Source organism: Klebsiella sp. RC2 (assembly GCF_014192815.1).
GTDB lineage: Bacteria > Pseudomonadota > Gammaproteobacteria > Enterobacterales > Enterobacteriaceae > Klebsiella > Klebsiella variicola.
The window spans coordinates 57672-173014 of the sequence record NZ_JACHYL010000006.1 but is presented as its reverse complement, the minus strand read 5'-3'; the positions used below and the strand labels follow the sequence as shown (position 1 = coordinate 173014).

General features: G+C 57.7%; 104 protein-coding genes and 1 riboswitch (2 of these 105 cut by a window edge). Of the genes, 47 read left to right on the top strand and 57 right to left on the bottom strand.

Annotated features, from left to right (window positions below):
- From thiQ to sgrR, 4 genes are all read right to left on the bottom strand, one after another.
- Window positions 1-200: the beginning of a thiamine ABC transporter ATP-binding protein ThiQ gene (gene thiQ, locus FHW76_RS19005; RefSeq protein ID WP_008807457.1), read on the bottom strand. 502 nt of this gene lie to the left of the window's left edge; the window shows 200 of its 702 coding nt (coding positions 1-200); the start codon lies at window positions 198-200; the stop codon falls past the left edge of the window.
- Complete coding sequence (thiP, locus tag FHW76_RS19000; RefSeq protein ID WP_012968945.1) at window positions 184-1794, bottom strand: thiamine/thiamine pyrophosphate ABC transporter permease ThiP; 1611 nt, start codon at window positions 1792-1794, stop codon at window positions 184-186. Before thiP ends, thiQ begins: the two co-directional genes overlap by 17 nt.
- Window positions 1770-2753: a thiamine ABC transporter substrate binding subunit gene (thiB, locus tag FHW76_RS18995; protein ID WP_038422105.1), complete on the bottom strand. Its 984-nt coding sequence runs from the start codon at window positions 2751-2753 to the stop codon at window positions 1770-1772. Before thiB ends, thiP begins: the two co-directional genes overlap by 25 nt.
- Before the next feature lie 32 nt (window positions 2754-2785).
- A riboswitch (TPP riboswitch) is annotated at window positions 2786-3005 on the bottom strand.
- A gap of 37 nt (window positions 3006-3042) precedes the next feature.
- Entirely contained in the window at window positions 3043-4698 is a 1656-nt protein-coding gene (gene sgrR / locus FHW76_RS18990; protein WP_008807454.1) for an HTH-type transcriptional regulator SgrR, read from the bottom strand.
- Window positions 4699-4785: 87 nt separating this feature from the next.
- Here sgrR and sgrT point away from each other — a divergent pair, with 87 nt between their 5' ends.
- Together sgrT and FHW76_RS18980 are read left to right on the top strand one after the other, a co-directional pair.
- Window positions 4786-4938, top strand: coding sequence for a glucose uptake inhibitor SgrT (gene sgrT, locus FHW76_RS18985; protein WP_012542866.1), 153 nt, complete (start codon window positions 4786-4788; stop codon window positions 4936-4938).
- Window positions 4939-5209: 271 nt separating this feature from the next.
- Complete coding sequence (locus FHW76_RS18980) at window positions 5210-6394, top strand: sugar efflux transporter (RefSeq protein WP_008807453.1); 1185 nt, start codon at window positions 5210-5212, stop codon at window positions 6392-6394.
- A 44-nt stretch (window positions 6395-6438) separates the two neighbouring features.
- Here FHW76_RS18980 and FHW76_RS18975 read toward each other — a convergent pair whose 3' ends face one another.
- A complete protein-coding gene (locus tag FHW76_RS18975) occupies window positions 6439-7749 on the bottom strand; it encodes an MFS transporter (RefSeq protein ID WP_023339586.1) in 1311 nt (436 codons plus the stop codon).
- Between the two features lie 231 nt (window positions 7750-7980).
- On the opposite strand from FHW76_RS18975, the gene FHW76_RS18970 reads away from it, so the two are divergent.
- Window positions 7981-8877 (top strand): LysR family transcriptional regulator, encoded by an 897-nt coding sequence (locus FHW76_RS18970; RefSeq protein ID WP_012542863.1) that lies wholly within the window; start codon window positions 7981-7983, stop codon window positions 8875-8877.
- Between the two features lie 37 nt (window positions 8878-8914).
- Here FHW76_RS18970 and aroD read toward each other — a convergent pair whose 3' ends face one another.
- From aroD to leuL, 9 genes are all read right to left on the bottom strand, one after another.
- Window positions 8915-9670: a type I 3-dehydroquinate dehydratase gene (gene aroD / locus FHW76_RS18965; protein ID WP_012968942.1), complete on the bottom strand. Its 756-nt coding sequence runs from the start codon at window positions 9668-9670 to the stop codon at window positions 8915-8917.
- 30 nt (window positions 9671-9700) lie between these two features.
- The gene (locus FHW76_RS18960; protein WP_012542861.1) at window positions 9701-10915 is read right to left on the bottom strand and encodes an MFS transporter; all 1215 of its coding nucleotides are present in this window, start codon (window positions 10913-10915) and stop codon (window positions 9701-9703) included.
- A gap of 10 nt (window positions 10916-10925) precedes the next feature.
- Window positions 10926-11789, bottom strand: coding sequence for a shikimate dehydrogenase (locus FHW76_RS18955; protein ID WP_008807448.1), 864 nt, complete (start codon window positions 11787-11789; stop codon window positions 10926-10928).
- 11 nt (window positions 11790-11800) lie between these two features.
- On the bottom strand, window positions 11801-13834 hold the full coding sequence (locus FHW76_RS18950; protein ID WP_064166842.1) for an FAD-dependent oxidoreductase: 2034 nt from the start codon (window positions 13832-13834) through the stop codon (window positions 11801-11803).
- 397 nt (window positions 13835-14231) lie between these two features.
- A complete protein-coding gene (leuD, locus tag FHW76_RS18945) occupies window positions 14232-14837 on the bottom strand; it encodes a 3-isopropylmalate dehydratase small subunit (protein ID WP_008807446.1) in 606 nt (201 codons plus the stop codon).
- Window positions 14838-14847: 10 nt separating this feature from the next.
- Window positions 14848-16248: a 3-isopropylmalate dehydratase large subunit gene (gene leuC, locus FHW76_RS18940; RefSeq protein WP_008807445.1), complete on the bottom strand. Its 1401-nt coding sequence runs from the start codon at window positions 16246-16248 to the stop codon at window positions 14848-14850.
- 2 nt (window positions 16249-16250) lie between these two features.
- A complete protein-coding gene (gene leuB, locus FHW76_RS18935) occupies window positions 16251-17342 on the bottom strand; it encodes a 3-isopropylmalate dehydrogenase (protein ID WP_008807444.1) in 1092 nt (363 codons plus the stop codon).
- Complete coding sequence (gene leuA / locus FHW76_RS18930) at window positions 17342-18913, bottom strand: 2-isopropylmalate synthase (protein ID WP_008807443.1); 1572 nt, start codon at window positions 18911-18913, stop codon at window positions 17342-17344. Before leuA ends, leuB begins: the two co-directional genes overlap by 1 nt.
- A gap of 95 nt (window positions 18914-19008) precedes the next feature.
- Complete coding sequence (gene leuL / locus FHW76_RS18925) at window positions 19009-19095, bottom strand: leu operon leader peptide (RefSeq protein ID WP_004222662.1); 87 nt, start codon at window positions 19093-19095, stop codon at window positions 19009-19011.
- A 612-nt stretch (window positions 19096-19707) separates the two neighbouring features.
- Between leuL and leuO the strand changes: the two genes are divergently transcribed.
- The 23 genes from leuO (at window position 19708) to mutT (ending at window position 47025) form a co-directional block, all read left to right on the top strand.
- A complete protein-coding gene (gene leuO, locus FHW76_RS18920) occupies window positions 19708-20676 on the top strand; it encodes a transcriptional regulator LeuO (protein WP_072121929.1) in 969 nt (322 codons plus the stop codon).
- A gap of 394 nt (window positions 20677-21070) precedes the next feature.
- Complete coding sequence (ilvI, locus tag FHW76_RS18915) at window positions 21071-22795, top strand: acetolactate synthase 3 large subunit (protein ID WP_023297065.1); 1725 nt, start codon at window positions 21071-21073, stop codon at window positions 22793-22795.
- Window positions 22796-22797: 2 nt separating this feature from the next.
- A complete protein-coding gene (gene ilvN / locus FHW76_RS18910) occupies window positions 22798-23289 on the top strand; it encodes an acetolactate synthase small subunit (RefSeq protein WP_002888536.1) in 492 nt (163 codons plus the stop codon).
- A gap of 180 nt (window positions 23290-23469) precedes the next feature.
- The gene (cra, locus tag FHW76_RS18905) at window positions 23470-24474 is read left to right on the top strand and encodes a catabolite repressor/activator (RefSeq protein ID WP_004145952.1); all 1005 of its coding nucleotides are present in this window, start codon (window positions 23470-23472) and stop codon (window positions 24472-24474) included.
- A gap of 640 nt (window positions 24475-25114) precedes the next feature.
- On the top strand, window positions 25115-25573 hold the full coding sequence (gene mraZ / locus FHW76_RS18900) for a division/cell wall cluster transcriptional repressor MraZ (protein ID WP_012542858.1): 459 nt from the start codon (window positions 25115-25117) through the stop codon (window positions 25571-25573).
- Between the two features lie 2 nt (window positions 25574-25575).
- A complete protein-coding gene (gene rsmH / locus FHW76_RS18895; RefSeq protein ID WP_008807438.1) occupies window positions 25576-26517 on the top strand; it encodes a 16S rRNA (cytosine(1402)-N(4))-methyltransferase RsmH in 942 nt (313 codons plus the stop codon).
- On the top strand, window positions 26514-26879 hold the full coding sequence (ftsL, locus tag FHW76_RS18890; RefSeq protein WP_002888550.1) for a cell division protein FtsL: 366 nt from the start codon (window positions 26514-26516) through the stop codon (window positions 26877-26879). Before rsmH ends, ftsL begins: the two co-directional genes overlap by 4 nt.
- 15 nt (window positions 26880-26894) lie before the next feature.
- Window positions 26895-28661 (top strand): peptidoglycan glycosyltransferase FtsI, encoded by a 1767-nt coding sequence (locus FHW76_RS18885; RefSeq protein ID WP_008807437.1) that lies wholly within the window; start codon window positions 26895-26897, stop codon window positions 28659-28661.
- Window positions 28648-30135 carry a UDP-N-acetylmuramoyl-L-alanyl-D-glutamate--2,6-diaminopimelate ligase gene (gene murE, locus FHW76_RS18880; RefSeq protein ID WP_008807436.1) on the top strand — a complete coding sequence of 496 codons (1488 nt, stop codon included), beginning with the start codon at window positions 28648-28650 and terminating at the stop codon, window positions 30133-30135. The genes FHW76_RS18885 and murE overlap by 14 nt, the downstream gene beginning before the upstream one ends.
- Complete coding sequence (gene murF, locus FHW76_RS18875) at window positions 30132-31490, top strand: UDP-N-acetylmuramoyl-tripeptide--D-alanyl-D-alanine ligase (RefSeq protein WP_022066127.1); 1359 nt, start codon at window positions 30132-30134, stop codon at window positions 31488-31490. Before murE ends, murF begins: the two co-directional genes overlap by 4 nt.
- On the top strand, window positions 31484-32566 hold the full coding sequence (gene mraY, locus FHW76_RS18870) for a phospho-N-acetylmuramoyl-pentapeptide-transferase (RefSeq protein ID WP_008807434.1): 1083 nt from the start codon (window positions 31484-31486) through the stop codon (window positions 32564-32566). The genes murF and mraY overlap by 7 nt, the downstream gene beginning before the upstream one ends.
- A 2-nt stretch (window positions 32567-32568) precedes the next feature.
- Window positions 32569-33885, top strand: coding sequence for a UDP-N-acetylmuramoyl-L-alanine--D-glutamate ligase (gene murD, locus FHW76_RS18865; protein ID WP_008807433.1), 1317 nt, complete (start codon window positions 32569-32571; stop codon window positions 33883-33885).
- Entirely contained in the window at window positions 33885-35159 is a 1275-nt protein-coding gene (gene ftsW / locus FHW76_RS18860) for a cell division protein FtsW (RefSeq protein WP_004204337.1), read from the top strand. Before murD ends, ftsW begins: the two co-directional genes overlap by 1 nt.
- On the top strand, window positions 35156-36226 hold the full coding sequence (gene murG, locus FHW76_RS18855; protein ID WP_008807432.1) for an undecaprenyldiphospho-muramoylpentapeptide beta-N-acetylglucosaminyltransferase: 1071 nt from the start codon (window positions 35156-35158) through the stop codon (window positions 36224-36226). The genes ftsW and murG overlap by 4 nt, the downstream gene beginning before the upstream one ends.
- A 48-nt stretch (window positions 36227-36274) precedes the next feature.
- Window positions 36275-37750, top strand: coding sequence for a UDP-N-acetylmuramate--L-alanine ligase (murC, locus tag FHW76_RS18850; protein ID WP_008807431.1), 1476 nt, complete (start codon window positions 36275-36277; stop codon window positions 37748-37750).
- On the top strand, window positions 37743-38663 hold the full coding sequence (locus tag FHW76_RS18845) for a D-alanine--D-alanine ligase (RefSeq protein ID WP_048267453.1): 921 nt from the start codon (window positions 37743-37745) through the stop codon (window positions 38661-38663). The genes murC and FHW76_RS18845 overlap by 8 nt, the downstream gene beginning before the upstream one ends.
- 1 nt (window position 38664) lies before the next feature.
- Complete coding sequence (gene ftsQ / locus FHW76_RS18840) at window positions 38665-39495, top strand: cell division protein FtsQ (protein ID WP_008807429.1); 831 nt, start codon at window positions 38665-38667, stop codon at window positions 39493-39495.
- A complete protein-coding gene (gene ftsA / locus FHW76_RS18835) occupies window positions 39492-40754 on the top strand; it encodes a cell division protein FtsA (protein WP_004204343.1) in 1263 nt (420 codons plus the stop codon). The genes ftsQ and ftsA overlap by 4 nt, the downstream gene beginning before the upstream one ends.
- Window positions 40755-40816: 62 nt before the next feature.
- Complete coding sequence (gene ftsZ, locus FHW76_RS18830; protein ID WP_002888628.1) at window positions 40817-41968, top strand: cell division protein FtsZ; 1152 nt, start codon at window positions 40817-40819, stop codon at window positions 41966-41968.
- Window positions 41969-42068: 100 nt separating this feature from the next.
- Entirely contained in the window at window positions 42069-42986 is a 918-nt protein-coding gene (gene lpxC / locus FHW76_RS18825; RefSeq protein ID WP_002888632.1) for a UDP-3-O-acyl-N-acetylglucosamine deacetylase, read from the top strand.
- A gap of 323 nt (window positions 42987-43309) precedes the next feature.
- On the top strand, window positions 43310-43807 hold the full coding sequence (gene secM / locus FHW76_RS18820) for a secA translation cis-regulator SecM (RefSeq protein WP_049245540.1): 498 nt from the start codon (window positions 43310-43312) through the stop codon (window positions 43805-43807).
- Between the two features lie 62 nt (window positions 43808-43869).
- On the top strand, window positions 43870-46575 hold the full coding sequence (secA, locus tag FHW76_RS18815) for a preprotein translocase subunit SecA (protein WP_008807427.1): 2706 nt from the start codon (window positions 43870-43872) through the stop codon (window positions 46573-46575).
- A 57-nt stretch (window positions 46576-46632) separates the two neighbouring features.
- Complete coding sequence (gene mutT, locus FHW76_RS18810; protein ID WP_012968936.1) at window positions 46633-47025, top strand: 8-oxo-dGTP diphosphatase MutT; 393 nt, start codon at window positions 46633-46635, stop codon at window positions 47023-47025.
- Window positions 47026-47077: 52 nt separating this feature from the next.
- Here mutT and yacG read toward each other — a convergent pair whose 3' ends face one another.
- From yacG to coaE, 3 genes are read right to left on the bottom strand one after another with little or no spacing between them, the layout of a single operon-like run.
- Entirely contained in the window at window positions 47078-47272 is a 195-nt protein-coding gene (gene yacG / locus FHW76_RS18805; RefSeq protein ID WP_008807425.1) for a DNA gyrase inhibitor YacG, read from the bottom strand.
- A gap of 9 nt (window positions 47273-47281) precedes the next feature.
- Window positions 47282-48025 (bottom strand): cell division protein ZapD, encoded by a 744-nt coding sequence (gene zapD, locus FHW76_RS18800; protein WP_008807424.1) that lies wholly within the window; start codon window positions 48023-48025, stop codon window positions 47282-47284.
- On the bottom strand, window positions 48025-48645 hold the full coding sequence (coaE, locus tag FHW76_RS18795) for a dephospho-CoA kinase (protein WP_122533332.1): 621 nt from the start codon (window positions 48643-48645) through the stop codon (window positions 48025-48027). Before coaE ends, zapD begins: the two co-directional genes overlap by 1 nt.
- Before the next feature lie 343 nt (window positions 48646-48988).
- Between coaE and FHW76_RS18790 the strand changes: the two genes are divergently transcribed.
- Window positions 48989-50032 (top strand): GMP reductase, encoded by a 1044-nt coding sequence (locus FHW76_RS18790; protein WP_022066125.1) that lies wholly within the window; start codon window positions 48989-48991, stop codon window positions 50030-50032.
- 36 nt (window positions 50033-50068) lie between these two features.
- Here FHW76_RS18790 and hofC read toward each other — a convergent pair whose 3' ends face one another.
- The 4 genes from hofC to nadC all read right to left on the bottom strand — a co-directional run bounded on the left by hofC (window position 50069) and on the right by nadC (window position 54166).
- Window positions 50069-51274, bottom strand: coding sequence for a protein transport protein HofC (gene hofC / locus FHW76_RS18785; protein ID WP_016160297.1), 1206 nt, complete (start codon window positions 51272-51274; stop codon window positions 50069-50071).
- Window positions 51264-52649, bottom strand: coding sequence for a type II secretion system protein GspE (gene gspE, locus FHW76_RS18780; protein ID WP_032756219.1), 1386 nt, complete (start codon window positions 52647-52649; stop codon window positions 51264-51266). Before gspE (FHW76_RS18780) ends, hofC begins: the two co-directional genes overlap by 11 nt.
- A gap of 10 nt (window positions 52650-52659) precedes the next feature.
- Window positions 52660-53091, bottom strand: coding sequence for a prepilin peptidase-dependent pilin (gene ppdD, locus FHW76_RS18775; RefSeq protein WP_063106345.1), 432 nt, complete (start codon window positions 53089-53091; stop codon window positions 52660-52662).
- A 181-nt stretch (window positions 53092-53272) separates the two neighbouring features.
- Window positions 53273-54166 (bottom strand): carboxylating nicotinate-nucleotide diphosphorylase, encoded by an 894-nt coding sequence (gene nadC / locus FHW76_RS18770; RefSeq protein ID WP_002888684.1) that lies wholly within the window; start codon window positions 54164-54166, stop codon window positions 53273-53275.
- A 133-nt stretch (window positions 54167-54299) separates the two neighbouring features.
- On the opposite strand from nadC, the gene ampD reads away from it, so the two are divergent.
- Together ampD and ampE are read left to right on the top strand one after the other, a co-directional pair.
- Entirely contained in the window at window positions 54300-54863 is a 564-nt protein-coding gene (gene ampD, locus FHW76_RS18765; protein WP_008807417.1) for a 1,6-anhydro-N-acetylmuramyl-L-alanine amidase AmpD, read from the top strand.
- Window positions 54860-55714: a beta-lactamase regulator AmpE gene (gene ampE / locus FHW76_RS18760; protein ID WP_012542846.1), complete on the top strand. Its 855-nt coding sequence runs from the start codon at window positions 54860-54862 to the stop codon at window positions 55712-55714. Before ampD ends, ampE begins: the two co-directional genes overlap by 4 nt.
- Window positions 55715-55833: 119 nt before the next feature.
- On the opposite strand, the gene FHW76_RS18755 is transcribed toward ampE, so the two are convergent.
- From FHW76_RS18755 to aroP, 3 genes are all read right to left on the bottom strand, one after another.
- The gene (locus tag FHW76_RS18755) at window positions 55834-56784 is read right to left on the bottom strand and encodes a family 43 glycosylhydrolase (protein WP_022066122.1); all 951 of its coding nucleotides are present in this window, start codon (window positions 56782-56784) and stop codon (window positions 55834-55836) included.
- Entirely contained in the window at window positions 56784-58190 is a 1407-nt protein-coding gene (locus FHW76_RS18750) for a glycoside-pentoside-hexuronide (GPH):cation symporter (protein WP_008807414.1), read from the bottom strand. Before FHW76_RS18750 ends, FHW76_RS18755 begins: the two co-directional genes overlap by 1 nt.
- A gap of 184 nt (window positions 58191-58374) precedes the next feature.
- Window positions 58375-59745, bottom strand: coding sequence for an aromatic amino acid transporter AroP (aroP, locus tag FHW76_RS18745; protein WP_008807413.1), 1371 nt, complete (start codon window positions 59743-59745; stop codon window positions 58375-58377).
- 644 nt (window positions 59746-60389) lie between these two features.
- On the opposite strand from aroP, the gene pdhR reads away from it, so the two are divergent.
- From pdhR to FHW76_RS18720, 5 genes are all read left to right on the top strand, one after another.
- Window positions 60390-61169: a pyruvate dehydrogenase complex transcriptional repressor PdhR gene (gene pdhR / locus FHW76_RS18740; protein ID WP_002888699.1), complete on the top strand. Its 780-nt coding sequence runs from the start codon at window positions 60390-60392 to the stop codon at window positions 61167-61169.
- Window positions 61170-61306: 137 nt separating this feature from the next.
- The gene (aceE, locus tag FHW76_RS18735; protein WP_008807412.1) at window positions 61307-63970 is read left to right on the top strand and encodes a pyruvate dehydrogenase (acetyl-transferring), homodimeric type; all 2664 of its coding nucleotides are present in this window, start codon (window positions 61307-61309) and stop codon (window positions 63968-63970) included.
- 14 nt (window positions 63971-63984) lie between these two features.
- Window positions 63985-65883 carry a pyruvate dehydrogenase complex dihydrolipoyllysine-residue acetyltransferase gene (gene aceF, locus FHW76_RS18730; protein WP_032731619.1) on the top strand — a complete coding sequence of 633 codons (1899 nt, stop codon included), beginning with the start codon at window positions 63985-63987 and terminating at the stop codon, window positions 65881-65883.
- A 206-nt stretch (window positions 65884-66089) separates the two neighbouring features.
- Window positions 66090-67514: a dihydrolipoyl dehydrogenase gene (gene lpdA, locus FHW76_RS18725; RefSeq protein ID WP_002888731.1), complete on the top strand. Its 1425-nt coding sequence runs from the start codon at window positions 66090-66092 to the stop codon at window positions 67512-67514.
- Between the two features lie 164 nt (window positions 67515-67678).
- On the top strand, window positions 67679-67963 hold the full coding sequence (locus FHW76_RS18720; protein WP_008807410.1) for a hypothetical protein: 285 nt from the start codon (window positions 67679-67681) through the stop codon (window positions 67961-67963).
- Window positions 67964-68007: 44 nt separating this feature from the next.
- On the opposite strand, the gene FHW76_RS18715 is transcribed toward FHW76_RS18720, so the two are convergent.
- Window positions 68008-68814, bottom strand: a complete 807-nt coding sequence (locus tag FHW76_RS18715; RefSeq protein WP_012968929.1) for a DUF2950 family protein — start codon at window positions 68812-68814, stop codon at window positions 68008-68010.
- Window positions 68815-68825: 11 nt separating this feature from the next.
- Window positions 68826-70451 carry a DUF3300 domain-containing protein gene (locus FHW76_RS18710; RefSeq protein WP_064166341.1) on the bottom strand — a complete coding sequence of 542 codons (1626 nt, stop codon included), beginning with the start codon at window positions 70449-70451 and terminating at the stop codon, window positions 68826-68828.
- A gap of 431 nt (window positions 70452-70882) precedes the next feature.
- On the opposite strand from FHW76_RS18710, the gene acnB reads away from it, so the two are divergent.
- Window positions 70883-73480: a bifunctional aconitate hydratase 2/2-methylisocitrate dehydratase gene (acnB, locus tag FHW76_RS18705; RefSeq protein ID WP_008807407.1), complete on the top strand. Its 2598-nt coding sequence runs from the start codon at window positions 70883-70885 to the stop codon at window positions 73478-73480.
- Between the two features lie 187 nt (window positions 73481-73667).
- Window positions 73668-74030 (top strand): protein YacL, encoded by a 363-nt coding sequence (gene yacL, locus FHW76_RS18700; RefSeq protein WP_004204373.1) that lies wholly within the window; start codon window positions 73668-73670, stop codon window positions 74028-74030.
- Between the two features lie 157 nt (window positions 74031-74187).
- Here yacL and speD read toward each other — a convergent pair whose 3' ends face one another.
- From speD to FHW76_RS18675, 5 genes are all read right to left on the bottom strand, one after another.
- Window positions 74188-74982 carry an adenosylmethionine decarboxylase gene (speD, locus tag FHW76_RS18695; RefSeq protein ID WP_008807406.1) on the bottom strand — a complete coding sequence of 265 codons (795 nt, stop codon included), beginning with the start codon at window positions 74980-74982 and terminating at the stop codon, window positions 74188-74190.
- A gap of 24 nt (window positions 74983-75006) precedes the next feature.
- The gene (gene speE / locus FHW76_RS18690; protein WP_008807405.1) at window positions 75007-75867 is read right to left on the bottom strand and encodes a polyamine aminopropyltransferase; all 861 of its coding nucleotides are present in this window, start codon (window positions 75865-75867) and stop codon (window positions 75007-75009) included.
- Between the two features lie 146 nt (window positions 75868-76013).
- Complete coding sequence (locus FHW76_RS18685; RefSeq protein WP_183476918.1) at window positions 76014-77276, bottom strand: FKBP-type peptidyl-prolyl cis-trans isomerase; 1263 nt, start codon at window positions 77274-77276, stop codon at window positions 76014-76016.
- Between the two features lie 680 nt (window positions 77277-77956).
- Complete coding sequence (locus FHW76_RS18680) at window positions 77957-78367, bottom strand: hypothetical protein (RefSeq protein WP_008807403.1); 411 nt, start codon at window positions 78365-78367, stop codon at window positions 77957-77959.
- 253 nt (window positions 78368-78620) lie between these two features.
- Window positions 78621-78968, bottom strand: coding sequence for a YacC family pilotin-like protein (locus FHW76_RS18675; protein WP_002888808.1), 348 nt, complete (start codon window positions 78966-78968; stop codon window positions 78621-78623).
- 146 nt (window positions 78969-79114) lie between these two features.
- Between FHW76_RS18675 and cueO the strand changes: the two genes are divergently transcribed.
- Window positions 79115-80725 carry a multicopper oxidase CueO gene (cueO, locus tag FHW76_RS18670; RefSeq protein ID WP_008807402.1) on the top strand — a complete coding sequence of 537 codons (1611 nt, stop codon included), beginning with the start codon at window positions 79115-79117 and terminating at the stop codon, window positions 80723-80725.
- A gap of 82 nt (window positions 80726-80807) precedes the next feature.
- On the opposite strand, the gene FHW76_RS18665 is transcribed toward cueO, so the two are convergent.
- Window positions 80808-83198, bottom strand: a complete 2391-nt coding sequence (locus FHW76_RS18665; protein WP_008807401.1) for a glucose/quinate/shikimate family membrane-bound PQQ-dependent dehydrogenase — start codon at window positions 83196-83198, stop codon at window positions 80808-80810.
- Between the two features lie 79 nt (window positions 83199-83277).
- Between FHW76_RS18665 and FHW76_RS18660 the strand changes: the two genes are divergently transcribed.
- Both FHW76_RS18660 and hpt read left to right on the top strand, forming a co-directional pair.
- On the top strand, window positions 83278-83397 hold the full coding sequence (locus FHW76_RS18660) for a hypothetical protein (RefSeq protein ID WP_012542835.1): 120 nt from the start codon (window positions 83278-83280) through the stop codon (window positions 83395-83397).
- 4 nt (window positions 83398-83401) lie between these two features.
- Window positions 83402-83938: a hypoxanthine phosphoribosyltransferase gene (gene hpt, locus FHW76_RS18655; protein WP_004204384.1), complete on the top strand. Its 537-nt coding sequence runs from the start codon at window positions 83402-83404 to the stop codon at window positions 83936-83938.
- A 57-nt stretch (window positions 83939-83995) separates the two neighbouring features.
- On the opposite strand, the gene can is transcribed toward hpt, so the two are convergent.
- Complete coding sequence (gene can, locus FHW76_RS18650) at window positions 83996-84658, bottom strand: carbonate dehydratase (RefSeq protein ID WP_004204385.1); 663 nt, start codon at window positions 84656-84658, stop codon at window positions 83996-83998.
- A 184-nt stretch (window positions 84659-84842) separates the two neighbouring features.
- Between can and FHW76_RS18645 the strand changes: the two genes are divergently transcribed.
- From FHW76_RS18645 to FHW76_RS18630, 4 genes are all read left to right on the top strand, one after another.
- Window positions 84843-85769, top strand: coding sequence for an ABC transporter ATP-binding protein (locus FHW76_RS18645; protein WP_008807399.1), 927 nt, complete (start codon window positions 84843-84845; stop codon window positions 85767-85769).
- On the top strand, window positions 85766-86536 hold the full coding sequence (locus FHW76_RS18640) for an ABC transporter permease (RefSeq protein WP_044614773.1): 771 nt from the start codon (window positions 85766-85768) through the stop codon (window positions 86534-86536). Before FHW76_RS18645 ends, FHW76_RS18640 begins: the two co-directional genes overlap by 4 nt.
- A 122-nt stretch (window positions 86537-86658) precedes the next feature.
- Entirely contained in the window at window positions 86659-87099 is a 441-nt protein-coding gene (locus FHW76_RS18635; RefSeq protein ID WP_008807397.1) for a PTS sugar transporter subunit IIA, read from the top strand.
- Window positions 87100-87157: 58 nt separating this feature from the next.
- The gene (locus tag FHW76_RS18630) at window positions 87158-88411 is read left to right on the top strand and encodes a polysaccharide deacetylase family protein (RefSeq protein ID WP_008807396.1); all 1254 of its coding nucleotides are present in this window, start codon (window positions 87158-87160) and stop codon (window positions 88409-88411) included.
- A gap of 36 nt (window positions 88412-88447) precedes the next feature.
- On the opposite strand, the gene panD is transcribed toward FHW76_RS18630, so the two are convergent.
- The 9 genes from panD to thpR form a co-directional block, all read right to left on the bottom strand.
- Complete coding sequence (gene panD / locus FHW76_RS18625; protein WP_008807395.1) at window positions 88448-88828, bottom strand: aspartate 1-decarboxylase; 381 nt, start codon at window positions 88826-88828, stop codon at window positions 88448-88450.
- Window positions 88829-88921: 93 nt separating this feature from the next.
- Window positions 88922-89776, bottom strand: coding sequence for a pantoate--beta-alanine ligase (gene panC, locus FHW76_RS18620; protein WP_008807394.1), 855 nt, complete (start codon window positions 89774-89776; stop codon window positions 88922-88924).
- An 11-nt stretch (window positions 89777-89787) separates the two neighbouring features.
- A complete protein-coding gene (panB, locus tag FHW76_RS18615; protein WP_012968925.1) occupies window positions 89788-90579 on the bottom strand; it encodes a 3-methyl-2-oxobutanoate hydroxymethyltransferase in 792 nt (263 codons plus the stop codon).
- Between the two features lie 119 nt (window positions 90580-90698).
- On the bottom strand, window positions 90699-91178 hold the full coding sequence (folK, locus tag FHW76_RS18610; RefSeq protein ID WP_012542831.1) for a 2-amino-4-hydroxy-6-hydroxymethyldihydropteridine diphosphokinase: 480 nt from the start codon (window positions 91176-91178) through the stop codon (window positions 90699-90701).
- Window positions 91175-92569, bottom strand: coding sequence for a polynucleotide adenylyltransferase PcnB (gene pcnB, locus FHW76_RS18605; protein WP_071582539.1), 1395 nt, complete (start codon window positions 92567-92569; stop codon window positions 91175-91177). The genes folK and pcnB overlap by 4 nt, the downstream gene beginning before the upstream one ends.
- A 62-nt stretch (window positions 92570-92631) precedes the next feature.
- Complete coding sequence (gluQRS, locus tag FHW76_RS18600; RefSeq protein ID WP_023322074.1) at window positions 92632-93513, bottom strand: tRNA glutamyl-Q(34) synthetase GluQRS; 882 nt, start codon at window positions 93511-93513, stop codon at window positions 92632-92634.
- A gap of 59 nt (window positions 93514-93572) precedes the next feature.
- Entirely contained in the window at window positions 93573-94028 is a 456-nt protein-coding gene (dksA, locus tag FHW76_RS18595) for an RNA polymerase-binding protein DksA (protein ID WP_007749299.1), read from the bottom strand.
- Between the two features lie 162 nt (window positions 94029-94190).
- A complete protein-coding gene (gene sfsA, locus FHW76_RS18590) occupies window positions 94191-94907 on the bottom strand; it encodes a DNA/RNA nuclease SfsA (protein WP_008807388.1) in 717 nt (238 codons plus the stop codon).
- Window positions 94907-95443, bottom strand: coding sequence for an RNA 2',3'-cyclic phosphodiesterase (gene thpR / locus FHW76_RS18585; RefSeq protein ID WP_008807387.1), 537 nt, complete (start codon window positions 95441-95443; stop codon window positions 94907-94909). Before thpR ends, sfsA begins: the two co-directional genes overlap by 1 nt.
- A gap of 72 nt (window positions 95444-95515) precedes the next feature.
- On the opposite strand from thpR, the gene hrpB reads away from it, so the two are divergent.
- The gene (gene hrpB, locus FHW76_RS18580) at window positions 95516-97945 is read left to right on the top strand and encodes an ATP-dependent helicase HrpB (RefSeq protein WP_032732528.1); all 2430 of its coding nucleotides are present in this window, start codon (window positions 95516-95518) and stop codon (window positions 97943-97945) included.
- Between the two features lie 46 nt (window positions 97946-97991).
- Here the strand turns inward: hrpB and FHW76_RS18575 are convergent, their stop codons facing one another.
- The 14 genes from FHW76_RS18575 to FHW76_RS18510 are packed head-to-tail and all read right to left on the bottom strand — an operon-like array spanning window position 97992 to window position 109735.
- Window positions 97992-98792 (bottom strand): A24 family peptidase, encoded by an 801-nt coding sequence (locus tag FHW76_RS18575; RefSeq protein WP_183476896.1) that lies wholly within the window; start codon window positions 98790-98792, stop codon window positions 97992-97994.
- Window positions 98789-99535 carry a type II secretion system protein N gene (locus FHW76_RS18570; protein WP_183476895.1) on the bottom strand — a complete coding sequence of 249 codons (747 nt, stop codon included), beginning with the start codon at window positions 99533-99535 and terminating at the stop codon, window positions 98789-98791. Before FHW76_RS18570 ends, FHW76_RS18575 begins: the two co-directional genes overlap by 4 nt.
- A complete protein-coding gene (locus FHW76_RS18565) occupies window positions 99525-100010 on the bottom strand; it encodes a type II secretion system protein M (protein ID WP_012968921.1) in 486 nt (161 codons plus the stop codon). Before FHW76_RS18565 ends, FHW76_RS18570 begins: the two co-directional genes overlap by 11 nt.
- Window positions 100003-101199, bottom strand: coding sequence for a type II secretion system protein GspL (gspL, locus tag FHW76_RS18560; protein ID WP_047667450.1), 1197 nt, complete (start codon window positions 101197-101199; stop codon window positions 100003-100005). The genes FHW76_RS18565 and gspL overlap by 8 nt, the downstream gene beginning before the upstream one ends.
- Complete coding sequence (gene gspK, locus FHW76_RS18555) at window positions 101192-102172, bottom strand: type II secretion system minor pseudopilin GspK (RefSeq protein ID WP_183476894.1); 981 nt, start codon at window positions 102170-102172, stop codon at window positions 101192-101194. Before gspK ends, gspL begins: the two co-directional genes overlap by 8 nt.
- The gene (gene gspJ / locus FHW76_RS18550; RefSeq protein ID WP_008807379.1) at window positions 102169-102765 is read right to left on the bottom strand and encodes a type II secretion system minor pseudopilin GspJ; all 597 of its coding nucleotides are present in this window, start codon (window positions 102763-102765) and stop codon (window positions 102169-102171) included. Before gspJ ends, gspK begins: the two co-directional genes overlap by 4 nt.
- Window positions 102762-103127 (bottom strand): type II secretion system minor pseudopilin GspI, encoded by a 366-nt coding sequence (gene gspI, locus FHW76_RS18545; RefSeq protein ID WP_004894160.1) that lies wholly within the window; start codon window positions 103125-103127, stop codon window positions 102762-102764. Before gspI ends, gspJ begins: the two co-directional genes overlap by 4 nt.
- The gene (gspH, locus tag FHW76_RS18540) at window positions 103124-103639 is read right to left on the bottom strand and encodes a type II secretion system minor pseudopilin GspH (RefSeq protein ID WP_049157074.1); all 516 of its coding nucleotides are present in this window, start codon (window positions 103637-103639) and stop codon (window positions 103124-103126) included. The genes gspI and gspH overlap by 4 nt, the downstream gene beginning before the upstream one ends.
- Complete coding sequence (gene gspG, locus FHW76_RS18535) at window positions 103639-104061, bottom strand: type II secretion system major pseudopilin GspG (protein ID WP_002889054.1); 423 nt, start codon at window positions 104059-104061, stop codon at window positions 103639-103641. The genes gspH and gspG overlap by 1 nt, the downstream gene beginning before the upstream one ends.
- Window positions 104062-104081: 20 nt before the next feature.
- A complete protein-coding gene (gspF, locus tag FHW76_RS18530) occupies window positions 104082-105296 on the bottom strand; it encodes a type II secretion system inner membrane protein GspF (protein WP_060876381.1) in 1215 nt (404 codons plus the stop codon).
- A gap of 1 nt (window position 105297) precedes the next feature.
- A complete protein-coding gene (gspE, locus tag FHW76_RS18525; protein WP_048267463.1) occupies window positions 105298-106791 on the bottom strand; it encodes a type II secretion system ATPase GspE in 1494 nt (497 codons plus the stop codon).
- Window positions 106788-108761 carry a GspD family T2SS secretin variant PulD gene (gene pulD, locus FHW76_RS18520; RefSeq protein WP_162493344.1) on the bottom strand — a complete coding sequence of 658 codons (1974 nt, stop codon included), beginning with the start codon at window positions 108759-108761 and terminating at the stop codon, window positions 106788-106790. The genes gspE (FHW76_RS18525) and pulD overlap by 4 nt, the downstream gene beginning before the upstream one ends.
- Before the next feature lie 9 nt (window positions 108762-108770).
- On the bottom strand, window positions 108771-109613 hold the full coding sequence (gspC, locus tag FHW76_RS18515; RefSeq protein WP_008807374.1) for a type II secretion system protein GspC: 843 nt from the start codon (window positions 109611-109613) through the stop codon (window positions 108771-108773).
- On the bottom strand, window positions 109598-109735 hold the full coding sequence (locus tag FHW76_RS18510) for a hypothetical protein (protein ID WP_004219434.1): 138 nt from the start codon (window positions 109733-109735) through the stop codon (window positions 109598-109600). Before FHW76_RS18510 ends, gspC begins: the two co-directional genes overlap by 16 nt.
- 184 nt (window positions 109736-109919) lie before the next feature.
- Between FHW76_RS18510 and pulA the strand changes: the two genes are divergently transcribed.
- Both pulA and gspB read left to right on the top strand, forming a co-directional pair.
- A complete protein-coding gene (gene pulA, locus FHW76_RS18505; protein ID WP_016160315.1) occupies window positions 109920-113228 on the top strand; it encodes a pullulanase-type alpha-1,6-glucosidase in 3309 nt (1102 codons plus the stop codon).
- 256 nt (window positions 113229-113484) lie between these two features.
- On the top strand, window positions 113485-114042 hold the full coding sequence (gene gspB, locus FHW76_RS18500) for a type II secretion system assembly factor GspB (protein WP_147716360.1): 558 nt from the start codon (window positions 113485-113487) through the stop codon (window positions 114040-114042).
- 39 nt (window positions 114043-114081) lie between these two features.
- On the opposite strand, the gene gspS is transcribed toward gspB, so the two are convergent.
- Window positions 114082-114456: a type II secretion system pilot lipoprotein GspS gene (gspS, locus tag FHW76_RS18495; protein WP_147716361.1), complete on the bottom strand. Its 375-nt coding sequence runs from the start codon at window positions 114454-114456 to the stop codon at window positions 114082-114084.
- A gap of 587 nt (window positions 114457-115043) precedes the next feature.
- On the opposite strand from gspS, the gene mrcB reads away from it, so the two are divergent.
- Window positions 115044-115343, top strand: partial view of a bifunctional glycosyl transferase/transpeptidase gene (mrcB, locus tag FHW76_RS18490; RefSeq protein ID WP_016160318.1) — the beginning only. It continues 2259 nt past the right edge of the window; the window shows 300 of its 2559 coding nt (coding positions 1-300); the start codon lies at window positions 115044-115046; the stop codon falls past the right edge of the window.

Genomic DNA, 115343 nt, shown 5'->3' with positions numbered 1-115343 from the left:
GGCGTCGCGTTATGCACCTCGCCATTGATCCGCAGGCTGCCGCTGGCGGGCGGTAGAAAACCGGCGATCAGATTCAGCAGGGTGCTCTTTCCGGCGCCGCTGGGGCCGAGCACCGCGATGCGCTCGCCGCGCGCGACGTCGAGGGTAAAGCGCATCGGCAGATGCTGGTACAGCCAGGTCACATCATTGAGTTTTAGCATCACGCCCCGGAAGTTTTTCAATCAGCGTAAATAATAAGAAACAGAGCAGCAGCAGGAGCAGGGCGGTGACGGCGCCGTCCTGGCTGCGGTAGGCGCCTATCTGCTGGTAGAGATAGAAAGGCAGGGTGCGGAACGCCTCGTTGCCGAACAGGGCCACCACGCCGAAGTCACCAATCGACAGCACGCAGGCAAAGGCGAGCGCCTGGGCCAGCGGGCGCCGGAGGGCGCGAAGCTCAACCACCCGCAGCCGCGTGAAGCCTTCAATCCCCAACGACTGGCACAGCATACTGTAGCGAGCGGTCACGTCGCGCATCGGGTTTTCCAGCACTTTGAGCGCGTAGGGGATCGCCATCAGGGCATTGGTGAAGATGACGATGCCGTCGGCGGACTCCGGCAGTCCGACGCTGTTACTGAGCAGCAGAAAAAAGCCAGTGGCCAGCACAATCCCCGGCATGGCAAGGATTAACATGCCGCTCAGCTCCATCGCCTGCCCGGCCAGCGGCCGCTGGCGGGCGCGCAGCTCCCGGCTGCTCCACAGCAGCATCATCGTCAGGGTTACGCTCAACAGCCCGGCGGCGATGGCGATGCGCAGAGAGGTACTCAATGCCTGCCAGAGCGCCGGCTGCGCCAGCACGTTCAGCATGTTGCGGTTGATCCCGTCGACGATGACCGCCAGCAGCGGCGGGAGCAGCAGCAGCAGGGCGGCGCCGATCAAGAGTCCGTCGCTCAGGCGGCTATGCAGACGATCGTCAGGGTCGCGCCAGCCGCGGACATGGCTGACGCCGATAGCCACCGCTTTACTGAGGCGCTGGCTGAGCAGCACCAGCGCGAGGCAGCAAAGCATCTGGATCAGCGCCAGCATTGCCGCGCGCGCCGGATCGTAGTCAAAGCTCAGCGCCTGGTAGATAGCCAGCTCAATCGTGGTGGCCTTCGGGCCGCCGCCCAGCGACAGCACGGTGGCGAAGCTGGCGAAGCAGAGCATAAAAATCAGCGCAGCGACGGCGGGAATGTGGCGGCGCATCCACGGCCATTCGACGAGGCGGAAGAAGGCATAGCCGCGCATGCCAAGCTGGGCGGCAATTTGCCGCTGTTCACCAGGGATACTCTCCAGCGCCTGCAGCAGCAGGCGGGTGGCCATCGGCATATTGAAAAAGACGTGCGCCAGCAGGATGCCCTGCAGACCGTAGGGCGAGAAATCCCACTGCCAGCCGAGCGCGTGAAACAGCGAGGCCAGCCAGCCCTGGCGGCCATAGACGCTGAGGATGCCGAACACCGCCACCAGCACCGGCAGGATCAGGGTCATCGCGCACAGGCGCAGCAGCAGTGTGCGGCCCGGGAAGCGACGCCGGTAAAGGGCGCGGGCGAGAAAGATGGCCGGCACCACCGAGAACAGCGCTGACAGCGACGCCTGCCAGAAGGAGAAGCGCACCACGTGCCACAGGTAGCTATCGCTGAAGACCGATTGCCAGCCCGCGCCGGGGGCGCTAAACCACAGCGCCAGAAACGCCGCCAGCGCGACGGCGCAGAGCAGGGTGGCGGCAAAAAGGCCCGGCAATAGCCCGCGAAGGTTTAGCGGCTGACGGCGCGTTGCCATGCGCTAATCCAGGTCTGACGCTCGCTGGCGACCTGCTGCGGGGTAAACGCCAGGGTGGTCTGCGGCTTCACCAGGGTATCAAACCCGGCCGGCAGCGCGACCTGAGTCACCGGATACATCCAGTTCCCGGTGGGGATGGCGTTCTGGAAGCCAGGCGAGACCATAAATTTGAGGAACTTCTCCGCCAGTTCCGGCTGCTTGCTGGCGGCGGTACGCGCGGCAACTTCGACCTGCAGATAATGGCCTTCAGCGAAGCTCGCCGCCGCATAGTTGTCTTTCTTCTCTTCAATAATGTGGTAAGCCGGCGAGGTGGTGTAGCTTAAGACCAGGTCGCTTTCCCCTTTCAGGAACAGACCGTAGGCTTCACTCCAGCCCTTGGTGACGGTGATCGTTTTCGCCGCCAGCTTCTGCCAGGCCTCGGGCGCTTTATCGCCATAGACCTTTTGCATCCACAGCAGCAGGCCCAGCCCCGGGGTGCTGGTGCGGGGATCTTCGTAGATGACGCGCCATTTCTGCGGGCTCTCAACCAGCTCTTTCAGGCTTTTCGGCGGGTTAGCCAGTTTATTTTTGTCATAGACGAAGGCGAAATAGCCGTAATCGTAGGGGACAAAGGTGTCATTATCCCATCCGCCTGGCACGCTGACCGCGCTGGCAGGTACGTGGCTTTTGGCGAACAGTTTACTCTGCGCCGCGGCTTCCAGCAGGTTGTTATCCAGGCCAAGCACGATGTCGGCCTTGCTGTTCTTGCCTTCCATGCGCAGGCGATTCAGTAGCGAAACGCCATCTTCCAGGGCGACGAACTTCAGTTCGCAGCCGCAGTCCGCTTCAAAGGCTTTTTTGACCGCCGGGCCGGGGCCCCAGTCGGCAGAGAAGGAGTCATAGGTATAGACGGTGAGGACAGGCTTAGCCAGAGCGGGCATGGCGACCAGCGCCAGCAGCGGGAGTAATTTTTTCAACACTTTGCACCTCAGAAAAAAGGGGTGGCAAAGGATTTTGAGTGAGCCTCAAATCCCTTCGCCGGCGTTATCCGGATCAGGTTCGACGGGTATTTTCTCAGCCCATACGCTTCATCCTTCAAGCCGCATCTGCGTTAGCTTCGCGCGTTCACCCCTGTCACATAGTTATCTATGCTCCAGGGGATTCACCCGCTTGCTGCCGTGATGCAACTTGAATGATATTGCGTATGTTTATTAGCACCCCGTTGAGAACGGCCTTAGTGTAATGATTTTGTCAGATGACGGAAAGCGCTTACGGCTCCGGCGGCGCAAACCACGCGGATTTAAAGTCGAACCAGCCGAGGGTGTTCATCCGTACGCCGCGCATACTGCGCTGCCCCTGAATCATCAGCCAGTGGTGGATCAGCGGCACGATATGTTGCCCGGCCAGCAGCCGCTGGCTCCAGGTGGCCGGATTAAACTCTCCCGCGCGCCAGCGGCAGGCGTCTGCCTGCCAGTCAATGGGGATGCAGCGCTGAATGAGCGGGACTTCGTACAGATAGGCGAAGAGTGAGAATTCGATCGGTAAGGTGAAGTTAACGCTGTTAAGCCAGATATCGCTGACCACCTCGCCGCGATGCCAGGCATCATACTCCAGCTCCTGGATCTCCAGTTTTACCTGATGCGCTGCCAGCAGGTCGCGCATAATCCCGCCGATCACCCGATGTTCGACGTGATCGCGGTAATAGGTGAGGGTGACGGTCTCCAGCCCCGCCGGCTTCTCGCAGGCGTGGTTGCTGGCGTGATGCCAGCGCGGCAGCAGGCCGTAGGCGGGAAACCAGTTGCCCTGGTAGTGTTCGCCCGCATGGTAGAGCAGGTTGGCGGGCTGAAACAGATAGCTTAACCAGCGACGCACCGCGTCGTTGGCCCCCAGCGGGCTTCGCGAGTCGAACAGCAGGTAATAGCAGCCCTCTTCCAGGCGACTCTCCACCGCTTTTTCGCTTTCGGTATTGCCCTGCAGCGTCAGGCCGCCATTGGGCTCTTCACTAATTTCCGGCAGCACCCAGACGTTCACCTCATCGATCAGCGCCCGGTAGCCAAAATAGTCTTCAAAGGCATGGATCTTGAGCTGGTTCTGATTGTTACGCACCACAGCATAAGGGCCGGTGCCGACCGGCATGGAGGAAAAGTGGTTCATGGTCTGCCACTCCTGCGGCAGCACCATCGCCGGCACCTGGCCCAGCAGCCAGGGCAGCCAGCGGTCGGGCTGGCGCAGATGAATATCCAGGGTCCAGGCGGTGGGCGATTCGATGCGTTCGATATGTGAATAGAGCGGCAGGGCATTGCTGCGCTGCAGAGAGGCGATCACATCCGCCATCTCCAGCTCACGGCCGTGGTGAAAATGGATGCCCGGGCGGAGGAAAAAGCGCCAGTGGGTGGGGGTCAGCTGCTGCCAATGGTGGGCAATATCGGCTTCCAGTTCCCCATTTTCCTCATTTACCCGCGTCAGGGCGCTGAAAATTTGCCGGGCAATATGCGTTTCCGAACGCCGCAGCGCACTGCCGGGCAGTAAATTCTTCATCGGACGATAGTAGAGCACGCGCAGGATATGGCGTCCCTGGCGAAAGCTGCGGCCAAGATGAGAGATCAGCATCTGGCGGACGGCGGCCTTATCGCCGACCAGCTGCACCAGCTGATCGATGCGATCCTGCTCGAGGAGATCTTCGGCACGCTGCTGCTGCAGGGCGAGGCCGGTATAGAGAAAGGTTAGCCGCGAACGCTTGCCGCGGCCTGCCTCCGCCTCCCAGGCCAGCCAGCCGCGGGACTCCATCATATTGAGCAGGGTGCGCATATGGCGACGCGAGCAGCTCAGCATTTCCGCCAGCTCGTTGAGGGTGGTCTCCTGCGACTTGCCGTCGCAGCACTGCCATAAGCGGATGAACTGTTGTTGCAGACGGCTGGAAGACATAAAAGGGGAACTCCTGCGCAAAACTCAGCAATTTATTACTCCCCATATTAAGCCAATAATGAATCCCGATGAAGCGAGGAGGTGAATATGATGAGGTCTACCGCAAAATCGTTCTACCAGCGCTATTTTTCTGCGACGCAGGATGCGTCCTGGCTGGCCCGCCTGATGGCAGGACGACAACAGGAAATCCTGGGAGAACTGATGCAGTGGGGAGTGACGTCAAAGGCCTCTGATCATTGACTTGCAGACATCATGTGTGACTGAGTATTGGTGTTATACTCGTCGTTTTTCACGCTGCAGGGGCGTTGGCCGCGACCGCTCGTTTCGCTGTCGATGCGCTCAGGGTCTGACGTTCTGGCCACGCTCACCCTTTCAGGGCCAGCACAAGCGCTGTGCAAAACGGTTAACCGTTTTGTCCTGCAACATGAAACCCATAGAGTATAGAATCACCCGCCAGCAGAAATCCTCTGCTGGCTTTTTTCGTTTACTTCGCGTGTGTTAAGGACATTCCATGCTGTGGTTGATGACGATGGGACGACGGCTAAACGGCGTGTATGCCGCCTTTATGCTGGTTGCTTTTATGATGGGCGTGGCGGGCGCGTTGCAGGCGCCGACGTTGAGTTTGTTTCTCAGCCGCGAAGTAGGGGCGCAGCCGTTCTGGGTGGGCCTGTTCTACACGGTAAATGCCATTGCCGGGATCCTGGTGAGTCTGGCGTTGGCTAAGCGCTCTGATAGCCGCGGCGATCGGCGGCGGTTAATTATGCTCTGCTGCCTGATGGCGGTGGGCAATGCGCTGCTGTTTGCCTTCAACCGTCACTACCTGACGTTAATTACCTGCGGGGTGATGCTGGCGTCCATCGCCAATGCCGCCATGCCGCAGCTCTTCGCCCTGGCCCGGGAGTATGCCGACAGCTCGGCGCGGGAAGTGGTGATGTTCAGCTCGATCATGCGCGCCCAGCTGTCGCTGGCGTGGGTGATTGGCCCGCCGCTGGCCTTTATGCTGGCCCTCAATTATGGCTTTACCACCATGTTTTCCATTGCGGCGGGCATCTTTGTGATTAGTCTGGCGCTGATTGCCATTAAACTGCCCTCGGTCCCGCGGGTGGAACAGCCTTCGGAAGAGGCGGCAGCTCTGGTGCAGGCCGGCGGCTGGCAGGATAAGAACGTGCGCATGCTGTTTATCGCCTCCACGCTGATGTGGACCTGCAACACGATGTATATCATTGATATGCCGCTGTGGATCAGTAACGATCTCGGTCTTCCCGACAGCCTTGCCGGGATCCTGATGGGCACCGCCGCCGGACTGGAAATACCGGCGATGATCCTCGCCGGTTACTACGTGAAGCGCTTTGGTAAACGTAAAATGATGGTGGCGGCGGTCGCGGCCGGTGTGCTGTTTTATGCCGGGTTGATTCTGTTTCATGGCCGTACGGCGCTGCTGGCCCTGCAGCTATTTAACGCGGTCTTTATCGGTATTATCGCCGGGATCGGTATGCTGTGGTTCCAGGACTTAATGCCGGGTCGGGCGGGGGCGGCGACCACCCTGTTCACCAACAGTATTTCCACCGGCGTGATCCTCGCCGGCGTGATGCAGGGGGCGCTGTCGCAAAGTTATGGCCACGCCAGCGTCTACTGGACAATCGCCGCGATTTCGCTGGTGACACTGTTTTTGACCAGCAGGGTGAAGGATATCTGACAATCTGCCTTGCCCCGGCGAGCCGCGTCGCCGGGGCAAGCTGACTACTCCAGGACGATACGCTTGATATCGCCGATGATAAAAATGTAGGCAATCACGCCGATCAGCGCCGTCAGGCCGACATAGATCAGCGCGTAAAAGAAATTACCCGTTGCGGAGATAATCACGCCAATTATCAGTGGCGCAATAATAGATGCCATATTGGCGCAAAAGTTAAATATGCCGCCGGTGAGGCCTGCCATATTTTCCGGGGCAATATCAGAAATTAAGGTCCAGCCCAGACCGACCATCCCCTGGCCAAAAAATGCCACCGACATAATAATGATAACGGTGCTGTTAGCGCTTACCCAGTTCGCCGCAATAATACAGCTGGACAGTAGTAAACCGGAAATTATTGGTAACTTTCGACTGATGTTGACGGAGCCGGTTCGCTTCAGCAACCGGTCCGAGATCCAGCCGCCGAAGAGGATGCCGATCGCGGCGGCGAGGAAGGGCCAGGTGGCGAAAAATCCGACGTGAAGCCAGGGAAGATGGCGCTCGTTGGCAAGATAACTGGGAAACCACGTCAGGAAAAACACCAGCGTGGTGTTCCCGGCGAACTGGCCCAGACTGGCGCCTACGATCTGACGACAGCCCAGCAGACGCCTGGCGTCACGCCAGTTAAATGGAACGTTCTGGATTTTATTGTTAATGTTGTTTGCGCCGATGTAATCCAGCTCTGCTTTATTAGCCGTGCGTGATTCATGCGGTTCGTGATAAAAACGCCACCACACCAACGTAAATAAAATACCTAATCCGCCGGTGAGAAAAAACAGCGTTCTCCAGCCATGGTGTTCGAGGATTAAAAATAACAGCGGCGAGAAAGCGGCCAGCCCTATATATTCGCCAACTGTATATGTTGCCGTCGCCCGCGCGCGCTCATGCTGGGGAAACCAGGTGCTGACGATGCGACTGTTGGCCGGAAAGCAGGGCGCTTCGCTGACGCCAAGCCCCAGGCGCAGGAGGAGCAGGGTTTTCAGCCCGAGGGTAAAACTTTGCAGCAGAGTAAACAGCGACCAGAAGAAAATAGACAGGGTATAGGTGAGCTTGTTACCAAAACGGTCTAAAAATACCCCGCCAGGGATCTGCGCCAGCGCATAGGTCCAGGCAAAGGCGGAGAAAATGATGCCCATCATCGCTGGATCGATATGAATTTCCTGGGTTAATTGTGGGGCGACAATACCCAGGATGGTGCGATCGAGATAATTGATCATCGTTCCGACGGACAACAGCAGTAAAATAACTATCCGAACGCGGCTTCTTTTTTTCGTCCCCGATGAGGAAGTGAGGACTTCCTGAGAGTTTGACATACTCATAGCGAGTTCCTTTAAAGTTTAAAATATTTTTGCATATATTCGCACATGCAAAAACATCTCCAGGAACTATAGATAGTATCTATGAATGGCAACGCTTTGTTGCACATTCATACGCTTCACAAAAGAATATTTGATGTAACGCCGATATTTACCCGCTCTCGCACATTATTGGTGGCTTGCATGGTATATTAGCGTCAGTGCATTTATTCTTATATTATACGGGCAAAAATAATGAACCTAAAGCAACTTTATTATTTTAAACGTCTGTCTGAAACCGAACATTACACCGAAGCCGCCTCCAGTCTGTGCATCACCCAGCCCTCGCTAAGCCATGCGATATCGGAGCTGGAGAAGGAGTTAGGGGTCGCGCTGTTCGCCAGACAGGGACGGAACGTTAAAATTACGCAAAACGGCAAGCGTTTTTTGCCGTATGTCGAAGATGCGCTGGCCTCGCTGGAGAATGGCCGGATGACATTACAAAAAAATGGCGCCGAGAATAAAGAGAATATTCGCATCGCCTTTATTTACACGATGGGCGAATATGTTGTTCCGCAGTTAATTAATCAATATTCTCTTTCACCTGAATGTCACAACGTTACTTTTTCTTTTACTCAGGGGACATCGCTGACCCTATTGCAGGAGCTGAAAGCTGGCAAAGTCGATCTGGCGATTTGCTCTTATATTGCGGATGAGCCGGATATCGATTTTATTCCTGTTATTCAGCAGGAGCTGGTGGTGGTCACGGCGAAGGATCATCCGTTGGCCCGCCTGTATGAACATGAGGTCGATCTGGTAGAGACGATTCATTATCCCTATATCTATTTTTCAGAGAATAGCGGTTTACGTCCATTTATCGATAATGTGTTTATGCAGCAAAAGCTGGTGCCGGAGATCGCCTGCTACGTGGATGAGGATACCGCGATGGCCGGGCTGGTCAGTATTGACTATGGGATCGCGATTATGCCGCGGATCTCCGCGCTCTCCTATTACAACGTTCACATCCTGAAGATTAAAAACACCATCCCCCCACGCTATATCTATCTGGCGACAATGAAAGATCGGTTACTTTCCCCGGCGCTACAGTCATTTAAAAATGTGGTTATCCACGACAGCCAGAATCTCTGTTAGCGGATGGCCCGGAGATCGCCTCCGGGCCATTCGGGCATCAGGAGAGAATATCCATCACTTCACGTAGTTTGGCGATGGCGATCTGTCCTGGCGCAGAAGCCTGTCCTACGGTACCGAAGGTCATCGCCGAGCCGAATAAGCGCCCGGTAACCCGGCTAACGCCACCGGATTTGCCCATCGACATGGTAATCAGCGGGCGAGTGGCATATTTTTCTTTCATGGTCAGCGTAGCGGCAAGCAAGGTCAGAACGTCCTGCGGCGACTGCGGCATCACCGCGATCTTCGGCAGGTCGGCGCCCAGATCCTGCATGCGGCGCAGGCGATAGATAATATCTTCCTGAGCGGGAGTCTTGTGGAAATCATGGTTACTCATGATCACCTTGACGCCCGCGGCATGCGCATCGTCAACCAGCGCGCGGATCTGCGCTTCATCATTGAATAGCTCGATATCGATAACATCAACCAGTCCGCTGCGCGCGGCTTCGCGATTGAGCGCGAAGTACGCTTCGTCGCTGATCTCGGTTTCGCCACCTTCTTTCTTGCTGCGGAAGGTGAACAGCAGCGGGAGCGCTTTCAGCGCGCCACGGATTTCCGCCAGCGCGGCCATCACCTGGGTCATGTCTCTGACCTGGGTAAAGTGGTCAACGCGCCATTCGATAATATCGGCGCCGGCATCGACCAGACCATGGGCGTTACCCAGTATCTCATCGAGGGTTTTGCCGATCAGCGGTACACAAATGAGGGTTTCCCCTTCCTGAAAGGTGATGTTCTTTACGGTTACTGCATTTGTCATGTAGGTATCCATTATTGTTCGCGTTGAACCTCAGGCGGTGACTGCGGTGCGGGACACTTTTTGCGCCGCCCGAGCCTGCAGTTGACGATAGCCGATGTACAGGGCGATCACAAAGCCGATCACGGCGATTGCAAAATCAAACCACATAATGCTGGCAATACTGATCTGCGAAAGCTTTGCGGTGATCAGGGGGATCGTGAAGCTGGCGATACTGCCGGCGGTGTAGAAGATCCCGGTTGCTTTGCCTTTTCCGTTCGGGAAACTCATTGCCATGATTGTTGCTCCCAACTGCAGTACCCCGCCGGCGGCGGCAAAGCCGATGATAAAGGCGAAGCCGGTGACCATCATCGGCGTCGGGAACAGGCACACCAGCAGCAGCGAAATCATCGACAGGCCAGTATAGATGATCATGGCGATGGCTGAGCTGAACACCTCTTTGACGAAGGCGGCGGTCACGAAGACGCAGACCAGCGAACCGACGGTATAGATGCTAAGCAGTTTAATCGCCGAGGCGTAGGGCAGGCCGACCACGAATTGACCGTACTGCGCCAGCCACTGACTGACCAGATAGAAGGTTGCCATGCCAATGTAGCCGTACAGGGTGAAGATCACCATATCCAGCTTATTAGCCTGCGGCCGGGCAGTTGCTTCCGCCTGCGCCGTAGGGGCCTCCTCTTTTTTCGCCGACTGGCTATCCGGGAATGGCATTTTGAGCAGGTAGATGCCGCTCAGGACAAACAGTCCCGCCGCAATGACGAACGACCAGCCGAACCACAGATTCGCCCAGATCAGGAAGCTGATAATGAATGGCAGCAGGAACTGTCCGGCGGAAACGAAGGCTTTGATCAGCACGTTGGCCCGGCTGGCGGAGTGCGGGAAAGACTCCATTAGCGCCGGATAGGTTCCGGAGTCGAGGAAGCTATTCGCCAGGCCCGCCATAATGCCGAAGACGTAGGCCAGATAGATATTTTTAGTCAGCAGGATGCCGACGAAGAAGATCAGATAGCTGAGGATCCCCAGATAAATAAAAGGCTTACGGCCAAAGCGATCCGACAAAAAGCCGGTCACAATGGTCGCCAGCTTGCCGATACCTAACGAGGAGATAACGATGGATACGCCAGCAGCGTCTGTTCCCCACTGTTCCTGAAGATGGGCCATGTTGAGGGTGATTAAGAGCACCCCCATGCCGTGAATCAGGTAGTTGAGATACAGCCCTGCCGCAGTAGGGATGTATTTATTTTTCATCATTCGCCTCTTAGAACAGAATGCTCTTGATGTAATCAACCGGCATCTGTTTACCCGTCCAGATTTCGAACGCGCGCGCGCCTTGCCACAGCATCATCCCCAGACCGTTCAGGGTGCGGCAACCTTTTTTCTCCGCCACTTCCAGCAGGTGGGTTTTACGCGGGTTGTAGACGACGTCAGAGACGATCAGATCCGGGCGCAGGAAGCTGTCGTTCGGCAGCAACATTTGGCCTTCGAACGGCTTCATGCCAACGCCGGTGGCATTGGTCAGGATCACGCTGCTGTCGATTTCGGCGCGCAGCTTGTCATGATCGTCGAGATCGAACAGATGGATCTCGCAGTTGGTGTTGTTGCGGATCTTAGCTACCGTTTCTTCGGCGTTGGCGAAGAATTTATCGCGGCGGTTAAAGATGGAGATTGCCTTCACGCCATCCAGCGCCGCCTGGACGCAGAGGGCGGTCGCCGCGCCGCCGGCGCCGAGCACGGTCATCTTCTTGCCGATGATATCGATACCCGCTTCGCTAAGGGCGCGCATATAGCCGGTGCCGTCGGTGATATGCCCGGTCAGTACGCCATCGTCGTTGACCACGGTGTTGACCGCCCCGACCAGCTGCGCCGCCGGCGACAGCTTATCGAGATACTGGCAAATTTCGGTTTTGTTCGGCATAGAGACATTAAAGCCGCGCAGCTTCATTGCCCGAAAGCCCTGCACAACGTCCTTCAGCTCCTGATTACCGACTTCAAAAGCCAGATAAACATAGTCCAGCCCGAGATGGGCGAAAGCCTCGTTATGCATGGTGGGTGACATGCTGTGGCGAATCGGGGTGGCGATCAGGCCAATCAGCTCAGTGTGTCCAGTAATACGTTCTGCCATGACAAAAATCCTCAATAAGTTAGAAAGGGAATTCGTTGTGCTTCGCGACTGCCCAGCGCACCCATGTCTTCCAGGGTATCCAGCACGTTGCGGCCTTCGCGGATGCCGTCGATAATGCGCCGCGCCATCAGGCTGTCGCCGATATTCATGATTTTGACGTTATTGGCATTGGCCCAGCGCTCGATCTCGTCGAGACCCGTCCGGTTGGCGCGCATCCCCAGGCAGACAAAGCCGTAGTCAAAGGGGATATCGAAGGTTTGCTGTGTATTTTTCACCCGGAAATGGTCGGCAGCGACTGCCATCAGTTGGGTATTCATGTGCTGTTCGACCTGGTGCTCGTCGAGCATGGTCAACATGGCATTTTTGGTAATGATGTCGAGGTCGCGACCGGCGGCGTCCTGCATTTCGATTAATACCGCCTGCGCGCCGCGCGCCGTAAAGTATTCGATAACGTCGAGGCCAACGGCGCCTGCGCCGACGACGGCGATACGTTTACCCTCGATATCGGTAAATTTCGCCAGGTTGTCGATCATGCCGGTAATGGAAAAGACTTTGCCGTCCGCGGTATCAATGTTTTCCCGCAAGCCCTCAATGGGCGGCAGCAGCGGCGTTGAGCCGGTGGCGTTGACAATCAGATGCGGATGTAGGGCGGAAACTGAGGCCACGTCGGCACATTTGCCGACCTGCAGCATCAGGTTGTCCAGCGAGGCGATGCGATTTTTCATAAACTGCGGGAAATCGGCGATACGCTTTTTCTCCGGCAGACGGGAGATATCGCTGGCGAGGCCGCCGACGTGGTTTTTCGCCTCCAGCAGCCAGGTATGGCAACCGACTTCCGCCGCCGTGCAGGCGGCTTCCATCCCGGCGGTGCCAGCGCCGATGACCACCACGTTCGTTTCGCGACTGACGCGGCGCATTTTGTAGGCATCGCCGTGGATGATGTCCGGGTTAATCGAACAGCGCAGCGGGCGCGAGCGGGCGATACGATGGTCAGCGCAACCGATATTGCAGGAGATGCATTTGCGCATCAGGCGCTCTTTACCGCCTTGCACCTTCTGCACCCACTCCGGCTCGGCAATCAGGCCGCGGCCAATGGCAATAAGGTCGGCATCGCCGCTGGCGAGAATATCCTCGGCCACCTGTGGTGAGCGAATATTGCCGGCGATGACCGTGGGCTTATGGAATTTATCGCGCACCGCGCGGGAGAGGTAGCGCTTCCAGCCATCCTCCAGCGACATCTGATCGATTTGCAGATTCAGGTTGTCATTCTGCGCCGCAGAGACGTTGATGATATCGACCTTATCCTGGCAGAGTTCAAGGATGCGCAGGGAATCTTCGAGGGTATTGCCCCCCTTGAGGAAGTCGTCGGCGCTGATGCGCAGGCTGACCGGAAAACGCGGCCCCACGCAGGCGCGCACTTTATCGATAATCAGACTTAATATCCGGGTGCGGTTTTCGACGCTGCCGCCAAATTCATCGGTGCGCTTATTAAATAATGGCGATAAAAACTGGCTAATTAAATAGGAATGACCGGCATGAATTTCGACGCTGTCAAAACCCGCACGACGAACGCGCTCCGCGGCATCACCAAACTTTTCAACGGCATGATAAATTTCCTCATGCGTCATTGGGCGTGGAATATTTCCGTGCTTTTTCGAGGGCGTCGTGGAGGAAGAGAGTGGCGTCTGACCGTCAAGGCGGTAGGCGTACGCCGAAGCGCCAGCATGATTTAACTGAATGGATACGCAGGCGCCATGTTTATGCAGGGTCTCGGTTAATTTAAACAGCCGCGGAATATATTGATCGTTATCGATGCGTAACTGCGTGGTGCCGTTGGAAGCAAAGGGAAAATCAATACAGATGTTTTCGATGGTGATAAGTCCGGTGCCGCCTTTGGCCCGCAGTTCATAGTATTCCAGCTGTTCCTGCGACACCTCGCCGTTGAGCGTGGCCATATTGGTGCCCATAGGGGGCATGATAATGCGGTTTTTTAGCGTCATGCCGTTGATGGTCAACGGACTGAAAAGGTGCGGATAGTGGCTCATCTCTTCTCTCCACAGGAGGCCGGGAGGCCGATATGCGGGGGCCCGGGCGTGTCCTTAGTTAATATTTCTCTGTGGGCAAAGATAGCGAGGGGAAAAATCGAAAAATAATGTTTTTTTTTGTTCTGAGCTATAGGGGTTCTCTATGAGATTAACGCTTCTTTCACATTCTTATATTTTTATATTAAACACTCGTGCCTTATTTTTACTTGCAGTGAAGGGATAATACATAAACAACGAAGAGGAAGAGAAGGAAAGCGGAATGATTCTTCTTTATGGTGTGGGGCAGGGTGGGGTCAAGGCCTGACAATCAGCGAATCAATATTGGTTTTTGTGCGTGAGATCGCAATTTCCGCCGCGATAAAATTAAAAAGCCCGGTCAAATGACCGGGCCCGAAGGTTAATTCATAAACGCCGGCAGCTTGCGTTCATAGTCGGAAATCGCCTCTCCGTGCTGCAGCGTCAGGCCGATGCTATCCAGGCCGTTGAGCATACAGTGGCGGCGGAAGTCGTCGATCTTAAAGCTGTAGGTTTTATCCCCAGCTTTAACCACCTGCGCTTCCAGATCCACTTCAAACGTCATGCCCGGGTTGGCCTGCACCAGCTTGAACAGCTCGTCGACCTGCTCGTCGCTCAGGGTCACCGGCAGCAGCTGGTTATTGAAGCTGTTGCCGTAAAAGATATCGGCAAAGCTTGGCGCAATCACGACCTTAAAGCCGTAATCGGTCAACGCCCACGGCGCGTGCTCGCGCGAGGAGCCGCAGCCGAAGTTTTCACGTGCCAGCAGGATTGACGCCCCTTTGTATTGCGGGAAATTCAGCACAAAATCCGGGTTCGGCTGCTGGCCTTTATCGTCGAGAAAGCGCCAGTCGTTAAACAGGTGGGCGCCGAAGCCGGTGCGAGTCACTTTCTGCAAAAACTGCTTGGGAATAATCGCGTCGGTATCGACGTTTGCAGCATCCAGCGGAACCACCAGGCCGGTATGTTGGGTAAATTTCTCTGCCATGATGGTCTCCTTACTTCAGATTACGGATATCGGCGAAATGACCGGTAACAGCTGCCGCTGCGGCCATTGCCGGGCTCACCAGGTGCGTGCGTCCGCCGCGGCCCTGACGGCCTTCAAAATTACGGTTGCTGGTGGAGGCACAGCGCTCGCCCGGATTCAGGCGGTCATTGTTCATTGCCAGACACATCGAGCAACCCGGTAAGCGCCACTCAAAGCCGGCTTCGATGAAGATCTTATCCAGGCCTTCCGCTTCCGCCTGCGCTTTCACCGGACCGGAACCCGGCACCACCAGCGCCTGGACACCCGGCGCCACTTTACGCCCTTTAGCGATTTCCGCCGCGGCGCGTAAATCTTCGATTCGCGAGTTGGTGCAGGAGCCGATAAACACTTTATCGATAGCCACATCCGTCAGCGGGATCCCGGATTTCAGGCCCATGTAGGCCAGCGCTTTTTCGGCGCTGGCGCGTTCCACTGGATCGCTGAATGACGCCGGATCGGGGATATTATCCGTCACTGAGATCACCTGGCCCGGGTTGGTGCCCCAGGTCACCTGCGGGGCAATCTCCGCCGCCTGCAGCGTCACCACGGTATCAAACGTCGCGCCATCGTCGGTTTTCAGGGTTTTCCAGTACGCGACGGCATCGTCAAAATCTTTGCCTTTCGGCGCATGCAGACGGCCGCGTACGTAATTGAAGGTGGTTTCGTCCGGCGCGACCAGGCCCGCTTTGGCGCCCATCTCGATCGCCATGTTGCACAGGGTCATACGCCCTTCCATGCTCAGATCGCGGATCGCTTCGCCGCAGAACTCAACCACATGGCCGGTGCCGCCGGCGCTACCGGTTTTACCAATGATGGCCAGCACGATATCTTTGGCGGTAATGCCCGGCGCCGCTTTGCCTTGCACGTCGATTTTCATGGTCTTCGCGCGGCCCTGTTTCAGGGTCTGGGTCGCCAGCACATGCTCCACTTCGGAGGTGCCGATACCGAACGCCAGGGCCCCGAACGCGCCGTGGGTGGCGGTATGGGAGTCACCGCAAACAATGGTCATCCCCGGCAGGGTGACGCCCTGCTCCGGGCCCATGACGTGGACGATACCCTGGTATGGGTGATTTAAGTCATACAGCTCAACGCCAAACTCTTTACAGTTCTTAATCAGCTCCTGCATCTGGATACGGGCCATCTCGCCGGACGCGTTGATATCTTTGGTCTGCGTCGAGACGTTGTGATCCATGGTCGCGAAGGTTTTACCCGGCTGGCGCACCTGGCGGCCATGCGCGCGCAGGCCGTCAAACGCCTGCGGGGAGGTCACTTCGTGCACCAGATGGCGGTCGATGTACAGCAGCGGGGTTTCGTTCTGCGCCTCATACACTACGTGCGCATCAAATAATTTTTCGTATAACGTCTTCGCCATGATTACACCCCTTCTGCGACATAGCGGGCAATGATATCGCCCATTTCATCAGTACTGACCGCCGCCGTTCCGCGCGCCAGGTCGCCAGTACGAACCCCTTCCTCTAAGGCACGGTTGATGGCGCTTTCAATGGCGGTCGCCGCTTCGTCAGCGTCGAGGCTGTAGCGCAGCAGCAGGGCCAGAGAGAGGATCTGCGCGATCGGGTTAGCGATATTTTTGCCCGCGATGTCCGGCGCCGAGCCGCCCGCTGGTTCATACAGGCCAAAACCTTGTTCGTTAAGGCTCGCGGACGGCAGCATACCCATCGAGCCGGTGATCATCGCGCACTCGTCGGAGAGGATGTCGCCAAACAGGTTGGAGCACAGCAGCACGTCGAACTGGGACGGATCTTTAATCAGTTGCATGGTGGCGTTATCGATATACATATGCGCCAGCTCAACGTCCGGATACTCCTTGCCGATCTCGGTGACGATTTCGCGCCACAGAATGGACGACTGCAGGACGTTGGCCTTATCGATGGAGGTCACTTTGTGACGACGCTTACGAGCGGATTCAAAAGCGATGCGCGCGATACGTTCGATTTCAAAGCGGTGATACACCTCGGTATCAAAGGCTTTCTCATGCTGACCGCTGCCTTCGCGGCCTTTTGGCTGGCCGAAGTAGATGCCGCCGGTCAGTTCGCGAACGCAGAGAATGTCGAAGCCGTTGGCAGCGATGTCGGCGCGCAGCGGGCAGAACTCCTCCAGCCCCTGGTACAGTTTGGCCGGACGCAGATTGCTGAACAGTTTGAAGTGTTTACGCAGCGGCAGCAGCGCACCGCGCTCTGGCTGCTCGGCGGGCGGCAGGTGTTCCCATTTCGGACCACCGACGGAGCCGAACAGGATCGCATCCGCCTGTTCGCATCCGGCGACGGTCGCCTGCGGCAGGGGAGTCCCCTGACGGTCAATAGCCGCCCCACCGACGTCATACTGGCTGGTGGTAATGTGCATGGCAAAACGTTGGCGCACGGCTTCCAGTACTTTCATCGCCTGGTTCATCACTTCCGGGCCAATGCCATCACCCGGCAAAACGGCAATATGGTAATTCTTCGACATTACACGGTTTCCTTATTGTTCTCTTTATTCTGAGCTTTGCGTTGCAATTCTTTTTCGACTTCGGCGGCGCGCCAGATGTTGTTCAGCACGTGAACCATGGCTTTTGCTGACGACTCAACGATATCTGTGGCCAGGCCAACCCCGTGGAAACGGCGGCCGTTGTAGTCAACGACGATATCCACCTGGCCCAGGGCGTCTTTGCCGTGGCCTTTCGCACTTAAGCCATACTTCACTAAATCAATGTTGTAGTTTGTCACGCGGTTAATAGCCTGGTAGATGGCGTCGACCGGACCGTTGCCATTAGCGGCTTCGGTTTTGATTTCATCCCCGCAGACCAGCTTGATTGAAGCGGTGGCGATATCGCTGGAGCCAGACTGGACGCTGAAGTAGTCCAGGCGGAAATGCTCCGGCTCTTCCTGCTGCTTGTTGATAAACGCCAGCGCTTCCAGATCGTAATCGAAGACCTGGCCTTTTTTGTCCGCCAGCTTCAGGAACGCGTCGTACAGATGATCCAGGTTGTAATCGCTCTCCTGGTAACCCATCTCTTCCATCCGGTGTTTCACCGCCGCGCGACCGGAGCGGGAAGTCAGGTTCAGCTGTACCTGGTTCAGGCCGATGGATTCCGGAGTCATGATTTCGTAGTTTTCGCGGTTCTTCAGTACGCCGTCCTGGTGGATGCCGGAGGAGTGGGCGAAGGCGCCGGTGCCGACGATGGCTTTGTTGGCCGGGATAGGCATATTGCAGATCTGGCTGACGGTCTGGCTGGTGCGCCAGATTTCATGATGATTAATGTTGGTGTGCACGTTCATGATGTCTTTGCGCACTTTGATCGCCATGATCACTTCTTCCAGCGCACAGTTGCCAGCGCGTTCGCCGATACCGTTCATCGCGCCTTCTACCTGGCGCGCACCGGCGTGGACCGCGGCGAGGGCGTTACCGACGGCGATGCCCAGGTCATCATGGGTGTGGACGGAAATAATCGCTTTGTCGATATTCGGCACGCGATCATACAGGCCGCTGATAATGTTGGCGTATTCGAACGGCATGGTGTAGCCGACGGTGTCCGGGATATTAATGGTGGTGGCGCCAGCGTTGATCGCCGCTTCGACGACGCGAGCCAGATCGGCAATCGGCGTGCGGCCGGCGTCTTCACAAGAGAATTCGACATCGTCAGTGTAGTTGCGCGCCCGCTTCACCATATAGATCGCGCGCTCAATCACTTCATCCAGCGTGCTGCGCAGTTTGGTGGCGATATGCATCGGCGAGGTTGCAATAAAGGTATGGATGCGGAAAGCTTCAGCCACCTTTAAGGATTCTGCTGCCACATCGATATCTTTCTCAACGCAGCGCGCCAGAGCGCAAACACGACTGTTTTTGATGGTGCGCGCGATACTTTGCACCGATTCAAAATCGCCCGGGGAAGAGACCGGGAAACCGACTTCCATTACGTCGACCCCCATACGCTCAAGGGCCAGAGCGATCTGCAGCTTCTCTTTGACACTCAGGCTTGCCTGTAACGCTTGTTCGCCATCACGTAAGGTCGTATCGAAAATAATGACTTGCTGGCTCATGGTTTGGATCCTTAGTCTGTGTCCTGGCGCCTTGTTGACGAGCATAAAAAAACCCGCGCCAAGGCGCGGGTTTTATAGTCTTGCTGGAAGATGACTTAACGCTGAACGTCGCCCAACAGCCTACCGCGCAAATGGCATGCGTTTAGTAGTAGTAGGCTGGTGATACGAGCGGTGCGAATCATTGCGTCAAACTCCAGATGAAATCGTTATGCTTTTAGAGTTACTGGATAGCCGTTTTAAAGTCAACCCCTGGCACGGAAAAAGCGTTATTGGCTCTCGATGTGAATTAGCAAATTGTGCTGATGCAAGCCCTGTTTTGCCGAAGATCCTATTTTGGACAAAGGGAGGCGCGTCCTCAATTGTTTCATTTGAAAAAGTGCTTTGCATTCAACGCATCGGCCACGATGAACCGTGAACGAGGCGGCAAAAAAAGCTATCTGAATGAAAATATTATATTTATTTTCCTTATGAATGTATTTGCTCATTAGCGGATTATTTTTCAATGATAAGCAGTTGTTAATTTTATGAGGTTAAAAATAAAATACTTTATTATTGCTTAAGTTACAGTTAACTAGTGGTGTTGTTTTTATTTTTACGGATTATGGGTACACTCATCATCATTAAGTAACCGGTATGGTTTGAGCGGTTCATTTTCCTGGTAGTCCCGCTTTTTCACTGCCACTCATAGCCTTGATATATTCCTAAAAATCTCCTTTGCTATTTTGCAAATGTCATTTGCATGATAAATGATATTTTCGACGCTAATTATAGCGGTTTAGTAAAGGGAATTCATCGTGACGGCGGAATTAGATATGTTAATTGACACTCCAGAATATAAATCAGCCCCCGGACAGGAAGTCGTTAAACCTCAACTACGGATGGTTGATCTCAATCTGCTCACCGTTTTTGATGCGGTTATGCAAGAGCAGAATATCACCCGTGCCGCCCATACGCTCGGCATGTCTCAACCCGCGGTGAGTAACGCGGTTTCACGTCTGAAAGTGATGTTTAATGATGAGCTGTTTGTGCGCTATGGCCGCGGTATTCAGCCGACGGCGCGGGCCTATCAGCTTTTTGGTTCTGTGCGCCAGGCGCTGCAGCTGGTCCAAAACGAATTGCCGGGCTCCGGTTTTGAACCGCTAAGCAGTGAGCGCGTTTTCCATCTGTGCGTCTGCAGCCCGCTGGATAACATCCTGACGTCGGTTATTTTTAATAAAGTTGCGGAGATCGCACCCAATATTCATTTGGTCTTTAAATCCGCGCTGAATCAAAATACGGAACATCAGTTACGTTATCAGGAAACGGAATTTGTGATCGGTTATGAAGAGTTCCGTCGCCCTGAGTTTGCCTGCGTCCCGTTATTCAAAGACGAAATGGTTTTGGTGGCCAGTCGCAACCATCCCCGTATTTCCGGGCCGGTGATGGAGGCGGATATTTATCGTGAGGAGCATGCTACGGTGGCTCTCGATCGGTATGCCTCATTCAGTTTACCGTGGTATGACACGGCCGATAAACAGGCGCGTATCGCCTATCAGGGTAATGCGATGGTCAGCGTATTAAACGTGGTATCGCAAACTCAGATGGTGGCGATTGCCCCGCGCTGGCTGGCCAATGAGTTTGCCGATAAATTAGCCCTGCAAATATTACCTTTGCCGTTGAAGGTTAACAGCCGGACCTGCTATCTCTCGTGGCATGAAGCGGCTGGCCGCGATAAAGGCCATCAGTGGATGGAAGAGCTGCTGGTGGATATTTGCAAGCGCTGAGCCGATGGCAACGAGGATAAAAGGAGCTTCGGCTCCTTTTTTTATATGATGTAAATTCGATAATGCAGAATTTTGTTCTGTTTGACCTGTTCGAGGCATTCGTTGGGTTCGTGAAAAATGGATCAATTCCTGCTATCACGCCTTTTCTCCGAGTATTTACCATTCCCTTTTCTTATCTCTGAAGCAATCCACCATATTTTCACTTCTCCGCTTTCTTTTCTTCTTATTACGGGGATAACACATCCCCTGCGGCGAATTGCCTGCCTGCTGGCGAGCAGTTATGGTAGTGGCATGCAGTCCATTCACCTCAGTGCGGAGGGTCTCTCCTCCGCATCGTGCGAGCGCGCGGAAATTGAGTTCCGCTGTCGTAAAACAATAAGCCTGGAGGCAAACCATGGAGATGTTGTCAGGAGCCGAGATGGTCGTCCAATCGCTTGTCGATCAGGGCGTCAAGCAAGTATTCGGCTATCCCGGAGGCGCAGTCCTCGATATCTATGATGCGTTACATACCCTTGGCGGTATCGATCATGTGCTGGTTCGCCACGAGCAGGCGGCAGTGCATATGGCGGATGGCCTGGCGCGGGCGACCGGCGAGGTTGGCGTCGTGCTGGTCACCTCTGGACCAGGGGCGACGAACGCCATCACCGGTATCGCGACGGCCTATATGGATTCCATTCCGCTGGTGATCCTCTCCGGGCAGGTGGCGACATCGCTGATCGGCTACGATGCCTTCCAGGAGTGCGACATGGTGGGGATTTCCCGTCCGGTGGTGAAGCACAGTTTCCTGGTGAAGCAGACCGAAGATATTCCCGGTGTCCTGAAGAAAGCCTTCTGGCTGGCGGCCAGCGGTCGCCCCGGACCGGTGGTGGTCGATCTACCGAAAGATATTCTCAATCCGGCGAAAAAGCTGCCGTACGCCTGGCCGGAGGCGGTGAGTATGCGTTCGTATAACCCGACCACCAGCGGTCATAAGGGACAGATTAAACGCGCCCTGCAGACCCTGGTGGCGGCGAGTAAGCCGGTCGTTTACGTCGGCGGCGGGGCGATCAATGCGCATTGCGAACCCCAGCTGCGTGAACTGGTGGAAAAGCTGAAGCTGCCGGTTGCTTCCTCCCTGATGGGGCTTGGCGCTTTCCCGGCGACGCACCCGCAGGCGCTGGGGATGCTGGGTATGCACGGCACCTATGAAGCCAACATGACCATGCACCATTCGGACGTCATTTTCGCCGTCGGCGTCCGCTTTGACGATCGGACCACCAACAATCTGGCCAAGTACTGTCCGAACGCGACGGTGCTGCATATTGATATCGATCCGACCTCGATCTCGAAAACCGTGCCGGCGGATGTGCCGATCGTCGGCGATGCCCGGCTGGTACTGGAGCAGATGCTGGAGCTACTGGACCAGGAAGAGACGCAGCAGCCGCTGGACGACATTCGCGACTGGTGGCAACAGATCGAGCAGTGGCGTGCCCGCCATTGTCTGCGCTACGACGACCGGAGCGATAAAATCAAACCGCAGGCGGTGATTGAAACTATCTGGCGGTTGACCCAGGGCGATGCCTACGTCACTTCCGATGTGGGCCAGCACCAGATGTTCGCCGCCCTGTATTACCCCTTCGACAAACCACGGCGCTGGATTAACTCCGGTGGTCTCGGCACCATGGGCTTTGGCCTACCGGCTGCGCTGGGGGTCAAAATGGCTCTGCCGGACGAAATGGTGGTCTGCGTGACCGGTGACGGCAGTATCCAGATGAACATTCAGGAACTCTCTACTGCGCTGCAGTATGAGTTACCGGTTCTGGTGCTTAACCTCAACAACCGCTATCTCGGGATGGTGAAGCAGTGGCAGGATATGCTCTATTCCGGGCGCCACTCCCAGTCCTATATGGAATCGCTGCCGGACTTTGTGCGTCTGGCGGAAGCCTATGGTCACGTCGGGATCCGCATCAGCGAGCCGCAGGAGCTGGAGTCAAAGCTTGCTGAAGCGCTGGAGCAGGTGCGTCAGCGCCGGCTGGTGTTTGTCGATGTCACCGTCGACGGCAGTGAGCATGTGTACCCCATGCAGATCCGCGGCGGCGGCATGGATGAGATGTGGTTGAGCAAAACGGAGAGGACCTGATTATGCGCCGGATATTATCGGTATTACTGGAAAACGAATCGGGCGCATTGTCCCGCGTTATCGGCCTCTTTTCCCAGCGCGGCTATAATATAGAAAGCCTGACTGTGGCGCCGACGGACGACCCTACGCTCTCCAGAATGACCATCCAGACCGTGGGCGATGAAAAAGCGATCGAGCAGATTGAAAAGCAGCTGCACAAGCTGGTGGATGTGCTGCGAGTCAGCGAATTGGGGCAGGGGGCCCATGTCGAACGCGAAATCATGCTGGTGAAGGTTCAGGCCAGCGGCTATGGCCGTGAAGAAGTGAAACGCAACACCGAAATCTTTCGCGGACAGATTATCGATGTGACGCCTTCTATCTATACCGTTCAGCTCGCCGGAACCAGTGATAAGCTTGATGCTTTCCTGGCTTCGCTGCGCGATGTCGCTCGGATCGTAGAAGTGGCTCGCTCCGGTGTGGTCGGCCTGTCTCGCGGTGATAAAATCATGCGCTGAGGATCGGGAACTGATGCAAAAATAGCCCGGCAGCGACTGTCGGGCTTTTTTTTTGCGAAATCAGTAGGAACTGTAAGCGAAAGCGGTTGCTGCGCTAACTATTCTGCGCTTAGATGTTATAAAAAGGGTTCCATACCTGAATAATGGTTATGTTTGGCACTTCTTACCCAAGGGGCAATTGTGAAACTGGATGAAATCGCCCGGCTGGCCGGTGTTTCAAGAACCACCGCGAGCTATGTGATTAATGGCAAAGCGAAGCAGTACCGCGTAAGCGATAAAACGGTCGAAAAGGTGATGGCTGTGGTGCGGGAGCATAACTATCATCCGAATGCGGTCGCCGCTGGCCTGCGTGCAGGACGCACACGATCTATCGGTCTGGTGATCCCGGATCTCGAAAATACCAGCTATACCCGCATTGCAAATTATCTCGAACGTCAGGCGCGTCAGCGTGGCTATCAGCTGCTGATTGCCTGTTCTGAGGATCAACCCGATAACGAGATGCGCTGCATTGAGCATCTGCTGCAGCGCCAGGTGGACGCTATCATTGTCTCTACCTCGCTGCCGCCGGAGCACCCTTTCTATCAACGCTGGGCTAACGATCCGTTTCCGATTGTCGCGCTTGACCGCGCCCTTGACCGCGAGCATTTCACCAGTGTGGTCGGCGCTGATCAGGATGACGCTGAAATGCTCGCTGCCGAGCTGCGGACCTTCCCTGGCGAAACGGTACTTTATCTCGGCGCGCTGCCGGAACTGTCGGTGAGCTTCCTGCGCGAGCAGGGCTTCCGCAAAGCCTGGCAGGACGATCCGCGCGAGGTGCATTATCTCTATGCCAACAGCTATGAGCGCGAAGCCGCGGCTCAGCTGTTTGAGAAATGGCTTGAAACCCATCCGATGCCTCAGGCGCTGTTTACTACCTCTTTCCCGTTGCTGCAGGGCGTGATGGATGTGACGCTGCGCCGTGAGGGCAAACTGCCCTCCGAGCTGGCGATCGCCACCTTCGGCGATAATGAGCTGCTCGATTTTCTGCAGTGCCCGGTGCTGGCAGTGGCTCAGCGCCATCGCGATGTCGCTGAGCGGGTGCTGGAGATCGTCCTCGCCAGCCTCGATGAACCGCGCAAGCCAAAGCCGGGCCTGAGCCGTATTCGCCGTAATCTCTATCGTCGCGGTAGCCTGAATCGCCGCTAAGCGCGCAATATCGCCAGAGCCCAGGAATATTCCTGGCGGGCCTGCCGGAAAGCAGGCCTTTGGCGATTAATCAGGCAATTGACGTCCAAAATGCAAAACTGAATATATTTCAGACAAATCCCTAAACTTCTTTACGTGTTATTTTGTTTAATTCGCTGGCAATCGTTTTGTTACTCAAAACGGGACACAAAAAATGATTGCGCAGGCTTTAATTGTATTATTTTGTTACATTCACCAGGTTAATTGCTGAATTAACACTCATTTTGTACGCCCCAGCCTTTCTCTTCTGCCCTATCCCGCGTCTGGTCCGCCCCTCAGCCAGCAACAGGTACTGTTAACGACCGGCATAATGGCCTAAAATGCCGCTCGCGTCGCAAACTGACACTTTATATTTTCCCGCCGAAGATATTTTGTTGTTTATAACTGTTACGAGTTTGTTGGTTATTTTCTTACACGTATTCATAACGTTAATTTGCCTCGCCTGTTGATGATTTTTTCATCAGGGCTAATGTCGGCTGTAAATAATGGGTTTTTGAGCTCTGTTGGCATCCGTGCTGGCTTGACAAGCTTTTCCTCCGCTCCGTAAACTCCTTCTGGTGGGAATTTGTGGGATAAAGTGGCGAAAAGGGGTGAGGCTGGCATGTTCCGTGGAGCAACGTTGGTCAATCTCGACAGCAAAGGCCGCCTGGCCGTGCCAACGCGCTATCGCGATGGGCTGATCGAGGACGCTGCCGGTCAATTGGTATGCACCATTGACATTCATCACCCGTGCCTGCTGCTTTATCCATTGCCTGAATGGGAAATCATCGAGCAGAAATTGTCGCGTTTATCGAGCATGAATCCCGTTGAGCGGCGCGTACAGCGTTTGCTTCTGGGTCATGCCAGCGAATGTCAGATGGATAATGCCGGACGATTGCTCATCGCGCCGGTGTTACGGCAGCATGCCGGGCTGACAAAAGAAGTGATGCTGGTCGGGCAGTTTAATAAGTTTGAACTGTGGGATGAAACGACCTGGTATCAACGGGTCAAGGAAGATATCGACGCTGAGCAGTCCGCGACCGGTGAACTGTCGGAGCGCCTGCAGGATTTGTCCTTATAAAAATGATGGAAAATTATAAACATACTACGGTACTTCTGGATGAAGCCGTCAACGGCCTCAATATTCGTCCAGACGGTATCTATATTGATGGTACTTTTGGCCGCGGTGGTCACTCGCGCCTGATCCTCTCCCGGCTGGGAGCGGAAGGACGCTTGCTGGCAATCGATCGCGATCCACAGGCGATTGCCGTCGCGAAAACCATCGATGATCCCCGCTTTTCCATCGTACATGGTCCTTTTTCACAGCTCGCTGACTACGTCGACGAGCGTAATCTTACCGGTAAGATCGACGGCATTCTGCTCGATCTCGGCGTCTCTTCCCCGCAGCTTGACGATGCGGAACGCGGCTTTTCCTTTATGCGCGACGGGCCGCTGGACATGCGCATGGATCCGACGCGCGGTCAGTCCGCGGCCGAGTGGCTGCAGACGGCAGAAGAAGCCGATATCGCCTGGGTGATTAAAACCTTCGGCGAAGAGCGTTTCGGTAAACGTATCGCCCGCGCGATCGTCGAACGTAACCGTATTGAACCGATGACCCGCACCAAAGAGCTGGCGGAGGTCATTGCTGCGGCGATGCCGGTAAAAGATAAGCATAAACATCCCGCGACCCGTACCTTCCAGGCGGTGCGCATATGGGTAAACAGTGAACTGGAGGAGATAGAGCAGGCGCTAAAAAGCTCGCTCAGCGTGCTGGCCCCGGGTGGGCGGCTATCGATCATTAGTTTTCATTCGCTGGAAGATCGCATTGTGAAGCGCTTTATGCGTGAACAAAGCCGCGGTCCGCAGGTTCCGGCGGGAATACCGATGACCGAAGCGCAGCTCAAAAAACTGGGCGGCCGTGAGTTACGAGCACTAGGCAAGTTGATGCCGGGCGAAGAAGAGGTGGCAGAGAATCCACGTGCCCGTAGTTCAGTGCTGCGTATTGCAGAGAGGACGAACGCATGATCGGCAGAGTGACAGAGGCCTTAAGCAAGGTTAAAGGGTCGATTGGAAGCAACGAGCGCCATGCTTTGCCTGGCGTGATCGGGGACGACCTTCTGCGGTTTGGGAAACTGCCACTCTGCCTGTTCATTTGCATCATTATTACGGCGATTACCGTGGTCACCACCGCGCACCATACGCGCCTGCTGACCGCGCAGCGTGAACAACTGGTTCTGGAACGCGACGCCCTGGATATCGAGTGGCGCAACCTGATCCTCGAAGAGAACGCGCTCGGCGATCACAGTCGGGTTGAGCGGATCGCGACCGAGAAGTTGCAGATGCAACACGTCGATCCATCACAAGAAAATATCGTTGTACAGAAATAAGGATTATTGCGACGGATGAAAGCAGCGCCAAAAACGCCAAAAGCAAAGCGTCAGGAAGAACAGGCCAACTTTATCAGTTGGCGTTTTGCGTTGCTGTGCGGCTGTATTCTGCTGGCGCTGACTTTCCTGCTGGGTCGTGTCGCCTGGCTCCAGGTGGTCAGCCCCGACATGCTGGTGCGTCAGGGCGATATGCGCTCGCTGCGCGTCCAGGAAGTGTCTACCGCGCGCGGGATGATTACCGACCGCTCCGGGCGGCCGCTGGCGGTCAGCGTACCGGTGAAGGCTATCTGGGCCGATCCGAAGGAGCTGCATGATGCTGGCGGGGTCACCCTGGATACGCGCTGGAAGGCGCTGGCGGACGCCCTCAATATGCCGCTGGATCAGCTGGCAACGCGCATCAATACCAATCCGCGGATGCGTTTTATCTATCTGGCGCGTCAGGTAAACCCTGACATGGCCGACTACATCAAAAAGCTAAAGCTGCCGGGCATTCATCTGCGTGAAGAGTCCCGTCGTTATTACCCTTCCGGAGAAGTGACTGCTCACCTCATTGGCTTTACCAACGTCGACAGCCAGGGGATTGAAGGGGTCGAAAAAAGCTTTGATAAATGGCTTACCGGCCAGCCGGGCGAGCGTATCGTGCGTAAAGACCGCTATGGCCGGGTCATTGAAGATATCTCTTCTACCGACAGCCAGGCGGCGCACAACCTGGCGCTGAGCATCGACGAACGTCTGCAGGCGCTGGTCTATCGCGAGCTGAACAACGCCGTGGCCTTTAACAAAGCCGAGTCGGGCAGCGCCGTGTTAGTGGACGTTAACACCGGGGAAGTGCTGGCGATGGCCAACAGCCCCTCCTATAACCCGAACAACTTCGCCGGTACGGCGAAAGACACCATGCGTAACCGCGCTATCACCGACGTATTCGAACCGGGTTCGACGGTGAAACCGATGGTGGTGATGACGGCGCTGCAGCGCGGCATCGTCAACGAAAATACCGTGCTGAATACCATTCCCTATCGAATTAACGGCCACGAAATCAAAGACGTGGCGCGTTATAGCGAATTGACCCTGACCGGGGTGCTACAGAAGTCGAGTAACGTCGGTGTTTCTAAGCTGGCGTTAGCGATGCCGTCCTCAGCGTTAGTAGATACTTACTCACGTTTTGGGCTTGGAAAGGCGACCAATTTGGGGTTGGTCGGAGAACGCAGTGGCTTATATCCTCAAAAACAACGGTGGTCTGACATAGAGAGGGCCACCTTTTCTTTCGGCTACGGGCTAATGGTAACCCCGTTACAGTTAGCGCGAGTCTACGCAACGATTGGCAGCTATGGCATCTATCGCCCGCTGTCAATTACCAAGGTTGATCCACCGGTTCCGGGCGAGCGCGTCTTCCCGGAATCACTCGTTCGTACCGTCGTTCATATGATGGAAAGCGTGGCGCTGCCCGGCGGCGGCGGCGTGAAAGCGGCGATCAAAGGCTATCGCATCGCGATTAAAACCGGTACGGCGAAAAAAGTGGGGCCGGATGGCCGCTATATCAACAAATATATTGCTTACACCGCAGGCGTTGCGCCCGCCAGCCATCCGCGCTTCGCGCTGGTGGTGGTGATCAACGACCCGCAGGCAGGTAAATACTACGGTGGCGCCGTTTCCGCGCCGGTCTTCGGTGCCATCATGGGCGGCGTATTGCGCACCATGAACATTGAGCCGGATGCGCTGGCAACGGGCGAAAAAAGTGAATTTGTAATTAATCAAGGCGAGGGAACAGGTGGCAGATCGTAATTTGCGCGACCTACTCGCTCCGTGGGTGCCAAACGCACCGGAGCGCATTCTGCGAGAGATGACGCTGGACAGCCGGGTGGCTGCTTCCGGCGATCTCTTTATCGCGGTACAGGGTCATCAGGCGGACGGGCGTCGTTATATCCCGCAGGCGATAGCGCAAGGTGTGGCTGCCATTATTGCTGAAGCGCAGGGCGAGGCTGAAGACGGTGAGATCCGTGAAATGCACGGCGTGCCGGTTATTTACCTGAGCCAGCTTAACGAACGCTTATCGGCGCTGGCCGGGCGTTTTTATCATCAGCCGTCGCAGCAGCTGCGTCTGGTGGGCGTCACCGGTACTAACGGTAAAACGACCACCACTCAACTGCTGGCGCAGTGGGCGAAGCTGCTCGGCGAAACCAGCGCAGTGATGGGGACCGTTGGCAACGGCCTGCTGGATAAAGTCGTGCCGACCGAAAATACCACCGGTTCTGCGGTAGACGTTCAGCATGTGCTCTCCAGTCTGGTCGGGCAGGGGGCAACCTTCGGCGCGATGGAAGTCTCTTCCCACGGTCTGGTGCAACACCGCGTGGCGGCGCTGCAGTTTGCCGCCTCGGTGTTTACCAATCTGAGCCGCGACCACCTCGACTACCATGGCGACATGGAGCACTACGAAGCGGCGAAATGGCTGCTGTACTCGACCCACCATTGCGGCCAGGCCATCGTCAACGCTGACGATGAAGTGGGGCGTCGCTGGCTGGCGAAGCTGCCGGATGCGGTGGCGGTGTCGATGGAAGATCATATCAATCCGAACTGCCACGGCCGCTGGCTGAAGGCCACCGCGGTCAACTATCACGACAGCGGCGCGACCATTCAGTTTGACTCCAGCTGGGGCAACGGTGAAATCGAAAGCCGCCTGATGGGCGCCTTTAACGTCAGCAACCTGCTGCTGGCGCTGGCGACGCTGCTGGCGCTGGGCTATCCGCTGGCCGATCTGCTGAAAACCGCAGCGCGTTTACAGCCGGTATGCGGCCGTATGGAAGTGTTCAGCGCGCCCGGTAAACCGGCCGTGGTGGTGGATTACGCCCATACGCCTGACGCGCTGGAAAAAGCGCTGCAGGCCGCGCGCCTGCACTGCAGCGGCAAGCTGTGGTGCGTTTTCGGCTGCGGCGGCGACCGTGACAAAGGCAAGCGTCCGCTGATGGGCGCTATCGCTGAAGAATTTGCCGACATCGTGGTGGTCACTGATGACAACCCGCGCACCGAAGAGCCGCGGGCGATTATCAACGATATTCTGGCCGGCATGCTCGATGCGGGTCATGCGAAGGTGATGGAAGGCCGCGCGGAAGCGGTCACCAACGCCGTGATGCAGGCGAAAGAGAACGACGTGGTGCTGGTGGCGGGTAAAGGCCATGAAGATTACCAGATCGTCGGCAATCGCCGTCTGGATTATTCCGACCGCGTCACCGTCGCGCGTCTGCTGGGAGCGGTAGCATGATTCGCTTTACGTTAAGCCAGCTCGCCGCGATCGCCCATGGCGAACGGCAGGGTAGCGACATCGCTATCGACGAGGTGACCTCCGATACCCGTAAAGTGACGGCGGGCTGCCTGTTTGTGGCGCTGAAAGGCGAGCGTTTCGACGCTCATGATTTTGCCGAACAGGCGAAAGCAGCTGGCGCCGGCGCGCTGCTGGTGAGCCGTCCGCTGGCCTGCGATCTCCCGCAGGTGATCGTGAAAGATACCCGCCAGGCTTTCGGCGAGTTAGCCGCCTGGGTGCGTCAGCAGGTACCGACCCGCGTCGTCGCCCTGACCGGCTCGTCCGGTAAAACCTCGGTCAAAGAGATGACCGCGGCGATCCTTAGCCAGTGCGGCAACACACTGTATACCGCTGGCAACCTGAACAACGATATCGGCGTACCGATGACGCTGCTGCGCCTGACTAAAGAGCATCAGTACGCGGTGATCGAACTCGGCGCCAACCACCAGGGCGAAATCGCCTGGACCGTCAGCCTGACGCGTCCGGAAGCCGCGCTGGTCAACAACCTTGCTGCGGCGCACCTCGAAGGTTTCGGCTCGCTGGCGGGCGTGGCGAAGGCGAAGGGCGAAATCTATACCGGTCTGCCGGAAAACGGCATCGCCATTCTCAATGCTGATAACAACGACTGGCTGAACTGGCAGGCGGTGATTGGCGATCGCAAAGTGTGGCGCTTCTCACCGAATGCGGCCAACAGCGACTTCACGGCGACCAACGTGCAGATCACCAGCCACGGTACCGAATTTACGCTGCAGACCCCAACCGGCAACGTTGACGTCCTGCTGCCGCTGCCGGGACGCCATAACATCGCTAACGCGCTGGCGGCGACCTCGCTGGCGATGGCGGTAGGCGCCGATCTGGCGGCGGTAAAAGCCGGTCTGGCGCAGCTGAAGGCCGTTCCGGGGCGTCTGTTCCCGATCCGGCTGACGGAGAGCCAGCTGCTGCTGGATGACTCCTACAACGCCAACGTTGGTTCGATGACCGCGGCGGTGCAGGTACTGTCAGAGATGCCCGGCTTCCGGGCGATGGTGGTCGGCGATATGGCGGAGCTTGGCGCGGAAAGCGCGGCCTGCCATCGCGAAGTCGGCGAGGCAGCGAAAGCGGCGGGGCTGGATTGCGTCCTCAGCGTCGGCACCTTGAGCGCGGATATCAGCCGCGCCAGCGGCGTGGGCGAACATTTTAATGATAAAGCCGCAGTAGTGGCTCGCCTGCGCGAGCTGCTGGCGGAGCACAAGATAATGACCATTTTAGTGAAGGGTTCACGTAGTGCCGCCATGGAAGAGGTAGTACGCGCATTACAGGAGACTTGGACATGTTAGTATGGCTGGCCGAACATTTGGTCAAATATTATTCCGGCTTTAACGTCTTTTCTTATCTGACGTTTCGCGCCATCGTCAGCCTGCTGACCGCGCTGTTCATCTCGTTGTGGATGGGCCCGCGCATGATCGCCCGTCTGCAAAAACTCTCCTTCGGCCAGGTTGTACGTAACGACGGTCCGGAGTCCCATTTCAGCAAACGCGGCACGCCGACCATGGGGGGGATCATGATCCTCACTGCGATCACCGTCTCCGTTCTGCTGTGGGCTTACCCCTCCAACCCGTACGTCTGGTGCGTACTGACGGTATTAATCGGCTACGGGATCATCGGCTTTGTTGATGATTACCGTAAAGTCGTGCGCAAAGATACCAAAGGCCTGATCGCCCGCTGGAAGTATTTCTGGATGTCGGTGATCGCGCTGGGCGTGGCGTTCGCGCTCTATCTGGCCGGGAAAGACACCCCGGCGACCGAGCTGGTGGTGCCATTCTTTAAAGACGTGATGCCGCAGCTGGGCCTGCTCTATATCCTGCTGGCTTACTTCGTTATCGTCGGTACCGGCAACGCCGTCAACCTGACCGATGGCCTCGACGGCCTGGCGATTATGCCGACCGTCTTCGTCGCTGCCGGCTTTGCGCTGGTGGCATGGGCTACCGGCAACATGAACTTCGCCAACTACCTGCACATTCCTTATCTGCGCCATGCTGGCGAGCTGGTGATCGTCTGTACGGCGATTGTCGGCGCGGGTCTGGGCTTCCTGTGGTTTAACACCTATCCGGCGCAGGTCTTTATGGGCGACGTCGGTTCGCTGGCGCTTGGCGGCGCGCTGGGCATTATCGCCGTGCTGCTGCGTCAGGAATTCCTGCTGGTGATTATGGGCGGCGTTTTCGTCGTGGAGACTCTGTCGGTGATCCTGCAGGTTGGCTCCTTTAAGCTGCGCGGTCAGCGCATCTTCCGTATGGCGCCGATTCACCATCACTATGAACTGAAGGGCTGGCCGGAGCCGCGCGTTATCGTGCGCTTCTGGATTATCTCGCTGATGCTGGTGCTGATTGGCCTGGCGACGCTGAAGGTACGTTAATCATGGCAGATTATCAGGGTAAAAAAGTCGTCATTATTGGGCTGGGTATGACCGGCCTGTCATGCGTGGACTTTTTCATGGCGCGCGGCGTGACGCCGCGTGTAATGGACACCCGCGTCGCGCCTCCGGGGCTGGATAAATTACCCGAATCGGTCGAATGCCATGTCGGTGGACTCAATGATACCTGGCTGCTGGCGGCGGATCTGATTGTCGCCAGTCCCGGCATCGCGCTGGCCCATCCTTCACTGAGCGCGGCAGCCGATGCAGGCGTAGAGATCGTTGGTGATATCGAACTGTTCTGCCGCGAGGCGCAGGCGCCGATTATCGCCATTACCGGCTCTAACGGCAAAAGCACTGTCACTACTCTGGTGGGCGAGATGGCGAAAGCGGCCGGGGTTAACGTCGGCGTGGGCGGTAATATCGGCCTGCCGGCGCTGATGCTGCTGGACACCGATCGTGAGCTGTATGTGCTGGAGCTCTCCAGCTTCCAGCTGGAAACGACCTCCAGCCTGCAGGCGGTGGCGGCAACCATCCTCAACGTGACTGAGGACCATATGGACCGCTACCCGCTGGGGCTGCAGCAGTATCGCGCGGCGAAGCTGCGGATTTACGAGAATGCAAAAACCTGCGTGGTGAACGCGGACGATGCGCTCACGATGCCGGTACGCGGGGCGGACGATCGCTGCATCAGCTTTGGTGTCGATGTCGGTGACTACCACCTTAACCGTCAGCAGGGCGAAACCTGGCTGCGCGTTAAAGGTGAGAAAGTCCTCAATGTGAAAGAGATGCCTCTCACCGGTCAGCATAACTACAGCAACGCCCTGGCGGCACTGGCGCTGGCCGATGCCGCGGGCCTGCCGCGGGCCAGTAGCCTCAAGGCATTAACCACCTTCACTGGTCTGGCCCATCGCTTTCAGCTGGTGCTGGATCACAACGGCGTACGCTGGATTAACGACTCGAAGGCAACCAACGTCGGCAGCACCGAGGCGGCGCTGAACGGCCTGCAGCTGGATGGCACGCTGTATCTTCTGCTGGGCGGCGACGGCAAGTCCGCTGATTTCACCCCGCTGAAGCGCTACCTCGGCGGCGATCGTATCCGTCTGTACTGCTTTGGTCGCGACGGCGCCGAGCTCGCCGAGCTGCGTCCTGACGTGGCGGTACAAACTGAAACCATGGAACAGGCGATGCGTCAGATAGCGCCCCTGGTGAAAGCGGGCGACATGGTTCTCCTGTCGCCGGCGTGCGCCAGCCTGGATCAGTTTAAGAATTTTGAACAACGGGGCGATATGTTTGCCCGTCTGGCGAAGGAGTTAGGTTGATGCGTTTCTCTCTCCCACGCCTGAGAATGCCGCAGCTGAGCTTGCCTCGGTTGAGACTGCCGCGACTGCCGGGGATGTTTATCTTCGCCTGGCTGTTCGCCGCGCTAAAAGGCTGGGTGATGGGCTCGCGCCCGAAAGATAACGACAGTCTGGTGATGTATGACCGGATGCTGCTATGGCTGACCTTCGGCCTGGCGGCGATCGGCTTTATCATGGTGACCTCGGCGTCGATGCCGGTGGGGCAGCGCCTGGCGAACGATCCTTTCCTCTTTGCCAAGCGTGACGGCCTGTACATTGTGCTGGCCTTTGTCCTCGCGCTGGTGACGCTGCGCCTGCCGATGGATTTCTGGCAGCGCCACAGTACCGCGATGCTGATTGCCTCAATTGTGATGCTGCTGATCGTACTGGTGGTGGGCAGCTCGGTAAACGGCGCATCGCGCTGGATCGCCCTTGGCCCGCTGCGTATTCAGCCGGCGGAGTTCACCAAGCTGTCGCTGTTCTGCTATATCGCCAACTATCTGGTGCGTAAAGCGGATGAAGTGCGTAACAACCTGCGCGGGTTCTTAAAACCGATGGGCGTGATTTTCGTGCTGGCGATCCTGCTGCTGGCGCAGCCTGACCTCGGTACCGTGGTAGTGCTGTTCGTCACCACGCTGGCGATGCTCTTCCTTGCTGGCGCGAAACTGTGGCAGTTCATCGCCATTATCGGCATGGGTATCTCGGCGGTGGTCCTGCTGATCCTCGCTGAACCGTACCGTATTCGCCGCGTGACCTCCTTCTGGAACCCATGGGAAGACCCGTTCGGCAGTGGTTACCAGCTGACCCAGTCGCTGATGGCCTTTGGCCGCGGCGAGATGTGGGGGCAGGGCCTCGGCAACTCAGTGCAAAAACTGGAGTATTTGCCGGAAGCGCACACTGACTTTATCTTCGCCATTATCGGCGAAGAACTCGGTTATATCGGTGTGGTACTGGCGCTTTTAATGGTATTCTTCGTCGCTTTCCGCGCCATGTCGATTGGCCGTAAAGCGCTGGAGATCGATCATCGCTTCTCCGGCTTCCTCGCCTGTGCGATTGGTATCTGGTTTAGCTTCCAGGCGTTAGTTAACGTCGGGGCGGCGGCGGGGATGCTGCCGACGAAAGGTCTGACGCTGCCGCTGATCAGTTATGGTGGTTCCAGTCTGCTGATTATGTCGACGGCCATCATGTTGTTGTTGCGAATAGATTATGAAACGCGTCTGGAAAAAGCCCAGGCGTTTACACGGGGTGTTCGATGAGCGGTCAGGAAAAGCGGTTGATGGTGATGGCGGGCGGTACCGGCGGGCATGTGTTCCCGGGGCTGGCGGTCGCGCACCATTTAATGGACCAGGGCTGGCAGGTTCGCTGGCTGGGTACCGCCGATCGTATGGAAGCGGATTTAGTGCCGAAAAACGGCATCGAGATTGATTTTATCCGTATCTCCGGCCTGCGTGGCAAAGGGATAAAAGCGCAACTGTTGGCGCCGGTGCGTATCTTCAACGCCTGGCGTCAGGCGCGAGCGATCATGAAGCGTTTCCAGCCGGATGTGGTGCTGGGCATGGGCGGCTATGTCTCCGGGCCTGGCGGTCTGGCGGCGTGGTCGTTGGGGATCCCGGTGGTCCTCCACGAACAAAACGGTATTGCCGGTCTGACCAACAAATGGCTGGCGAAGATTGCGAAGAAAGTGATGCAGGCGTTTCCCGGCGCGTTCCCGCATGCGGACGTGGTCGGAAACCCGGTGCGTACCGATGTACTGGCGCTGCCGCTGCCGGGTCAGCGTCTGGTGGGGCGTCATGGACCGATTCGCGTGCTGGTGGTCGGTGGCTCTCAGGGCGCGCGCGTCCTGAACCAGACTATGCCGCAGGTGGCGGCGAAGCTCGGTGATGCGGTGACCATCTGGCATCAGAGCGGCAAAGGTGGCCAGCAAACCGTGCAACAGGCCTATGCCGCTGCGGGGCAGCCGCAGCATAAAGTGACGGAATTTATTGATGACATGGCCGCTGCCTATGCCTGGGCTGATGTCGTGGTTTGCCGTTCCGGCGCGCTGACGGTCAGCGAAATCGCGGCTGCAGGTTTACCGGCGCTGTTTGTACCCTTCCAGCACAAAGATCGTCAGCAGTACTGGAATGCGCTGCCGCTGGAGAAAGCCGGCGCGGCGAAAATTCTTGAACAGCCTGAGTTCACGGTAGAGGCGGTTGCCTCTACCCTGGCGAGCTGGGATCGGGAAACGTTGCTGGATATGGCGGAACGAGCGCGTGGCGCTTCGATTCCGGACGCTACCGAGCGAGTAGCAGAAGAGGTCAGCGCCGTAGCTTTGGCGCGCTAATTGCGGTGATTTTCACCGCCCGAATGACAGAAGTTGATGGCGTAAAGAATGAATACACAAGATTTGGCAAAACTGCGTTCCATAGTGCCCGAGATGCGTCGCGTCCGGCACATTCACTTTGTCGGCATCGGCGGTGCCGGTATGGGCGGTATTGCCGAAGTGTTGGCTAATGAAGGTTACCAGATCAGCGGCTCCGACCTGGCGCCGAATCCGGTGACCCAACAGCTGTCGCAGCTTGGCGCCACTATTTATTTCAACCATCGCCCGGAAAACGTGCGCGATGCCAGCGTTGTGGTCGTTTCCAGCGCGATTTCCGCGGATAACCCGGAAATCGTTGCCGCACACGAAGCGCGCATTCCGGTGATCCGCCGTGCGGAAATGCTGGCGGAGCTGATGCGCTTCCGCCACGGGATTGCGATTGCCGGAACTCACGGCAAAACCACTACCACCGCGATGGTGTCCAGTATTTACGCCGAAGCCGGGCTCGACCCGACCTTCGTCAACGGCGGGCTGGTGAAAGCGGCGGGCGTGCATGCCCGTCTCGGCCATAGCCGTTATTTGATTGCGGAAGCGGATGAGAGCGATGCGTCGTTCCTGCATCTGCAGCCGATGGTCGCGATTGTGACCAACATCGAAGCCGACCATATGGATACCTACCATGGCGACTTCGAAAATCTGAAGCAGACCTTTATTAACTTCCTGCACAACCTGCCGTTCTACGGACGCGCGGTGATGTGCGTGGACGATCCGGTTATTCGTGAACTGCTGCCGCGCGTCGGCCGGCAGATCACCACCTACGGTTTTAGCGACGACGCCGACGTTCGCGTCGAGGACTACCGTCAGCTTGGGGCTCAAGGCCATTTTCGCCTGGTGCGTCAGGATAAAGAGATCCTGCAGGTCACGCTCAATGCCCCGGGTCGCCATAACGCGCTGAACGCGGCGGCGGCGGTTGCCGTGGCGACGGAAGAGGGAATTGACGACCAGGCGATCCTGCGCGCGCTGGAAAGTTTCCAGGGAACCGGACGCCGCTTTGATTTTCTTGGCGAGTTTCCGCTGGCGGAAGTCAACGGCAAGCCGGGCAGCGCGATGCTCATCGATGACTACGGCCACCACCCGACGGAAGTGGACGCCACCATCAAAGCCGCGCGCGCTGGCTGGCCGGATAAAAATCTGGTGATGCTGTTCCAGCCGCACCGTTATACCCGTACCCGCGATCTGTATGACGATTTCGCCAACGTGCTGACCCAGGTCGATGCGCTGCTGATGCTGGATGTCTATCCGGCGGGCGAAGCGCCGATCCCGGGCGCCGATAGCCGCTCACTGTGCCGTACGATCCGCGGTCGCGGTAAAGTTGACCCAATCCTGGTCTCTGACCCGGCCCAGGCCGCGGAGATGCTGGCGTCGGTGCTGACCGGTAACGATTTAGTGCTGGTGCAGGGCGCGGGCAATATCGGAAAAATTGCCCGTCACCTGGCTGAAATCAAACTGGCTCCGCAAAAAACGGAGGAAGAGCGCCATGGCTGATAAAATCGCGGTGCTTTTCGGTGGAACCTCCGCTGAACGTGAAGTGTCGCTGAATTCAGGCGCCGCGGTGCTGGCCGGGCTGCGTGAAGGCGGGGTGGATGCCCATCCGGTCGACCCGCGCGACGTCGATGTTACCCAGTTAAAAAATCTGGGCTTTAAGAAAGCGTTTATTGCCCTCCATGGCCGCGGTGGGGAAGATGGCACGCTGCAGGGGCTGCTGGATCTGATCCAGGTGCCTTATACCGGCAGCGGTGTGATGGCCTCCGCGCTGTCGATGGATAAACTGCGCAGCAAATGGCTGTGGCAGGGGGCGGGATTGCCGGTCGCGCCGTGGGTCGCGCTGACCCGCGCCCAGTTTACTGCAGGACTTTCTGCTGCCGTTGAACAACAGATTGCGGCGCTGGGCCTGCCGGTCATCATCAAGCCGAGCCGTGAAGGCTCCAGCGTTGGGATGTCGAAAGTCAGCGAAAGCTGTGATTTACCGAGTGCATTGGCGCTGGCTTTTCAGCATGATGATGAAGTTTTGGTCGAAAAATGGCTTAGTGGGCCGGAATTTACCGTCGCCATCGTCGGTGAAGAAATTTTACCGTCAATACGTATCCAGGCCGCGGGAACCTTCTATGATTATGAGGCGAAGTATCTGTCTGATGAGACGCAATATTTCTGCCCTGGATTTGAAGATCCCGCGCGTGAGTCAGACATCCAGAGCCTGGTGCTTAAAGCCTGGAATGTTCTGGGTTGTAAAGGCTGGGGCCGTATTGACGTGATGCTGGACAGCGATGGCCAGTTTTATCTGCTGGAAGCAAATACTTCCCCGGGCATGACCAGCCATAGCCTTGTACCGATGGCGGCGCGTCAGGCAGGAATGAGCTTCTCCCAGCTTGTTGTACGAATTCTGGACCTGGCGGGGTGATATGTCGCAGGCTGCGCTGAATACGCGGAACCATGAAGAGGACGTTTCTTCTTCGCGTCGGAGTAATGGAACGCGGCTGGCAGGGATCGTTTTCCTGCTGGCGGTGCTGTTTACCGTGCTGGTCAGCGGGTGGATGGTTCTTGGCTGGATGGAAGATGCGCAGCGCTTGCCGCTGTCGAAGATGGTGGTGACCGGCGAGCGTCACTATACGCGCAATGATGACATCCGCCAGGCGATTCTGGCGTTGGGTTCACCGGGTACTTTCATGACTCAGGATGTGAACATTATTCAGAGTCAAATTGAACGCTTGCCGTGGATTAAGCAGGCGAGCGTCCGTAAGCAGTGGCCCGATGAATTGAAGATTCATCTGGTTGAATATGTGCCGATTGCGCGCTGGAATGATCAACATATGGTGGATGCAGAAGGAAATGCCTTCAGCGTACCGGCGGATCGCACCAGCAAACAGAATTTACCGATGTTATACGGCCCGGAAGGCAGTGAGAACGAAGTGCTGCAAGGGTATCGTGACATGGGGCAGGTGCTGGCAAAGGATAAATTCACGTTGAAAGTGGCGGCGATGACCGCCCGTCGCTCCTGGCAGTTGACGCTTAATAATGACATTAAGCTCAACCTTGGCCGTGGCGATACCATGAAACGGCTTCAGCGCTTTATGGAACTCTACCCGGTTCTCCAGCAGCAGGCGCAGACCGACGGCAAACGGATTAGCTACGTTGATTTGCGTTATGACTCGGGTGCGGCAGTGGGCTGGGTACCTGCTCCCGTAGAGGAAACTAATCAACAACAGAATCAGGCACAGGCAGAACAACAATGATCAAGGCGACGGACAGAAAACTGGTAGTTGGACTGGAGATTGGCACCGCTAAGGTGGCCGCTTTAGTAGGGGAAGTTCTGCCCGACGGCATGATTAATATCATCGGCGTGGGCAGTTGCCCATCACGTGGTATGGATAAAGGCGGTGTGAACGACCTCGAGTCGGTGGTGAAATGCGTACAGCGCGCCATCGATCAGGCCGAACTGATGGCGGATTGCCAGATTTCATCAGTTTATTTGGCACTTTCGGGTAAACATATAAGCTGTCAGAATGAAATCGGGATGGTACCGATTTCGGAAGAAGAAGTGACGCTGGATGACGTTGAGAACGTGGTCCACACCGCGAAGTCGGTTCGCGTCCGCGATGAACATCGCGTCCTGCACGTGATTCCGCAGGAATATGCCATCGACTACCAGGAAGGGATTAAAAACCCGGTAGGGCTGTCCGGCGTGCGTATGCAGGCGAAGGTGCATCTGATTACCTGCCATAACGATATGGCGAAAAACATTGTTAAAGCGGTGGAACGTTGCGGTCTGAAAGTTGACCAACTTATTTTCGCCGGGTTAGCGGCCAGTTATTCGGTATTAACAGAAGATGAACGTGAGCTGGGCGTCTGCGTCGTGGACATCGGCGGTGGTACAATGGATATCGCCGTCTACACCGGCGGCGCATTGCGTCACACCAAAGTGATCCCGTACGCCGGGAACGTGGTGACCAGCGATATCGCCTATGCCTTTGGTACGCCGCCGAGCGATGCCGAAGCGATTAAGGTTCGTCACGGTTGCGCATTAGGTTCCATCGTCGGTAAAGACGAAAACGTCGAAGTCCCGAGCGTAGGCGGACGTCCGCCGCGCAGCCTGCAGCGTCAGACGCTGGCAGAGGTGATTGAACCGCGTTATACCGAGCTGCTTAATCTGGTCAACGAAGAGATCCTGCAGCTGCAGGAACAGCTTCGCCAGCAGGGTGTCAAACATCATCTGGCGGCAGGGATTGTGTTAACCGGCGGCGCGGCGCAAATTGAAGGCCTGGCGGCCTGCGCGCAGCGGGTATTCCATACCCAGGTGCGTATTGGCGCGCCGCTGAACATTACTGGTTTAACGGATTACGCCCAGGAGCCGTATTATTCGACGGCGGTTGGGCTGCTGCACTACGGCAAAGAGTCACATTTGAGTGGTGAAGCGGAAGTCGAAAAACGCGTGACGGCGTCAGTGGGCTCGTGGATTAAACGACTCAACAGCTGGCTGCGAAAAGAGTTTTAATTTTTTAAGAGAACGCAGACAATTAGCGTTCTCAGGCGACAGGCACAAGACGGAGAGAAACTATGTTTGAACCTATGGAACTGACCAACGACGCGGTGATTAAAGTCATCGGCGTCGGTGGCGGCGGCGGTAACGCCGTTGAACACATGGTGCGCGAGCGCATTGAGGGTGTTGAATTCTTCGCGGTGAACACCGATGCGCAGGCGCTGCGTAAAACGGCTGTTGGCCAGACTATCCAGATCGGTAGCGGTATTACCAAAGGTCTGGGTGCGGGCGCGAACCCGGAAGTCGGCCGCAATGCGGCGGACGAAGACCGCGAAGCGCTGCGTGCGGCCCTTGATGGCGCAGACATGGTGTTCATCGCGGCAGGTATGGGCGGCGGTACCGGTACCGGTGCGGCGCCAGTGGTTGCGGAAGTGGCGAAGGATCTGGGTATCCTCACCGTTGCGGTGGTCACGAAGCCGTTTAATTTCGAAGGCAAGAAGCGCATGGCGTTTGCTGAGCAGGGGATCACCGAGCTGTCCAAGCACGTTGACTCACTGATCACCATCCCGAACGACAAGCTGCTGAAAGTACTCGGCCGTGGTATTTCTCTGCTCGACGCGTTCGGCGCGGCAAACGATGTACTGAAAGGCGCGGTGCAGGGTATCGCCGAACTGATTACGCGTCCGGGCCTGATGAACGTCGACTTCGCGGACGTCCGTACCGTGATGTCAGAAATGGGCTACGCGATGATGGGCTCCGGCGTGGCGAGTGGTGAAGACCGTGCGGAAGAAGCGGCTGAAATGGCTATCTCTTCTCCGCTGCTGGAAGATATCGACCTGTCCGGCGCGCGCGGCGTACTGGTTAACATCACTGCGGGCTTCGACCTGCGTCTGGATGAGTTCGAAACCGTGGGTAACACCATCCGTGCCTTTGCGTCGGATAACGCGACCGTGGTTATCGGGACCTCTCTGGATCCGGATATGAACGACGAGCTGCGCGTGACCGTGGTGGCGACCGGTATCGGCATGGACAAGCGTCCGGAAATTACCCTGGTGACCAACAAACAGGTTCAGCAGCCGGTGATGGATCGCTACCAGCAGCACGGTATGTCGCCGCTGACGCAAGAGCAGAAGCCGGCAGCAAAAGTGGTGAACGACAATACGCCGCAAACCGCGAAAGAGCCGGATTATCTGGATATCCCAGCCTTCCTGCGTAAGCAAGCCGATTAAGAATCGACTGGAAGTTGGGCATCTGCGCTCTTTGTGCTAAACTGGCCTCCCGATAGTGGTGTACACTTCGGTTGGATAGGTAAATTGGCGAGATTATACGATGATCAAACAAAGGACTCTTAAACGTATCGTTCAGGCGACTGGTGTCGGTTTGCATACCGGCAAGAAAGTCACACTGACGTTACGCCCTGCGCCGGCAAATACCGGGGTCATCTATCGTCGCACCGACTTGAATCCACCGGTAGATTTTCCGGCTGATGCCAAATCTGTGCGTGATACCATGCTCTGTACTTGCCTGGTTAATGAGCATGACGTGCGGATTTCTACGGTTGAACACCTGAACGCCGCATTGGCTGGCCTGGGTATCGACAACATTATTGTTGAAGTCGATGCGCCGGAAATCCCGATTATGGACGGCAGTGCGGCTCCGTTCGTTTATCTGTTGCTGGACGCCGGCATCGATGAACTGAACTGCGCCAAGAAATTTGTTCGTATCAAAGAGACGGTTCGCGTCGAAGATGGCGACAAATGGGCTGAATTCAAACCGTACAATGGTTTTTCGCTGGATTTCACCATCGATTTTAACCATCCGGCGATTGATGCCAGCACCCAGCGCTATACGCTGAACTTCTCGGCCGATGCGTTCATGCGTCAGATTAGCCGTGCGCGTACCTTCGGTTTTATGCGCGATATCGAATATCTGCAGTCCCGCGGCCTGTGCCTGGGCGGCAGCTTCGATTGTGCCATCGTTGTTGACGATTATCGCGTACTGAACGAAGACGGTCTGCGCTTTGAAGACGAATTTGTTCGCCACAAAATGCTGGATGCGATCGGTGACCTGTTTATGTGTGGTCACAACATTATCGGCGCATTCACGGCGTACAAATCGGGTCACGCGTTGAATAACAAACTGCTGCAGGCGGTCCTGGCAAAACAGGAAGCCTGGGAGTATGTGACCTTCGAAGACGACGCAAAACTGCCTATGGCGTTCCGCGCACCGTCGATGGTTCTGGCGTAAGCCTGACCATTCAGTAAATTCGACTGGTAACCTGGTACTCTCTCCGACCAGGGAACCAGTCGTTTTTCTTTTATAACCCCTTCCAGTTATTTTTCGCAGTGATTGTCGGGCAATAATTAGCGCGCGTTCGCTGTTTTATTAAGCGTTTTCCCCGGGCAATCGCCTTCATTCATGCTGCCTCAGCGCGGTAATAATGTTAGTATTTGAGCGCAAAATTATTTCTCCGGGTTGCTTTACCCCGTGGATGTCAGGGTGTCCTGCAAAAAACGCTAATTAAGAGGCGGCCTGAACGACGACGGGTATACCAACGAAAGGTAATGAAAGTGAGTGGATTGCTGACGCGCTGGCGACAGTTTGGCAGACGGTATTTTTGGCCGCATCTCCTGTTGGGGATGGTCGCGGCCAGCTTCGGCCTGCCCGCGCTTAGCAACAGCCACGAAACTGCGACGCCGGCGAAGGCAACGTCCAGCAACCATAATCCGAGCAAAGTTAACTTCTCTCAGCTGGCGCTGCTGGAGAGTAATCGTCGGCCGAACTTTACCGTCGACTACTGGCATCAGCACGCCATTCGCACCGTTATTCGTCATCTCTCCTTCGCGATGGCGCCACAGGCATTGCCGGTGGCGGAAGAAACTTCCCCGCTGCAGGCCCAACATCTGGCGCTGCTTGATACGCTCAGCGCGCTGCTGACCCAGGACAGCACGCCGCCGGTGGTGATCCGCCAGGTGGCTTACATCTCTTCCTCATATTCTGCCTTCCGCGTGAGCGCCTGGATTAGCCAGGTGGCGGGGATCCGCGCAGGACCTCAACGTCTCAGCTGAAAATAACCACGGACCATCCTATTTTTTGTGACTCCGCACCGCGGGGCGTTTGAGATTTTATTATGCTTATTAAAATGTTAACTAAGGTTTTCGGCAGCCGTAACGACCGTACGCTGCGTCGTATGCGCAAAGTTGTCAATATCATCAACGGTATGGAACCGGCGATGGAAAAACTCTCTGATGACGAGCTGAAAGCGAAAACTGCTGAATTCCGCGCGCGCCTGGAAAAAGGCGAAGTGCTGGAAAACCTGATCCCGGAAGCCTTTGCCGTCGTTCGCGAAGCCAGTAAGCGTGTGTTTGGCATGCGCCACTTCGACGTCCAGCTGCTGGGCGGTATGGTGCTTAACGATCGCTGCATCGCCGAGATGCGTACTGGTGAAGGTAAAACGCTGACCGCGACCCTGCCGGCGTACCTCAACGCGCTGACCGGTAAAGGCGTCCACGTGGTGACCGTCAACGACTATCTGGCGCAGCGTGACGCCGAAAACAACCGTCCGCTGTTCGAATTCCTTGGTATGAGCGTGGGCATCAATATGTCCGGTCTGCCGGCGCCGGCGAAGCGTGAAGCCTACGCTGCCGATATTACCTACGGCACCAACAACGAATACGGCTTCGACTATCTGCGCGACAACATGGCCTTCAGCCCGGAAGAGCGCGTTCAACGTAAACTGCACTATGCGCTGGTGGATGAGGTGGACTCCATCCTGATCGACGAAGCGCGTACCCCGCTGATCATTTCCGGTCCGGCGGAAGACAGCTCTGAAATGTACCGTAAGGTAAACAAAATCATCCCGCACCTGATCCGTCAGGAAAAAGAGGATTCGGATACCTTTACCGGTGAAGGCCACTTCTCTGTTGATGAGAAAGCCCGCCAGGTTAACCTGACCGAACGCGGTCTGGTGCTCATCGAAGAGCTGCTGGTGCAGGAAGGCATTATGGAAGAAGGTGAGTCGCTGTACTCCCCGACCAACATCATGCTGATGCACCATGTGACCGCCGCGCTGCGCGCCCATGCGTTGTTCACCCGCGACGTTGACTACATCGTTAAAGATGGCGAAGTTATCATCGTCGATGAGCACACTGGCCGTACGATGCAAGGCCGCCGTTGGTCCGATGGTCTGCACCAGGCGGTAGAAGCCAAAGAAGGCGTGGAGATCCAGAACGAGAACCAGACGCTGGCCTCTATCACCTTCCAGAACTACTTCCGCCTGTACGAGAAACTGGCGGGGATGACCGGTACAGCGGATACCGAAGCCTTCGAATTCAGCTCTATCTATAAGCTGGATACCGTTGTCGTGCCGACCAACCGTCCGATGATCCGTAAGGACATGGCGGATCTGGTCTATATGACCGAAGCGGAAAAAATTCAGGCGATTATCGAAGATATTAAAACCCGCACCGCTGCCGGCCAGCCGGTGCTGGTGGGGACTATCTCGATCGAAAAATCCGAAGTAGTTTCGCGCGAGCTGACCAAAGCCGGCATCAAGCACAACGTACTGAACGCCAAGTTCCACGCCAGCGAAGCGGATATCGTCGCCCAGGCGGGTTATCCGGCAGCGGTGACCATTGCCACCAACATGGCGGGTCGTGGTACCGATATTATGCTCGGCGGTAGCTGGCAGGCGGAAGTCGCCGCGCTGGAAAATCCGACGCCGGAACAGATTGAAAAAATCAAAGCGGACTGGCAGGTGCGCCATGATGCGGTTCTGGCCGCAGGCGGTCTACACATTATCGGTACTGAGCGTCATGAATCACGCCGTATCGATAACCAGCTGCGTGGCCGTGCGGGTCGTCAGGGTGATGCCGGTTCTTCCCGCTTCTACCTGTCGATGGAAGATGCCCTGATGCGTATCTTCGCCTCCGATCGTGTGTCCGGCATGATGCGCAAACTGGGGATGAAACCGGGTGAAGCCATCGAGCACCCATGGGTGACTAAGGCTATCGCCAACGCCCAGCGTAAAGTGGAAAGCCGTAACTTTGATATTCGTAAGCAGCTGCTGGAATATGATGATGTGGCTAACGACCAGCGCCGCGCGATCTACACTCAGCGTAACGAACTGCTGGACGTGTCTGATGTCAGCGAAACCATCAACAGCATCCGCGAAGACGTCTTTAAAGCGACTATCGATGCGCATATTCCGCCGCAGTCTCTGGAAGAGATGTGGGATATTGAAGGCCTGCAGGAGCGTCTGAAAAACGACTTCGACCTCGAGCTGCCGATCAAAGAGTGGCTGGATAAAGAGCCAGAGCTGCATGAAGAGACCCTGCGTGAACGTATTCTGCAGAGCGCGGTAGAAACTTACCAGCGTAAAGAAGAAGTGGTCGGTGCCGAGATGATGCGTCACTTTGAGAAAGGTGTGATGCTGCAGACCCTGGACTCCCTGTGGAAAGAGCACCTGGCAGCGATGGACTATCTGCGTCAGGGTATCCATCTGCGTGGCTATGCGCAGAAAGATCCGAAGCAGGAGTACAAGCGCGAATCGTTCTCTATGTTTGCTGCGATGCTGGAGTCACTGAAGTATGAAGTGATTAGCACCCTGAGCAAAGTCCAGGTGCGTATGCCGGAAGAAGTCGAAGCGATGGAGCAACAGCGTCGTGAAGAAGCCGAGCGCCTGGCGCAGATGCAGCAGCTCAGCCATCAGAGCGACGATGAGGCCGCTGCCGAGGATCTGGCGGCACAAACCGGCGAGCGTAAAGTGGGGCGTAACGATCCCTGTCCGTGCGGTTCCGGTAAAAAATATAAACAGTGCCACGGCCGTCTGAGCTAAGGCCTGATAAAAAAACAAAGGCGCAGAGTTCTGCGCCTTTTTTATGGAGCTGATTCAATGAAAAAACTGCAAATCGCCGTCGGGATAATTCGCAATCCGCAAGGCGAAATCTTTATTACCCAGCGCGCCGCTGATGCCCATATGGCGAATAAGCTGGAGTTCCCGGGCGGGAAGATTGAATCTGATGAGACGCCGGAGCAGGCGCTAATTCGCGAGCTGCAGGAAGAGGTTGGAATTACGGTAAGGTCTGCAACGCTATTCGATAAGCTGGAGTATCAGTTCCCTGACCGCCATATAACGCTGTGGTTTTTCCTTGTGGAAAGTTGGCAAGGCGAGCCATGGGGCAAAGAAGGGCAACCGGGACGGTGGATGGCGGGTCAGACACTGGATCCAGAGGCGTTCCCCCCGGCGAATGAACCGGTTATCAACAAACTTATCGGCCTGGGCTGAGCGTCAGGCTACAACGCTAACCCGATAATTATCGGGTTAGCGTGCCGGTAAATCAGGGCTGCTGCTCGCTCCAGTCATCGCTGTCGGAGAGATCGCCCGCACTGGGGATGCGTTTCTCTTCTGCGGCCCATTCTCCCAGATCGATCAGCTGACAGCGCTTGCTGCAGAATGGACGAAAGGGACTCTGCTCGCCCCACACCACGTTTTTGCCGCAGGTCGGGCAGTTGACGATGGTCTCTTCAGACATGTTATCTCCTTAGCAGCAGGCCAGTTCAAAATCAAAGCGCTCCGGCACGATCCCATACTCACTGTCCAGCGGCAGGAAACGGATAGCGAAACGGCTCTTATGGCCGGAGATCTGCGGATACAGCTGGTGAGCCAGATCGAGACGCAGACGTAGCAGATCGGCATCTTCGCCATTATCCTGGTAAAAGCCGTTGAGGCTGGTCTGTTTGCGAAACAGCGCAGAGTTACGGATCAGGTCGAGGATCAGGTTCAGGGACTGGATCAGCGGATCGAGGCTGGCGAGCCAGCTGGCCACCTGCTCGTCCCGATGCGCCTGTGGCATATGGAGCCAGATATGCAGGGTCGGTAAATCGAAGCTGCAGCAGCCGCCTGGAATACTCAGGCGCTGACGCACCAGCGCAATCAGGCGATCTTCACGCAGAAACTGGCCAATACGCGGCGCGGCCATCAGGGTGCTGGAGGATTGCTTCAGCTGCTGGCGCAGTTCGTTAATGCGCTCCTGATCGACGCCCGGTACTTCAGCCCAGGACTGGAGCTTGCGCTGCTGGCGCTCCAGTTCTTTAACCAGGTCGGTACGCACCTCGCCACGCTCCAGCACATCCAACAGATCGCCGGCGTTACGGAAAAAATGGAGCGCATCGGCATGAGTGGCAATCATCGGATGGAAAGCCATTTGCTGGATCAGAAATTCGATGCGCAGCCAGGTACGCATTTTCTCATTAAGAGGATGTTCAAACAGAACGGGGGTATGCATTACGAGTTTTCCTGTGAGGCGGCCTGCGATGCCAGCATTAAATACTTTTCGTGCAGGCGGGCAACATCCGATGCCACTGCATCCGGCGTGCCAGTGTTTTCAATAACATCGTCCGCGACGGCCAGGCGCTGCTCGCGCGTGGCCTGAGCGGCAAGAATATGTTCAGCATGTTCGCGGCTGACCTTGTCACGCAGCATGGTGCGTTCGATCTGCGTTTCTTTTGGCACATCGACGACCAGTACGCGATCGGCCTGACCGGACAGGCGGTTTTCGACCAGCAAAGGTACGACCCAGAGGAGATAAGGGGAGGTAGCAGCCTGCATCTGGCGGCGCGTTTCCTGCTGGATCAGCGGATGCAACAGCGCGTTAAGCCAGGCTTTATCCTCCACGTGAGCAAAAATTTTTCCCCGCAGCAGGCGGCGGTTCAGCGTGCCGTCGGGGGCAATCATCTGCGACCCAAAGTGGCCGGCGATGGCCTGGAGCGCTGGGGTGCCAGGTTCGACCACCTGGCGGGCGATAACATCGGCATCAACAACGTTAACCCCGAGCTGCGCGAAGGCGTCTGCGACCGTGCTTTTACCGCTGCCGATCCCACCTGTTAACGCGACTGTGTACCCCATATCTTCTGACCCTGAAACGGATTGCTCGTATTTTTTGCATTCAGACAGCGATGACTGGCCGCACGTCGGAGAGGTGATAGTGATCATGTCGTGATAGTCACGTGCCAACCGGGATCGCCGCCCGCTATTCTGTTTCTTTTAATCAAGCAAATCAAATGGTTAAAAATAATACGCTGGCGAGGAAAGGCATAAGCGCTTTTTTCTCCATTCACCAGGTAAATTTATACGATTGTAGCGTAAAAAAAGTGAAAATCGCAGTCTTGCGCAGGCCTGATTCGTGCGTATGATAACGTCACTGGAGTTGTGCTCTCACAATAATGCAATTAACCCCAGGAATTCGCACATGCGTATTGAAGAAGATCTGAAGCTTGGTTTCAAAGACGTTCTTATCCGCCCGAAACGCTCTACTCTCAAAAGCCGTTCTGATGTTGAGCTGGAACGTGAATTCACTTTCAAACATTCAGGCCAGACCTGGTCCGGTGTGCCAATTATTGCGGCCAACATGGATACCGTCGGCACCTTCAGTATGGCGCAAGCGCTGGCCACTTTTGGTATTCTGACCGCGGTACACAAGCACTACACCGTTGAGGAATGGCAGGCGTTTGTACAGGGCGCATCCGCAGATGTCCTCAAGCATGTGATGGTTTCCACCGGCACTTCCGATGCGGATTTCGAAAAGACGCAACAGATCCTCTCTCAGAATCCGCAACTGAAATTTGTGTGCATCGACGTGGCTAACGGCTACTCTGAGCACTTCGTGCAGTTTGTGGCGAAAGCCCGTGAAGCCTGGCCGCAGAAAACCATTATCGCCGGAAACGTGGTCACTGGTGAAATGTGCGAAGAGCTGATCCTCTCCGGCGCCGATATTGTGAAAGTCGGGATTGGCCCGGGTTCCGTCTGCACTACCCGCGTCAAAACTGGCGTCGGCTATCCGCAGCTCTCCGCCGTGATCGAGTGCGCTGATGCGGCGCACGGCCTGGGCGGCCAGATCATCAGCGACGGGGGATGCACCATGCCGGGTGATGTGGCGAAAGCTTTCGGCGGCGGCGCCGATTTCGTGATGCTCGGCGGCATGCTGGCGGGCCATGAAGAGAGCGGCGGAACCATCGTTGAAGAGAACGGGGAAAAATTCATGCTGTTCTATGGCATGAGCTCCGAGTCGGCGATGACGCGCCATGTTGGCGGTGTCGCGAAATACCGCGCGGCGGAAGGTAAAACCGTTAAGCTACCGCTGCGTGGCCCGGTGGATAATACTGCTCGCGATATCCTTGGCGGCCTGCGTTCAGCCTGCACCTATGTTGGCGCGTCGCGTCTGAAAGAGCTGACCAAACGGACGACCTTTATCCGCGTTCAGGAACAAGAGAACCGGATATTCAATAGCCTGTAAGCGGCTTCGCTGGCGCCTGTGCTGCGCCAGCGTTTCTCACCCTCCCGCCCCGCCAATGGCATCGCCCAGATGAAAAACGGGCAAATACATCGCCACCACCAGAATGCCGACCAGTGAACCGGTTATCACCAGCATGATGGGTTCGAGATGCGCAGCCAGACTGTCGGCTCGCTGATGCGTTTGCTCTCGATGATGGTGCGCCAGATTTTCCAGCATTTGATCCAGCGCCCCCGCGCTTTCACCCGTACGGATGAGCTGCAGGCACAGCGGAGTAAAACCGCCGCACCGGCTTAACGCCTGCCAAATCGGTTCCCCCTGGGCTATCAGCGTACGGGCTTGCGCCAGGCGCTGGCGCCAGAGTGGGCACGACAGAGTTGCTTCAACACTTTGCAAACCCTGCAGAAAGCTAATACCGGCGCTTTGGGTTAACGCCAGGATGGTAAAGATCAGGCTCAGCTGTTGGCCGCCGATCAGGGGGCCGATGAGAGGGAGCGCGTTCAGCAATCGCTGGCGACGCAGCAACCAGTCGCTACGCCGCCGGACCAGCTGGTTGAGCAGCAGCGGGCTCAGGAAAAGGGCCAGCAGTAGAGGCCAGCCGCGACTTAGCATGTCGCCTGCCGCAACGACCATCCGCGTCAACAGCGGCAGCGGCGTACTGAACGTCTGGTAGATGGCGGTGAACTCGGGCAGGACAAAATAGAGCATCCCCAGCACCACCAGCAGCGCCAGGGCGAGCACAATCAGCGGGTAACGCAGCGCTTTTTTGACCTTGCCGGCGAGCCGCTGCTGCTCCTGCTGTTGGTTGGCCAGCTGCAGGCAGCAGATATCAAGCTTGCCTGTCAGTTCGCCGGTGCTAATCATCGCCAGATAAAGCGGCGGAAAGGCTTGCGGCCACTGCGCCAGCGCGGTAGAGAAAGCTACGCCCTGAGCCAGCTCGCGGCCCAGGGACTCAAGCAGCGCTTGCCATTGCGGGTGTGGTTGCTGCTGCGCCAGCAGAGATAAACCGTCCGCCAGCGGCAGGCCGGCCTGCAGCAGGGTGGCGAGCTGACGGATCGTTTCGCTACTGTAGCGTGGGTGCCAGAGATTCAGCTTCACTGCACAGCGGCGCACGGCCAGCGGCATGACGCGCTGCTGCTGAAGGTCGTGCAGCACCTCCAGACGACTGGCTTGCCATAGCATCCCCTGGCAAGGGGCGCCGTGCGCATCGATACCGCGCCAGCGCCAGAGACGCTTAGTCGCCATGGGGGATCCCCAGCACCCGCACCACCTCTTCAAGGCTGGTCAGCCCCTGTTCGATAGCCTGACAACCGCTTTCAAAAAGCGTCATCATCCCCGCGGCTCGCGCCAGAGATTCAATTTCAATGGCATTCAGCCCCTGGACTATTCCCTGGCGTAACCCGGGGGTGACAGGCATGACCTCAAACAGCGCCAGCCTGCCGTGATAACCGTGATAACAGTGATCGCAGCCAGCCGCCTGCCAGCGCGGCAGCGGGCGTGGCCACAGGCTGTGCGGCAGGTCGGCGGCGCTACCGACATTGCGCCGACAGTGGGGGCACAGCTTGCGGACCAGGCGCTGGGCGATAACCAGCGAGAGCGCTGAAGATATCATCCAGCGGGCGATGCCCATCTGCTGCAGGCGGGTGAGGGTTTCGCTGGTGGAGTTGGTGTGCAGGGTGGAAAGCACCAGATGGCCGGTCTGGGCGGCTTTCAGGGCTATTTCAGCGGTCTCGGCGTCACGAATCTCGCCTACCATGACAATATCCGGATCCTGGCGTAACAGGGCGCGGAGTACGCTGTGAAAGGTGAGCCCGGAACGCGGATTAATTTGCGTCTGATTCATCCCGGCGATGGGGATCTCCAGCGGATCCTCGACGCTACAGATGTTCACTTGCTCCCGGTTTCTGGCCTGCAGGGCGCTGTAGAGGGTCACCGTTTTACCGCTTCCGGTCGGGCCGGTGACCAGCAGTAGACCCTGCGGCTGATTAAGCGCCTGGCGAAAAGCCGCCAGCTGGGAAGAGGAGAGTCCGAGGGCCTCCAGATCCAGGGCCTGGTCAACCTGATGCAGAAGACGCAGGACAATTTTTTCGCCATAGCGGCAGGGTAGAGTGGCGATGCGAAAGGAGAGCGGTCGTCCGCCGAGGTTCAGCGCGAACTGACCATCCTGTGGTAAACGATGCTCGGCGATATCGAGACTGGCCATGACCTTGAGTCGCGCGATAACCGGTGCCGCCAGCTCGGGGGCCAGCAACGGCAGGGCATGGAGGACGCCATCGACCCGCAGGCGGATGCGTAAATGCGTTTCCGTGGGTTCGATATGAATATCGGACGCCCGCTGACGCAGAGCCTGTTCGAGGATCTGGTTGACCCGTTCGGCGATATTCTCTGGCCCCGCGTTTTGCGCCAGTTGCGCCTGCTTTTCCTGGGCCTGCAGACGCTTGTCCATCTGTTCCTGGCTCCAGCATTCAATATCGATTCGCTTTTGCGTCGCGAAGCGCAGCGCCTCCATCAGCTCCGCCGGTGGGGTATCGACCACCGCAATGGCTATTGTCTGCTCGTCGCTATGCAGCAACATGGCGTGATAGCGGCGACAGAGAGGGATCAGCTGTTCTGTTTTCATGTGTTTGCCCTTACTTCATCCGGAAGACGTCTTCGCAGGCCTGCTGAAGGGCGCTGTTGCCGGTGATAGTGCAGACGCGCTGCCAGCCAGTGACGCCCTCGGCGTTATCCCAGGTCGGCGTCAGGGTGACGCCCAGTCCGTTCAGGCTTTCCTGGCCGGTGAGGGTGACGACCCCTTTGGCCACGCTCATGGCGGAGAGGTAGCGAGTGGTTGTCGGCGAGGGAATGCCGTTGCTGCCGCCGTCACATACCGTCAGGCCGCCATGATCGAGCGCGCAAAGTTCGATGGCCGTCCGGTAAGGGACAAAGGTCTGCAGCAGGTCGGTGAGGGCGGCTTTACGCAGGTAGTTCTGGTAGGCCGGGATGCCAATGGCACTGAGAATAGCGATGATCCCAATGACCACCATCAGTTCAATCAGGGTGAAACCACGTTGTTTATCCATAAGTCGCTCCTTGTTGTGACAGGAGCACTGTGACGGGATTTGGGATACCAGGCGAGGAGGCGAAAACAATCCGGGAAACCAGATTCCAGGGTTTTTACTTTGCTTACATGGTGGGCATGAACGGCTGCGAGTCGGCTCGCAAAATCAGGCCCTCACGCCCGGCAGCGTGAAGGCCAATTACTTAGCGAAAACGCATCGACAGGTCGAGCGCCTGCACATGTTTGGTCAGGGCGCCGACGGAGATATAGTCGACGCCGGTGTCGGCAAATTCGCGGATGGTGTCGAAGGTGACGTTACCGGAGACCTCCAGCGCCGCCTGGCCTGCGGTGATTTTCACCGCCTCGCGCATCAGGTCGGTGGTGAAGTTATCGAGCATAATGATGTCCGCCCCGGCTTTTAACGCCTGCTCCAGCTCATCCAGGGTTTCCACTTCCACTTCCACCGGCACATCAGGATGTAGCCAGAACGCCTTTTCCACCGCCTGACGGATCGAACCGGAGGCGATGATATGGTTTTCTTTAATCAGGAAAGCGTCGAACAGGCCCAGGCGGTGGTTGGCGCCGCCGCCGCAGAGTACCGCGTACTTCAGCGCGGTACGCAGCCCTGGCAGCGTTTTACGGGTATCCAGAAGTTGGGTTTTGGTGCCGGCCAGCAGGTCGACGTAGCGACGGACGACGCTGGCGACGCCGGAGAGAGTTTGCACAAAGTTCAGCGCCGTGCGTTCGCCGGTGAGCAGAATACGCGACGGGCCTTCCAGCTCGAACAGCGGCTGGTCGGCTTTGACCGCATCGCCGTCGGCCACGTGCCAGGTGATATTCACGTCGTCACCGGCGAGCTGAATAAAGACCTCTTCCACCCAGCGTTTGCCACAGAAGACGCCATCTTCGCGGGTAATGACCACCGCATGGGAGCGTGCATCCTGCGGCAATAATTGCGCGCTAATATCGTTGTTGGCGTCGACTTCGCCGCCCAAATCTTCCCGCAGGGAGTGTGCGACAGCATCGGTAATATCGAGGTTAATACGTTCCAGCAGCACGTCACGGCGGCGGTCGGGGTTGTAACGACGAGGCGACATGATAAAGCTCCAGATAGATAAGATTCAGAAGTGGGAAACATGCTAACCTGAACGACGTTTCAGTACCATACACACTTCATCCTTTGGGCCGGCGTGTGGCCCGGAAGCATGAGTTCGCGAAAGGAGATCCCGCATGCAGTTGAACGAGGGATGGCTGGTCGGCGCGCGTCGGGTTCCCTCGCCGCACCATGACTGCCGTCCGGATGAAGAAGCCCCTTCCTTACTGGTGGTGCATAACATTAGCCTGCCACCGGGTGAATTTGGTGGTCCGTGGATTGATGCGCTGTTCACTGGCACCCTGGATCCGCATGCGCATCCTTTCTTTGCCGAGATTGCTCATCTGCGCGTTTCGGCACATTGTCTGATTCGCCGTGATGGCGAAATCGTGCAGTATGTGCCTTTCGATAAGCGTGCGTGGCATGCGGGGGTCTCCTGCTATCAGGGGCGAGAACGCTGCAATGACTTTTCCATTGGCATTGAGCTGGAAGGCACGGATACCCTGGCGTATACCGATGCGCAGTACCAGCAGCTGGCGGCGGTGACGGAACTACTGATCACGATTTACCCGGCTATCGCCGAAAACATCGCGGGCCACAGCGATATCGCGCCCGTGCGGAAAACCGATCCAGGACCGGCCTTTGACTGGATAAAATTCCGGGCGCTACTCAGTGCGCCGTCAGATAAGGAGACATCATGACGCTGTTTACGACGCTGCTGGTGCTTATCGCCGAACGGCTGTTTAAGCTGGGCGAACACTGGCAGCTTGATCATCGGCTGGAGGTGGTGTTCCGCCGGATAAAACATTTTTCGCTGCTGGGCACGCTGCTGATGACGGTGGTGGCTGTCGCGGTGGTGTATCTCATTCAGCGCCTGCTGCAGGGGCAGCTATTTAACGTACCTCTGCTGGTGTTCTGGATCTTGCTGGGCCTGTTGTGCATCGGGGCAGGCAAGGTTCGGCTGCATTATCATGCCTATCTGAAAGCGGCGTCGCGCAATGACAGTCGCGCCTGCGATGCCATGGCCAGCGAGCTGACGCTGATCCACGGCGTACCGCCGGGCTGCGATGAGCGTGAATATCTGAGTGAGCTGCAAAATGCGCTGCTGTGGATTAACTATCGATATTACCTGGCGCCGCTTTTCTGGTTTGTGGTGGGGGGCGCGTGGGGGCCGCTGACGCTTATCGCTTACAGCGTACTGCGCGCCTGGCAGACGTGGCTGGCGCGCTACCAGACGCCGCATCACCGTTTGCAGTCTGGGATCGATGGTCTTTTGCATATCGTGGACTGGCTGCCGGTGCGTCTGGTGGGGGTTGTCTATGCTCTGGTGGGGCATGGAGAGAAAGCGCTCCCGGCGTGGTTTGCCTCGTTAGGCGACCGCCATTCATCGCAGTATCAGGTATTGACCCGCCTGGCGCAGTATTCCCTGGCTCGTGAACCGCACGTGGATAAAGTGGCGACCCCGAAGGCCGCGGTGTCGATGGCCAAGAAAACCTCGCTGGTGGTGGTGGTGATCATGGCGCTGCTGACGATTTACGGCACCCTGGTTTAACGGCCTGAGCCCGCGTTCAGCCTGCCACGATGCATGCACCTGCGGGACTCTTGTTGCCGGGTGGCGGCTTCGCCTGACCCGGCCTGCAGAACCGCGTCAGCGGGCTTCATTCCGAACCGCTACAGCGTATCCGCCGGTGGGATGCCGAAGTCGGGCATCCCGTCCTCCCTCCAGCTGACGAGTTTTAACCGCGTATGGCGATTGGGGTCATACAGTGGATCGCCTTCTATCTCGGTGTAATTCCGCGCGTGATACACCAGCACATCTTCCCCTTCCGGCGTTTGGGTAAAACTATTATGGCCCGGGCCATACTGGCGGTTTTCATAGCTGGTACGAAAGACCGGCTGCGGGGCTTTATGCCAGTTCGTCGGCTGCAGCGGATCGGCCTGCAGATCGATCCAGAGTAACCCCATGCAGTAGTTTTCATCGGTGGCGCTGGCGGAATAGCTGATGAACAGCTTATCGCCATGCACCAGCACCGCAGGACCTTCGTTGACCTTAAATCCCCGGCACTCCCAGTCGAACTCCGGCTTGCTCAGCATGACCGGCTCGCCTTTTAGCGTCCACGGGTTGGCCATTTCAGCAAGATATAAGTTTGAGTTGCCTTCGATATGCGGGGATTTTTGCGCCCACAGATACCAGCGTTTGCCCTGATGGATAAAAGTAGTGGCATCGAGGGCGAAGGTATCGAAAGGCGTGACCACCTGGCCTTTTTCCTGCCAGCGACCGGTCAGCGGATCGTTGTCGGCGCACTCGAGAACGAACATGCGATGCTGGAACATCCCCAGCGCATCCAGATCGTGAGTATGGGTGGCGGCAAAATAGATATACCACTTACCGTCTATTTCATGCAGCTCCGGCGCCCAAATCAGCTGGCTCATCGGCCCGCTTTGCGGCGCGCGCCAGACCACTACCGGCTCAGCATCGCGCAATCCTTCAAGGGTGGCCGCGCGCCGGATCTCCAGCCGGTCATATTCCGGTACCGAGGCAATAAAGTAGTAGTGATTAAGGTGGCGCAGAATAAAGGGGTCTGCGCGCTGTTCAATAAAGGGGTTTGGCCAGTTGTTCATCAGGCTTTCCTTACGTGTTCACTGGTTTTCAGTTCCTGGTATTCGTTCAGCTCGCTGTAGTTGCTGCGGCGCTTCTCTAAATCGCTTTGAATCTGGCGCATCAGGGTGCGGTCAACCTTCAGCAGGCGCACCACGCCGGCGGTGATCAGATAGCCGACGCCGGGGATGACCGAGAATAGGAGCACGATGCCGTTGAGGGCGGAGGCGCTTTGCGCTTTCGCGCCGGCGTCGTAGCCGTACCATGACAGCAGGAAACCGACCATTGCTCCGGCGACCGCCAGGCCGACCTTGAGGAAGAACAGATTGCCGGAGAAGCTAATGCCGGTGATGCGCTTACCGGTTTTCCACTCGCCGTAGTCGTCAACGTCGGACATCAGCGACCAGTGCAGCGGAGAGGGGATCTGATGCAGGATGTTGAGCAGGAAGTAGAGCACCATAATCAGCGTGGTGGCGTGCGGATTAAAGAAATAGAAGGCGCAGGAGAAAATCGCCAGCACGATGTTGGTCCAGAAGAAAACCTGCAGTTTGCACCAGCGGTCGGTGAGGACTTTCGCCAGCATGCTGCCAATCATCATCCCGACCACGCCGAGGCTGATAAACAGGGTGGCAAAATGGGTGCTTTGTCCCATCACCCAGGTGACGTAATACATGGTGGCGGCCATGCGAATAAAGCCCGGGCAGACGTTGCACAGCGTGAGCAGCAGGATGCGCACCCACTGGTCATTTTTCCACACGTCTTTGAGGTCTTTTTTCAGTTCATCATTCGTCTGCACCGCCGGGTGTATGCGTTCACGCACGGTAGCGAAGCAGAACAGGAACATACACATGCCGATAAAGGCCAGCACGGTCATCGCCATCTGGTAGCCCTTCGCTTTATCGGCGCCGCCGAACCAGTCGGCCATTGGCAGCAGCGTCAATGACAGCAGCAGCGTGGCGATACCCACCATCACAAAACGATAGGACTGGCAGGCAACGCGTTCTTTCGGATCAGCGGTCATCACCGTTCCCAGCGAGCAGTAGGGGATGTTAATCGCGGTATAGGTCACCGACAGCAGAAAGTAGGTCACGAACGCATAGATAACTTTGCTGTTATAGGTCCACTCAGGAGTAGTGAACATCAGCACGCTGAACAGGGCGTAGGGGAAGGCAATCCACAGTAGCCATGGACGAAAGCGGCCATATTTACTGCGGGTACGGTCGGCAAGGGCGCCCATAATCGGATCGGTCACCGCATCGATGACGCGCACCGACAACAGCAGTACGCCGACCAGCGCCGGCGCCAGGCCGAAGATATCGGTATAAAAATAGTTAACAAACAGCATGATGGCGCCAAATATGATATTGCATCCGGCATCACCCATCCCGTAACCAATCTTTTCCTTTATTGATAGTCTATTGTCTGCCATGTGCGGTCTCTCCGTTGCAGTATGGAGAGAATTATTGGCTGCTATCGAGGGAAATACGTTGCAGGAACTCGTTAACGATATGGATATATCAGCTATGGAGGGGAAAGTGTGAAGCAGATAACAATGCTCTGCGCCCGTTATTCAGGGAGGGGCGCAGAGCAAAGAGAAATATTTATGAGATGTATTATTGTGCTTTTATGGTGGCGGCGGCTTTCTGTTTAAACAGATAGCCCACGCCCAGCACCGCAATCCATACCGGGATCAGCCAAACGGAAATCGCCATCCCCGGGGTCATCAGCATAATCACCAGCACTGCCGCCATAAACAGCAGGCACACCCAGTTACCCAGCGGGTAGAAGAGGGCAGGGAAGCGAGTGGTGACCCCCTGCTGCTGTTTGGCGCGACGGAATTTCATATGCGCCAGGCTGATCATCGCCCAGTTGATAACCAGGGCCGAGACCACCAGCGCCATCAACAGGCCGAAGGCGGATTCCGGCGCCAGGTAGTTTATCAGTACGCACAGCGCGGTCACCAGGGCCGAGACGAGGATGGTATTCACCGGCACGCCGCGTTTGTCGACGCTGAGCAGCGCTTTCGGCGCGTTACCCTGCTGGGCAAGGCCGAACAGCATACGGCTGTTGCAGTAGACGCAGCTGTTATAAACCGACAGAGCCGCCGTCAGCACCACGACGTTAAGGGCATTTGCCACCAGCGTATCGCCAAGCTCATGGAAAATCAGGACGAATGGGCTGGTGTCCGCGGTCACGCGGGTCCACGGCAGCAGGGAGAGCAGCACCGCCAGCGAGCCAACATAGAAGATCAGGATACGGTAGATAACCTGGTTGGTGGCTTTCGGAATGCTTTGCTCCGGATTATCCGCTTCCGCCGCGGTGATCCCCACCAGCTCCAGACCGCCGAAGGAGAACATGATGATCGCCATCATCATTACCAGTCCGGTAAAGCCGTGCGGCAGGAAGCCACCCTGATCCCACAGGTTACGTACCGTCGCCTGCGGGCCGCCGTTGCCGCTGAACAGCAGCCAGCCGCCGAACAGAATCATCGCCACCACGGCGACCACTTTGATAATCGCGAACCAGAACTCCATTTCCCCGAACACTTTCACGTTGGTCAGGTTAATGGCGTTGATAGCGATGAAGAAGACCGCCGCAGAGGCCCAGGTCGGGATTTCCGGCCACCAGAACTGGATATATTTGCCGACGGCGGTGAGTTCCGCCATGGCCACCAGGACATACAGCACCCAGTAGTTCCAGCCGGAAGCGAAGCCGGCAAAGCCGCCCCAGTATTTATATGCGAAGTGGCTAAACGAACCTGCTACCGGCTCTTCCACCACCATCTCACCCAACTGACGCATGATCAGAAAGGCGATAAAGCCGGCGATAGCGTAACCAAGAATGATACCCGGGCCGGCGGACTGAATGACGGACGCGCTTCCCAGAAACAGGCCGGTGCCGATAGCCCCGCCCAGCGCGATAAGCTGAATGTGGCGGTTTTTCAGGCCGCGCTTCAGCCGATCGCCGTGCTGTTGACCTTCCATATGAAACCTCGTGTGTGGTTATTTTTTGTGTACGTCATCCGTCAGGTTGCTGCTTCTCTGCTGTCCCTGCCAGAAAGCATAGCCAGCGAAAATTTGGGCGAAGTGGCCCACTTTTTACCTGAGTGATGGCGCGCACATATTGTTGTGTTTGTGTATTTAGCGACTTCCGTTTCTGTATTGTTTTGTTTACGGAAGGCGGTGTGGTAATTCAAAAAAAGGCCTTTCGTCTGAGGGAGAATAGTGTTAAGCGCGACCGAATGCACCTGCTTTATGAAGGGATGATGACGATGTGTCTAAAAAGACATCAATAGACACATTCAGTATTATTCCATCGCATTACCCATGAGTGGTTATTTATTCTGTTAATTTGATTTTTTATTCATCTATGGCGCAGTTGAATCGGTTCAGATAGCGTAATTTTTCGTTTCCATAAAGTTAACGCTACCCCTTTGTGAGTAAACGTAACATTTGTGCAAGGTTACATTTCTGAAATGTTATTTCTGTAAGGTTGTTAAAATGTCCGCGGTTTACTGATTTCAATCAAAACCTGTATGGACAGAAGGTGAATACTTTGTTACTTTAGCGCTACGAACTTTAAATTGGTAAGACCAATTGACTCCGGGCTAATGGCAGAGACAGGGAATATGGCCTACAGCAAAATCCGCCAACCAAAATTATCCGATGTGATAGAGCAGCAGCTGGAGTTTCTGATCCTTGAGGGGACCTTGCGCCCCGGTGAAAAACTTCCGCCCGAACGCGAACTGGCTAAGCAGTTCGACGTTTCCCGCCCCTCGCTGCGTGAGGCGATTCAACGCCTCGAAGCCAAGGGCTTGTTGCTTCGTCGTCAGGGAGGTGGAACGTTTGTTCAGAGCCGCCTGTGGCAGAGCTTCAGCGATCCGCTGGTCGAGCTGCTGTCCGATCACCCTGAATCCCAATTCGATCTGCTTGAGACCCGTCACGCGCTGGAAGGCATCGCGGCTTATTACGCGGCGCTGCGCAGCAATGATGAAGATCGCGATCGTATCCGCGAGCTGCATCAGGCCATTGAACGGGCGCAGCAGTCGGGCGATCTGGACGCTGAGTCCGGCGCCGTCGTCCAGTATCAAATCGCCGTCACCGAGGCGGCACACAATGTGGTTTTGCTCCATCTGCTAAGGTGTATGGAGCCGATGCTGGCACAAAACGTTCGTCAGAACTTTGAATTGCTGTATGCCCGCCGGGAAATGCTCCCGTTGGTCAGCAACCATCGTACTCGCATTTTCGAGGCGATAATGGCCGGGGAGCCGGAGCAGGCGCGTGAGGCGTCGCACCGTCACCTGGCGTTCATTGAGGAAATTTTGCTGGACCGTAGCCGTGAGCAGAGTCGTAGAGAGCGCTCACTGCGTCGTTTACAGCAACGAAAGGACGAGAACTCCGGTTCTTAAGCGCCATTTTTAGAGCGCGGCAACTAAACGCAGAACCTGTCTTATTGAATTTTTGGTTGTTCAAAGGTGAAGAACGAAGAGTTCAATGGGACAGGTTCCAGATTAATCAACGATTAGATAGATAAGGAATACCCCCCATGTCAGAACGTTTACCAAATGACGTGGATCCGATCGAAACTCGCGACTGGCTACAGGCGATCGAATCGGTCATCCGTGAAGAAGGTGTTGAGCGTGCTCAGTATCTTATTGACCAACTCCTTTCTGAAGCCCGCAAAGGCGGGGTGAAAGTGGCTGCTGGCGCATCGACCGGCGGTTACGTCAACACTATTGCCGTTGAAGATGAACCGGAATACCCGGGTAATCTGGATCTGGAACGTCGTATCCGTTCTGCGATCCGCTGGAACGCGATCATGACCGTTCTGCGCGCATCGAAAAAAGATCTCGAACTGGGCGGCCACATGGCTTCCTTCCAGTCTTCCGCAACCTTCTACGAAGTGTGCTTCAACCACTTCTTCCGCGCACGCAACGAGCAGGATGGCGGCGATCTGGTGTACTTCCAGGGCCACATCTCTCCGGGCGTGTATGCGCGTGCTTTCCTGGAAGGTCGTCTGACTGAAGAGCAGATGAACAATTTCCGTCAGGAAGTTCACGGTAAAGGTCTGTCCTCTTATCCGCACCCGAAACTGATGCCGGAATTCTGGCAGTTCCCGACCGTTTCTATGGGTCTGGGCCCAATCGGGGCAATTTATCAGGCTAAATTCCTGAAATATCTGGAACACCGTGGTCTGAAAGACACCTCCAAACAAACCGTTTATGCTTTCCTGGGCGACGGTGAGATGGACGAGCCGGAATCTAAAGGTGCGATCACCATCGCCACCCGCGAGAAGCTGGACAACCTGGTCTTCGTTATCAACTGTAACCTGCAGCGTCTTGATGGCCCGGTAACGGGTAACGGCAAAATCATCAACGAACTGGAAGGCATCTTCGCGGGCGCAGGCTGGAACGTTATCAAGGTTATCTGGGGCGGTCGTTGGGATGAGCTGCTGCGTAAAGACACCAGCGGTAAGCTGATCCAGCTGATGGAAGAAACCGTTGACGGCGATTACCAGACCTTCAAATCCAAAGACGGTGCATATGTGCGCGAGCACTTCTTCGGTAAATATCCGGAGACCGCGGCGCTGGTTGCCGACTGGACTGACGAGCAGATTTGGGCCCTGAACCGCGGCGGCCACGATCCGAAGAAAGTTTACGCTGCACTGAAAAAAGCGCAGGAAACCAAAGGCAAAGCGACCGTAATCCTCGCCCATACCATTAAAGGTTACGGCATGGGTGACACCGCTGAAGGTAAGAACATCGCCCACCAGGTTAAGAAAATGAACATGGACGGCGTACGTTACGTCCGCGATCGTTTCAACGTGCCGGTTGCCGATGCCGATCTCGAAAAACTGCCGTACGTCACCTTCCCGGAAGGTTCCGAAGAGCACACCTATCTGCACGCTCAGCGCCAGAAACTGCACGGCTATCTGCCGAGCCGTCAGCCGAACTTCTCTGAGAAGCTGGAGCTGCCGACGCTGGAAGATTTCGCTCCGCTGCTGGAAGAGCAGAATAAAGAGATCTCTACCACTATCGCATTTGTTCGTGCCCTGAACGTGATGCTGAAGAACAAATCCATCAAAGACCGCCTCGTGCCGATTATCGCCGACGAAGCGCGTACTTTCGGTATGGAAGGTCTGTTCCGTCAGATCGGTATTTACAGCCCGAACGGCCAGCAGTACACCCCGCAGGACCGTGAGCAGGTTGCTTACTACAAAGAAGACGAGAAAGGCCAGATCCTGCAGGAAGGGATCAACGAGCTGGGCGCAGGCGCATCCTGGCTGGCTGCGGCGACTTCTTACAGCACCAACAACCTGCCGATGATCCCGTTCTACATCTACTACTCGATGTTCGGGTTCCAGCGTATCGGCGACCTGTGCTGGCAGGCAGGCGACCAGCAGGCTCGCGGCTTCCTGATCGGTGGTACTTCCGGTCGTACAACGCTGAACGGCGAAGGTCTGCAGCACGAAGATGGCCACAGCCATATTCAGTCGCTGACTATCCCGAACTGTATCTCTTACGATCCGTCCTATGCATACGAAGTGGCGGTCATCATGCATGATGGCCTGGAGCGTATGTACGGTGAGAAACAAGAGAACGTTTACTACTACATCACTACGCTGAACGAAAACTACCACATGCCGGCCATGCCGGAAGGCGCCGAGGAAGGTATCCGTAAAGGTATCTACAAACTCGAAACCATTGAAGGTAGCAAAGGTAAAGTTCAGCTGCTGGGCTCCGGTTCTATCCTGCGTCACGTTCGTGAAGCAGCGCAGATCCTGGCGAAAGACTACGGCGTGGGCTCTGACGTGTATAGCGTCACCTCCTTCACCGAACTGGCGCGTGATGGCCAGGATTGCGAACGCTGGAACATGCTGCACCCGCTGGAAACCCCGCGCGTGCCGTATATCGCTCAGGTAATGAACGACGCTCCGGCCGTGGCATCCACTGACTATATGAAACTGTTCGCTGAGCAGGTTCGTACTTATGTACCGGCTGATGATTACCGCGTACTGGGTACCGATGGCTTCGGTCGTTCCGACAGCCGTGAAAACCTGCGTCACCACTTCGAAGTCGATGCTTCCTATGTGGTCGTTGCAGCGCTGGGCGAACTGGCTAAACGTGGTGAAATCGATAAGAAAGTGGTGGCTGACGCTATCGCGAAATTCGACATCGATGCAGAAAAAGTTAACCCGCGTCTGGCGTAAGAGGTAAAAGAATAATGGCTATCGAAATCAAAGTACCGGACATCGGGGCTGATGAAGTTGAAATCACCGAGATCCTGGTCAAAGTGGGCGACAAAGTAGAAGCTGAACAGTCGCTGATCACCGTAGAAGGCGATAAAGCCTCTATGGAAGTCCCGTCTCCGCAGGCTGGCGTCGTGAAAGAGATTAAAGTCTCCGTCGGCGACAAAACCGAGACTGGCAAACTGATTATGATTTTCGATTCCGCCGAGGGTGCAGCAGCCGCTGCACCTGCGCAGGAAGAGAAGAAAGAAGCCGCGCCGGCTGCGGCTGCGCCAGCAGCTGCAGCGGCAGCGAAAGAAGTTCACGTCCCGGATATCGGCGGCGATGAAGTTGAAGTCACCGAGATCATGGTTAAAGTGGGCGACACCATCGCCGCTGAGCAATCCCTGATCACCGTAGAAGGCGATAAAGCCTCTATGGAAGTGCCGGCGCCGTTCGCGGGTACCGTGAAAGAGATCAAAATCAACACCGGTGACAAAGTGTCCACCGGCTCCCTGATCATGATCTTCGAAGTGGCGGGCGCTGCGCCTGCCGCCGCACCTGCTCAGGCTGCTGCTCCGGCGGCGGCTGCTCCAGCTGCGGCTGGCGGTGCGAAAGACGTTAACGTACCGGACATCGGCGGCGACGAAGTTGAAGTCACCGAAGTGATGGTCAAAGTCGGCGATAAAGTGGCTGCCGAGCAGTCCCTGATCACCGTCGAAGGCGACAAAGCGTCTATGGAAGTGCCGGCGCCATTCGCAGGTACCGTCAAAGAGATCAAAATCAGCACCGGCGATAAAGTCAAAACCGGTTCCCTGATCATGGTCTTCGAAGTGGAAGGCGCTGCGCCTGCCGCCGCGCCGGCTCAGGCTGCTGCTCCGGCACCGGCTGCTGCACCGGCTCAGGCCGCTAAGCCTGCCGCTGCACCGGCTGCGAAAGCAGAAGGCAAAACTGAATTCGCTGAAAACGATGCTTACGTTCACGCGACGCCGCTGATTCGCCGCCTGGCGCGCGAGTTCGGCGTTAACCTGGCAAAAGTGAAAGGCACCGGCCGTAAAGGTCGTATCCTGCGCGAAGACGTTCAGGCTTATGTGAAAGACGCGGTTAAACGCGCTGAATCCGCACCGGCGGCTGCCGCTGGCGGCGGTATCCCGGGCATGCTGCCATGGCCGAAGGTTGACTTCAGCAAGTTTGGTGAAATCGAAGAAGTGGAACTGGGTCGTATCCAGAAAATCTCTGGGGCTAACCTGAGCCGTAACTGGGTGATGATCCCGCACGTTACCCACTTCGACAAAACCGATATCACCGATCTGGAAGCGTTCCGTAAGCAGCAGAACGCCGAAGCTGAGAAGCGTAAACTGGACGTGAAATTCACCCCAGTGGTCTTCATCATGAAAGCCGTTGCCGCTGCGCTTGAGCAGATGCCGCGCTTCAACAGCTCGCTGTCCGAAGATGGTCAGCGCCTGACGCTGAAGAAATACATCAACATCGGTGTGGCGGTTGATACCCCGAACGGTCTGGTGGTTCCGGTCTTCAAAGACGTGAATAAGAAGAGCATCACCGAGCTGTCTCGTGAACTGACCACCATCTCGAAGAAAGCGCGCGATGGCAAGCTGACGGCTGGCGAAATGCAGGGCGGTTGCTTCACCATCTCCAGCATCGGCGGCCTGGGCACTACCCACTTCGCGCCGATTGTTAACGCGCCGGAAGTGGCCATCCTGGGCGTGTCTAAGTCCGCGATGGAGCCGGTATGGAATGGTAAAGAGTTCGTTCCGCGTCTGATGATGCCGATCTCTCTGTCCTTCGACCACCGCGTCATCGACGGTGCTGATGGTGCCCGCTTCATTACCATCATTAACAACACCTTGAGCGACATTCGCCGTCTGGTGATGTAATCGAAAAAGCCGGCCTGACGGCCGGCTTTTTTCTGATAACCTCAGGCTGTTGGGGATTATCAGCAACAAAGGACAAAATCGTTTGCCGTTTGTTGTTTAAAAATTGTTAACAATTTTGTAAAATACACGCGGATAGAACGTCCCGGTGGACTTGGGCGTAAGAATAATAGCGTCAGACCCGCCGGATATAAATTACAGAGGTCATGATGAGTACTGAAATCAAAACTCAGGTCGTGGTACTTGGGGCAGGCCCCGCAGGTTACTCTGCAGCCTTCCGTTGCGCTGATTTAGGTCTGGAAACCGTCATCGTAGAACGTTACAGCACCCTCGGTGGCGTTTGCCTGAACGTGGGTTGTATCCCGTCTAAAGCGCTGCTGCACGTGGCAAAAGTTATCGAAGAAGCGAAAGCGCTGGCCGAACACGGCATCGTTTTCGGCGAACCGAAAACCGACATTGACAAGATCCGCACCTGGAAAGAAAAAGTTATCACTCAGCTGACCGGCGGCCTGGCTGGCATGGCTAAAGGCCGTAAAGTGAAAGTGGTTAACGGTCTGGGTAAATTTACCGGCGCCAACACCCTGGAAGTGGAAGGCGAAAACGGTAAAACCGTGATCAACTTCGACAACGCCATCATCGCGGCGGGCTCCCGTCCGATTCAGCTGCCGTTTATCCCGCATGAAGATCCGCGCGTATGGGACTCCACCGACGCCCTGGAACTGAAATCCGTACCGAAACGTATGCTGGTCATGGGTGGCGGTATCATCGGTCTGGAAATGGGTACCGTATACCATGCGCTGGGTTCAGAGATTGACGTGGTTGAAATGTTCGACCAGGTTATCCCGGCTGCCGATAAAGACGTGGTGAAAGTCTTCACTAAACGCATCAGCAAGAAATTCAACCTGATGCTGGAAACCAAAGTGACTGCCGTTGAAGCGAAAGAAGACGGTATTTACGTTTCCATGGAAGGCAAAAAAGCGCCGGCTGAAGCGCAGCGTTACGACGCCGTGCTGGTCGCTATCGGTCGCGTACCGAACGGCAAAAACCTCGACGCAGGTAAAGCGGGCGTGGAAGTGGACGATCGTGGCTTCATCCGCGTTGACAAACAAATGCGCACCAACGTGCCGCACATCTTTGCTATCGGCGATATCGTCGGTCAGCCGATGCTGGCGCACAAAGGCGTACACGAAGGTCACGTTGCCGCAGAAGTTATCTCCGGCCTGAAACACTACTTCGATCCGAAAGTGATCCCGTCCATCGCCTACACTGAGCCAGAAGTGGCATGGGTTGGTCTGACTGAGAAAGAAGCGAAAGAGAAAGGCATCAGCTACGAAACCGCCACCTTCCCGTGGGCTGCTTCCGGCCGTGCTATCGCTTCCGACTGCGCAGACGGTATGACCAAACTGATCTTCGACAAAGAGACCCACCGTGTTATCGGCGGCGCGATTGTCGGCACCAACGGCGGCGAGCTGCTGGGTGAGATCGGCCTGGCTATCGAAATGGGCTGCGACGCTGAAGACATCGCGCTGACCATCCATGCTCACCCGACTCTGCACGAGTCTGTTGGCCTGGCGGCAGAAGTCTTCGAAGGCAGCATCACCGATCTGCCAAACGCCAAAGCGAAGAAAAAGTAACTTTTTCTTTCAGCTAAAATGCATAAGCGGCTCTAAGAGCCGCTTTTTTTATGCCTGATGTTTAGAACTATGTCTCCGTTCATAAACCGCTACACCTCATACATACTTTGAAAATAATCACGCCATAAACTTATAGGCAGTTAACGATATAGTTGAGGTGTGAGATGAAACGCTTTTTAACCGCAGCGCTGGTCGCTGCAACGTGCCTATCCGGTGTGGCCTGCGCGGCTGACGCCACCATCCCCTGGGCGGACAACAGCGGTGGCACGGAAACGACCCATATCGCGGCGATGGGGCAGGATCTGAATGCCCAGCATCAGCAGGTGACGAAGACGAATGAAGGGGTATGGGCGGCGAACTCCGGAAGCATCAGCGCTGATGAAGCGGCATTATCCAGCACAAAGCCGACTTTTGCTGGCGATCCGTCTCTGATGCCCCATCAGGGCTAAGCGAGTAGAAACGCCAGGTTGCTTGAGGGCAACCTGGCGTTTTTTTATGGTTTGACAACCTGCCAGCCGGCGTCAGCATCGGGGGCAAAGCGCGTGATGGCCTGCGCTTTTGCGGCGCTCTCTTCGCCGAGATTAGCCTGATAAACGGTATCGTGCAGATCGATCATAAAGCTCATCACTCCGGTTTCACCCCATTCCACAGGCCAGGCAAGCAAGGCCGCATCCTGGTCATCGCGGCCTGCGATAATGCGGAAACGATAGCCATGATAACCGGCGCCGGGCTCCGTCGGGCTGAATGCCGGCCCCAGCGGGCTGGGCGTCTCACCCGGCGACGTCGGCCAGTACAACCCATCTTTTTTGCCTTCACTGCTGATGATTTTCTGCGCCCAGCGGTGATTAAGCTGGTAGTAATCCTGCTGGGCGTCAACGTAAGCGTGCATGGCGGCTATCGCTGACAGTTCATTGCGACCGATGGCGCGGGTGAGGATCTCCTCTTCGCCTGCGGCCATATCAAAGCGCCAGCCCTGAGACGTTTTTACGATAGGCACCGGCAACCGCCATGCCTCGCTGCCGACGTCGAGCCAGGCGTTATCACCCTGCTGCACGATGACATGTTTTACCTGCCAGTCGCGCTGAAAACGGTCGACGGCGCTGGGGTCGATCCCATCGGTAGGTAAAAATTGCTGCCAGTTATCGCCGAGCACCTTGCTCAGCGCCGCTTCATTTTGCTGGCTGAGCGCCTCAGCCAGCGCGCTCGCGGCCTGCTCCGGGGTAGAAAACTGCTGCTGGGCGAAGGCGGCTAACGGTGACAGCATCAATGTGAACAGGGCAATAGGTAATAGGTTTCTCATTCTGCTCATCCTCAGCGGCGGCGCAGTTCATGGTGTTCGGAAAGACGTTCTCTGGCGCCGCCACGCTCCTCGCGGTTTACAGCGGAAAACTGCCGACTTTGCAGTCCCCGTTCCTGCTGCGCTTGCCAGGAGGGGGCGCGGCTTTCGTTGCCGCTAAGAGCGCTGGCGCGTAAATGACTAACCTGCTGCTGACGCTGCGCGGGCGTGGCGGACTGGATCTGCTGCCGATGCTGTTGCTGCTGAGGTGTCAGGTTCTGCTCGCGGCTCTTAACGGTTTCCCGACGCTGCTGTTGCTGCGGCGTGGGATTTTTCAACTGCGTTTTCGCCGCCTCGCGACGCTGCTGCTGGGTCGAGGTTGGTGTGCTGTCGTAACCGCGATAGTTGCTGCGCTGGGTGGCTTGTTTCAATTGCGCCGAAGCTGCCTGACGCTGGGCATCGCGTGAGGCGTTGTTTGCCGCCAGGTTGCCCGCTGTCGCCGCCGGTACGTTATGCTGCAGCTGGGTCATCGCTGCCTGGCGCTGCGCTTCGCGATCGACTGGCGCATGTTGGGTAGCGCTCAGCCCGCCGGAAACGTTGGTCTGATGGAAGCGTTGAGCAACCGTATTATCGGGATACGGTGTGTGACCGCGATAGGCAGGATTATGCTGCCAGTTAACGTGGTTGCCCGGCAGGTTTTCTCCCGTTATATGATTGAAATTATTTACATTAATATTGATGTTATCGCCATTATGCGAGTAATCGCCGTGGTGATAGTCGTCATCGTGATGGTGGTGGTCATCATCATCATCCCAGTCGATGCTGCTAAACAGCGCCCAGGTAGTGGCTACGCCCAGGCTGTAACCGAAGCCTTTGACGAAGCTATCGGTAAACTGCTCCCCGGGAGGCGGCGGCAGGTAGACCGGCGGATAGGCGCTGTTCGGCCAGGTGCCATAGACGGTGGAGGGGTTATAGCTGGGAACATAGACCACCTGCGGATTGGTCGGTTCTATTTTAATGACCTGCGTGGGTGCAGGCGCCGCCGAGTGGGTGGTGGACGTTGCTGCCGTGCTGCTGGCGGAAACCGGTGCGGCAGGGGTGACAATCACTTTCTGCTGTGGCGTGGATTTCAGGGTCCCGGTCTGCTGGGCAATAGCGCGCAGGCGCTGCACCGAGTCCATCACATCATGCGGCTGGGCCAAAAACGCATTGCCGAGGTTCTCCACCCACGGCGGATTTTCGCCCATCATCGCCAGCAGGGCAGGGAAAGCGACAAGGGATTTGACGCTGGGATCCCACGGCTGACTGGCAACCGCCTGAACCGCCGCATCCCCTTTCATCGCGGGGTTATCCTGGGACCACTGTACCGCCTGCATGACGTTGTCGGGATAAGTGGAGGCCATCAACACCTGCGACAGCAGACTGTCCGGGTAGAGCGCGATGGGCGCGACCCACTGATCAATTTGCGCCTGGGTGTAGGTGGTGGTCACCGGCTGCGCTGCGGCAGGAGGTGAGGTTGGCGTTGGTGCCGGTGCAGGCTGCGCCGCCGCCTCCGTGACCTTCTCTGGAGTACGGCTTTGCACATAGAGTGTTCCCGCCGCCGCGAGTAAGCCAGCGCTACAGAGCAGGGCGATGATATGGGGTTTGAACGGCAGTGACATAGAAGCTCCTGACCCAAAAAGTAACCCATCTCGCTAAAGTATCGGCGAAAACGGCGCGTTTGCTGAGTATAAGTAAGCGGTATGGCTTTTTATTGATTATTGTTGGGATCGGCCCGGGGAGTTGTACGCGGAAAGGAATTTTTGTCGCGGGATTTGAACAGAAAGCCTGCAATATCCTGCCCTTAACGATTCAGCTAAATTTTAATGTTGCTTTTTTGTAAACAGATTAACACCTTTCAAAAATCCTGCTATGCTGCCGACGCGGTATCGGGCATTTACCCTACAAACTGCTGTCTCACAGGAGCGTGAAGAAAATCGCCCAGCCACTAAATCCTTCAAGATGCGTCAAGGCGGCAAACTGCCAATACCGAAGCAGATTGATTGAAGACGTGTAGGCCGCATTATGACAATGAGAAGCGAGGAGAACCGTCGTGCTAGAAGAATACCGTAAGCACGTAGCTGAGCGTGCCGCCATGGGGATTGTTGCCAAACCCTTAGATGCAACCCAAATGGCCGCGCTGGTAGAACTGCTGAAAAACCCGCCTGCGGGCGAAGAAGAATTCCTGTTAGACCTGCTGATTAACCGTGTACCGCCGGGCGTCGACGAAGCCGCCTATGTTAAAGCTGGATTCCTTGCCGCGATCGCCAAAGGCGAAGCGACCTCCCCTCTGGTAACCCCTGAAAAAGCCGTTGAACTGCTGGGCACCATGCAGGGTGGTTACAACATTCATCCGCTGATCGATGCGCTGGACGACGCGAAACTGGCGCCGATTGCCGCGAAAGCGCTGTCTCATACTCTGCTGATGTTCGATAACTTCTACGACGTAGAAGAGAAAGCGAAAGCAGGTAACGAGCACGCTAAACGGGTCATGCAATCCTGGGCTGATGCTGAGTGGTTCCTGAACCGCCCGCAGCTGGCAGAGAAAATCACCGTTACCGTCTTCAAGGTCACCGGCGAAACCAATACCGATGACCTGTCTCCAGCGCCGGATGCCTGGTCGCGCCCGGATATCCCACTGCATGCGCTGGCGATGCTGAAAAACGCCCGCGAAGGTATTGATCCGGACCAGCCGGGCGTCGTCGGCCCGATTAAACAAATCGAAGCCCTGCAGCAGAAAGGCTATCCGCTGGCCTACGTCGGCGACGTGGTCGGTACGGGTTCCTCGCGTAAATCCGCGACCAACTCGGTGCTGTGGTTTATGGGCGACGATATCCCGAACGTGCCGAACAAGCGCGGCGGCGGTCTGTGCCTGGGCGGCAAAATCGCGCCAATCTTCTTCAACACCATGGAAGATGCGGGTGCGCTGCCTATCGAAGTTGATGTGTCAAACCTGAACATGGGCGACGTGATTGACGTTTACCCGTTCAAAGGCGAAGTGCGTAATCACGAAACCAACGAACTGCTGGCCAGCTTCGAGCTGAAAACCGATGTGCTGATCGACGAAGTGCGCGCCGGTGGCCGTATTCCGCTGATCATCGGCCGCGGCTTGACCACCAAAGCGCGCGAAGCGCTGGGGCTGCCGCACAGCGACGTCTTCCGTCAGGCGAAAGACGTGGCGGAAAGCACCCGCGGCTTCTCTCTGGCGCAGAAAATGGTTGGCCGCGCCTGCGGCGTTGCCGGTATCCGTCCGGGCGCCTACTGCGAGCCGAAAATGACCTCTGTCGGTTCTCAGGACACCACCGGTCCAATGACCCGTGATGAACTGAAAGACCTGGCGTGCCTGGGCTTCTCCGCTGACCTGGTGATGCAGTCCTTCTGCCACACCGCAGCCTATCCGAAGCCGGTTGACGTGACCACGCACCATACCCTGCCGGACTTCATCATGAACCGCGGCGGTGTTTCTCTACGTCCGGGCGATGGCGTTATCCACTCCTGGCTGAACCGCATGCTGCTGCCGGATACCGTGGGTACCGGCGGCGACTCCCATACCCGTTTCCCAATCGGTATCTCCTTCCCGGCGGGCTCTGGTCTGGTGGCCTTCGCCGCTGCGACCGGCGTGATGCCGTTGGATATGCCGGAATCGGTGCTGGTGCGCTTCAAAGGGAAAATGCAGCCGGGTATCACCCTGCGCGACCTGGTTCATGCCATCCCACTGTATGCCATCAAGCAGGGCCTGCTGACCGTTGAGAAGAAAGGTAAGAAAAACATCTTCTCTGGTCGCATCCTCGAGATCGAAGGTCTGCCGGATCTGAAAGTCGAGCAGGCATTTGAACTGACCGATGCGTCCGCTGAGCGTTCTGCTGCCGGCTGTACCATCAAGCTGAACAAAGAGCCGATCGTTGAGTACCTGAACTCCAACATCGTCCTGCTGAAGTGGATGATCGCCGAAGGCTACGGCGACCGCCGTACGCTGGAACGCCGTATCCAGGGCATGGAAAAATGGCTGGCGGATCCGCAGCTGCTGGAAGCCGACGCTGACGCGGAATACGCGGCAGTGATCGACATCGATCTGGCGGATATCAAAGAGCCAATCCTGTGCGCGCCGAACGATCCGGACGATGCCCGTCTGCTGTCTGACGTGCAGGGCGAGAAGATCGACGAAGTGTTCATCGGTTCCTGCATGACCAACATCGGCCACTTCCGTGCCGCCGGTAAGCTGCTGGACAGCCACAAAGGCCAGCTGCCGACTCGCCTGTGGGTGGCGCCGCCAACCCGTATGGACGCCGCGCAGCTGACCGAAGAAGGCTACTACAGCGTGTTTGGTAAGAGCGGGGCGCGTATCGAAATCCCTGGCTGTTCCCTGTGTATGGGTAACCAGGCTCGCGTGGCCGACGGTGCGACGGTGGTCTCCACCTCCACCCGTAACTTCCCGAACCGTTTAGGTACCGGCGCTAACGTCTATCTGGCCTCTGCCGAGCTGGCAGCGGTGGCTTCTCTGCTCGGCAAATTGCCGACGCCGGAAGAGTACCAGACCTTCGTGGCGCAGGTGGATAAGACAGCGGAAGATACCTACCGTTATCTGAACTTTAACCAGCTGGATCAGTACACTGAAAAAGCTGACGGCGTGATCTTCCAGACCGCGGTGTAAAACCATTCGGTCAGCCCGGCTGACCGTTTGGCGATAAACTCCCCAATGCCCGGTGAACATTGCATCACCGGGCATTTTTATTTCCAAACCTCCTGCCCGTTACGCTTTTTTTCTTTCTGTCTGCTGCGATAATTACTGCATGGGTACAGTGCAGCGGTGACGCATTGCCCTTGCAGAGGAAAAGACTATGGACTACGAATTTCTGCGCGATATTACCGGAGTGGTAAAGGTGCGAATGTCGATGGATCACGAGGCGATCGGCCACTGGTTCAACGAAGAGGTGAAAGACAATCTTGCCCTGCTTGATGAAGTAGAGCAGGCTGCACGCACCGTGAAGGGCAGTGAACGTTCCTGGCAGCGGGCTGGCCATGAATATACGCTGTGGCTGGATGGCGAAGAGGTGATGATCCGCGCCAATCAGCTGGAGTTTTCCGGCGACGAAATCGAGGAGGGGATGAGCTACTACGACGAAGAAAGTCTCTCTCTCTGCGGCGTGGAGGATTTCCTGCAGGTCGTTGCCGCTTATCGTGAATTTATGCAGCAGCGTTAATGACGCCTTTTATGTCGGGTGGCGCAAGAGCGTAGCCCTGCTAAGCGTAGCGTGAGCAGGGGAAATCCCCGGGTAGCGGCTGGTGCCTTACCCGGGCGACCAGGCGGCGCAGAATCCCAGGCCCGGCAAGCGCAAGCGCCGCCGGGCATTTCCAATATTACACGGCAGGAATATTGCGGCCGTAGTAAATCTCGCGCATCTCTTTCCACAGCAGATCGGTAATGACCTTGCGCTCTTCGGCGGTCAATTCTTCCGGCCGGGTATGGAACATGTAGTGCTTAAGGTCGAACTCCTTGAGCAACATTTTGGTATGGAAGATATTTTCCTGATAAACGTTCACATCGACCATGTCATACAACGACTTAATGTCATCGGACATAAAGTTCTGAATCGAATTGATTTCATGATCGATAAAATGCTTCATCCCATTGATATCGCGGGTAAAGCCGCGCACGCGGTAGTCAATGGTCACAATGTCCGATTCCAGCTGGTGGATCAGATAGTTCAGCGCTTTAAGCGGAGAAATGACCCCGCAGGTAGAGACTTCAATATCGGCGCGGAAGGTGCACAGTCCACCTTCCGGATGGCTCTCCGGGTAGGTATGCACGCAGATATGGCTCTTATCGAGATGGGCGACCACGGTTTCCGGTAACGGACCTGGATGTTCGGTCTGGTCGATAAGCTTGGGATCGACAGGCTCTTCGCTGACCAGAATGGTCACGCTGGCGCCCTGGGGTTCATAATCCTGGCGGGCGATATTCAGGATATTGGCGCCAATAATAGAACAGGTTTCTGTCAGGATCTCCGTCAGGCGATTGGCATTATAGAGTTCGTCGATATAAGCGATGTAGCCGTCACGCTCCTCTGCCGTTTTGGCGTAACAGATATCGTAGATACAAAAACTCAGGCTTTTGGTCAGGTTGTTAAAGCCATGCAGCTTCAATTTTTTCAATTTAGTTCACCCCCTTACTTCGCGTCACGGTGCGGACAGAGCATCATGCAGATATTGTGGTAAGGCGAAGGCCGCCGTATGGATTGCCGGATTGTAGTAACGGCAGGTCAGGTTGGCTTTGTGAAAGCGCGCCTGAATGATTTCGCTGGAGAGATGGCGCAACGCCTCGTTGTCGCTCGCCCAGGCAAAAGTCATGATCCCGCCGTAATAGGTTGGGATGGCCGCCTGATAGAAGCTGACGTCGCGAAAATAGTGGCTCAGTTTGCGATGGCTACCGACCGCTTCGTCCTGCTGCAGGAAACAAACGCCGTTTTGGGCAACGAACACGCCCCCCGGGTTCAGGCAGCGTTTGCAGCCTTCATAAAAAGCCGAGGTGAACAGGCTTTCGCCCGGACCGATAGGGTCGGTACAGTCCGAAATGATCACGTCAAACGTTTGCGTCGTCTGGTTAACAAAATTGACGCCATCATCAATCACCAGCGTGAAGCGCGGATCGTCGTAGGCCCCGGCGCTATGGTTGGGCAGGTACTGACGGCAGAATGAGACCACCCCGGCATCGATTTCCACCATGGTGATGGTTTCGATGCTACGGTGACGAGAGACTTCGCGCAGCATCGCGCCGTCGCCGCCGCCGATGATCAGGACATGCTTCGCGTTGCCGTGGGCCAGCAGCGGCACGTGGGTCATCATTTCGTGATAGATAAACTCATCGCGTTCGGTGGTTTGCACGACGCCATCCAGCGCCATCACCCGGCCAAAGGCGCGGTTGTCGAAGATGATCAAATCCTGATGATCGGTTTTTTCGTGGTACAGCACGTTATCAACGCTAAAGTACTGACCAAAATGGTCATGCAGCGTTTCATGCCACAGTGGATTATCGGCCACGGTGAGGCTCCTCCTTCGTTAACATCTGTTACACCCGTAAAACGAGTGCAACATCATAGACAACTATAGATGAGGATGCACGGCGGTTATTGCAGCAATGCGGCAGGAATAACCGCCACCGCCCGGGGAGAGCGGTGGGGGGAGGGTTATTTCGCCGGTGCGGGTTGGCTATCTACTATCCGCACGGAATAAACCATGGTGGCGCCTGGCGGGATTTTCGGCGGTAATCCTTTACTGCCATAGGCTTTTTCGGGCGGGACGACCAGCGTCAAGGAGCCATGGTTCTGCAGGCGTTGCAGCGGGCCGCGAAACACCGGGGGATAGGCATCCAGCTTCTGGGTGAGCGCCTGATCTTTCGCTTCCATATCGTTGATCACTGTCCCGTCCGTCAGCATCTCTTTGATTACTACGGTGACCAGATCGTTACCGCTTATTTTTCCTTTGCCCGGATAATCGACGCGACTGTAGACGCCATCTTTGAAGACCACATCTTTTTTGCGCGCAAACGCCTGCTGATATTTCTTACCGGCACTGATGTTTTTCTGCTCGATTTTATTCAGGTTCTGGAAAACCTGCTGCGAGACGTCAAACAGCGCCTTGTTACGCTCCTGTTCTCCGAGACGAAGCTGGCCGCTAAAAGCATCTTCGATACCCCGCAGCACCAGCCCGGCGTCGACGGTAATTCCCTGAGTGCGACGGGTGGTGAGAACGTTAAGGGCTTCTGCTCCCATCGAGGCGCCGATCGCATAAGCCTGCTGTTCTCCCGATGCGCTGAGTTTGGCGGCGGCGGTCTCGCCGCTGCGCGTTTTAGACTGTACAGAAAGCTGTGTTCTCAGCAGTTGGATTTCATCTTCTTTCATCCGTAGCTGGGCGTTGTCTTTATCCGCCTGCAGGCGGTAGGCTGCAACAACCGCCGCCATTTCCGGCGGCTCATTTTTTGGCGCTGCAGCGGTGTCAGGGCGGGTTGTTGGCGCTTTTTCCGCGGCGGCCAACCGGGCGGTTAACGACTGCTTGTCGGCGTTTAGCGCCTTGACCTGGTCGAGAGCGGCCTGCTGTGTTTTCTCCGCGGCGTCGAGCCGGATAGTCAGCGACTGCTTATCGGTGGTCAGCGCTTTGACCTGGTCGAGGGCGGACAGCTTCTCTTTTTCCGCCGCGGCCAGTCGGCTGGCCAGCGGCTGTTTATCAGCGTTCAGTGTTTTGGCCTGGTCGAGGGCGGCCTGCTGTGCCTTCTCCGCAGCGGCGAGCCGGATAGTCAGCGACTGCTTATCGGTGGTCAGCGCTTTAACCTGCTCGAGGGCAGCCAGCTTCTCTTTTTCCACCACGGCCAGTCGGGTGGCCAGCGGCTGTTTGTCGGCGTTAAGGGCTTTGGCCTGGTCGAGGGCGGCCTGTTTCTCTTTTTCCGCAGCCATCAGCCGGGCGGTGAGTGTCTGCTTGTCTGTGTCGAGGGCGGTGAGCTGGCCGAGTGCGGTCTGCTGTGCTTTTTCCGCGGCGGCCAGACGGGAGGTCAGCGTTTGTTTATCTGTATTCAGCGTGGTGAGGCTGGTGCTGAGCCGTTTATTTTCCGCTTCGACGCTCTGAAGCTGCGACGTTAATTGTTGGATCTGCTTAAGTGCGGCAGCCTGGCTCTGTTGCAGAGTATTATTCCGGGCAACGACTTCCTTTTTAATTAACGTCTCATTTTCCGCCGTGGCGGCGGTTAAGGCGAGCTGTAATTGCTTTATTTTATTATTTAACGCCGCTTGCTCATTCGCAATGGATGTATCCGTGGCTGGTGTGGCGGTAAGCTGTTTTTTTAATTGTTGGATAATTTTATCTTTTTGCGCAATCGTTGCCTGTTGGCTGGCGATTCTTTTTTGCAACTGTGCGTTATTGGCCGTCGTTTTTTTATTGTCCGCGTTCTGGCGAGCGCCTGACGCTTGCTTTGCTGTGGCCGCAGAGCTTTTCTCTTCTTGCGCCTGAGCTTGCTGAGTTTGCTGCTGGGCGTAATCGAGAAAAGCCGGCGTAGCACCGGCGTAGAATGAGGTTGAAAGCGCCAGCGCCGCGACGAGCATCAGCAGTGGTGCTTTAGGGGTCAGCGTGGCGGGTTTGTTCATGGCAGTTTGTTTTCACCACGCTGTACCAGGGTATCGATCAGCGTTTTCTGGATATCGGAACACAGTTTGATGGATTTAAACTGATACATGGAGTCAATGCCCAGTCGGGTGGGATCGGCCACTTTATCGCGCACATTGTTGTATTGCGATGCCGAACGCACCAGGGCATTGAACTCATTGCTGAGTTTAGTTGCCTGCTGTGGGTTCACCTCTTTAAGTGAATCCAGCGCCTTTCGGCAGGACTCAATACGCTCCTGTTCGCTGGCCGCTCGCTCCTGCTCAGCCTGCTGCTGTGATGTGAGCGGCGTGGTGATCGGTTTTACCTGCTGGCGAGAAGAGGTATTGCTACAGCCCACTAATAAAAGTGCGGCGAGCGGGATAATACGGAGAGTCGGCGAGATATTCACAATTTCAGTCCATGAAGTAGGGATATTTTCACCGGATTCTAGAAGGGTGCTTTTTATTTTGCAATATATGACTAATGATATTTTATTAGTTTTTTAGTCATTCATCATTATTAGGGGTTTAATTTATTTGGCGAATTGATAGGTTTGCAATTAAATAATTTTTGTTTATATACAATAATAAATATAGATATAAATATTTAAATGTGACAAATGAAACGGCAAAGGCGCGGAGCGTGACCGTCCGCGCCGGTCATTATTTGACGTAAGCCAACAGGCTGAGCGAATCGCGGGCCAGCGCTTTGCATTTTTTCGCCGTCGGGATGTTAATACCGCTGAGATCGCGGTAGCTATCCTCGCCAAGCGCTTTCATGTTGTAGCTGTCGTAGTTGCTCAGGTCCCACTGGTTCTGTTGGGCAAAGAACACCAGCGCGCGTCGGATCTGTGTATTGGGCAGGTTCTGGTAGCCACAGTCGTTTTTCAGAAACACAAAAACCGCGGTTAAATCAGCCATATCTTCTGCTTCTGATTCGCTGAGCGCGTAGCTGTTGGCGGAGAGAGCAAGCAGGCTGCCGAGTACCATTGTTCTGAAAAGCGTCTTCATTTTTTCTACCATTAGATCACCGACGCTTCAAATTAGCATACTTCTTTACACAGCGCCGATCTTTATTCTTACTCTTCTGCTTGACCTTCCCGTTACGGTAGGGTTTAAGCTCAAATATTCGCCCGCAGAATAAAAAGGATGTGAATATGCAACGTCGAGACTTCCTCAAACTGACCGCCGCGGTTAGCGTGGCCAGCGCATTACCGCTATGGAGCCGTGCGGTTTTTGCGGCCAGTCGCCCGGCTCTGCCGATACCGACGCTGTTGACGGCCGATGCGCGCAACCGTATCGCCCTGACGATCCAGGCGGGCAAAACACAGTTTGGCGCTCTGCACGCCACCACCTGGGGCTATAACGGTTCACTGCTGGGTCCTGCGCTACAGTTGACGCAGGGGAAGACCATTACGGTTGACATTACCAACCAGCTGGCGGAAGAGACCACGCTGCACTGGCATGGCCTGGAGGTCCCGGGCGAGGTCGACGGCGGACCGCAGGGGGTTATCGCCCCGGGCGCCACCCGTACGGTGAGCTTCACGCCGACGCAGCGGGCGGCCACCTGCTGGTTTCATCCGCATCAACATGGGACCACCGGCCGGCAGGTGGCGATGGGGCTGGCCGGCCTGGTGCTGATCGAGGATGAAGAGAGCGGACGCCTGCTGCTGCCTAAGCAATGGGGAATCGATGATGTGCCGGTGATTGTCCAGGACAAGAAGTTCACCGCCGCCGGCGAGATCGACTACCAGCTGGATGTGATGAGCGCCGCTGTCGGCTGGTTTGGCGATACGCTGCTGACCAACGGCGCTCTCTATCCCGAACATGCCGCCCCACGGGGCTGGCTACGTCTGCGCTTGCTAAACGGCTGTAATGCCCGTTCCCTCAATTTTGCCACCAGCGATAAGCGTCCGCTGTACGTGGTGGCCAGTGACGGCGGTCTGTTGGCCGAGCCGGTGAAGGTCGATGAATTGCCGGTGTTGATGGGGGAACGCTTTGAGGTGCTGGTGGACACCAGCGACGGTAAACCTTTCGATCTGGTGACCCTGCCGGTGAGCCAGATGGGCATGGCCATTGCGCCTTTTGATAAACCGCAGCCGGTGCTGCGCGTTCAGCCGCTGGTCATTCCCGCCTCCGGCAAACTGCTGGATACGCTGGCCACGCTGCCGGCGTTACCGTCCCTGACGGGGCTGACGCAGCGTCAGCTCCAGCTGTCGATGGATCCGATGCTCGACAGGATGGGCATGCAGGCGCTGATGGAGAAGTATGGCGACCAGGCGATGGCGGGAATGGACCACGGCATGATGGGGCATGGCGGCATGGGCGACATGAGCAATATGCACCATGGCGACATGAGCAATATGAGCAATATGAACCACGAGGCTGGTCGGGATCATGGCATGTCGTCAGGCAAGGGGTTTGATTTCCATAACGCCAACCGCATCAACGGCAAAGCCTTCGACATGAATGTGCCGATGTTTGCCGCGGCCAGAGGCCAGTATGAGCGCTGGGTGATATCGGGTAAGGGCGACATGATGCTGCATCCGTTCCATATCCACGGCACCCAGTTCCGTATCCTCAGCGAGAACGGCAAGCCGCCAGCCGCGCACCGCAGCGGCTGGAAAGATACCGTCCGCGTGGAAGGTGACGTCAGTGAAGTGTTGGTGAAGTTTGATCATCCGGCGCCGAAGGAGTTTGCCTATATGGCCCACTGCCACCTGCTGGAGCATGAAGACACCGGGATGATGTTGGGATTCACGGTTTAGGGATCGGCGGCCTGCTGCCATCTTCCATGGGGAGAAGGGATAAACACAAAAAAAACGGCAACTTTCGTTGCCGTTTTGCGTTTTATTTGGCGTCATCCGGGAGCGCATAGGCGACGATGTAATCGCCCATTTTGGTACCGAACGAGCCGTGACCGCCGGCAGAGATGACAACATACTGTTTGCCATTCACTTCGTAGGTCATTGGGGTGGCCTGACCGCCGGCTGGCAGACGGGCTTCCCACAGCTTCTCGCCGTTGCTCATATTGTACGCGCGCAGGTAGTTATCTGCGGTCGCGCCGATGAACAGGACGTTACCGGCCGTGGAGATCGGACCGCCAAGCATCGGCATCCCCATGGTGAACGGCAGCTTAACCGGCATCGGGAACGGCAGGCTGTCCTGCGGAGTACCGATACGTTTTTTCCATACCACTTCGTTGGTTTTCAGATCCAGCGCGGAGATATAGCCCCAGGCCGGTTGTTTGCACGGCAGACCGAACGGCGACAGGAACGGATTCAGGGTGACGCCGTACGGGACACCGTACTGTGGCTGCACGCCGGACTCGGTGCCAGAGCCTTTCGCATCTTTCGGCGGCTCCATCGGGTTGCCCGGGCCGCGTGGGATCAGTTTAGAGACGAACGGCAGCGCCATCGGGTTGGCAATAGCCACCTGACGGTTCGGATCGACGGAGATACCGCCCCATTCAAACATCCCCAGGTTACCCGGGAAGACGAGAGTGCCCTGCTCAGATGGCGGGGTGAAGATACCTTCATAGCGCATCTGGTGGAAGATCACGCGACACACCAGCTGGTCGAACATAGTGGCGCCCCACATGTCCGCCCCGGTCAGATCTTTCTTCGGACGGAAGCTCAGATCGGAGAACGGCTGGGTTTTGGCGACGTAATCCCCTTTGGCAGCGCCCTGCGGAACCGGTTTTTCCGGGGCCGGGACCACCAGCTCGCCATTACGGCGATCCAGTACGAAGATGTTGCCGGTTTTCGCCGGGGCATAGACGACCGGTACGGTTTTACCATTAACCTCAATGTCAGCCAGCGTCGGCTGGGAGGGCATATCCATATCCCACAGATCGTGGTGGACGGTCTGGTAGCTCCAGGCCAGCTTACCGGTGGTGGCGTTCAGCGCCACAATCGAGCTGGCGTAACGCTCTTGCTCCGGCGTGCGGTTGCCGCCCCAGATATCCGGGGTGGTCACGCCCATCGGCAGATAGACCAGATCCAGCTTAGCGTCGTAGGCGGCAGGCGCCCAGGAGTTCGGTGAGTTGAGCGTGAAGTGATGTTCATCGCTCGGGATGGCGTTCGGATCTTTCGCACCCGGATCGAAGGCCCACAAGAGTTTACCGGTATTCACATCAAAGCCGCGGATGACGCCAGACGGCTCGCGGGTTGAGAAGTTATCGGTGACCGCGCCGGCAATCACGATGGTTTTATCGGTGATAATCGGCGGAGAAGTGGGTTCATACATACCCGGCGTGGTGACCGGCATGTTGGTCTGCAGGTTGAGAATACCTTTATTGGCAAAGGTTTCGCACAGCTTACCGTTGTCGGCGTTCACCGCGAACAGGCGGCCATCGTTCACCGGCAGGATAATACGGCGCGGACAGTCGGCGACGACGTCGGCAGGAGCGTTATCCGCTTTGGCTTCGTGATAAGATACGCCGCGGCAGGTGACGTGCTGGAACGACGGATCGGCGTTCAGCTGCGGGTCAAAATGCCACTTCTCTTTACCGGTGGCCGCGTCCAGCGCGAACAGACGCTGGTGGGCGGTACACAGGAAGAGCGTGTCGCCGACTTTAATCGGCGTCACTTCGTTGGTGATTTCACCCGGGTCGTTCGGTTGCTTCAGGTCGCCGGTGCGGAATACCCAGGCTTCCTTCAGGTTCTTCACGTTGTCGGCGTTAATCTGCTTCAGCGGAGAGAAGCGCTGGCCTTCCTGGTTGCGGCCATAGGCCGGCCAGTCGCCGTCGGCAACGTTGGAGATCGGCGCGGCCGGGGTGGCGTCGGCGCTCAGGGTGCCGTTGACTTCCTGCGGGTCGTTAAAACCAGCCCAGGTCAGCATGCCGCCGCTGATCAGCAGGGCGACGACCAGCGCGCCAACGGCGCCAGCGGAAGGCACCGGCAGACGACGCCAGACAAAGGGCAGGATCAGCCAGATGCCAAAGAAGACGAGGATATCGCTACGCGGCGTCAGCGCCCAGAAGTCGAAGCCGACTTCCCAGACGCCCCAGATCATGGTCGCCAGCAGCAGCGCAGCGTACAGCCACAGCGCAGCGCGTTTGCCGCGCAGCAGCATCACGGTCACGCCCAGCATCACCAGACCGGCGATAGGGTAGTACCAGGAGCCGCCAAGCACGACCAGCCATGCTCCGCCGATTAAAAGATAGAGGCCGCAGAACGCTGCAAATAGCGCAGTCAGCGTCACCAGGAGCCTTGATTGTTGAGACTTTGTTTCAGCCATAGAAAGTTACTCATGTGTTTGTTAATTTTTTAACTGCAATTAATTATAGGTTTTAACAAGTGTGATCGGAATCACAAATATGGCTTTATTAATCCCTGCACCGAAGATTTCTTTTTGCTGGTATACTGGATGGCTTGCCGGTCATCGTCGGGGCGAAAGCAGCGGCTTTGATGATTTATATTTAGAATCAAATGGTTAGTCTTATGAAACATACTGTAGAAGTGATGATCCCGGAATCCGAGATCAAAGCGCGCATCGCGGAACTGGGTCGTCAAATCAACGAACATTATCAGGACAGCGGCAGCGAAATGGTGCTGGTGGGGCTGCTTCGCGGCTCATTTATGTTCATGGCCGACCTGTGCCGTGAAGTGCAGGTGCCGCATGAAGTCGATTTTATGACCGCCTCCAGCTACGGCAGCGGCATGTCCACCACCCGTGATGTGAAAATCCTCAAAGATCTGGATGAAGACATCCGTGGTAAAGATGTACTGATCGTGGAAGACATCATCGATTCCGGCAATACCCTGTCTAAAGTGCGTGAGATCCTCAGCCTGCGCGAGCCGAAATCGCTGGCCATTTGTACGCTGCTGGATAAACCAAGCCGTCGTGAAGTGAATGTCCCGGTTGAGTTCGTCGGTTTCGCCATTCCGGACGAGTTCGTGGTGGGCTACGGTATCGACTACGCCCAGCGCTACCGTCATCTGCCGTATATTGGCAAAGTTACCCTGCTGGACGAGTAAGAGATATCCCCCCAGGACAGCGCGCGCTGCGCTCTCCAGGGGGGCTAAGCCTGAAGGCTATTTGTGGTTGATGTGCTTGATCTTGAGGTTGGAGATGCCGTGGCGATAGCGCTGTTCGAGGGTTTCCCGGCTCACGGCGGTGACATCCAGATCGCGCAGCAGCCCGTCGTGAATGCCATATGCCCAGCCGTGGATGGTGACCTTCTGTCCGCGCTTCCACGCCGATTGCATAATCGTCGAATGTCCCAGGTTGTACACCTGCTCCATCACGTTGAGTTCGCAAAGGGTATCCAGACGGCGCTCCTCAGGCATTTCACCCAGCAGTGAGCTGTGCTTGAACCAGATATCGCGGATATGCAGGAGCCAGTTGTCGATAAGCCCCAGCTCCGGGTTTTCCACCGCCGCCTGCACGCCGCCGCAGCCGTAGTGGCCACAAATAATAATGTGCTCGACTTCGAGGACATCGACGGCATACTGCACCACCGACAGGCAGTTCAGGTCGGTGTGGATCACCAGGTTAGCGACGTTACGATGGACAAACAGTTCGCCAGGTTCCAGGCCGGTAAGTCGCTCAGCGGGAACGCGGCTGTCAGAGCAGCCAATCCAAAGGAAGCGCGGTTTCTGCGTCTGCGACAGTTTCTCAAAAAAGCCGGGGTCCTCTTCCACCAGCATTTTTGACCATAGTGCATTATTGCTGATGAGTGTATCTATATCATTCATGGACGTTATCGGCCTGTAACCAAGTAAGTGCGTTGCGCTAATATAGGGTAAGCTCACCTTTTTTAAAACCATCTTAACCCGTGATACGTCAGGCTACCGATGCGTTGGCGGCGCCAGCGCCAGTAGAACGCAAACGTGAGTCAGGCGGGTTAATGACGTGTCACGACACGAGAAGAGATATTTAATGACCATTGCTCTGGAATTAAAACAGCTCAAAAAAACCTACCCCGGCGGGGTTCAGGCGCTGCGGGGAATCGACCTGCAGGTCGAGGCGGGGGATTTCTATGCCCTGCTGGGGCCGAACGGGGCCGGAAAATCCACGACTATCGGCATCATCAGTTCGCTGGTGAATAAAACCTCCGGTCAGGTCAATGTCTTTGGCTACGATCTGGAAAAAGACGTCGTCAATGCCAAGCGTCAGCTTGGCCTGGTGCCGCAGGAATTTAACTTCAACCCGTTCGAGACCGTGCAGCAGATTGTCGTTAACCAGGCGGGCTACTACGGCGTGGAACGCAAAGAAGCTGTCGCCCGCAGCGAAAAATACCTAAAACAGCTCGATCTGTGGGAAAAACGCAACGAACGCGCGCGGATGCTCTCCGGCGGGATGAAGCGTCGCCTGATGATCGCCCGCGCGCTAATGCATGAGCCGAAGCTGCTGATCCTCGACGAACCGACCGCTGGCGTCGATATTGAACTGCGTCGCTCAATGTGGGGCTTTCTTAAGGATCTGAACGATCGCGGAACCACCATTATCCTGACCACCCACTATCTCGAAGAGGCCGAAATGCTATGCCGCAACATCGGCATCATCCAGCACGGCGCGCTGGTGGAAAACACCTCGATGAAAGCGCTGCTGTCGAAGCTGAAGTCAGAGACCTTTATTCTCGACCTCGCGCCAAAAAGCCCGGTACCGAAGCTCGAAGGCTACCAGTACCAACTGGTCGATACCTCGACGCTGGAAGTCGAGGTTCTGCGCGAGCAGGGGATTAACAGCGTCTTTGCCCAACTGAGCGCCCAGGGGGTGCAGGTACTGAGTATGCGTAACAAAGCTAACCGTCTGGAAGAGCTGTTTGTCACGCTGGTGCATGAGCGAAAAGGAGAGTCAGCATGATGCAGCTTTATTGGGTCGCGCTGAAAAGCATCTGGACCAAAGAGATCCACCGTTTTATGCGCATCTGGATCCAGACGCTGGTGCCGCCGGTGATCACCATGACCCTGTACTTCGTGATTTTCGGCAACCTGATCGGGTCGCGCATCGGCGAGATGCACGGCTTTACCTATATGCAGTTTATCGTGCCGGGCCTGATCATGATGGCGGTGATCACCAACGCTTATGCCAATGTCGCCTCGTCGTTCTTCAGCGCCAAGTTTCAGCGCAATATTGAAGAGCTGCTGGTGGCGCCGGTGCCGACGCATGTGATCATCGCTGGCTACGTTGGCGGCGGCGTGGCGCGCGGACTGTGCGTGGGGATCCTGGTGACGGCGGTATCGCTGTTCTTTGTGCCGTTCCAGGTTCACTCCTGGCTGTTTGTCGCCCTGACGCTGCTCCTCACCGCGGTGCTGTTCTCGCTGGCGGGCCTGTTGAACGCGGTGTTTGCCAAGACCTTTGACGACATTAGCCTGATCCCGACCTTTGTGCTGACGCCGCTGACCTACCTCGGCGGGGTGTTCTACTCGCTGACCCTGCTGCCGCCGTTCTGGCAGGGGCTGTCGCATCTGAATCCCATCGTCTACATGATCAGCGGTTTCCGCTTCGGCTTCCTGGGTATCAACGATGTGCCGCTGGTGACCACCTTTGCGGTGCTGGTGGTCTTCATCGTCGCCTTCTATCTGCTTTGCTGGTCGTTAATCCAGCGCGGCCGCGGCCTGCGCAGCTGATGTTCATCACGGTTAGCGCTTCCTGATGCCAATACGCGAAGCGCTAACCGCTTATCTTTGACCGCCATCACCGATACGCCATCCTCCCCTTGCTACATTGTTGGCTGGCTAAGGAGGGAAGCATGCTTGGTTGGGTCATTACCTGCCACGATGAGCTGGCGCAGGAGATGCTGGATCGTCTTGAACGAAAATTTGGTCCGCTGGCCCAGTGCCGGGCGGTCAATTACTGGCGCAATCTCAGCAGTAATATGTTGAGCCGGATGATGTGCGATGCGCTGCATGCCACCGACTCCGGGGACGGGGTCATTTTCCTGACCGACAGAACCGGCGCGGCGCCTTATCGGGCCGCGGCGCTGATGAGCCACAAACATACCCACTGCGAAGTGATCTCCGGCGTCAGCTATTCATTACTTGAGCGAATGTATCTGCTGCGGAACACGTTAAGCAGCGAGGCGTTTCGCCAGGCCATCGTCAGCGCAGGCGGGCCGATGGTGAGCAGCCTGTGGCATCAGCAGCAGAAGAATCCCCCGTTCCGCTTGCGCCATGATACCTTCGGAAATTAAGCAGCGTGACAGATGCTGCTTTTGTTACAATAACTGCCGTTGATGGTTTACCGGTTCGATGCGCATGCTTGCCCGATTTTTTACGCTGCTTCTTTTACTGACCTCGCTCAGCGCTTCCGCCAGTCTGCTTAGCCAGCAGGGCAAGCCTGTACACTATATGCAGACCACCGAAGATGCGGTCATCTGGGCGCAGGTGGGGAATCATGTGGTCAGCGTCGGCAATGTGCGTGCCGGGCAGATCCTCGCGGTCGTCCCGACGGCGGCTGACTATTATGAATTTCGCTTCGGCTTCGGCACCGGGTTTATTGATAAAGGCCACCTCGAGCCGGTACAGGGTAAGCAGCGAGTGGAGGACCGACTGGGGGATCTCAATAAACCGTTGAGTAACCAGAATTTGCTCACCTGGAAAGATACGCCGCTCTACAACACACCCGCCGTGAGCAGCGTGCCGTTTGGTACGCTGGCCACTAACCTGCGCTATCCGATCCTCAGCAAGCTAAAAGACCGGCTCAATCAGACCTGGTTTCAGATCCGCATTGGCGACCGGCTGGCGTGGGTCAGCAGTCTGGATGCACAGGAAGATAATGGTATTCCCGTACTGACCTATCATCACATTCTGCGCGACGAAGAGAACACCCGTTTCCGCCATACCTCGACCACCACCTCGGTACGCGCCTTCAACAACCAGATGACCTGGCTGCGCGATCAGGGCTATACCACGCTGACCCTGTATCAGCTGGAAGGCTATGTGCGTAATAAAATCAACCTTCCGGCGCGGGCAGTGGTCATCACCTTCGATGACGGCCTGAAATCGGTAAACCGTTACGCCTATCCGGTACTAAAGCAGTACGGTTTTCATGCCACCGCGTTTATTATCTCCTCGCGTATTAAGCGCCATCCGCAGAAATGGGATCCGAAATCGCTGCAGTTCATGAGTATTTCTGAGCTCCGGCAGATCCAGGATGTTTTTGATATTCAGTCGCATACCCACTTCCTGCATCGGGTTGACGCCGGCCGCCGGCCGATTTTATTCAGCCGCAATTACCATAATATTCTGTTTGATTTCGCCCGCTCGCGCCGGGCGCTCAGCCAGTTTAATCCGCATGTTCTCTACCTTTCCTATCCCTTCGGCGGCTATAACGCCACGGCGGTGCAGGCGGCGAATGACGCCGGGTTTCATATGGCGGTGACGACGGTGCGTGGGAAGGTGAAGCCGGGGGACAATCCGTTTCTGCTAAAGCGGTTATATATCTTACGCACGGATTCGCTGGAGACGATGTCGCGGCTGATCAGTAACCAGCCGCAGGGGTAAACTTCGGCGCTGCGCCTGAGCGCGGCGCCGTGGTCATCAGGCGACCTGCACCGGAATCGCTTTTGCCTGGCGCTTCATTTCGTTGTCGCCTTCGAAGTAGGCGATGTTGGGCTGCCAGGTGCGCGCCTCTTCGTCCGACATGGTGACGAAGCTGGCGATGATCAGGATATCGCCGACGCTGGCGCAGTGCGCGGCGGCGCCGTTGACGGAGATGATTCTGGAACCCCGTTCGGCGGCAATCGCATAGGTGGAGAAACGATTGCCGTTGGTGACGTTCCAGAGGTGAATGGTTTCATTCTCCAGAATACCGGCCGCATCCAGGAAATCCTGGTCAATGGCGCATGAACCTTCATAGTGCAGGTCAGCCTGCGTGACTTTTACGCGGTGGAGCTTGCCCTGCAGCATATTACGCATCATAACTTCTACCCTTCAACCTTAATGTAGCAGAGCGGACAGGTCGTCCGCCCTGAGAAAAGCCCGGGCAAGTATTGCCCGATTTTTACCCGCTGTCTACTGACCGAGCGTGACGATCTGGTTGTCGATCAGGCGGGCCTGACCCAGCCAGGCGGCCATCAGGATCACCGCGCGCTGGCTGGCATCCGTCAGCTCAAGCAGGGTGTCGGCATCGCGGATCTGAATGTCGTCGGCGCGGAAGCCTTTTTCATTTAGCTCCTGTTCAGCGATAGCGATGATCTCATCGAGCTGGCGATCGCCGGCGGCCAGTTTTTCCGCCACCGCGCTCAGCACTTTGTAGAGGCCGGGAGCGATTTTGCGCTGGTCGGCGGTCAGGTAGCCGTTACGCGAGCTCAGCGCCAGGCCATCTTTCGCGCGGACGATCGGCACGCCGATAATCTCGATATCGTAGCCCATGTCGGCGACCATCTTGCGGATCAGCGCCAGCTGCTGAAAGTCTTTCTCGCCGAAGCAGGCGACGTCCGGCTGAACCAGATTGAACAGCTTACTGACGATGGTCGACACGCCGCGGAAGTGGCCCGGGCGGCTGGCGCCTTCCAGCATAGTGGACAGGCCGGGGACGTCGACGTAGGTCTGGCCTTCGGTGCCCTGGGGATAAACTTCCGCCGGCGTCGGCGCGAAGACAAAGTCGACATGGCGCTTGTTCAGCTTTTCGCAATCATCCTGCAGGGTACGCGGATAGCGCGCCAGGTCGTCGGCGCGGTCAAACTGCATCGGATTGACGAAAATACTGACCACCACCACGTCCGCGCTGGCTTTAGCCTCATCAACCAGCTTCATATGACCATCATGCAGGTTGCCCATCGTCGGAACCAGCGCGATACGCTTACCTTCCTGACGCAGACGGCGGATATGCTGACGCAGCAGCAGCACGGATTCAATAATCAGCACAACAAGACTCCTTAATGGAAACTGTGTTCTTCGCCCGGATAGACCCCGGATTCAACTTCGGCAATATACTGCCGTACCGCGGCGCGGATGTCGCCCGCTTCGGCAAGGAAATTCTTGGCGAATTTAGGGATGTGGCCGCCGGTGATCCCGAATGCGTCATGCATCACCAGGATTTGCCCGTCGGTGACATTGCCCGCGCCGATGCCGATCACTGGAATGGTCAGGGCGTCGGTAATGCGTTTCGCCAGTTCTACCGGGACGCACTCCAGCACCAGCAGCTGCGCGCCAGCCGCTTCCAGCGCTAACGCGTCGTCAAACAGGGTCTGCGCCGCATCGCCGCGCCCCTGCACTTTATACCCGCCGAATACGTTTACCGACTGCGGCGTGAGGCCGAGGTGGCCGCAAACCGGCACCGCGCGTTCCGCCAGCATCTTCACGGTATCGGCCAGCCAGGCGCCGCCTTCGAGTTTGACCATATTGGCGCCAGCGCGCATCACGATGGCCGCATTTGCAAAGGTCTGCTCGGGGGTGGCGTAGGCCATGAACGGCAGGTCGGCAAGCAGCAGGCTGTTCGGCGCACCGCGGCGGACGGCGCGGGTGTGATAGGCGATATCTTCCACGGTGACCGGCAGGGTGGAGTCGTGACCCTGTACCGTCATTCCCAGGGAATCGCCCACCAGCAGCACATTAATGCCTTCATCGGCGAACAGCTTCGCGAAGCTATGGTCGTAGGCGGTAATGGTGGCAAAGCGCTTCTTTTCCTGTTTGCATTTCTGCAGCAGGGCAATGGTGGTCGGTTTCATAACATTTCCTGATGATGAAAGTCATATTAACCGGCATTCTAACAGCAGCATTCAGAGGGGCAATGATTTTGGGCAACCGATTACGACGATCGCCGCAAATGCTAAAAAAGGAGAGGGGATTACCAGCTCGCGGGTTTTTCCGCGCCCAGATCATCCAGCACAGCGCGCAGCGCAGGGCCGTCAGGAAAATGGAGATCCGGAGCGATCTCGAACAGCGGCCAGAGCATAAAGCCGCGGTTTTTCATATCGTAGTGCGGAACGGTCAGGCGCGGGCTATTGATGACCTCATCGCCAAACAGCATGATGTCGAGGTCGAGCGTGCGCGGTCCCCAACGTTCAGCTTTGCGCACCCGACCCTGCTGCAGCTCGATGCGCTGAGTGTGATCGAGCAGCGCATCGGGCGCCAGGGTGGTTTCCAGCGCGACGGCGGCGTTGAGATAGTCCGGCTGATCCTGCGGGCCCAGCGGCGGCGTGCGGTAGAACGAAGAGACGTTCACCACGCGGCTGTGCGGAATATCGCCCAGCGCGCGGATGGCTGCCTGCACCTGCTCCAGCGGAGAAGCAAGGTTACTGCCAAGCGCGATATAGACCAGGGTCATGCGTTACCCTGACGCGGCGCGCGTTTGCGCGGACGACGGTGGCGACGGCGTGGCGCCGGATCGTCCCCGAGGTCGTTGAGCATGTCTTTTTGTTCCGGCGGCGCGGCAACCTGGAATTCGCCCCACCATTTGGTCAGACGCTGCAGTTCGCTGTTGTTTTCCGCCCCGGCACGCAGCTCCAGCAGATCGTAGGCGGCACGGAATTTCGGATGCTCCATCAGTTTCCAGGCGCGTTTGCCCTGGCGACGGGACATGCGCAGCTGCAGCTGCCAGATATCACGAATAAGGGTGGTAATGCGCTTAGGGATCGCCAGCGTACGGCAGGCTTCGTCCAGGACATCGTTCATCGCCAGAGCGAAGGCATCGTAGTATGCCAGGCCGCTCTCCTGGGCGATTTTTTGCGCCGTCTCCAGCAGCGGATACCAGAACATCACCGCGAAGAGGAAGGCCGGATTGACGCGCATGTCGTTATGAATGCGGTTATCGGTGTTCTTCAGCACCTGGCTGATGATCCGTTCCATCGGGCTGTCGCCGCGCTCGGTAAAGTAGCGGGTGATGGTCGGGAACAGCGGCTGGAACAGGTTGTATTCGCGCAGCAGCATGTAGGTCTGGTAGCCATACCCGGCCTGCAGCAGCTTAAGCACCTCTTCAAACAGGCGTGCCGGCGGCACGTCGTGGAGCAGGGTGGCCAGGCGCGGCAGCGGTTCAGCCGTTTCCGGGCTGATACGCATATCCAGCTTGGCGGCAAAGCGCACCGCGCGCAGCATGCGTACCGGATCTTCGCGATAGCGGGTTTCCGGATTGCCGATCAGGCGGATCACGCCGTCCTGCAGATCCTTCATGCCGCCGACGTAGTCGCGAACGGTAAAGTCAGCCACGCTGTAATAAAGGCTATTGATGGTGAAGTCGCGACGCTGGGCATCCTCTTCGATCGAGCCGAAGATGTTATCCCGCAGCAGCATGCCATTCTGGCCCTGCTGGGAGGTCACGCGATCGGTGGTGTGCCCTTCGTGGTGGCCGCGGAAGGTGGCCACTTCAATGATTTCCGGCCCGAACATGACGTGCGCCAGGCGGAAACGTCGCCCGACCAGACGGCAGTTGCGGAACAGCTTGCGCACCTGATCCGGTGTGGCGTTGGTGGTGACGTCAAAATCTTTCGGCTTTTTGCCAAGCAGCAGGTCGCGGACACCGCCGCCGACCAGCCAGGATTCGTAGCCTGCCTTGTTGAGGCGGTACATGACCTTGAGGGCGTTTTCACTGATATCTTTGCGGGAAATAGCATGCTGCTCACGCGGGATCACCGTCATAGGCATGGGTTCGACGGCGGCTTCTGCCTCGCGCTCCTCACGGCTTAGCACCTTACGGCAAAAATTAGCGACTCGGGTAAAAATGGTGCACCTCGTAGTGTCAGACGGACTTCAGATCAACTGTACAGTATAAAAATAGCGGCTAATCATAGCTCAGCGGGAGCCATTTGAGAATGCTCGATTTTTGCGGGCTGCCAGTTGGCGACGGCCTGACTGAGTAAATCGTCCATGCTCAGGGCTTGCCAGTCCTGGGCGATGTCCTGATTAAGAAACCGGAGCGCCCGGACAATTTCGGGGCGCGGATCGCCTTCCGGCAGCGCCGGTGCGTGGTTTTGTTTAGAGAGTTTATTCCCGTCAGCATTGAGGGCCAGCGGCAGATGGAGGTAGTCCGGCGCCTGCCAGCCAAAATGCTGATACAGTGAAATCTGCCGGACCGTCGGCTCAATCAGGTCAGCGCCGCGGACGATCTCGGTGATCCCCTGAAAGTGGTCATCAACCACCACCGCCAGATTGTAGGCAAACAGGCCGTCGCGACGGTGGATAATAAAATCCTCGCGCGCCAGCGGCTCGTTGGCGACCAGCGTGCCGCGCAGGCGATCGGTGAACTGCAGCACCGGACGGGTCTGGCGCAGGCGCAGCGCGGCGTTTTCCGCCCCCAGCCCGAGGTCGCGGCAGTGACCATCGTAGATCCCGCCTACGGCATGGATCCGCGCGCGGGTGCAGGTGCAGTAATAGCTCAGCCCTTGTTCACCCAGCCAGGCCAGCGCCTCGCGGTAAGCTTCATGTCGTTGCGACTGCCAGAGCACCTCGCCGTCCCAGTGCAGACCGTAGTGGTCAAGCTGGCGCAGAATGGTGTCGGCGGCCCCGGGGACTTCGCGCGGCGGGTCGATATCTTCAATACGAACGCGCCAGATACCCTGGTTCGCGCGGGCTTGCAGGTAGCTGCCGAGCGCGGCAATCAAAGAGCCGAAGTGGAGTTCACCGGAGGGGGAGGGAGCAAAGCGCCCAATATAGCGTGAGTCAGTCATGTTACGGACAACAGAACCAGGCGGGAGAGACTCCCGCCAGAGAGTGAGGCAGCAGGGGATTAGCCCGCCATCTGTTTTTCGCGAATTTCCGCCAGGGTTTTGCAGTCAATGCACAGATCCGCAGTCGGACGCGCTTCCAGACGGCGAATGCCGATCTCCACGCCGCAGGATTCGCAGTAGCCGAAGTCTTCATCTTCAACTTTTTTCAGCGTTTTCTCGATCTTTTTGATCAGTTTACGTTCGCGGTCGCGGTTACGCAGTTCCAGGCTGAACTCTTCTTCCTGGGCGGCACGGTCTACCGGATCCGGGAAGTTAGCAGCTTCATCCTGCATGTGCGTTACGGTGCGATCCACTTCATCCCTGAGTTGATTACGCCATGCTTCAAGAATACGCTTGAAGTGCGCCAGCTGGGCTTCGTTCATATACTCTTCGCCCGGCTTCTCTTGGTACGGCTCCACCCCAGCGATGGCGAGAATACTCAGGGACGATGTTTTACGGTTTTGCCCTTCTTGCATGTTGCTTCTCCTTAACACGCACTATCGATCCCCATGTGGGGGAAAATCAGGCCGCTATAAATAGCAGATGCTTTTCCGGATAGCAATTATCTAAACGTTACACTTGACAACCCTGTGAAGAAAAGCGTATTCGCGCTTGCGACCCGAACACTATTTAGCCACTTATTTCCCGGGGTTTAACACCACGGCAATCGGCTTATTCAGAGTCATCTTCGTCGTAGAAAGTTCCGCCTTCCAGGCGAGAATTTCCACCCCCTTGTCGCGGGCTTCTGTTAACAGCTGTGCGTATCTGGCATCAATATGATGCGCGGGAGAGAAACGGTCAATTGCCGAATGCAAAACGGCAAATAAAATCACCGCACGGTCGCCATTTGCCGCGACGGCCATCAGCTCCCGCAGGTGCTTCTGACCGCGCGTGGTTACCGCATCGGGAAAATAACCGTATTCTTTCTCCGCCAACGTAACCGATTTCACTTCAATATAGCAGTTTTGTCGGTCATCTGCCTGTAACATAATATCGATACGGCTATTCTCTTCGCCATATTTCACTTCGCTTTTCAGCTGGTTATAGCCGGAAAGCTCAGGGATTATTCCGGCGGAAATCGCCTCTTTTGCCAGCGAATTCGCGCGCAGCGTATTGACGCAAATAACCGCGCCCTGTTGCGTTTCAGTTAATTCCCAGGTGTGGGCATATTTGCGCTTCGCATTGTCAGAAGTGGAATACCAGACGGTGTCGCCCGGGGCGGCGCAACCGGTCATTGCGCCGGTATTGGGGCAGTGAAGCGTCAGCTCACGGCCATCGGGGGTAACCACGTCAGCAAGAAATCGTTTGTAACGTTTAAGCAAAATAGCGGGCTGTAACGGCGGATCAAACTGCATCAACTTTCCTTATGAAACGGATAACGTTCCAGCGCCGTGTAGCGCGTGCGCCCCCGGCCGAAGCTGGACTCATAAAGCACGAACTCGTTCACCGGAAACGACCAGTGAAAGCCGGGAGCCGGGATCGGCACCGCCTGGCGGGCATCGCGCCACAGGGTAATATGCGGATGAAACGGCTGCGGGCTCTGATAGCAGCCGCTGCGCGCCGCCTGAGCGCGCAGCATACTGGCGAGCTGCAGCAGGCCGCGCGGCGGCTGACGGGTCCCGAGCCAGACCACCCGTGAGCGCAGCCACTGTCCGGCATCGTCCAGCGTCAGGGTAAAGCCCGGCTGGCGCAGCCGGCCAGCGAGGGCGGCCAGCGCCCGCTGTTTTTCCGCGCTCACCTCGCCGAGAAACGCCAGCGTCAGATGGAGGTTATCCGCCGCGACGGGCCTGCCGGCATCCTCGGGGAAGTGGCTTGCCCGCCACTGGACGATCTGTTTCTGGACGGCAGACGGCAGTTCAAGCGCAAAAAACAGCCTTTTCGGCTCAGACATGATAGAGACTCGGTAATGAATTAGGGGGATGCTACAATGCGAGCCCCTGAATGTTAACCCCCGGAGCCTTTTGTGTCCTCATTGCCGGTTGCCGCCGTCCTCCCAGAACTGTTATCCGCCCTGCAGCACGCGCCGCAGGTTTTGCTCAACGCGCCGACCGGCGCCGGGAAATCGACCTGGCTGCCGCTGCAGATCCTCGCCGAGGGCAACATCGCGGGACGCATTATCCTGCTGGAGCCGAGGCGCCTGGCGGCGCGTAATGTCGCGCAGCGGCTGGCTGAACTGCTTGGCGAAAAGCCGGGGGAGACCGTGGGTTACCGCATGCGCGCCGAAACCTGCGTCGGGCCGCAGACCCGCCTGGAGGTGGTCACGGAGGGGATCCTGACGCGCATGATCCAGCGCGATCCGGAGCTGGCGGGCGTGGGGCTGGTGATCCTCGATGAGTTTCACGAGCGTAGCCTGCAGGCGGATCTGGCGCTGGCCTTGCTGCTCGACGTCCAGCAGGGATTGCGTGACGATCTCAAGCTGCTGATCATGTCGGCGACCCTCGATAACGATCGCCTGCAGCGTCTGCTGCCTGAGGCGCCAGTGGTGGTCTCGGAGGGGCGCGCTTATCCGGTGGAGCGCCGTTTCAACCCGCTTCCCACGCACCAGCGCTTTGATGAGGCGGTGGCGGTGGCGGCAGCGGAGCTGTTGCGACATGAACAGGGATCGATGCTGCTGTTTCTGCCTGGCGTCGGTGAGATCCAGCGCGTTCAGGAACAGCTGACGGAGCGCGTGGCGGAGGATGTCATCCTCTGCCCGCTGTACGGCGCGCTGCCCCTAAGCGAGCAGCGCAAAGCGATCCTCCCGGCGCCGGCCGGGAAGCGCAAAGTGGTGCTGGCCACCAATATCGCCGAGACCAGTCTGACCATCGAGGGGATCCGCCTGGTGGTCGACAGTGCCCAGGAGCGGGTCGCCCGCTTTGACCCGCGCACCGGCCTGACCCGGCTGGTGACGCAGCGCGTCAGCCAGGCATCGATGACGCAGCGTGCCGGACGCGCCGGCCGTCTCTCTCCGGGGATCTGCCTGCATTTGCTCGGCAAAGAACAGGCGGAACGGGCGGCGGCGCAGAGCGAACCGGAGATCCTGCACAGCGATCTGTCGGCGCTACTGCTGGAGCTGCTGCAGTGGGGCTGCCACGATCCGGCCGCGCTGGCCTGGCTGGATCAGCCGCCCGCGGTGAACCTGGCCGCCGCGCGCCGCCTGCTGGAGGCGCTCTCGGCGCTGGACGGCGAGCGGCTGTCGGCGTTTGGCCGCAAAATGGCGACCCTCGGCAACGAGCCCCGGCTGGCGGCGATGCTGGCCGCCGCGCAGACCGATGACGAGGCGGCGACGGCGGCCAGGCTGGCGGCGATCCTTGAGGAGCCTCCGCGCGGCGGGCTGGTGGATTTGGGCGCCGTCTTTTCCCGTCAGCAGACCAACTGGCAGCAGCGGGCGCAGCAGCTGATGAAGCGTCTGGCCCGCCGCGGCGGCCAGCCCGATGCCGAAGGAATGGCGGAGTTGCTGGCGTCGGCCTTCGCCGATCGCATCGCCCGCCGCCGCGGTCAGGAGGGGCGCTACCAGCTGGCGAACGGCATGGGCGCGATGTTGGACGCCGACGACGCGCTGGGCCGCCATGAGTGGCTGATCGCTCCGCTGCTGCTGCAGGGCAGCGCCTCGCCGGATGCCCGCATGCTGTTGGCTCTGCCAGTGGATATCGGCGAGCTGATCGCCGCCCGTCCCGAGCTGGCGCAGCGTTCCGACACGGTGGAGTGGGATGAAGCGCAGGGGACGCTGAAAGCCTGGCGGCGGACGGTGATAGGCCAGTTGGTGATCAAGACCCAGCCGCTGGCGAAGCCCTCTGAGGCGGAGCTGCATCAGGCGATGCTCAACGGTATTCGTGAGAAAGGCCTCGGTGTGCTCAACTGGACGCCAGAGGCTGAGCAGCTGCGACTGCGGCTGCAGTGTGCGGCGCAGTGGTTGCCGGAAGAGGCGTGGCCCGCGGTGGATGACGCTTCGCTGTTGGCCTCGCTGGAGGCATGGCTGCTGCCGCAGATGAACGGCGTTCACTCGCTGCGGGCGCTGAAGGCACTGGATCTGCGTCAGGCGCTACAGGACTGGCTGCCGTGGCCGCTGCGCCAGAAGCTGGATCGCGAGCTGCCGACGCACTATACCGTGCCGACCGGCAGCCGTCTGGCGATCCGTTACCATGCGGAGAACCCGCCAGCGCTGGCGGTACGTATGCAGGAGATGTTCGGCGAGGCCACGACGCCGGTTATCGCCGAGGGGCGGGTGCCGCTGGTGCTGGAGCTGCTGTCGCCCGCCCAGCGTCCGCTGCAGATCACCCGCGATCTGAGCGCCTTCTGGCAGGGAAGCTACCGCGAGGTGCAAAAAGAGATGAAGGGACGCTACCCGAAACACGTCTGGCCGGACGATCCGGCCAACACCGCCCCGACCCGGCGCAGCAAAAAATATTCGTAGCCGTCTGGCCGGGCGGTATCCTGCCCGGCCAGGCGGGCAGTAACCGCTAGACCATCTGCTGCCAGAGAAAAATGCCCCCTCCGGCCAGCGCCAGCCAGGGGCCGAAGGCCAGCGGCTGCTGCAGCGACTGCCGGGTCCACAGGCGCTGCAGCAGGGTCCACACCAGCCCGCAGGCCGAGGCGAGCAACAGCACCTGCGGCAGAACCTGCCAGCCGCACCAGGCGCCCAGCGCCGCCAGCAGCTTAAAATCGCCATAGCCCAGCGCCTCTTTCCCGGTCAGCAGGCGGAACAGCCAGTAGACCGACCACAGCGCCAGATAACCGGCCATCGCCCCGGCGACCGCGTCCGGCAGGGCAATGTACACCTCGTTAAGATTGAACAGCAGCCCGGCCCACAGCAGGGGCAGCGTCAGACGGTCGGGCAACAGCTGGGTCCGGGCGTCAATCCGCGCCAGCATCAGCAGGAACGAGAGCAGCAGCAGGCCGCCCGCCAGCGGCAGGCCCGGCGCGAGCAGCGCCCCGGCGAGGATAAACAGCAGGCCGGTGGCCAGCTCGGTCAGCGGATAGCTCCACGCGATGGGCGCCTGACAGCAGCGGGCGCGACGGCCCAGCCAGAGGAAACTGAGCAGCGGGATATTGTCCCGCCAGGCGATCGGCTGGCGGCACTGCGGGCAGGAGGAGCCCGGGGTGCAGAGGGTTATCCGCTCGTCGTCCGCGGTCTGGGTCAACATGCGCGGCAGACGATAGATCACCACGTTGTAAAAGCTGCCCAGCGCCAGGCCGAACAGCAGCAGGAAGCCATACCAGACAAGGGGAAAGTGCAGCGATAATGCCGTTAATGTCGTCATTTTTGCTCCTGGGGTAACCATTTTCCCTGAATCTGCCACGGTGTGCGACCCGGCTCGTTTTTAGAGGCGGGGCGCGTCACCAGCAGCGCCAACAGCGGCGGCATTCCCTGCCGGGGCTGTAGCGTACCGCGAAACAGATAGCGGCCATCGGGCGACAGGGTCCCCTGGCCGCTGAGGCTCAGCTGATGAGAATCCTGGCGGAGGGTCAGCGCCACGGCGCCGTCCGCCGTACAGCGGAAGGTGCCATTAACCTGGGTCAGCTCCAGGCTGCCGACCGGGGAGTGCAGTCGGGCCTGACGCCACTGCGCGCCTCCGGCGGTGATTTGTCGGCAGCGCCCCTCGCTGAAGTGCGCTTCGGTCAGGCTGAAAGTGACCTCTCCCTCGGCGCTGACGGGCATGGTCGACATCAGCCAGCGGCTGAGCAGGCTGGCGGGGGCGGTGAGCCGCCCCTCCTGCAGGCGCAGATCGCGCAGGCCCCACAGCTGGGCCTGACCCTCCACACCGCGGGGATCGCTGAGAGAGACCTGCCAGCCCGCCAGGGTCAGCGACCACGCCAGTCGTTCAAGCCGTTCGCCATGCCAGTAGACCGGCTGCGCCACGCCGCGCCAGACGCTGCCGCTAAGGCTGCCCACCTGTACGCCGGGCGGCAGCATCGGGACCAGCAGGCGCGCCGGGGCGGTAGCAGCCAGCCACAGCAGATAGAGCGCCAGCAGCAGCGCCACCGCGATCCCTTTAGCTTTCATCGTCGCGCTCCAGCAGCAGATGGTTGACCATAACCCAGCCGGGCCGCGACGGCTGCCCGGTCACGGACAGGGAGACCGCGTTGACGCCACGCATCGCCGGGGCGTCGAGCCACGCCATCAGTGCCTGGAAGGTGCAGGGCTGGAGGGTGACCTGCAGACGTTTTCCCTGCGGCTGCAGGCGGGCGACGGCCAGCCCGTGGCTCGCCGCCTCGCGCATCACCAGGGCGGTGAGCGCTTCTTTTGCCGTCGGCGTGGGCTGCTGGCTGAGCTGCTGCAGGCGCGGGCTCTGCTGCGTCATCCAGCGCAGGCTGGCCTGCTCTTTCATCAGGGTTTGTCGCCACTGCGCCTCACGGGCTCGCCAGGGCTGCCACAATCCGTACCAGAGGGCGCATACCACCAGCAGCCCCGCGAGTCCGAGCAGCAGGCGTTGCTCGGACGGCGTGCGCTGCCGCCACCAGATAAGCAGATTAGCCATTGTTTTCCTCCAGCGTCAGTTGTCCCTCAATGCCATCCGGTTTCGTGGTCATGTCGCCTGGCCGGACGCGAAACCGCGGCTGCGCCCGCTGGGTGAACTGCTCCAGCGCCCGGGAAGAGACCGCGGCGATATCCAGCTGCAGACGGTTGCCCGCGGCATCCCAGCTCAGCGTCCGCAGGCGGATCCCCGGCGTGTCGCTGAGGATGTTTTGCAGCGCGCTGAGGCGATCGACGAGGGGGGCATGCTGCGCCTGACGGGCGAGGGTTTGCAGGTGTTGCTGCATCTGCAGTCGCGGATTAATCACCTTTTTCTCCGTCGGAAACCAGCGGTGATAGAAAGCCCGGCTGGCCTGCTGCGCCGCCTCGGCCTGACGCGCCAGATCGAGATGGTCCAGCACGCTGTTTGTCCCCACCAGTAACGCCAGAGCCAGTGCGGCATATTGCGCCGAACGCCAGGTCGCCTGTGCAGGCTGCCGCCGACGGACGGCAAACTCCCCCTGCAGCAGACTGAGCTGCTGCGTTGCCGGATAGCGTGCGGCAAGGGTCAGCAATGTCTGCGCAGGTTGCGCCCGCCAGACGCCCGGCGCCGCAGGCGGCGGTGAATAGCTGTCGATGACTGGTTCTTCCGCCTCGCTCTGCAGCAGCTCCGTCAGCCAGACGTTTTCCGCCGCCATGCCGCCCCACGGCTGGTGGCGGATCAGCCACTGCTCGTCCACCTGCACCGCGCTCCACGCTGGCGGATGCCAGGGCAGGGCCAGCACGTCGGGCGTCAACGCCAGGGGCCGAAGGGAGAGCGACTCGCAGCGGGCCAGCCAGTCGCGCATTTTTTGCCGCTGTACGGCGACGATCTCGCACTGCGCCTGCTGGCGGTGGAGCAAGGCAAAATGGGTGGCTTCGACATCGTCGGCCAGCTGCTCTTCCAGCAGGAATGGGGCGACCTGCAGCGGCGGTTTACGCAAGCCCGCCGGCAGGGTGAGCGAGTGAAACGCGCAGTCGCTGGCCGGGATCAGCACCCAGGCGGGGTAGTGCGCCGCCAGCGCCGGGAAAGGGCTGGCGTCGTCAGCCGGCCACCGGCCGCTGGTCTCGTGGTGTGGCTCGCCGGGGGCGAAGAGTTGCCAGTGCAGCGGCGCCAGCCCGGGGGCGAAGCGCACGATCAGCATGGCCTGGGGAGAAGCGTTAAACTTATTCATCGACCACCATAGAAAGTCCATATCGCCGCTGGACGACGGTAAACGTGCGCCCCTCCTGTTGCAGGACGCTGTGCAGCTGAAAGCGAAGATTGCCGGTCACCACGGTAAAGGCGGCGATAAAGCGCGTGCTGTGCACCGTCAGCCAGGGGCGGGCAAGCGTGGTATCGGTTTTCTGCAGCGTCGGCTGCGCGAGAAACGCAGCGACGCTGCTCCATCCGGTTCGCGGGCGGTTGTGCAGCAGTTGTTGCGCCTCCTGCAGCGTCAGCTCGCCGGGAAAGAGGGCCACCAGCAGAGCGGCCTGGGAGGGCCGCAGGGTGTTGACATTGACCTGCAGCGCGTCATCCGGCTGGACGCAGACGAAGGGGAGCAAGCGCTGATAGAGGGCGGCGTCCATACCCGCCAGCAGGCGCAGCTCGCTGACATCCTGCATCGGCTGGTTGGCGGCGAGATAGCCCGGGGTTTGCGCCATGTAGACCTCATCCTCTGCTCCGTTCAGCCGCGGCTGGCCGTCGCTGTCCGTCCAGTCGCCAAGGGCGGCGGCGATCTGGCTGGCGCGCAGCGGCGATTCGCCGAGCAGCGCCAACAGCCGGACGAAGACGTCGGTCGGGTAGGGCGTTCCGCCGCTGGTTTCATCCGCGCGATGGTTGATGGCATTGAGGTTAAAGCAGGCGCGCCCGTCGCGGATCGTGGCGCGGATTTCACCATCGTCGAGGGTAAAGCGGCGCCCCTCCTGCGCCCAGCTTTGCGCCAGGTTCGTTTGACGGGGCGAGTCCAGCGCGTCGCGTTGCAGCAGCGCGGCGGCCATGTTTTCCGCCGCCAGGGCGTACCATCTGGCCTGCAGATTATCGAGGGTCACGGCGGTATGCTGATACATGACCGCGGTGCGTTCGGTCATGGCGCTGGCGAGGATCATCATCAGGGCGAGGATGAACAGCACCATCAGGAGCGCGACGCCGCGTTGCCGATTTTTCACTGGCTGCCTCCCGGGGTGAGTAAAAACAGGCGGGTTATCTCCCCGCTGTTCGCCAGCGTCAGGGTGATCTCCAGCCCTTGCGGCAGCGTCTGCGAGCGATCCCAGGTCTCCTGCCAGCGTCCGTCGGCGTAGAAGCGCAGACGAAACGCCGTCACCTCGCGCAATACCACCCGAACCGTCGGCTGGCTGCCGGTCAGCGGATCCTGCTGATCGAAGCTCAGTCGCTCAAGCTGTTGCTGGCGCAGACGGTAGCTGACGTTCTGGATCTCCGAGCGCGGGAGGATCCCCAGTGGGTTCGGCCAGCCGCTGCGGCTGAAGGCCAGCCCCCAGTCGTCGCTCTGCAACTGGAAACGTCCGGCAAAGAAAAGCGTGTCGCTGTTTCTGGCGCGACGGGGAATGATGTGCGTGACATCGTCGGCGATCTGGCGAAAGGCGCGCTGGAGGGCGGCGATCTGCTGGCTCTTCTCGCGGGTCAGGCCATCGGCGCGGATGACGTTCTGCAGTACCATCACGGCGGCGGCGCTAAGGACGGCGAGGATAGCCAGCGCCAGCAACGTTTCAATCAGGGTGAAACCGCGCATTTTCGTTATCATGGCGGCGTCACCCAGGTGCGCAGGGTCGCCAGCGGCGCGGGATCGCTTTTTTGCCGCCGGACCTCCACGTCCAGCGCCCGCAGCTGCGGCAGCGCGGTTTCCACTCCCTGCCAGCGGACAAACCAGCGCGTTCCGGCGGCTTCCACGGTGGTTTCGGACCAGCTGAGGGCGGGCCAGCGTTTCTCCAGCCGCAGCTGCACCAGCTGATTATCCGCCAGCCAGCTGGCGAGGATTTTCTCTTCCATACGCCCAAGCTGGCGCGTCTGCTGCAGGGTGGACTGCATCACCGCCAGACCGGCGAGGGCGAAAATCACCAGCGCGACCATCACTTCGATAAGCGTCATCCCGGCCTGGCGTTTCATGGCTGCTCCCGCGCCGCCAGCGGCTGGCTGTCACCCTGGGCGTCGATGGTGATGCCCGTCGCGGCGTCAATCCGCAGCTGAAACGGTGTGACTTCGCCGCCTGGGAAGATCAGCACGTCGGGCTGCTCGCCTGGCGTCCACGCCTGGCCGTCGGGAAAGCGCAGCGTCAGCCTGGCCCGGGGGAGGGTTTCCGCCGTGGTGACGCGTCCGGCCTGCAGCGGCAGCCACTGCGCGTTGCCCCAGCGGTCGTCAGCCGCCGCCGGAGCGTCTTCGTCGGCAGGCTGCAGGCGCATAAACTGCCAGCGGTCAGGGTGGATGACGATCCCGAAGAGCTGACCGGTTTGCTGCCCGCGCTCGCGGACAAAATCCAGCTGCGCCTGAAAGCGCGCCAGGATCTGTGTGGCCTCCTGGGTGCGGGCGGAGGGAAACGCCAGCAGCACCATGCTGGCGCTGACGCCAATCAGCAGCAGGACCAGCATCATCTCAAGGAGCGTGAAACCGCGCTGAGACACTATTTCTTCCCGAGGGTCCAGTTGCCGATGTCGTCATTGGTGTCGGGCATCCCGTCCGGGCCGACGCTGAAGACGTCGATGGCGCCATGCTGACCCGGGCTTAACAGCTGATACTCATTTCCCCACGGGTCCTGCGGCAGGCGGCGGATATAGCCGCCTTCCGGGTAGTTGCGGGCGTGCGGCTCGGCGGCCGGGGCGGTCACCAGCGCCTGCAGTCCCTGCTCGGTGTTGGGGTAGCGGCTGTTGTCCAGTTTATACATATCCAGCGCCCCCTCGAGCGCCACCAGATCGCTGACGACTTTCTGGCGGTCCGCTTTCTCCTTGTTGCCCATCAGGTTGGGCACCACCAGGCTGGCGAGAATGCCGAGAATGACGATCACCACCATAATTTCCAGTAACGTGAAACCGCGTTGCCGTTGCATAGTTTTCTCCATTAATACAGTTACATACTCATAAGGGTGTTCAGTTGCAGGATCGGCTGCAGGATGGCCAGCACGATAAACAGCACCATGCCGGCCATGGTGACCACCAGCAGGGGTTCAAACAGACTGAGGGCCATCTGGATCTGCGCGCTCAGCTCTCGGTCCTGGTTCTCCGCCGCGCGCTCCAGCATCGCGGTCAACTCGCCGCTCTGCTCGCCGCTGGCGATCATGTAGCGCATCATCGGCGGGAACAGGGCGGTGGATTCCAGCGCCCGATGCAGACTGACGCCTTCGCGTACCGATTCGCTGGCCGCCGCCAGCTGGCTGCGCGCCCAGGCGTTGCTGAGGACGCCGGCGCTGATGCGCATCGACAGCAGCAGCGGCACCGCGCTGGCATTGAGAATGCTTAAGGTGCGGGCGTAGCGTGCGCTGTTCACGCTGCGCGCCACGCGGCCGATGACCGGCAGGCGCAGCAGCATCCGGTCCCAGGCGAGCCGCCGGCCGGGCTGGCGCAGCAGATAACGCAGCGTCAGCAGCGCCAGTAGCGACAGCAGCACCAGCCAGGGCCCCGCGCTGCGCACGATATCGCTCAGGCTCATCAGCAGCCGGGTGGAGAACGGCAGGGCCTGTTTCAGATGAACAAACTGCTCAACGACTTTTGGGACCACAGTGGAGAGCAGAATGGCGATCACGCTGATGGCGACCAGCGTCAGCACGATGGGATAGATCATCGCCTGCAGCAGGCGGGCGCGAAGCTGCTGGCGCTGCTCGGTATAGTCCGCCAGCCGGTTCAGCACGCCGTCGAGATGGCCGGAGGTTTCGCCGGCCGCCACCATGGCGCAGAACAGCCCGTCGAAGCAGGCGGGATAGCCGCGCATCGCCTCCGCCAGCGAGTGGCCTTCGAGTACTTTGCTGCGCACCCCGGCCATTAACGTTCTTAGCGGCGCCTTTTCGCACTGCTGGGCGACGGCATCGAGCGCCTTTTCCAGCGGGATCCCGGCGGCGACCAGGGTGGCCAGCTGGCGGGTGAGCAGGGCTAAATCACCGGCGCTGGTGCGCCGGGTGAGGGATCCGCCGCGCCACAGCCGGCGCGCCGGGTCGGCGGCGGTCACTTCCAGCGCCAGCCAGCCGTTGTCCCGCAGCAGCTGGCGGGCGTGGCGGGCGGAGTCGGCCTGCTGAACGCCGCGGCGGGTTTTGCCCTGCGGGTCCAGTGCCTGATAGCGAAACAGGGCCATCTCAGACGCTTTCCGTCGTTTGCTGTTCGGTGACCCGCATCACCTCTTCCCAGCTGGTGATCCCCGCCAGCGCTTTGTCGCGTCCGGCATGACGCAGGGTTTGCCAGGCTGGCCCCAGCTGCTGGATCAGGGTGATCTCATTCTCGCCGCGGTGGATGGCGGCGCGGACGCGGTCGTCAACCAGCAGCAGTTCATGAATACCGGTGCGTCCGCGATAGCCGATGAAATTACACTCCGGACAGCCTTTGGGCTGCCACAGCCGCGCGCCGACCGGGACCGCCATCTGCCGGGCGGTGTCGGCATCCGCCTGCGTGGGCTGACGGCAGTGCGGGCACAGTTGGCGCACCAGCCGCTGCGACATCACCGCCAGCAGCGACGTGGAGAGTAAAAAAGGCTCCACGCCCATATCCTGCAGACGGGAAATGGCGCCCAGCGCGCTGTTGGTGTGCAGGGTCGACAGCACCAGGTGTCCGGTCAGCGAGGCCTGGACGGCGATCTGGGCGGTTTCGCCATCGCGGATTTCCCCCACCAGTACCACATCCGGATCCTGGCGCAGTATGGCGCGCAGGCCGCGGGCGAAAGTCATATCGACTTTGGCGTTGACCTGAGTCTGGCCGATGCCCTCCAGCTCATACTCCACCGGATCTTCAATGGTCATGATATTGCGTTCGTGGGCGTCGAGGCGGCTGAGGGCGGCATACAGGGTGGTGCTTTTCCCTGACCCGGTCGGCCCGGTGACCAGAATAATGCCGTGTGGCCGGGCGATCAGCGCGTCGACCCGATCGAGCAGAGCGGGGGGCATGCCCAGCGTCAGCAGATCCAGGTTGACGCTGTTTTTGTCCAGCAGGCGCAGGACGACGCGTTCGCCGTGGCTGGAGGGGAGGGTGGAGACGCGCACGTCGATCGCCCGCCCGCCGATGCGCAGCGCCATCCGCCCATCCTGAGGGATCCGTTTTTCAGCGATATCCAGGCTGGCCATCACCTTGATACGCGAAATTAACAGCGCGGCCAGCCGCCGCTGCGGGCGCAGAATTTCGCGCAGCACGCCGTCGACGCGAAAGCGGATCTGCAGATGGCGCTCATAGGTTTCGATATGAATATCCGAGGCTTTCTCTTTGATGGCCTCGGTGAGCATGGCGTTGATCAGGCGGATGATCGGCGCGTCGTCCTCGCTGTCGAGCAGATCGTCGCTGTCCGGTAGCTCTTCGGCGAGGGTATAGAGGTCGAGCTCATTGCCGATATCGGCCATCATGCGGTGCGCTTCCGCCGAGTCGCGCTGATAGCTGAGCACCAGCACTTTCTCGAACGCGTCCGGCGCCAGACGGCTGACGCTCATCGGGCCGTCCGCCAGGCGACGCGCTTCCAGCAGCGCCCGGGCGGCGGTATCGGGGCGGCACAGCGCTTCGCAGCGTTCGCCGTCGCTGAGCAGCACAAGATGATGCGCGCGGGCCCAGGCAAAGGGCAACAGCGGACGGCGTTCGGCGACTGGCGTCATGGGCGGCCTCCGAGGTTAAAGGCGTCAATGGCGGCGCTGACCTGGCGGAAGGCCTGGGTCTCCTGCTTTGGATAGATGTGCAGCAGGTCGTTGCTGAGCGTCGCTTCGCTGCTGTCTTTGCCCCGCTGTTTGGTTTGCGCATTGTCGAATGCGGTGTACTGGCCGGAAGAGGCCTGACGGTACTCATCACGATCGCGAATGATGGTCGGGCGGATAAACAGCATCAGGTTGCGTTTCGACACTTTCTTGCTCTCGGAGCGGAACAGGGCGCCGATCACCGGGATGTCGCCGAGCAGCGGCACTTTGTCGGCGGTATCGGTGACGCTTTTATCCAGCAGCCCGCCAACCACCACCGTTTCACCGCTGCCGACCAGCACGGCGTTATTCACCGTCCGGGTATTGAAGGTCGCGCCGAGATCGCTACTGGTGCTGGAGGCCGAGTCGGCGACGCTCGATACCTCCTGCTCAATCTCCAGCAGCACGGCATCGCCTTCGTTAATCTGCGGTTTCACCTTCAGCTTAATGCCGACGGTTTTGCGCTCGACGGTATTAAAGATGTTGTCGCCGGAGGTGGTTTGCGAGCCGGTTAATACCGGAACTTCCTGGCCGACGTTAAAGGTGGCTTGCATGTTGTCGAGGGTGACGATGCTGGGGGTGGCCAGAATATCGTTCTTGGTACTGCTGGAGAGGGCGGTGAGCAGCATCGCCCAGTTCCCCTGATAAAAGCCGGCGGCGATACCGTTAAACGAGCCCAGAGCGCTGGCCAGCGAGCTGCTGACGGTACCGTCTTTGTTGTATTGGTTGGCGCCAGCGATAACCGTGGAGATCGGCAGCCCGCTGTTGGTGAACTGGGTCATGCCGGCATTTTTATTGGCCCACTGGATACCGAGGTTGAGGCCGTCGGCATCCTGCACTTCGGCGATAATCGCCTCCACCAGCACCTGCGGGCGGCGGATATCGAGCTGGGCGATTACTCGCTCAAGATCGTTCATCACGTCCGGCGCCGCGGTGACGATCAGGGCGTTGGTCTGGCCGTGGGCTTTGATAATGATATTTTTGTCGATCGCGGCCACCGGTTTGGCGCTTTGCTTATCGTTCTGCAGTGAGCTGCTGATCCCGGTGAGGACCTCCACCAGATCGGCGGCTTTGGCGTACTTCAGGTAGATCACTTTGGTGTTGCCCTGCACCGCCTGCTGGCGGTCGAGCTGTTTGATCATGGCGATAATGCGCTGGCGCGAGTTCGGCTCGCCGCTGACCAGTACCGCGTTGGTGCGCTCATCGGCCACCACGTTCGCCACCATCGAGCCCGGCAGCGCCGACTTACTGCTGTCTTTATTGAGCTCGGTAACCAGTTTGACCACCTCCGCGGCGGAGGCCCAGGAGAGGGGAACGGTCACCACGCTGCGATCCCCGGCGTTGTCGACGCGCTCGACAATGGTCAGCAGGCGTTTGATGACCGCTGCGCGGCCGGTCATCAGCAATACGTTGGAGGGCTCATAATGGACCACGCTGCCGGCGCCGGCGTTATCGTTCAGCTGGCGAAGCAGCGGGGCGAGATCGCGGGCGGCGACGTTGGTCAGGGGCACCACCCGGGTGACCACTTCATCGCCTTCGCCCGGTGCTGCCTCGCTGGCGACCGGGACGGCCGAGGTTTTCGCATCTTTAGCCCGCACCACCTTCAGTACGCCGTTATTCATATTGATCACGGCGAAGCCATACACATCCAGCACGCTAAGGAAGAATTGATAATATTGCTCTTCATTGAGCATATCGTAACTGCGTACGGTAATGGTGCCGCGCACGCTGGGATCGATAATCACCGTTTTATTCAGGTTTTTGCTGACGGTATTGATAAATTCCTGGATATCGGTGCCTTTAAAGCTGGCGGAAAATTCTTCTGCGATGGCCGGACGAAATAGCAGCGGCGTTAATATCAGCAGCACAGTCAGCATTTTCCGCAGTCGTTTTATGGTTGGCAATTATTCATCCCCCAGCGCGAAAGCGATATCGTGTCGTTGACCTTCTCGCTCAACGGTCAGCGTTATTTCGGTCTGTTCATTCAGGTGTTGCAGCGCCTGCTGTGCTTGCGCCTGATCGCGTAAATCAATGCCATTTAGGGCAATGGCTAAATCATTTTCCTGCAGGCCGGACTGACGAAATAGCGAGGCGTCTTTGCCTGGATTAAGGCGATAGCCCTGCAGTTTGTCGCCACTGAGCACCGGCGAAATAGATAAATAAGTGAGGATATTTTGCGGCTGTTCGCGGAGTTGCTTCACAAGAGGCGGAGTGGCCGCTGTAGCGGGCGATGACGACGGCGCGCGGGTATCGTTAAATAACAAAATGGCCTCTTTGCGTCCCTGATAGTTAACGATGATCCGGTCGGGAAGAATGGCGACGATCCGCGCATCGTACCCCGGGATAGTATCGCCGGAACTAAGGCTAACCTGCTGATTTCCTTTTTCTATAATGGCGATGGATCGTGCCGGGTTACTGCTGGCGAGCAGACCCGTAAGGCGTAGTTTCAGGCTGGAAACCGGCACCTGATTGAGGTGGGTTGCATCCGTTGGCGCGGGGTTGTTTTTTGCCGCCAGACCAAACAGGGTAAATACAGGCCGTTCGGTTTTTAATTCCGACTCCGCCATTGGAGAAGCGGTTAATGGCAGGGCGGAAATATCCTCAGGACTCACAGGGAATACCACGCGCCAGGTTAATTTCGCCAGCTGGGGGATAGCGGTTATTAATATGATGAGCGTCACAATTTGTGGTAATAATTTAATTATCCCTTTATTTATATTTGTTAACCCCATCACAGAAACTGGCATTTTAATTCCTTTGCTAATTTATTTTTCTGCACGTTGGCGTAATACCCTACCGAAACAGGTAGGTGATTATTGGCTTTTGAATTATTTATTGCCGGAGAGTGGCGATAAGCGTGGCGAATCATAATCAGTTTGCGGTTTCGGGTCGTCATTCCCTTTATTGATTTACTCCCCCGGCTTCCTACGCCCCCCTCTCATTTGTGGGGGATGATTGCGCCCCGGAAAGCAAAAATATCTAATTAGCGCGCTGTAAAGATATTCATCCTTTCTTACCTTTTATAATTTAATAAGCATATTAGGGACTATCGAATGCTCAGATATACCTGTCATGCCCTATTTCTTGGATCGTTAGTATTATTGAGTGGCTGTGATAACAGCTCTTCCTCTTCACCCTCTGGCTCACCGGGTTCACCAGGCAATCCTGGCAACCCAGGCACGCCCGGTACGCCCGACCCGCAGGATGTGGTCGTCCGCTTACCGGACGTTGCCGTCCCTGGCGAAGCGGCGCAGGCTTCCGCCAACCAGGCTGTCATTCACCTTGTCGATATCGCCGGCATCACCAGCAGCACGCCGGCCGACTATGCGACTAAAAACCTCTATCTATGGAATAACGAAACCTGTGATGCGCTGAGCGCGCCGGTGGCGGACTGGAATGATGTCAGCACTACGCCGACCGGCAGCGACAAATATGGCCCTTACTGGGTGATCCCGCTGACTAAAGAGAGCGGATGTATCAACGTTATCGTCCGCGATGGCACCAATAAGCTTATCGACAGCGACCTGCGCGTCTCTTTTGGCGATTTCACCGATCGCACGGTATCGGTCATCGCTGGCAACAGCGCGGTCTATGACTCCCGCGCCGACGCCTTCCGCGCCGCCTTTGGCGTGGCGCTGGCCGATGCGCACTGGGTCGATAAAACCACCCTGCTGTGGCCGGGCGGCGAAAATAAACCCATTGTGCGCCTCTATTACAGCCACAGCAGTAAGGTGGCCGCCGACAGTAACGGCGAATTTACCGATAAATATGTCAAGCTGACCCCCACCACCGTCAGTCAGCAGGTGAGCATGCGCTTCCCGCATCTCGCCAGCTATCCTGCCTTTAAGCTGCCGGATGATGTCAACGTCGATGAATTGCTGCAGGGCGAGACGGTGGCGATATCCGCCGAAAGCGACGGGATCCTTAGCTCCGCCACCCAGGTGCAGACCGCCGGCGTGCTGGACGATACCTATGCCGCTGCCGCCGAGGCGCTGAGCTATGGCGCCCAGCTAACTGATAGCGGCGTGACCTTCCGCGTCTGGGCGCCCACGGCGCAGCAGGTTGAGCTGGTGGTCTACAGCGCCGACAAGAAGGTGGTGGCCAGCCATCCGATGACCCGCGACAGCGCCTCCGGCGCCTGGTCATGGCAGGGGGGAAGCGACCTGAAGGGCGCGTTCTACCGCTACGCGATGACCGTCTACCACCCGCAGTCGCGTAAAGTCGAGCAGTACGAAGTGACCGATCCCTACGCCCATAGTTTGTCGACCAACTCGGAGTACAGCCAGGTGGTCGATCTCAACGACAGCGCGCTGAAGCCGGAAGGCTGGGACGGGCTGACGATGCCGCACGCGCAGAAAACCAAAGCCGACCTGGCGAAAATGACGATCCACGAGTCGCATATTCGCGATCTCTCTGCCTGGGATCAAACCGTTCCCGCCGAACTGCGCGGTAAGTATCTGGCGCTCACCGCCCAGGAGAGCAATATGGTCCAGCATCTGAAACAGCTGTCGGCCTCGGGAGTGACCCATATTGAGCTGCTGCCGGTCTTCGATCTGGCGACGGTCAATGAGTTCAGCGACAAAGTCGCCGATATTCAGCAGCCGTTCAGTCGCCTGTGCGAGATCAACAGCGCGGTGAAGAGCAGCGAGTTCGCGGGCTATTGCGACAGCGGTTCGACGGTCGAAGAGGTGCTGACCCAGCTGAAGCAGAACGACAGCAAGGATAACCCGCAGGTGCAGGCGTTGAATACGCTGGTGGCGCAGACCGACTCCTATAACTGGGGCTACGATCCGTTCCACTACACGGTGCCGGAAGGATCCTACGCCACCGATCCGGAAGGCACGGCGCGCATTAAAGAGTTCCGCACCATGATTCAGGCGATCAAGCAGGATCTGGGAATGAACGTCATTATGGACGTGGTGTACAACCACACCAACGCCGCCGGCCCGACCGACCGCACCTCGGTGCTGGATAAGATCGTCCCCTGGTACTATCAGCGCCTGAATGAAACCACCGGCAGCGTGGAATCGGCCACCTGTTGCTCCGACTCGGCGCCAGAGCACCGGATGTTCGCCAAGCTTATCGCCGATTCACTGGCGGTATGGACCACCGATTATAAGATCGATGGCTTCCGCTTCGACCTGATGGGCTATCATCCGAAAGCGCAGATCCTCTCGGCCTGGGAGCGCATTAAAGCGCTGAACCCGGACATTTATTTCTTTGGTGAAGGCTGGGATTCCAACCAGAGCGATCGCTTTGAAATTGCCTCGCAAATCAATCTGAAAGGCACCGGGATCGGCACGTTCTCCGATCGTCTGCGCGACGCCGTGCGCGGTGGCGGGCCGTTCGATTCCGGCGATGCATTGCGCCAGAATCAGGGGGTGGGCAGCGGCGCCGGCGTTCAGCCAAATGAGCTGACCAGCATGACCGACGATCAGGCGCGCCACCTCGCCGATCTGACCCGTCTGGGCATGGCCGGTAACCTCGCGGACTTCGTGCTGATCGACAAAGACGGCGCGGTGAAGAAAGGCAGCGAGATTGACTATAACGGCGCGCCTGGCGGCTATGCGGCTGACCCGACGGAAGTCGTGAATTATGTGTCAAAACACGACAACCAAACGCTGTGGGACATGATCAGCTATAAAGCTGCTCAGGAGGCGGATCTCGATACCCGCGTCCGGATGCAGGCGGTGTCGCTGGCGACGGTGATGCTCGGCCAGGGGATCGCCTTTGACCAGCAGGGCTCAGAGCTGCTGCGCTCTAAATCTTTTACCCGCGATTCGTATGATTCCGGTGACTGGTTTAACCGCGTGGATTACTCCCTGCAGGACAACAACTACAACGTGGGTATGCCGCGCAGCAGCGATGATGGCAGCAACTATGACATCATCGCCCGGGTAAAAGACGCGGTGGCTACTCCGGGTGAAACGGAGCTCAAGCAGATGACCGCGTTTTATCAGGAGCTGACCGCGCTGCGTAAATCCTCTCCGCTGTTTACCCTCGGTGACGGCGCGACGGTGATGAAGCGTGTGGACTTCCGCAACACCGGCGCCGATCAGCAGACGGGTCTGCTGGTGATGACCATCGATGATGGGATGCAGGCTGGCGCCAGTCTGGACAGCCGTGTCGACGGCATCGTGGTGGCGATCAACGCCGCACCGGAAAGCCGGACGCTGCAGGACTTCGCCGGCACATCGCTGCAGCTGAGCGCCATCCAGCAGGCGGCAGGCGACCGTTCGCTGGCGAGCGGCGTGCAGGTTGCCGCTGACGGCTCGGTCACGCTGCCGGCCTGGTCGGTAGCGGTCCTCGAGCTGCCACAGGGGGAATCGCAGGGCGCTGGCCTGCCGGTGAGCAGTAAATAACATAACGTGGGGCGCCCGTAAGGGCGCCTCTGGCTGATGACAAACCTGTTTCGTTATTGTGCTCGCCTTTCTGCCGGGTGGCGGCTTACGCCTTACCCGGCCTACGAAAGACTGAAATATCAAACAGTTATGAAGTTATCTGTCGGCCCGCACTAGCGTAGCGCCGCCGGGCAATCTCTGAAGAATGCACTTTGTCAGCAGTCTGGGGCGCCCGTAAGGGCGCCTTCTCTGCACCGTGAGGGAACAGGAGACGGTTGTGATTGTTCGTGATGATAGTGAAAGAGGCATCCCGCCTCTGGTGGCGCCTCAGCCGTCCACCGCGCAGGCAGACGCGCCGGTGAGCCGTGGCCGGATGGTGCAGGTCCCCGGCTGGATTATCCCGCTGTACGCCGGATTATTTATCGCGCTCGGCTGGTTTGGCGGCGAGCAGTGGCGCCATCCGTCACCGCCGCAAACGCTGCCTCTGCCGGTGGCTCATGCGGCGCTTTTGCCGTTAACCGCCGCCGGGGAGACCGCGCCAAAAAACCCGCCGTCGGCGGTAAAACCCAGCGCGCCTGCGGCGCCGGTAGTGGACAGCGATACGCTGCCGCCCCTGCGCTACAGCGCCCATGTCTACGCCTCGCTACCGGAAAAGCGCAGCATTGTGTTAAACGGCAAAGCGTGGTCGGAGGGTGATTCCCCGCTGCCCAATCTGGTGGTGGAGCAGATCCAGCAGGATGTGACGATCTTTAGCTTCAACGGCACAACATTTACCCTGGCGGCGCTGGATGACTGGCCAGGCGGGAAAATTGACGAGGAGCCGAAAGGGGAATAAGGGCTACGCGCAATAAAATGCGCGTTGAGAATATTTTGTTTAGTCGCTGCGCAAGCTGGCAATAAAGGGAGCGAGCTGGCGATTAAATTGACTACACTGTGTGGCTTCCGGAGTGCTGTCCTGCAAAAGTTGTTGATAAAGCCGGTCGCTATTTTGGCTTAACGTCGCCACGTCAATATTTCCCCACCCGCGCGCTTTGCCGACATTCACCGCTGCCCGATATATCGTTTCATCGGCGGGGAGATCGCTACGATTACATTTATTCTTGAGATAGCGCATCCCGGCTGCTACCGACGAGAGCTGCTCCAGCTGCGCCTGGCTGCTGATGGCCGGGCTGAGCGTTGAGGCGGGTTTCTGTTGGCAGCCAGAGAGCACGGCGACCACGCAAAGCGAAAATATAAGCGGAATGCGCATAGTAAAGTAATCAAAATAATGAATCACTGGCCGCTAGTTTAACAAAGATTTTCCTGGTGTCATCATAAAATATTATTCTGCATAAATGTTAACAGGCTCTCATTTTTATTGGGAGAAACTCGATTAATTCCCTTTACTTCTCTCAATAATAAATGTTGTCGTCCGGGAAATATATTTTCGGTGTGAGGCGATGCCGCCGCATTTGGCATCAGGGCGAGCGTCATTTTTTATGTTATTAAAAAACATACTCTTTCCCATCTTGTTACGTGCGCAGGAGGTAAAATGCTGGTTAAGAATGTCGCATTTTAGTGCTATCCTGTATGCCCTGAACATTACGTGCTATGTTCTGACCATTTCTGCTGATGATGCGTTTAACATAATGATTTTATGGTGAATTCTTATTGTTAATATCATGTAAAACGAAGCAAACCAACCTCATGAAAGGCTGGCGGCATGTCCTGCCTGCCAGCAGGTTGTCGTCCGAAGGATAAGCAGCCTGGACGTTAATTTGAGAGATTTCTTCTTCCTCTGTGCAGGGGAAGTATTGAGAATCAGGCCCTTGCGCCTGAACGTTGCGGAGAAAAAGCATGGCGGGAGATGACCGCGAGCCTATCGGACGTAAGGGGAGACCCTCACGTCCGACAAAACAAAAAGTTACCCGTCGCCGGGTCCGGGAAGAGGACTACGACGATGAGTATGATGACGATGATTATGAGGATGAGAAACCGGTGCCGAGAAAAGGAAAAGGCAACGGTGGCAAACCTCGTCGTAAGCGCCGCTGGCTGTGGCTGCTGGTCAAGCTGGGGATTGTCTTCGCGGTGCTGATTGCCGCCTATGGCGTCTACCTCGATCAGAAAATCCGCAGCCGCATTGACGGTAAAGTCTGG

Coding starts and splice junctions, on each gene's coding strand:
- thiP (WP_012968945.1), bottom strand. CDS start 1,794: ATGGCAACGCGCCGTCAGCCGCTAAACCTTCGCGGGCTATTGCCGGGC.
- sgrR (WP_008807454.1), bottom strand. CDS start 4,698: ATGTCTTCCAGCCGTCTGCAACAACAGTTCATCCGCTTATGGCAGTGC.
- sgrT (WP_012542866.1), top strand. CDS start 4,786: ATGATGAGGTCTACCGCAAAATCGTTCTACCAGCGCTATTTTTCTGCG.
- FHW76_RS18980 (WP_008807453.1), top strand. CDS start 5,210: ATGCTGTGGTTGATGACGATGGGACGACGGCTAAACGGCGTGTATGCC.
- FHW76_RS18975 (WP_023339586.1), bottom strand. CDS start 7,749: ATGAGTATGTCAAACTCTCAGGAAGTCCTCACTTCCTCATCGGGGACG.
- FHW76_RS18970 (WP_012542863.1), top strand. CDS start 7,981: ATGAACCTAAAGCAACTTTATTATTTTAAACGTCTGTCTGAAACCGAA.
- aroD (WP_012968942.1), bottom strand. CDS start 9,670: ATGACAAATGCAGTAACCGTAAAGAACATCACCTTTCAGGAAGGGGAA.
- FHW76_RS18960 (WP_012542861.1), bottom strand. CDS start 10,915: ATGAAAAATAAATACATCCCTACTGCGGCAGGGCTGTATCTCAACTAC.
- FHW76_RS18955 (WP_008807448.1), bottom strand. CDS start 11,789: ATGGCAGAACGTATTACTGGACACACTGAGCTGATTGGCCTGATCGCC.
- FHW76_RS18950 (WP_064166842.1), bottom strand. CDS start 13,834: ATGAGCCACTATCCGCACCTTTTCAGTCCGTTGACCATCAACGGCATG.
- leuD (WP_008807446.1), bottom strand. CDS start 14,837: ATGGCAGAGAAATTTACCCAACATACCGGCCTGGTGGTTCCGCTGGAT.
- leuC (WP_008807445.1), bottom strand. CDS start 16,248: ATGGCGAAGACGTTATACGAAAAATTATTTGATGCGCACGTAGTGTAT.
- leuB (WP_008807444.1), bottom strand. CDS start 17,342: ATGTCGAAGAATTACCATATTGCCGTTTTGCCGGGTGATGGCATTGGC.
- leuA (WP_008807443.1), bottom strand. CDS start 18,913: ATGAGCCAGCAAGTCATTATTTTCGATACGACCTTACGTGATGGCGAA.
- leuL (WP_004222662.1), bottom strand. CDS start 19,095: ATGATTCGCACCGCTCGTATCACCAGCCTACTACTACTAAACGCATGC.
- ilvI (WP_023297065.1), top strand. CDS start 21,071: ATGGAGATGTTGTCAGGAGCCGAGATGGTCGTCCAATCGCTTGTCGAT.
- ilvN (WP_002888536.1), top strand. CDS start 22,798: ATGCGCCGGATATTATCGGTATTACTGGAAAACGAATCGGGCGCATTG.
- mraZ (WP_012542858.1), top strand. CDS start 25,115: ATGTTCCGTGGAGCAACGTTGGTCAATCTCGACAGCAAAGGCCGCCTG.
- rsmH (WP_008807438.1), top strand. CDS start 25,576: ATGATGGAAAATTATAAACATACTACGGTACTTCTGGATGAAGCCGTC.
- ftsL (WP_002888550.1), top strand. CDS start 26,514: ATGATCGGCAGAGTGACAGAGGCCTTAAGCAAGGTTAAAGGGTCGATT.
- FHW76_RS18885 (WP_008807437.1), top strand. CDS start 26,895: ATGAAAGCAGCGCCAAAAACGCCAAAAGCAAAGCGTCAGGAAGAACAG.
- murF (WP_022066127.1), top strand. CDS start 30,132: ATGATTCGCTTTACGTTAAGCCAGCTCGCCGCGATCGCCCATGGCGAA.
- mraY (WP_008807434.1), top strand. CDS start 31,484: ATGTTAGTATGGCTGGCCGAACATTTGGTCAAATATTATTCCGGCTTT.
- murD (WP_008807433.1), top strand. CDS start 32,569: ATGGCAGATTATCAGGGTAAAAAAGTCGTCATTATTGGGCTGGGTATG.
- ftsW (WP_004204337.1), top strand. CDS start 33,885: ATGCGTTTCTCTCTCCCACGCCTGAGAATGCCGCAGCTGAGCTTGCCT.
- murG (WP_008807432.1), top strand. CDS start 35,156: ATGAGCGGTCAGGAAAAGCGGTTGATGGTGATGGCGGGCGGTACCGGC.
- murC (WP_008807431.1), top strand. CDS start 36,275: ATGAATACACAAGATTTGGCAAAACTGCGTTCCATAGTGCCCGAGATG.
- FHW76_RS18845 (WP_048267453.1), top strand. CDS start 37,743: ATGGCTGATAAAATCGCGGTGCTTTTCGGTGGAACCTCCGCTGAACGT.
- ftsQ (WP_008807429.1), top strand. CDS start 38,665: ATGTCGCAGGCTGCGCTGAATACGCGGAACCATGAAGAGGACGTTTCT.
- ftsA (WP_004204343.1), top strand. CDS start 39,492: ATGATCAAGGCGACGGACAGAAAACTGGTAGTTGGACTGGAGATTGGC.
- ftsZ (WP_002888628.1), top strand. CDS start 40,817: ATGTTTGAACCTATGGAACTGACCAACGACGCGGTGATTAAAGTCATC.
- lpxC (WP_002888632.1), top strand. CDS start 42,069: ATGATCAAACAAAGGACTCTTAAACGTATCGTTCAGGCGACTGGTGTC.
- secA (WP_008807427.1), top strand. CDS start 43,870: ATGCTTATTAAAATGTTAACTAAGGTTTTCGGCAGCCGTAACGACCGT.
- mutT (WP_012968936.1), top strand. CDS start 46,633: ATGAAAAAACTGCAAATCGCCGTCGGGATAATTCGCAATCCGCAAGGC.
- yacG (WP_008807425.1), bottom strand. CDS start 47,272: ATGTCTGAAGAGACCATCGTCAACTGCCCGACCTGCGGCAAAAACGTG.
- zapD (WP_008807424.1), bottom strand. CDS start 48,025: ATGCATACCCCCGTTCTGTTTGAACATCCTCTTAATGAGAAAATGCGT.
- coaE (WP_122533332.1), bottom strand. CDS start 48,645: ATGGGGTACACAGTCGCGTTAACAGGTGGGATCGGCAGCGGTAAAAGC.
- FHW76_RS18790 (WP_022066125.1), top strand. CDS start 48,989: ATGCGTATTGAAGAAGATCTGAAGCTTGGTTTCAAAGACGTTCTTATC.
- hofC (WP_016160297.1), bottom strand. CDS start 51,274: ATGGCGACTAAGCGTCTCTGGCGCTGGCGCGGTATCGATGCGCACGGC.
- gspE (WP_032756219.1), bottom strand. CDS start 52,649: ATGAAAACAGAACAGCTGATCCCTCTCTGTCGCCGCTATCACGCCATG.
- ppdD (WP_063106345.1), bottom strand. CDS start 53,091: ATGGATAAACAACGTGGTTTCACCCTGATTGAACTGATGGTGGTCATT.
- nadC (WP_002888684.1), bottom strand. CDS start 54,166: ATGTCGCCTCGTCGTTACAACCCCGACCGCCGCCGTGACGTGCTGCTG.
- ampD (WP_008807417.1), top strand. CDS start 54,300: ATGCAGTTGAACGAGGGATGGCTGGTCGGCGCGCGTCGGGTTCCCTCG.
- ampE (WP_012542846.1), top strand. CDS start 54,860: ATGACGCTGTTTACGACGCTGCTGGTGCTTATCGCCGAACGGCTGTTT.
- FHW76_RS18755 (WP_022066122.1), bottom strand. CDS start 56,784: ATGAACAACTGGCCAAACCCCTTTATTGAACAGCGCGCAGACCCCTTT.
- FHW76_RS18750 (WP_008807414.1), bottom strand. CDS start 58,190: ATGGCAGACAATAGACTATCAATAAAGGAAAAGATTGGTTACGGGATG.
- aroP (WP_008807413.1), bottom strand. CDS start 59,745: ATGGAAGGTCAACAGCACGGCGATCGGCTGAAGCGCGGCCTGAAAAAC.
- pdhR (WP_002888699.1), top strand. CDS start 60,390: ATGGCCTACAGCAAAATCCGCCAACCAAAATTATCCGATGTGATAGAG.
- aceE (WP_008807412.1), top strand. CDS start 61,307: ATGTCAGAACGTTTACCAAATGACGTGGATCCGATCGAAACTCGCGAC.
- aceF (WP_032731619.1), top strand. CDS start 63,985: ATGGCTATCGAAATCAAAGTACCGGACATCGGGGCTGATGAAGTTGAA.
- lpdA (WP_002888731.1), top strand. CDS start 66,090: ATGAGTACTGAAATCAAAACTCAGGTCGTGGTACTTGGGGCAGGCCCC.
- FHW76_RS18720 (WP_008807410.1), top strand. CDS start 67,679: ATGAAACGCTTTTTAACCGCAGCGCTGGTCGCTGCAACGTGCCTATCC.
- FHW76_RS18715 (WP_012968929.1), bottom strand. CDS start 68,814: ATGAGAAACCTATTACCTATTGCCCTGTTCACATTGATGCTGTCACCG.
- FHW76_RS18710 (WP_064166341.1), bottom strand. CDS start 70,451: ATGTCACTGCCGTTCAAACCCCATATCATCGCCCTGCTCTGTAGCGCT.
- yacL (WP_004204373.1), top strand. CDS start 73,668: ATGGACTACGAATTTCTGCGCGATATTACCGGAGTGGTAAAGGTGCGA.
- FHW76_RS18685 (WP_183476918.1), bottom strand. CDS start 77,276: ATGGCTGCGGAAAAAGAGAAACAGGCCGCCCTCGACCAGGCCAAAGCC.
- FHW76_RS18675 (WP_002888808.1), bottom strand. CDS start 78,968: ATGAAGACGCTTTTCAGAACAATGGTACTCGGCAGCCTGCTTGCTCTC.
- cueO (WP_008807402.1), top strand. CDS start 79,115: ATGCAACGTCGAGACTTCCTCAAACTGACCGCCGCGGTTAGCGTGGCC.
- FHW76_RS18665 (WP_008807401.1), bottom strand. CDS start 83,198: ATGGCTGAAACAAAGTCTCAACAATCAAGGCTCCTGGTGACGCTGACT.
- FHW76_RS18660 (WP_012542835.1), top strand. CDS start 83,278: ATGGCTTTATTAATCCCTGCACCGAAGATTTCTTTTTGCTGGTATACT.
- hpt (WP_004204384.1), top strand. CDS start 83,402: ATGAAACATACTGTAGAAGTGATGATCCCGGAATCCGAGATCAAAGCG.
- can (WP_004204385.1), bottom strand. CDS start 84,658: ATGAATGATATAGATACACTCATCAGCAATAATGCACTATGGTCAAAA.
- FHW76_RS18645 (WP_008807399.1), top strand. CDS start 84,843: ATGACCATTGCTCTGGAATTAAAACAGCTCAAAAAAACCTACCCCGGC.
- FHW76_RS18640 (WP_044614773.1), top strand. CDS start 85,766: ATGATGCAGCTTTATTGGGTCGCGCTGAAAAGCATCTGGACCAAAGAG.
- FHW76_RS18635 (WP_008807397.1), top strand. CDS start 86,659: ATGCTTGGTTGGGTCATTACCTGCCACGATGAGCTGGCGCAGGAGATG.
- FHW76_RS18630 (WP_008807396.1), top strand. CDS start 87,158: ATGCGCATGCTTGCCCGATTTTTTACGCTGCTTCTTTTACTGACCTCG.
- panD (WP_008807395.1), bottom strand. CDS start 88,828: ATGATGCGTAATATGCTGCAGGGCAAGCTCCACCGCGTAAAAGTCACG.
- panB (WP_012968925.1), bottom strand. CDS start 90,579: ATGAAACCGACCACCATTGCCCTGCTGCAGAAATGCAAACAGGAAAAG.
- folK (WP_012542831.1), bottom strand. CDS start 91,178: ATGACCCTGGTCTATATCGCGCTTGGCAGTAACCTTGCTTCTCCGCTG.
- gluQRS (WP_023322074.1), bottom strand. CDS start 93,513: ATGACTGACTCACGCTATATTGGGCGCTTTGCTCCCTCCCCCTCCGGT.
- dksA (WP_007749299.1), bottom strand. CDS start 94,028: ATGCAAGAAGGGCAAAACCGTAAAACATCGTCCCTGAGTATTCTCGCC.
- sfsA (WP_008807388.1), bottom strand. CDS start 94,907: ATGCAGTTTGATCCGCCGTTACAGCCCGCTATTTTGCTTAAACGTTAC.
- thpR (WP_008807387.1), bottom strand. CDS start 95,443: ATGTCTGAGCCGAAAAGGCTGTTTTTTGCGCTTGAACTGCCGTCTGCC.
- FHW76_RS18575 (WP_183476896.1), bottom strand. CDS start 98,792: ATGACGACATTAACGGCATTATCGCTGCACTTTCCCCTTGTCTGGTAT.
- FHW76_RS18570 (WP_183476895.1), bottom strand. CDS start 99,535: ATGAAAGCTAAAGGGATCGCGGTGGCGCTGCTGCTGGCGCTCTATCTG.
- FHW76_RS18565 (WP_012968921.1), bottom strand. CDS start 100,010: ATGGCTAATCTGCTTATCTGGTGGCGGCAGCGCACGCCGTCCGAGCAA.
- gspL (WP_047667450.1), bottom strand. CDS start 101,199: ATGAATAAGTTTAACGCTTCTCCCCAGGCCATGCTGATCGTGCGCTTC.
- gspJ (WP_008807379.1), bottom strand. CDS start 102,765: ATGATAACGAAAATGCGCGGTTTCACCCTGATTGAAACGTTGCTGGCG.
- gspI (WP_004894160.1), bottom strand. CDS start 103,127: ATGAAACGCCAGGCCGGGATGACGCTTATCGAAGTGATGGTCGCGCTG.
- gspG (WP_002889054.1), bottom strand. CDS start 104,061: ATGCAACGGCAACGCGGTTTCACGTTACTGGAAATTATGGTGGTGATC.
- gspF (WP_060876381.1), bottom strand. CDS start 105,296: ATGGCCCTGTTTCGCTATCAGGCACTGGACCCGCAGGGCAAAACCCGC.
- gspE (WP_048267463.1), bottom strand. CDS start 106,791: ATGACGCCAGTCGCCGAACGCCGTCCGCTGTTGCCCTTTGCCTGGGCC.
- gspC (WP_008807374.1), bottom strand. CDS start 109,613: ATGCCAGTTTCTGTGATGGGGTTAACAAATATAAATAAAGGGATAATT.
- FHW76_RS18510 (WP_004219434.1), bottom strand. CDS start 109,735: ATGATTCGCCACGCTTATCGCCACTCTCCGGCAATAAATAATTCAAAA.
- pulA (WP_016160315.1), top strand. CDS start 109,920: ATGCTCAGATATACCTGTCATGCCCTATTTCTTGGATCGTTAGTATTA.
- gspS (WP_147716361.1), bottom strand. CDS start 114,456: ATGCGCATTCCGCTTATATTTTCGCTTTGCGTGGTCGCCGTGCTCTCT.